This is a genomic window from Mucilaginibacter sp. R-33 (assembly GCF_049949235.1).
GTDB lineage: Bacteria > Bacteroidota > Bacteroidia > Sphingobacteriales > Sphingobacteriaceae > Mucilaginibacter.
On sequence record NZ_CP188089.1, the window covers coordinates 2,306,862 to 2,422,204 of the forward strand.

The 115,343-nt window shown below is 42.2% G+C and carries 69 protein-coding genes (2 of these 69 cut by a window edge); 30 read left to right on the forward strand and 39 right to left on the reverse strand.

Annotation, left to right across the window (positions count from 1 at the left end; genetic code table 11):
* From ACP26M_RS09855 to ACP26M_RS09870, 4 genes are all read left to right on the forward strand, one after another.
* A protein-coding gene (locus ACP26M_RS09855) for an electron transfer flavoprotein subunit beta/FixA family protein (RefSeq protein ID WP_426588395.1) crosses the window boundary here: on the forward strand, positions 1-305 show its 3' portion. Its footprint begins 433 nt before the window's first position; only the last 305 of its 738 coding nucleotides appear in the window; its start codon lies beyond the left edge, outside the window; its stop codon occupies positions 303-305.
* 27 nt (positions 306-332) lie between these two features.
* On the forward strand, positions 333-1,310 hold the full coding sequence (locus ACP26M_RS09860; protein ID WP_426588397.1) for an electron transfer flavoprotein subunit alpha/FixB family protein: 978 nt from the start codon (positions 333-335) through the stop codon (positions 1,308-1,310).
* A 23-nt stretch (positions 1,311-1,333) separates the two neighbouring features.
* On the forward strand, positions 1,334-1,933 hold the full coding sequence (locus ACP26M_RS09865) for a bifunctional nuclease family protein (protein WP_090526212.1): 600 nt from the start codon (positions 1,334-1,336) through the stop codon (positions 1,931-1,933).
* Positions 1,934-2,133: 200 nt separating this feature from the next.
* Positions 2,134-3,393: a nucleoside permease gene (locus ACP26M_RS09870; RefSeq protein ID WP_426588399.1), complete on the forward strand. Its 1,260-nt coding sequence runs from the start codon at positions 2,134-2,136 to the stop codon at positions 3,391-3,393.
* A 130-nt stretch (positions 3,394-3,523) separates the two neighbouring features.
* Here the strand turns inward: ACP26M_RS09870 and ACP26M_RS09875 are convergent, their stop codons facing one another.
* Positions 3,524-4,240 carry a ThuA domain-containing protein gene (locus ACP26M_RS09875; protein WP_426588401.1) on the reverse strand — a complete coding sequence of 239 codons (717 nt, stop codon included), beginning with the start codon at positions 4,238-4,240 and terminating at the stop codon, positions 3,524-3,526.
* A gap of 146 nt (positions 4,241-4,386) precedes the next feature.
* Positions 4,387-6,096: a GMC oxidoreductase gene (locus ACP26M_RS09880; protein ID WP_426588403.1), complete on the reverse strand. Its 1,710-nt coding sequence runs from the start codon at positions 6,094-6,096 to the stop codon at positions 4,387-4,389.
* Positions 6,097-6,281: 185 nt separating this feature from the next.
* Here ACP26M_RS09880 and ACP26M_RS09885 point away from each other — a divergent pair, with 185 nt between their 5' ends.
* From ACP26M_RS09885 to ACP26M_RS09915, 7 genes are all read left to right on the forward strand, one after another.
* On the forward strand, positions 6,282-7,127 hold the full coding sequence (locus ACP26M_RS09885) for an MOSC domain-containing protein (protein ID WP_426588405.1): 846 nt from the start codon (positions 6,282-6,284) through the stop codon (positions 7,125-7,127).
* Positions 7,124-7,408 (forward strand): SelT/SelW/SelH family protein, encoded by a 285-nt coding sequence (locus ACP26M_RS09890; RefSeq protein ID WP_413323074.1) that lies wholly within the window; start codon positions 7,124-7,126, stop codon positions 7,406-7,408. The genes ACP26M_RS09885 and ACP26M_RS09890 overlap by 4 nt, the downstream gene beginning before the upstream one ends.
* A gap of 117 nt (positions 7,409-7,525) precedes the next feature.
* A complete protein-coding gene (locus ACP26M_RS09895) occupies positions 7,526-7,960 on the forward strand; it encodes an RrF2 family transcriptional regulator (protein WP_090525408.1) in 435 nt (144 codons plus the stop codon).
* Between the two features lie 239 nt (positions 7,961-8,199).
* Positions 8,200-10,290, forward strand: coding sequence for a nitrite reductase (locus ACP26M_RS09900; protein WP_426588407.1), 2,091 nt, complete (start codon positions 8,200-8,202; stop codon positions 10,288-10,290).
* A complete protein-coding gene (cobA, locus tag ACP26M_RS09905) occupies positions 10,290-11,075 on the forward strand; it encodes a uroporphyrinogen-III C-methyltransferase (protein WP_426588409.1) in 786 nt (261 codons plus the stop codon). Before ACP26M_RS09900 ends, cobA begins: the two co-directional genes overlap by 1 nt.
* Positions 11,076-11,097: 22 nt before the next feature.
* Complete coding sequence (locus ACP26M_RS09910) at positions 11,098-12,561, forward strand: TSUP family transporter (protein WP_426588411.1); 1,464 nt, start codon at positions 11,098-11,100, stop codon at positions 12,559-12,561.
* A 1-nt stretch (position 12,562) separates the two neighbouring features.
* Complete coding sequence (locus ACP26M_RS09915) at positions 12,563-13,273, forward strand: phosphoadenylyl-sulfate reductase (RefSeq protein ID WP_426588413.1); 711 nt, start codon at positions 12,563-12,565, stop codon at positions 13,271-13,273.
* A gap of 320 nt (positions 13,274-13,593) precedes the next feature.
* Here the strand turns inward: ACP26M_RS09915 and ACP26M_RS09920 are convergent, their stop codons facing one another.
* On the reverse strand, positions 13,594-16,539 hold the full coding sequence (locus ACP26M_RS09920) for a TonB-dependent receptor (RefSeq protein WP_426588415.1): 2,946 nt from the start codon (positions 16,537-16,539) through the stop codon (positions 13,594-13,596).
* Between the two features lie 335 nt (positions 16,540-16,874).
* Between ACP26M_RS09920 and proB the strand changes: the two genes are divergently transcribed.
* The 6 genes from proB to ACP26M_RS09950 all read left to right on the forward strand — a co-directional run bounded on the left by proB (position 16,875) and on the right by ACP26M_RS09950 (position 29,913).
* Entirely contained in the window at positions 16,875-17,954 is a 1,080-nt protein-coding gene (proB, locus tag ACP26M_RS09925; protein ID WP_426588417.1) for a glutamate 5-kinase, read from the forward strand.
* Positions 17,955-17,959: 5 nt separating this feature from the next.
* Positions 17,960-19,207 (forward strand): glutamate-5-semialdehyde dehydrogenase, encoded by a 1,248-nt coding sequence (locus ACP26M_RS09930; protein WP_426588419.1) that lies wholly within the window; start codon positions 17,960-17,962, stop codon positions 19,205-19,207.
* Positions 19,208-19,999: 792 nt separating this feature from the next.
* Positions 20,000-21,088, forward strand: coding sequence for a tRNA 2-thiouridine(34) synthase MnmA (mnmA, locus tag ACP26M_RS09935; protein ID WP_090525391.1), 1,089 nt, complete (start codon positions 20,000-20,002; stop codon positions 21,086-21,088).
* A 260-nt stretch (positions 21,089-21,348) separates the two neighbouring features.
* A complete protein-coding gene (gene topA, locus ACP26M_RS09940) occupies positions 21,349-23,739 on the forward strand; it encodes a type I DNA topoisomerase (RefSeq protein WP_426588422.1) in 2,391 nt (796 codons plus the stop codon).
* Positions 23,740-23,833: 94 nt separating this feature from the next.
* Complete coding sequence (locus ACP26M_RS09945) at positions 23,834-24,238, forward strand: hypothetical protein (RefSeq protein ID WP_090525388.1); 405 nt, start codon at positions 23,834-23,836, stop codon at positions 24,236-24,238.
* A gap of 65 nt (positions 24,239-24,303) precedes the next feature.
* Positions 24,304-29,913: an alpha-2-macroglobulin family protein gene (locus ACP26M_RS09950; RefSeq protein WP_426588424.1), complete on the forward strand. Its 5,610-nt coding sequence runs from the start codon at positions 24,304-24,306 to the stop codon at positions 29,911-29,913.
* 120 nt (positions 29,914-30,033) lie between these two features.
* Here ACP26M_RS09950 and ACP26M_RS09955 read toward each other — a convergent pair whose 3' ends face one another.
* The 26 genes from ACP26M_RS09955 to ACP26M_RS10080 form a co-directional block, all read right to left on the reverse strand.
* On the reverse strand, positions 30,034-31,803 hold the full coding sequence (locus tag ACP26M_RS09955; RefSeq protein ID WP_426588426.1) for a glycoside hydrolase family 9 protein: 1,770 nt from the start codon (positions 31,801-31,803) through the stop codon (positions 30,034-30,036).
* Positions 31,804-32,053: 250 nt separating this feature from the next.
* Positions 32,054-32,644, reverse strand: a complete 591-nt coding sequence (locus ACP26M_RS09960) for a porin family protein (protein ID WP_426588428.1) — start codon at positions 32,642-32,644, stop codon at positions 32,054-32,056.
* A gap of 171 nt (positions 32,645-32,815) precedes the next feature.
* Positions 32,816-34,246, reverse strand: a complete 1,431-nt coding sequence (locus ACP26M_RS09965) for a TolC family protein (RefSeq protein WP_426588430.1) — start codon at positions 34,244-34,246, stop codon at positions 32,816-32,818.
* A gap of 13 nt (positions 34,247-34,259) precedes the next feature.
* Positions 34,260-34,937, reverse strand: coding sequence for an ABC transporter ATP-binding protein (locus ACP26M_RS09970; RefSeq protein WP_176624504.1), 678 nt, complete (start codon positions 34,935-34,937; stop codon positions 34,260-34,262).
* A gap of 370 nt (positions 34,938-35,307) precedes the next feature.
* Entirely contained in the window at positions 35,308-37,710 is a 2,403-nt protein-coding gene (locus ACP26M_RS09975) for an ABC transporter permease (RefSeq protein ID WP_426588433.1), read from the reverse strand.
* A 99-nt stretch (positions 37,711-37,809) separates the two neighbouring features.
* Entirely contained in the window at positions 37,810-40,206 is a 2,397-nt protein-coding gene (locus ACP26M_RS09980) for an ABC transporter permease (protein ID WP_426588435.1), read from the reverse strand.
* Positions 40,207-40,276: 70 nt separating this feature from the next.
* Positions 40,277-42,658, reverse strand: coding sequence for an ABC transporter permease (locus ACP26M_RS09985; RefSeq protein WP_426588437.1), 2,382 nt, complete (start codon positions 42,656-42,658; stop codon positions 40,277-40,279).
* Positions 42,659-42,742: 84 nt separating this feature from the next.
* Positions 42,743-45,136, reverse strand: a complete 2,394-nt coding sequence (locus tag ACP26M_RS09990) for an ABC transporter permease (protein ID WP_426588439.1) — start codon at positions 45,134-45,136, stop codon at positions 42,743-42,745.
* Between the two features lie 62 nt (positions 45,137-45,198).
* Positions 45,199-47,577 (reverse strand): ABC transporter permease, encoded by a 2,379-nt coding sequence (locus tag ACP26M_RS09995; RefSeq protein ID WP_426588441.1) that lies wholly within the window; start codon positions 47,575-47,577, stop codon positions 45,199-45,201.
* Positions 47,578-47,671: 94 nt separating this feature from the next.
* The gene (locus ACP26M_RS10000) at positions 47,672-50,032 is read right to left on the reverse strand and encodes an ABC transporter permease (RefSeq protein WP_426588443.1); all 2,361 of its coding nucleotides are present in this window, start codon (positions 50,030-50,032) and stop codon (positions 47,672-47,674) included.
* Between the two features lie 75 nt (positions 50,033-50,107).
* A complete protein-coding gene (locus ACP26M_RS10005; RefSeq protein ID WP_426588445.1) occupies positions 50,108-52,525 on the reverse strand; it encodes an ABC transporter permease in 2,418 nt (805 codons plus the stop codon).
* Positions 52,526-52,871: 346 nt separating this feature from the next.
* Positions 52,872-55,286: an ABC transporter permease gene (locus ACP26M_RS10010; protein ID WP_426588447.1), complete on the reverse strand. Its 2,415-nt coding sequence runs from the start codon at positions 55,284-55,286 to the stop codon at positions 52,872-52,874.
* 160 nt (positions 55,287-55,446) lie between these two features.
* Positions 55,447-57,843: an ABC transporter permease gene (locus ACP26M_RS10015; RefSeq protein WP_426588449.1), complete on the reverse strand. Its 2,397-nt coding sequence runs from the start codon at positions 57,841-57,843 to the stop codon at positions 55,447-55,449.
* 100 nt (positions 57,844-57,943) lie between these two features.
* Positions 57,944-60,412, reverse strand: a complete 2,469-nt coding sequence (locus ACP26M_RS10020) for an FtsX-like permease family protein (protein ID WP_426588451.1) — start codon at positions 60,410-60,412, stop codon at positions 57,944-57,946.
* Positions 60,413-60,509: 97 nt separating this feature from the next.
* A complete protein-coding gene (locus ACP26M_RS10025) occupies positions 60,510-62,927 on the reverse strand; it encodes an ABC transporter permease (protein WP_426588453.1) in 2,418 nt (805 codons plus the stop codon).
* A 76-nt stretch (positions 62,928-63,003) separates the two neighbouring features.
* Complete coding sequence (locus ACP26M_RS10030; protein ID WP_426588455.1) at positions 63,004-65,424, reverse strand: ABC transporter permease; 2,421 nt, start codon at positions 65,422-65,424, stop codon at positions 63,004-63,006.
* Between the two features lie 201 nt (positions 65,425-65,625).
* Positions 65,626-66,660, reverse strand: coding sequence for a DUF4097 family beta strand repeat-containing protein (locus ACP26M_RS10035; RefSeq protein ID WP_426588457.1), 1,035 nt, complete (start codon positions 66,658-66,660; stop codon positions 65,626-65,628).
* Positions 66,661-66,850: 190 nt separating this feature from the next.
* Positions 66,851-69,226 (reverse strand): ABC transporter permease, encoded by a 2,376-nt coding sequence (locus ACP26M_RS10040; RefSeq protein WP_426588459.1) that lies wholly within the window; start codon positions 69,224-69,226, stop codon positions 66,851-66,853.
* A gap of 105 nt (positions 69,227-69,331) precedes the next feature.
* Complete coding sequence (locus ACP26M_RS10045) at positions 69,332-71,755, reverse strand: ABC transporter permease (RefSeq protein WP_426588461.1); 2,424 nt, start codon at positions 71,753-71,755, stop codon at positions 69,332-69,334.
* 69 nt (positions 71,756-71,824) lie between these two features.
* Positions 71,825-74,245, reverse strand: a complete 2,421-nt coding sequence (locus ACP26M_RS10050) for an ABC transporter permease (protein WP_426588463.1) — start codon at positions 74,243-74,245, stop codon at positions 71,825-71,827.
* A gap of 97 nt (positions 74,246-74,342) precedes the next feature.
* Positions 74,343-76,733 carry an ABC transporter permease gene (locus tag ACP26M_RS10055; protein ID WP_426588465.1) on the reverse strand — a complete coding sequence of 797 codons (2,391 nt, stop codon included), beginning with the start codon at positions 76,731-76,733 and terminating at the stop codon, positions 74,343-74,345.
* A gap of 228 nt (positions 76,734-76,961) precedes the next feature.
* Positions 76,962-79,349 (reverse strand): ABC transporter permease, encoded by a 2,388-nt coding sequence (locus ACP26M_RS10060; protein WP_426588467.1) that lies wholly within the window; start codon positions 79,347-79,349, stop codon positions 76,962-76,964.
* 140 nt (positions 79,350-79,489) lie between these two features.
* Entirely contained in the window at positions 79,490-81,856 is a 2,367-nt protein-coding gene (locus tag ACP26M_RS10065) for an ABC transporter permease (RefSeq protein WP_426588469.1), read from the reverse strand.
* Between the two features lie 114 nt (positions 81,857-81,970).
* Positions 81,971-84,340, reverse strand: coding sequence for an ABC transporter permease (locus tag ACP26M_RS10070; RefSeq protein WP_426588471.1), 2,370 nt, complete (start codon positions 84,338-84,340; stop codon positions 81,971-81,973).
* Between the two features lie 192 nt (positions 84,341-84,532).
* A complete protein-coding gene (locus ACP26M_RS10075) occupies positions 84,533-85,210 on the reverse strand; it encodes an ABC transporter ATP-binding protein (protein WP_090525339.1) in 678 nt (225 codons plus the stop codon).
* A gap of 131 nt (positions 85,211-85,341) precedes the next feature.
* The gene (locus ACP26M_RS10080; RefSeq protein ID WP_091163814.1) at positions 85,342-86,598 is read right to left on the reverse strand and encodes an efflux RND transporter periplasmic adaptor subunit; all 1,257 of its coding nucleotides are present in this window, start codon (positions 86,596-86,598) and stop codon (positions 85,342-85,344) included.
* 505 nt (positions 86,599-87,103) lie between these two features.
* On the opposite strand from ACP26M_RS10080, the gene ACP26M_RS10085 reads away from it, so the two are divergent.
* The 3 genes from ACP26M_RS10085 to ACP26M_RS10095 all read left to right on the forward strand — a co-directional run bounded on the left by ACP26M_RS10085 (position 87,104) and on the right by ACP26M_RS10095 (position 90,448).
* On the forward strand, positions 87,104-88,462 hold the full coding sequence (locus tag ACP26M_RS10085; protein WP_426588474.1) for a sigma-54-dependent transcriptional regulator: 1,359 nt from the start codon (positions 87,104-87,106) through the stop codon (positions 88,460-88,462).
* Positions 88,452-89,798, forward strand: coding sequence for a sensor histidine kinase (locus ACP26M_RS10090; RefSeq protein WP_090525332.1), 1,347 nt, complete (start codon positions 88,452-88,454; stop codon positions 89,796-89,798). Before ACP26M_RS10085 ends, ACP26M_RS10090 begins: the two co-directional genes overlap by 11 nt.
* A 113-nt stretch (positions 89,799-89,911) precedes the next feature.
* Positions 89,912-90,448 (forward strand): NADPH-dependent FMN reductase, encoded by a 537-nt coding sequence (locus ACP26M_RS10095; RefSeq protein ID WP_426588477.1) that lies wholly within the window; start codon positions 89,912-89,914, stop codon positions 90,446-90,448.
* Between the two features lie 262 nt (positions 90,449-90,710).
* Here ACP26M_RS10095 and ACP26M_RS10100 read toward each other — a convergent pair whose 3' ends face one another.
* A complete protein-coding gene (locus ACP26M_RS10100; protein ID WP_426588479.1) occupies positions 90,711-91,370 on the reverse strand; it encodes a YceH family protein in 660 nt (219 codons plus the stop codon).
* A gap of 110 nt (positions 91,371-91,480) precedes the next feature.
* Here ACP26M_RS10100 and ACP26M_RS10105 point away from each other — a divergent pair, with 110 nt between their 5' ends.
* A complete protein-coding gene (locus tag ACP26M_RS10105; RefSeq protein ID WP_426588481.1) occupies positions 91,481-92,290 on the forward strand; it encodes an MBL fold metallo-hydrolase in 810 nt (269 codons plus the stop codon).
* On the opposite strand, the gene ACP26M_RS10110 is transcribed toward ACP26M_RS10105, so the two are convergent.
* Positions 92,291-93,073 carry a zinc-dependent peptidase gene (locus tag ACP26M_RS10110; RefSeq protein ID WP_426588483.1) on the reverse strand — a complete coding sequence of 261 codons (783 nt, stop codon included), beginning with the start codon at positions 93,071-93,073 and terminating at the stop codon, positions 92,291-92,293.
* A gap of 2 nt (positions 93,074-93,075) precedes the next feature.
* Positions 93,076-93,798, reverse strand: a complete 723-nt coding sequence (locus tag ACP26M_RS10115; RefSeq protein ID WP_426588485.1) for a DUF92 domain-containing protein — start codon at positions 93,796-93,798, stop codon at positions 93,076-93,078.
* Between the two features lie 60 nt (positions 93,799-93,858).
* On the opposite strand from ACP26M_RS10115, the gene ACP26M_RS10120 reads away from it, so the two are divergent.
* The 4 genes from ACP26M_RS10120 (at position 93,859) to ACP26M_RS10135 (ending at position 99,733) form a co-directional block, all read left to right on the forward strand.
* Entirely contained in the window at positions 93,859-94,548 is a 690-nt protein-coding gene (locus ACP26M_RS10120; protein WP_426588487.1) for a class I SAM-dependent methyltransferase, read from the forward strand.
* Between the two features lie 76 nt (positions 94,549-94,624).
* Positions 94,625-95,479, forward strand: a complete 855-nt coding sequence (locus ACP26M_RS10125; protein WP_426588489.1) for a pirin family protein — start codon at positions 94,625-94,627, stop codon at positions 95,477-95,479.
* Positions 95,480-95,570: 91 nt separating this feature from the next.
* Entirely contained in the window at positions 95,571-96,545 is a 975-nt protein-coding gene (locus ACP26M_RS10130) for a YeiH family protein (protein ID WP_426588491.1), read from the forward strand.
* A gap of 266 nt (positions 96,546-96,811) precedes the next feature.
* Complete coding sequence (locus ACP26M_RS10135; RefSeq protein ID WP_426588493.1) at positions 96,812-99,733, forward strand: ligand-binding sensor domain-containing protein; 2,922 nt, start codon at positions 96,812-96,814, stop codon at positions 99,731-99,733.
* Between the two features lie 114 nt (positions 99,734-99,847).
* On the opposite strand, the gene ACP26M_RS10140 is transcribed toward ACP26M_RS10135, so the two are convergent.
* From ACP26M_RS10140 to ACP26M_RS10160, 5 genes are all read right to left on the reverse strand, one after another.
* On the reverse strand, positions 99,848-100,606 hold the full coding sequence (locus ACP26M_RS10140) for a ThuA domain-containing protein (RefSeq protein WP_426588495.1): 759 nt from the start codon (positions 100,604-100,606) through the stop codon (positions 99,848-99,850).
* Between the two features lie 24 nt (positions 100,607-100,630).
* The gene (locus tag ACP26M_RS10145; RefSeq protein ID WP_426588497.1) at positions 100,631-101,764 is read right to left on the reverse strand and encodes a redoxin family protein; all 1,134 of its coding nucleotides are present in this window, start codon (positions 101,762-101,764) and stop codon (positions 100,631-100,633) included.
* Between the two features lie 18 nt (positions 101,765-101,782).
* The gene (locus ACP26M_RS10150) at positions 101,783-103,627 is read right to left on the reverse strand and encodes a glycoside hydrolase family 9 protein (protein WP_426588499.1); all 1,845 of its coding nucleotides are present in this window, start codon (positions 103,625-103,627) and stop codon (positions 101,783-101,785) included.
* 761 nt (positions 103,628-104,388) lie between these two features.
* Positions 104,389-105,648 carry a heparan-alpha-glucosaminide N-acetyltransferase domain-containing protein gene (locus ACP26M_RS10155; protein ID WP_426588501.1) on the reverse strand — a complete coding sequence of 420 codons (1,260 nt, stop codon included), beginning with the start codon at positions 105,646-105,648 and terminating at the stop codon, positions 104,389-104,391.
* A gap of 1,096 nt (positions 105,649-106,744) precedes the next feature.
* A complete protein-coding gene (locus ACP26M_RS10160; protein ID WP_426588503.1) occupies positions 106,745-108,238 on the reverse strand; it encodes a PLP-dependent aminotransferase family protein in 1,494 nt (497 codons plus the stop codon).
* An 82-nt stretch (positions 108,239-108,320) separates the two neighbouring features.
* Here ACP26M_RS10160 and ACP26M_RS10165 point away from each other — a divergent pair, with 82 nt between their 5' ends.
* From ACP26M_RS10165 to ACP26M_RS10185, 5 genes are all read left to right on the forward strand, one after another.
* The gene (locus ACP26M_RS10165; protein WP_426588505.1) at positions 108,321-108,806 is read left to right on the forward strand and encodes a TQO small subunit DoxD; all 486 of its coding nucleotides are present in this window, start codon (positions 108,321-108,323) and stop codon (positions 108,804-108,806) included.
* Between the two features lie 32 nt (positions 108,807-108,838).
* Positions 108,839-109,882 (forward strand): EamA family transporter, encoded by a 1,044-nt coding sequence (locus tag ACP26M_RS10170; protein WP_426588507.1) that lies wholly within the window; start codon positions 108,839-108,841, stop codon positions 109,880-109,882.
* A gap of 31 nt (positions 109,883-109,913) precedes the next feature.
* Positions 109,914-110,717, forward strand: coding sequence for a hypothetical protein (locus ACP26M_RS10175; protein WP_426588509.1), 804 nt, complete (start codon positions 109,914-109,916; stop codon positions 110,715-110,717).
* A gap of 211 nt (positions 110,718-110,928) precedes the next feature.
* Positions 110,929-112,545: a carboxylesterase/lipase family protein gene (locus tag ACP26M_RS10180; protein WP_426588511.1), complete on the forward strand. Its 1,617-nt coding sequence runs from the start codon at positions 110,929-110,931 to the stop codon at positions 112,543-112,545.
* Between the two features lie 4 nt (positions 112,546-112,549).
* Positions 112,550-113,413 (forward strand): alpha/beta hydrolase, encoded by an 864-nt coding sequence (locus ACP26M_RS10185; protein ID WP_426588513.1) that lies wholly within the window; start codon positions 112,550-112,552, stop codon positions 113,411-113,413.
* Between the two features lie 65 nt (positions 113,414-113,478).
* On the opposite strand, the gene ACP26M_RS10190 is transcribed toward ACP26M_RS10185, so the two are convergent.
* Positions 113,479-114,246: a hypothetical protein gene (locus ACP26M_RS10190; RefSeq protein ID WP_426588516.1), complete on the reverse strand. Its 768-nt coding sequence runs from the start codon at positions 114,244-114,246 to the stop codon at positions 113,479-113,481.
* Positions 114,247-114,752: 506 nt separating this feature from the next.
* Positions 114,753-115,343, reverse strand: partial view of an OmpA family protein gene (locus ACP26M_RS10195; protein WP_188831848.1) — the 3' portion only. It continues 786 nt past the right edge of the window; only the last 591 of its 1,377 coding nucleotides appear in the window; its start codon lies beyond the right edge, outside the window; its stop codon occupies positions 114,753-114,755.

Below are 115,343 nucleotides of genomic sequence, written 5' to 3' on the forward strand. Positions count from 1 at the left end.
ATGCCGCCGACACAGAGGTAACCGTTGAGCGCGAGATTGAAGGTGGTAAAGAAGTTTTAACTATCCCCTATCCTTTTGTAGCCGGTACAGCCGAAGGGGTGGCCGAACCCAAAATACCCAATATGCGCGGTATTATGTCGGCGCGGACCAAGCCACTTACAGTTGTTGAACCAGTTGAGGTAAAAACATTTTCGGAGATCATTAGTTATGAAACACCTGCCCCGCGCGGCCAGGTGAAGCTTATCCCTGCCGATGATACTGCTAAACTGGTTGAGCTGCTACATACCGAAGCACGTGTTATATAATTATGATCTAATCGTTAACAGATAAATATGTCAGTTTTAATATATGCGGAAAATACCGGGGGCAAATTCAAAAAATCAGTTTTTGAAGCCGTTTCTTATGCCCGCGCCATTGCCGATCAAAATAATACTTCCGTTACCGCTGTTTCAATAGGTAATGTTGATACCGCCGAATTGGCCACATTGGGAAAATACGGCGCAAACAAAGTGCTCAATGTTTCCGGTGATAAGCTAAAAGAATTTGTAAACCAGGCCTATGCCTCCGTTATAGCCGAAGCAGCAAAAAAAGAAGGCTCGGCTGTTGTGGTATTATCAAACACATTTTCGGGCCGTGGCTTGGCGCCCCGTATAGGTGTTAAACTGGAAGCCGGTGTTGCCGATGGAGCGGTAGCATTACCTGAACAGGCTGGTGGCTCGTTTAAAGTAAAAGAAACAGCATTTTCAGGTAAAGCATTTGCAATTGTTGAACTTACTTCGGCAATTAAAGTCATCGCGCTTATACCTAACTCTTACAAAGTTGTAGAAGCAGGCGTCGCTGCCCAGGTTGAGGATTTCAGCGTTGAAACCAAAGCATCCGATTTCAAGGCCATGATCAAAGAAATCGTTCGTTCAACCGATAAGGTTTCCTTGCCCGATGCAGAAATTGTGGTATCAGGAGGCCGTGGTTTGAAAGGCCCGGAAAACTGGGGCCTGATAGAAGAACTGGCTGAACTTTTAGGCGCGGCCACCGCATGCTCAAAACCTGTATCGGATGCAGGGTGGAGACCGCATAGCGAACACGTTGGACAAACCGGTATAGCTGTCAGTCCAAATTTGTATATTGCAGTCGGAATTTCAGGTGCTATTCAACACCTGGCAGGGGTAAGTTCATCAAAAGTTATTGTAGTCATAAACAAAGATCCGGAAGCGCCGTTTTTTAAGGTAGCCGATTACGGAATTGTAGGCGACGCGTTTGAAGTACTCCCTAAATTAATAGCAGCCGTTAAAGAATATAAAGCTTCAGCATAAATACAGGTGTGATGGGGAATAACATGAAAAAAATAAAGCTTGATATTGTCGGCTTATCATACAGTCAAACCCAATCAGGCGCATACGCACTTGTTTTGGGCGAGGTTAGCGGCCGTCGTCGCTTGCCTATTATCATCGGAAGCTTTGAAGCCCAGGCTATCGCTATCGAAATAGAAAAAATGACCCCAAGCCGCCCGCTTACGCACGATCTGTTTAAAAGTTTCGCTCAGGCTTACCAAATTGAAGTTCAGGAAGTAATTATCTACAACCTGGTTGATGGGATCTTTTATGCTAAGCTGGTTTGTAGTGATGGAAAACGCTCTGTAGAGATAGATGCCCGCACCTCTGATGCCATTGCTGTAGCGGTGCGTTTTGACTGCCCTATCTTCACTTATGAATTTATCCTTTCAACTGCGGGTATCGTTATCGAAGGTAATGACTTTGTGTATTTAGAGAATATCAATGAAGCACCAGAGGAGAAATCGGTTAGTGCATCCGTAAGTGGCTATGCTTCTATCAGTACTGAAGAGCTCAAAACCAAACTTCAGGAAGCCCTCGCCGAAGAATCATACGAAAAAGCGGCAAAGATCCGCGACGAACTAAATAAACGTAAAGCGTCTTAGTGATTTCGGAAATCGGATTTGAGATTTCGGATTTGCTAAAAGATAATTTATCACAAATAATAATATTAAACAGAAATCCAACCCCGGGTTTCTGTTTAACAATCGTAATTTCTACACTTGTAGCTTTCTGATTTACATTTATTTCACTACTTTCCACTTTTAATTTAACACTGACTAAAATTATTTAAACAAGGTACCGTATGAATATTAAGTTCCGCTTAATACTGATGAATTTTATGCAATTTTTTATCTGGGGTGCCTGGTTGCTTACCATTGGTGCATACTGGTTCCAGGATAAACATTGGTCGGGCGCACAATTTGGGGCTATCTTCAGTACCATGGGTATTTCGGCAATATTTATGCCCGCCCTTACCGGTATTATAGCCGATAGATTTATTAATGCTGAAAAGCTCTACGGTATCATGCATATTTTAGGGGCGGCATCCTTATTTACCCTGCCTTTAATTACCAGTCCTTCCGCCTTTTTCTGGGTAATGCTGATCAACATGATCTTTTATATGCCAACCCTTTCACTATCAATAACAGTAGCATATTCGGCGTTAAAAAGTAATAACAAAGATGTAGTTAAAGATTACCCCCCTATCAGGATTTGGGGAACTATCGGGTTCATAGCTGCGTTGTGGACAGTGAGTCTCACGCATAATGAAACCTCTCCCAACCAGTTTTATATTGCATCGGCCGTAGCCCTTGCACTTGGCATTTATTCTTTTAGTCTTCCTAAATGCCCGCCGCTTTCCACAAAAACAACCAATAAATCATTTGTCGACTCTTTAGGGTTGAATGCTTTCAAATTATTTAAAGACCCAAAGTTTGCTATTTTTTTCGCCTTTTCCATGCTTTTGGGAGCGGCGTTACAACTTACCAATGCTTATGGCGATACCTTTATACAGGATTTTAAAAATATAGCCATCTACAAAGATTCTGTTGGTGTTAAATATCCGGCTATAATTATGTCGATATCGCAGTTCTCTGAAACGTTTTTCATTTTACTGATCCCGTACTTCCTGCGCAAATTCGGCATCAAGTATGTGATGTTGTTCAGTATGCTTGCTTGGGTATTGAGATTTGGTCTTTTTGCCTTTGGAGATCCGGCCGGTGGTTTATGGATGATTGTTTTATCATGCATTGTTTACGGCATGGCATTCGATTTCTTCAATATATCTGGATCTTTGTTTGTTGAAACACAGGCCACTCCTGATATCAGAGCGAGCGCACAGGGCTTGTTTATGATGATGGTAAACGGGTTCGGGGCTTTTTTCGGAAGTATTGCAAGCGGACTTATTATCGATCACTTCTTTCTGCTGCCCGGCGGTGGCAAAGACTGGCATGGGATCTGGCTTACGTTTGCCGGTTATGCTCTTGTAATTGCAATTGTTTTCCCTTTTGTATTCAGATATAAGCACAATAAGGCACTCGTTGAAGCGATACAACATGCGTAATTTCTGAACCATGATTTAGGGGATTAAGGATTTTCTTACTTAAATAGAGAGGGCTCACGATAATTCGTGAGCCCTCTCTATTGCACGTTATCCGGGAAATCTCAAAAATCTCCCCAAATCCCGGTTCAAACTACTTCTTCCAACCCATTGCATATTTAATACCACCTAACAGATGGTTCAAATATAATGGATCAGCATATGATTCATCAGTATGACCTAACTCGGTATAAAAGGCCCTGCCGCCAGCGAAATTATGATACCAGGCCATTGGGTGATTATCACCGTTTTCGCCACCGATGTAGCTTTTCTCATCTATTTTGATTAGTACGTGCAGATCATCACCTATCCATTTATAGTTATACCATTCGTCCCATCGCTTCCAGGTTTCAGGCAGATGGTTAGTGGCAATAAAATTACGGTCGACCACATGTAATATTGCTTCCTGTTGTTTTGGATGACTTTTAAAATAAGCCCCTACCAGTTTACCATACCATGGCCACTCATACTCGGTGTCTGTTGCGGAATGTACGCCAACAAAACCACCGCCAGCCTTAATATATTGCTCAAATGCAGTTTGTTGGGCATCATTTAAAACATCGCCGGTGGTGTTTAAAAATATTACCGCCTTATATTGTTTTAAATTATCTATGGTAAACCTCGCGGCATCAGTGGTGCTGTCTGCATCAAAATTATTTTCCCGCCCCAGTTTAATTATTGCAGTTACGCCGACCGCTATTGATTTATGAGGGAAACCCGCGGTTTTACAAAATATCAGTACTTTATCTTTAGCAAGTACCTGGCTTATTAGTGTGCCTATTAAAAGGCAAATGGTAAGTAGTTTTTTCATAGCTAGTGAGTGGTTGATTATGTTGATTAAGTGAGTGGTTACTGTTTGGTGAATAGTTGATTGGGTTGATTAAGTGAGTGGTTAGCCTTTAGGAAAAATAGAACTGAACCATTCACCTAATCAACCGCTCACTAATCACCCAATTATTATAAATTCCCTTTCTTCAATTCATCTACTGCAAAATGAGCAGCGCGGGCCGTCATAGCCATATAAGTTAACGATGGATTTTGGCATGCCGCTGAGGTCATAGCTGCACCATCGGTAACGAACACGTTTTTGGCATCCCATACCTGGTTGTTTCCATTAAGCACCGAAGTTTTAGAGTCACGCCCCATCCGCGCTGTACCCATTTCGTGGATCCCATCGCCAACGTTATGACCGCGATCATGCGTTTCAACGTTTTTTACACCAGCACTTTCAAGCATCGCTTTGGCTTCTCTTACAATATCAAAGCGCATTTTCTTTTCGTTTTCTTTGATCTCAGCATCCATCGCTAAAATAGGCAACCCCCATTTGTCCTTGCGGGTTTTATCAAGGGTAATCTTATTTTCGTGATAAGGCAGCAATTCACCAAAACCGCTTAAGCCTATAGTCCACGGACCTGGCTCGGTAAGTGCGTCTTTATAGTCGGCTCCAATGTTCAATTCAGCAATCTCACGGCTCCATCCCATACGGCTTGCCGCTCCCTGGTAACCGAAACCACGCAGGTAATCACGTTTATCACCAAACAGGTTGGCAAAGCGCACAACATAAATACCGTTAGCCCGGCGACCATAATAATATTTATCCTCAAAACCTTCAACCAGGCCGCTTGCGCCAAGGTTGTAATGGTGATCCATAATGTTGTGCCCAAGTTCACCGCTGCTGCTGCCTAAGCCATCCGGCCAAATATCCGTAGCAGAATTCATCAAAACCCAGGCGCTGTTCAAAGCAGAGGCGTTTACAAAAACTATCTTTGAATAATACTCATAAGTTTGGTTGGTTTCGGCATCAAGCACCTCTACCCCTTTGGCTTTTTTTGTATCCTTATCATACAATATCTTAGTAACGATAGAAAATGGCCTGACCGTTAAATTGCCGGTTGCCAAAGCTGCAGGCAAAGTTGATGATTGCGTGCTGAAGTATCCTCCAAAAGGGCAACCCTCCCAGCACCGGTTCCTGAATTGGCAGGCCGTACGTCCTGGAATTGCGGCTGTTAAATTCGCGGAACGACCAATAATCATATGCCTTGCTCCGTTATAGTTTTTCTTGATCCGGGCAGCAACATCCTTTTCAACCACGTTCATGTCCATCGGCGGTAAATAATGACCATCGGGCAGTTGCGGTAAGCCTTCCAATGAGCCGCTGATTCCTGCAAATTTCTCTACATGATCATACCAGGGTGCAAGGTCTTTATATCGAATAGGCCAGTCAATGGCCCAACCATCTTTGGCATTTGCTTCAAAATCAAAATCACTCCAGCGGTAGCTTTGCCTGCCCCATAAAATGGAGCGACCGCCAAGCTGGTATGAACGCCACCAGTTAAACGGTTTAATCTCGGTATATGGTGCGGCCTGTTCGTCAGTCCAGTAATCCATAATGGGTTCGGTCGCTCCCCAGTTGCGTGAGATCACCGGGCGTTGCTTGCGCTGGGCTTGGGTTGGCGAACCGGCATGTTGTCGGTCCCAGGGGTCCTGATTAGCAGTTTTATAATCTTTAATGTGCTCAAAGTTTCGGCCCCGTTCAAGCATAATGGTTTTTAAGCCAAGTTCGGATAACTCTTTTGCTGCCCAGCCACCGCTGATGCCTGACCCTATTACAATGGCATCATAGGTATTATTAGCCTTAGCCTTGCCGTTTATATTACTTAATGGCATAATTATAAATTGGTTTTTAGATTGGATAAAACAATTATATTAATTAAAAATCGATATTGCAATCGATTGTGAAAAAGAACCATGATTTTTAGGACTGAAGGATTATCAAGATTATAATTTCTGGTTTAGGTATCATGAAATCGTCTAATCCTGAAAATCATGGTTCTTTTATTTATTTTTACCCCATGCTACAAGTAAGCGAATTATACATCTACCCTATCAAATCATTGAGCGGCGTTGCTGTGCAAAATGCGGAGGTTACCCGCCGTGGTTTACAACACGACAGGCGTTGGATGCTGGTTAATGAACACGGGCACTTTATAACCCAGCGTGAGTTTCCGCAGATGGCTCTGATCAAAACCACAGTAGAAACTGATGGTATAGCTGTACATCATCATTCGGGCGGATCATTATTAATTCCATTTAATGGCGAAAGAAAATCCTTGCAGCAGTTTGCAGTTTGGGATGATACCTGTATGGGGCAATACGTGAATGAAGAATTTGACCGGTGGTTCAGCCAGGCGCTCAATATAAAATGCCGCCTCGTTCACATGCCCGACGACAGCGAGCGCGAAGTTGACCAACGCTACGCAAAACCCGGTATGATCACGTCATTTGCCGACGCCTATCCTTTCCTGCTCATCGGGCAGGCTTCGCTTGATGATCTTAACAAACGGATGACGTTGCCATTGCCAATGAACCGCTTTCGGCCAAACATAGTTTTTACCGGAGGCGAAGCTTATAGCGAAGACCTGATGAATGAGATTGAAATAGCAGGCATAACCTTTTACGGGGCAAAGCTTTGTGCACGCTGTGTGCTTACTACTATTGATCAGCACACAGCTGTAAAAGCCAAGGAGCCTTTAAAAACCCTTGCCTCCTATCGCATGAAAAACAACAAGATCATGTTTGGGCAAAATCTGGTACATGAAAATACCGGCATAATTTCGGTGGGTGATGAACTTGATGTTTTAAGTACCCATACCGAAGAAAGATTTATTGTAGTAAAGAAACCGATAACAACAGAATGAAACCAACCATAACTATTGAATATTGCCCTAAATGCAACTGGATGATGCGCGCCGCTTACATGGCGCAGGAACTGCTTACAACATTCACCGATGATGTAAATGGTGTTACCTTAAAACCAAGTGAAGTAAGCGGCAGGTATACGATAACCGTTGATGAAGAAACACTGTTTGACCGCAAGCGTGATGGCCATTTCCCGGAAATCAAAGAGCTAAAACAGGCTGTTCGTGATAAGGTAAACCCGGGTAAAAGCCTCGGTCATTCAGACAGGCATCAGTTGTAACTTTTATATAACAATGTCTGTATAAAATATCCTTTCTATATAATCTATAATATTACTCGAAAAAATAGTTAATTTAGAGAATATCTTTATTTACCTTTGTGAGTTTTATTTTAGAAAATGCTTTCAAAAAAAACTAAGTATGCTATAAAGGCACTGGTGGTTCTTGGCAAAAACATGGACCAGCCGCCTATGCAAATTTCGAAGATTGCCGAAATTGAACGGATCCCCAAGAAGTTTCTGGAGCAAATACTGCTTGATTTGCGCAATGCAGGGTTTCTGTACAGTAAAAAAGGTGCCGGCGGTGGCTACAGTCTTAACCGCGATCCCAAAGAAATATTCCTGGTAAGTATCATGCGTATAACCGATGGCCCTATTGCAATGGTGCCTTGTGCCAGCTTAAACTTTTACCACAAATGTGATGAGTGCCATCAGGAAAGCACTTGCGGCATAAGGGATGTATTTGTTGATGTAAGGGACGCTACGCTTAAAATATTAAGCGAAACCAGCATCGCAGATATCATCAAACGCGAAACCACTCTCATCAGCGTTTAAATTAAAAATTTCATAAAACTGTCATAACGCAGTTTTTTTAATTTAAATACTACTTTTTCCGTATACTATATATATATTTGGGAAATGAATCGTGAGAGCATTAATATTACTTACTATAACCAACTTGTCTATTGCCATATGTGCAACGGCAAGGCGGGGCTGTAAACGTAATTTTAACCATATATGCCTCTTTAGCCACAGCCAAAGGGGCTTTTTTATAAAAGATTAATACATAAAATATGCAGAGCTTCAGAACAGAACTGGAGAACCCCATTGTTGAGAAGGATATTATCGATCTTGAAAAAAAGATCCATGCTTTTCGTGAAGGTAAAATTCATGATGAAAAATTCAGAAGTTTACGTTTAGCTCGTGGTGTGTATGGGCAGCGTCAGCCGGGCGTGCAAATGGTGCGGATTAAGCTGCCATTCGGTAAGGTTAGCTTTAAGCAGTTATTAAAAATTGCCGAAATCTCTGATGAATTTGGCAGCAGTAATCTCCATCTTACCACCCGCCAGGACATCCAGATCCACTATGTAAGTCTTGACCGTACCCCCCAGCTTTGGGCTAAGCTTGCACAAGATGACATCACCCTACGCGAAGCATGTGGTAATACCGTGCGTAATGTTACAGCCTCTCCTACTGCAGGTATCGACCCAAAAGAACCATTTGACGTTTCCCCTTACGCATATGCTACGTTTGATTATTTTCTGCGTAACCCGATATGCCAGGAAATGGGCCGCAAATTCAAAATCTCTTTCTCGTCAAGCGATGAGGACACAGCGTTTTCATACATTCATGATATCGGCGCTATCCCTAAAATAAATGCCAATGGCGAACGTGGGTTTAAGATCATGCTTGGCGGCGGTTTAGGTGCACAGCCAATTTTAGCCAGTATTGTTGAAGAGTTTTTACCGGAAGATCAGCTGATCCCTTATATCGAATCAGTGATCCGTGTTTTTGACCGTTACGGCGAACGCAATAACCGCAACAAAGCCCGTATGAAATACCTCATCCAAAAATTAGGTTTGGATGAAGTATTACGTTTAACCAAAATCGAGCGTACTGCCAATAAGGTGAAATCATACCCTATTAACCGTAATGCTATTGATGCACCTGCCTTGCCGCCAACTGATAGCTACCCTCAGGTAACCATCAGCAACCCATTGCGCTATGAGCAATGGCTGGCTACCAACGTTTTTGAGCAAAAGCAAAAAGGTTTTTACGGCGTGTATATTAAAGTGCCTGTAGGCGATATCTCATCTGATACTGCCCGTGCGCTGGTTAAAACGCTGGAGCCATTGGTTGGTCACGAGATCCGTATTACTCAAAACCAGGGATTGCTTTTAAAATACATTCACCAAGCAGCCCTGCCTGCTTTATATGAAGGCTTAGCGAAGCTTGAACTGGCAGTGCCTGGCTTTGACAGTATTGCCGATGTCACCACCTGCCCGGGTACAGATACCTGCAACCTTGGCATCTCCAACAGCATGACGATGGCGAGGGTACTTGAGGACTTGATCTATAACGAATACGAAGATTTTATCTATAATCGCGAAATCAAAATCAAAATAAGCGGCTGTATGAACTCATGTGGTCAGCATGGTTTGGCGCATATTGGTTTTCACGGCAGCTCGCTTAAAGCGGGTGCTAAAGTATTACCTTCGGTACAGGTGATGTTAGGCGGCGGTACCGTTGGCGATGGTGTTGGGCGCGCTGCCGAAAGGGTGATCAAAGTACCTACCAAACGTGCTACCGACGTGTTAAGGTGGTTATTGAACGACTATAAAGAGTTTTCGCCCGAGGGTGAAACTTACCATGAATATTACGACAGGCAGGGTAAAGATTATTTTTACCGTTTGCTAAAACCACTTGCCGACTTAACCACCCTTACCGATGACGAATACATTGACTGGGGTCACCAGGAAACATTTGTTACCGCTATAGGCGTAGGTGAATGCGCCGGTGTGATCATCGACCTGGTAGCTACCCTCCTGTTTGAATCGGAAGAAAAATTAGGCTGGGCTAACGAAGCTTATGCTGATGGCCGCTGGGCCGATGCTATTTACCACGCCTACAATGTTTTTGTAAGCTCAGCAAAAGCTTTATTGCTTGATAAAGGCGTTAACAGCAGTACACAAATTGGCGTGATCAGAGAATTTGATGCCCAATACGTTGAAAAAGGCGAATTTGAATTGAACGGAACATTTAATGATCTTGTTTTACAGCTCAATCAAAATGAGCCTTCGCAAGAATTTGCTACCGCATATTTAGCTCAGGCTACAGAATTTTTAAGCAGAAGCAAGGATAAGAGAGAGGCGCTTGTACAGTAATGACTGATAACAATAAAAATATAAAAGTACCGCGCATTACCCTGGTGGGTGCCGGTCCCGGCGATGCCGACCTGATAACCGTGAAAGCCATCAAAGCTTTAAAAACAGCCGATGTTGTTTTATACGATGCGTTGGTTAATGAAGAACTGCTTGAATACGCTCCCGAAACATCAACAAAAGTTTACGTTGGCAAACGTTCAGGCGATCACACCTTTTCGCAGGAAGCTATTAACAATCTTATGGTTGATTATGCCAAAAACTATGGCCATGTGGTTAGGTTAAAAGGCGGTGATCCATTTGTATTCGGTCGCGGATACGAGGAACTCATTATTGCTGCAGCGCATAAGATACAGGCTTCGGTTATTCCTGGCATCTCAAGCTCGATAGCCGTGCCCGAATTACAGCAGATCCCTGTTACGCATCGTGGTTTAAGCGAAAGTTTCTGGGTAGTTACAGGCACTACTGCAAATGGCAAGATCTCTAACGATCTTATTGATGCTTCACGCTCAAATGCTACCGTGGTTGTATTAATGGGGATCCATAAACTGGCCGAGATCACTGAAATATTTAAATTACAAGGCAAGAACAAACTACCGGTAGCCGTTATTCAAAGCGGATCGACAGATGATGAGAAAATCGCTGTTGCTACGATAGATACTATTGTTAATGCTGTTGAAGAAAATAAGATATCATCGCCTGCAATTATTGTTTTAGGCGAGGTAGTGTCGCTTCATCCAAAATTCCAACTGATACAAGAAGTTTATGACGTTGTTGCCCGGGGATAGGAGTTTAACCAATATTCAGGATATGAAACAGGAAGGCAATCAGCTTTTCCCTGTTTTTTTAAAACTGAATGACTTGCATACTGTGCTTATAGGCGGCGGTAATGTTGGTTTGGAAAAACTTACCGCTGTACTTAATAACAGCAACAGAGCGAGGGTAACCGTTATTTCGCGCGAGTTTTTGCCCGAGGTACATACGCTTGCATCGCAATATTCCGGTATCCGTATTGTACAAAAATCATTTACAGATGATGACCTGAACAATGCAGATATTGTTATTGCTGCTACTAACGACAGTGAACTCAACAGTTATGTCCGCAACGCAGCTCACGACCGAAAGCTACTGATCAATGTAGCCGATAAGCCTGCATTATGTGATTTTTACCTGGGATCAATAGTGCAAAAGGGTGACCTGAAATTAGCCATATCTACCAATGGAAAATCACCCACCGTGGCAAAACGATTAAAAGAAGTATTAAACGAAAGCCTTCCTGCCGAGCTTGACATCACTTTGCAGCAAATGAGCGAACTAAGAAATACCCTTGAAGGCGACTTTGCCGACAAGGTAAAAAAACTAAATAGTGTAACATCTGTACTGGTCGAGTCCAAGGCCGCCAGCCGGAAAAACTTCATCTGGCTTATCTGGTCAACCATTATTGTATCGTTGGCCATTGGTATAACGGCACTTTATTTGAAAGAGCCCAACTTTAAGAACTTCGTAACCGGCATCGATCCTATTTTTTATTACTTTTTAGGCGCCGGGTTTGTATTTGCGATGATTGACGGCGCCATTGGCATGTCGTACGGTGTTACGTCAACTACATTCTCACTTTCCATGGGTATCCCCCCTGCCTCGGCCAGTATGGGAGTTCATTTATCGGAGATATTGAGTTGTGGTATAGCTGGTTGGATGCATTACCAAATGGGTAACATCAACTGGAAGCTATTTAAACTACTGGTTATACCGGGTATTATCGGTGCTGTAACGGGTGCTTACCTGTTATCATCACTTGAGCATTATAGCATGTATACCAAACCTGTTGTATCAGTTTATACACTGATATTAGGTATAGTGATATTCAGGAAGGCCTTCAACACGCAAAAGAAAAAATCTGCCGACAAAGTAAAACGTATTTCAATGCTTGGCTTAGGCGGCGGCTTTATTGACGCTGTTGGCGGCGGTGGCTGGGGTTCAATCGTGCTATCTACCCTCATAGCCGGCGGCCGCAGCCCTCGTTTTTCATTAGGCACTGTTAAACTTTCACGCTTTTTTGTGGCGATGATGGGTTCAATAACCTTTATTGCTATGGTAAGCAGCGATCACTGGCAGGCTGTAGCGGGGCTCATATTAGGCAGTGCACTTGCTTCACCAATTGCAGCTAAGATCTCTAACAAGATCTCAGCAAAAACTATCATGGTGGCGGTATCGGTAATCGTAATCCTCATCAGCATTCGTTCAATCATTATGTTTGTTACTAAGGTTATATAAAATGAGCACCGCATTACAACAAATACAAGGTGCAACTACCGGACTTAATCCGGTTGAAGCCCTGACTAAACTGGCAGAGCTTTTCCCCGGTGAAGTTATATTTTCAACCAGCTTTGGTTGGGAAGACCAAGTGATCAGTCATATGATCTTTGCCAATAATCTGCCAATTAAAGTATTCACGCTTGAAACTGGCAGACTCTTCCGCGAAACTTACTCGGTTTGGGCCGCAACCATGAATAGGTATCAAAAACCTATACATGCCTACTATCCGAATAATGAACTATTGGAAGAGATGGTAAGCAAAAAAGGCCCTAACAGCTTTTACGAGTCGGTTGAAAACCGCAAGGAATGTTGCGGCATCCGTAAAATTGAACCGCTTAAGCGCGCTTTAAAAGGCAATAAGATTTGGATCACCGGCATCCGCGCCGAGCAATCGGTTAACCGTCATGATATGCATGACATGGAATGGGATGAGCAAAACCAACTGGTAAAGTTCCACCCAATTTTCAACTGGACACTGGACGAGGTAAAAGCCTATATCAAACAATACAATATTCCTTATAACTCATTGCACGATAAAGGCTTCCCAAGTATAGGCTGTATGCCATGTACCCGTGCGGTAGCCGAAGGCGAGGACTTCCGTGCCGGCCGCTGGTGGTGGGAAGATCAATCCAAAAAAGAATGTGGTTTGCATGAGACAGCAAAACCTTGATTTTTAGGATTAAAGGATTGCCTTGAAAAATATGAAAGTTGAAGCAATCAACCAATTCATGAAAATCCTCTAATCAGGCAAATTAAGGTCAAAGACGCTTTTTTTATACGTAGGTCAATTGGTCGGAAGATTAGTTGGCCTTTTTTACTGAACCATGATTTTTAGGATGATGGGATGGCCATGTATTGTCTGATTAAGGTGTTCCGAACTCTACATAAAACTCAAGGTAATCCTTTAATCCTAAAATCAACGGTCAAAAAAAGGGGATTAAGCTTATCGCCCCGTCCCCTTACAAACTATATAAAACGTAATAAAAGCTCTTACTTGTTGTTATTACCTGCTAATAAGCCGTCAAGCGTTACCGAAACATAGTATAAACCACCGATGGTTGGGCCACCAGCATATTGGTAATACCTTTTGTTAAAGATATCAGTAGCGCCTAACTTAAATGTTGCATAATATGAAGGCACGCGGTAAGTAACCTGCGCATCAACTGTTTTAATTGAAGGCACAGTACCGGTAACCAGCGGGCTCTCCCACAGGTATGACTGCTGCCATTTGTAAACCACATTAAAGCCAAAGTTTTTAACCACTTCGCGGTTGCCAAACGATACGTTGCCCGACCATTCAGGAGTATTAAAGCCTGTAACAAATATATCTGAAGCTGTTTGAGCTTTTAATTTATTAAAGCTTACGTTACCCGATACCGTGTAGTGTTGGTAGAAATTGTAAGTGATACCTGCAGATGAACCATAATTGTGATAGATGTTCTTAGCATTGGTATAAACGCGGTACCTGCTTTGGCCCTGGCTGGCGGCATTACTTGAAGTACCTATAGTAGGATCGCGGTTAATATCAAGCATTGATAATACAGCTGCATCTGAGCCTACAGTAGCACCATTTGGTACAAATACCTGCACTTGGCCAAGGAAGCCGTCATAGCGATTGGTATAGGCGTCAATATCAATGAACACTTTATTATCGGCTACTATGCCTTTATAACCAACTTCAAATGAAGTGATCTGCTCCGGGCGGGCGGGTGGCAGGTCCGCTACTTTTAACAGGTTCCGGTTAGCTAAAGCTGCCTGATCTGAGCCGCCTGCAGCATTCACGGCTGCATTAAATGCTACCACCGATGTTTGAGTATAGCTATTGCCAAGATAACCTAAGCCTTCGTTAATGAACGGCAAACTGCCTACACGTTTTACCCTACCGTTATTTACGTATGATAAAGCCTCAAACAATGAAGGGAAACGATAGCCGTTCTGGAATGTAAACCTGAAATTATGATTTTGATTAACAGTGTAAACAGCAGCTAAACGCGGTGTAAATTTAGGATCGAAGTACGGGTTACGGTCCCACCGGATTGAGCCGAATACTTTCAGTTTCTCGTCAAAAAAGGTTTTGGTAACCTGGGTAAAGGCGCCATATTTTTTGTAGATCACATCTTTACCAAAGGAGCCATCGGCCAATGGAGTATTCCTGTCGGCAATAGCGCGACTAAAATCCACGAAGTTATTTCCATCCGGTGTGATGCTGTACACACGCACATCGGCACCAACCAACAGGTCAACAAATTTAACCTTGCTGCTCAAATCCCATTGGGCCTCGCCATTATACATATGGCTTTTTTGAACCAACGCCGCACCACCGGTAACCGGGGCGTTAGGGATCAGGCTCGATTTGATATCCCAATTATTAATACCAATAATAGTTTTTCTCAAAGCATCAAACTCAGGGGTACCCGGCTCAACACGGCCGTTATCAGCAGCAGCACGGGCAGCCTGCTCAGCCGCAGCAAGATTTGCAGATGTAAGCACGCCACCATTATAAGCTTTTAAAGCATTACCATATAAAGTTGCCCAGGCCGAGTTACTGGCATGATTAAGGTCGAGGTTATCGGCCAGTGGCTTCACGTTAAACGAGTTGCCGGTGTTTTCTATTGATTCATAACCACGCACCAGGAAATCTTTTCCTTTTAACTCAATTTTATGATTCTGAACTGTTGCTCCCTGTAACGAGATTTTGTTGCCGCGCTGAAACACGCCATCAAGCCTGCCATAGCGATAGGTATAAGACAATATGGTGCCTGGTGATAATTTATAAGATAAAGTTCCATCCAATTTTAAGTTTTTCACGTGCGGATCAACCAGGTCAACCTCATTGTAGCCTGTACGGGCAACGGTAAGGTTAGGGCGGGCTTTACCATCAACGGTGATACCTTTTATTGATACTGTGTTACTGCCTGCAAGGGCATCGTCACCGTATTTGTTCCAGCCGTCATAAGCCGCGTTGCTGGTACCTGTTAATTCAGGATAAGCAGGGTTGGCCGATTTAAGGTTGGTTGGATTTTGATCAAGACGGGTATCTGATTGCCAATCCTGTCCCTGCAAATAACTAAAGTTCACTTTAACGGCAAATTTATCGTTAAATGCTTTGGCATATCTTAAAGCATCTTCGGTAAGCGAACTTGCCCCTAAGCGGTCTTTACCAACATGGTTTAAACCCTGGCGATGGTAAAAGCTTAAGCCCTGGTATTTAAAAGCATCTTTAGTGAACAGGTTTGATAAACCATTAATAGCATTGGTACCATAAAGAGCGGCAGCAGCGCCGGGAGTAATTTCCACACTGGCAATATCCAATTCGGTTGGGCCAATAGCGTTTCCAAGCGGCACACCCAGTGTAGCCGACTGCATATCAACACCATCAACCAGCTGCATAAACCTGAAGTTGTTCGGGCTGTTGAAACCACGGGTATTTGGCACTTTAAGGGTGATACTGGTGGTTGTCATCTGTACGCCTTTCACGTTCTCCAAAGCATCATAAAAACTGGGGCCTGGCGATTGCTTTAACGCCGTGATACTTAATTTTTCAATAGCCACCGGCGAGCGGAGCAGCTTTTCCTCCTTACGGGATGCCGTTACCACCACCTCATTAACCAGCAATGATTGTGTTGTGAGGGTGATGTTTACTGCGCTGTTAGCATTTTTTATATAAAATTCCTGAGGCTGATAACCTACTGCTGTGAAAACAAGGGTGTAAGGCAGCTTGGCGCTTGTGGTTAACGAAAACTTACCTGTGGTATCCGTTGATGTTTTGTTGGTTGTACCTTTTATAGATACGGTTGCCCCTATCAGCGGCTTACCCTGATCGTCGTTTACCTTGCCGCTCAATATATATGAGCCATTAAGCTGTGCATAACTTATCCCCGGTAATAGTACCAGGAAAAGCACAACTATTCTAACTAAGTTTGTAAAAATTTTCATGAAGTAATTGGTGTGGTGGTAATTAAAATTGTGATTAGTAGTTGTGTTATCGTTGATGAAGGTACGCTCAACAACAACACACTGCAGTTAGGAGCTGCATTTTTAACATGGACTGAACGGCAATTGCATTAATATGATACATTGTCTATAGAATTAGTCGACAAAAATATAAATTTAATACTGACTGTCAAGTCTTCTACTCTATTTTTTTAAATTTTTGATGACTTTTGCATCATTTCACTATAAAATCGATCACTTTACTGGATATTTCAAAATAAACAAAGCCTAATTTCTTCCAAATTTGTAATATTGAAGCCTCAACCTGTACTATACTAATGGCTTTTAATTATCAACGCATCGTTATCAAAATCGGCTCAAATGTTATTACCCAGGAAAACGGGCTCCCCGACCTGCCGCGAATAACCCATTTGGTTGAACAGATAGCTGCGATTAAAAAGCAAGGCATTGAAGTAATACTGGTTTCATCGGGTGCTGTAGCATCCGGCCGCAGTTTGATCTCTGTCGCAGAAAAATCAGATGCTGTTGCTGCCCGCCAGGTGCTGGCCTCTATTGGGCAGGTAAAACTGATCAATACCTATTCGCACCTGTTTGAGCAGTTTCAGATATTATGTTCGCAGGTTTTGGTTACGCGCGAGGATTTCAGGGACAGGATGCATTACCTCAACATGAAAAACTGCCTTGAGGCTTTGCTGCAATATGAGGTGATCCCAGTGGTAAACGAAAACGACGTAGTATCGGTAACCGAACTAATGTTTACCGATAATGATGAATTGGCGGGCCTCATAGCTTCTATGCTTAATGCTAATGCGCTCATCATCCTCACCAACGTTGATGGTATTTACAATGGTGATCCAAAAGCAGCAGGTTCGGCAGTGATAGACGAAGTTAGCGGTAATGAGCTTGATTTTTCAACCTTTGTATCCTCGGGCCGTTCGCAATTTGGGCGCGGAGGTATGATCACCAAATCAACTATGGCACAAAAAACGGCACAGCTTGGCATTTCGGTGCACATAGCCAATGGTAAACGGAATCAGATCTTAACCGATGTTTTGGAAAACCAGGTTATGCATACCCGTTTCATTCCCAATAAAACAGCATCAGGCAAAAAGAAGTGGATTGCCCACTCCGAAAAATCAGCAACCGGGAGCGTACTCATTAACGCAGGTGCAAAAGCTGCACTCATTTCAAACAAAGCAACCAGCTTATTGCCGGTTGGCATAGTGGGAGTAATAACCGACTTTAAAAAAGGCGATATTATTAAACTGATAGATGATACCGATAAGCTTATTGGCTTAGGCATCGCCGAGTATGGGGCAGATAAGGCCCGTGAACGCATTGGCCAAAAAAACCAAAAAGCACTGGTACACTATGATTATCTTTACTTACAAGGCTAAATACAATGAACTATAACAGCTATTTTGATAAAGCACGTGAAGCAAGCCGCAAAGCTCCCCTTGCTCCTGCCATTATCAATGAAATTTTGGAGGACGTGGCAGCCGAAGCTATCGCGCAAACCGAATATATCCTGGCCGAAAACCAACGAGACCTTGACCGCATGGATCCGGCTGATCCAAAATACGATCGCCTGAAACTTACAGCTGACCGGATTAAAGGTATTGCCGGCGATATGCAGAGCGTTGCCAAATTGGATAGCCCACTTGGAAAACAACTTTCGGCTACCGAAATGCCTAATGGCTTATCGATATCAAAAATACGCGTACCGCTTGGCGTTGTCGGCGTTATTTATGAAGCCCGGCCCAATGTTACTTTCGATGTTTTCGCGCTTTGCTTTAAAACAGGCAATATCAGTGTACTAAAAGGCGGCAGTGATGCCGATTTCTCCAACCGGGCTATTATCTCGGTTATCCACAAAGTATTAGCAAAACATAACGTCGATGTTAATGTGGTTACACTGCTCCCTGCCGAACGTGAGGCCACTGCCGCTTTATTGAGCGCAATTGGTTATATCGATGTGCTCATCCCAAGGGGGAGCCAATCATTGATTGACTTTGTGCGGGACAATAGTAAGGTACCGGTTATTGAAACGGGTGCCGGCATCGTACATACTTACTTCGACGAATCGGGCAATCTGGAGAAAGGGGCTGAAATCATTGCCAATGCTAAAACCCGCCGTGTAAGTGTTTGTAACGCCTTAGATTGTTTGCTCATCCACTCCGCCCGCTTGAGTGACTTGCCGCGACTGGCGCGGATCCTCAGGGAAAAAGAAGTGGAGATCTTTGCCGATGAGCAGTCTTTTACAGCGTTAAAAGACGACTATCCTGCCGGCCTTTTACATAAAGCCAGTCCGGAACACTTTGGTACAGAATTTCTTTCCATGAAAATGGCTATTAAAACGGTAAGTTCATTTACTGAAGCGTTAGAATATATCGCTGTAAACAGTTCAAAACATAGTGAAGCTATTATCTCTGAAAATGCAGAAAACATTGCTAAATTTTTAAATGATGTGGATGCTGCGGCTGTTTATGCCAATGTTTCGACAGCGTTTACTGACGGTGCCCAATTTGGCCTTGGGGCCGAGATTGGCATCAGTACCCAAAAGCTTCATGCCCGCGGCCCTATGGGCCTGGAAGAACTTACCAGTTACAAATGGATAGTTAAGGGCGACGGACAAACGCGGAATCCATAATTATCCCGCAGAAACCTTCGCAATAAAAAAAGGTGCTTACAACCTTCGTTGTAAGCACCTTAACGTGTTATTCGTATTGTAAGCGTTACTTTATTAAGTAGTTGGCTGCAGCAATAAAGCAAATAATCACTAAAATCACGCCCTGTAATTTTTGTTCTAAAGTCAATTGAGTTAACATTCTTTTATTAATTAGGATATAGCAAATTTATAATGTAAGAGGTATGTTACAATAGTGAGTATCACTTTTACATTATTTTTAATAAATAATGTTGCTTGTTTTTATAATAGTCAGCGCTACATTTATTAATTAAACTTTTATCAAAAAAAAAGCCATAATGTTGAAACTGGTGTATCAGTTACACCCCTTTTCAATGTAACATTTATCGCGGTTTTGACACTAAAAATGCGGGGTTTAACTGGTTTTTATAATATCCTACTTTGCGTGGCTTTTTATTTCCCTGTTACACTAAGCCTGTCACTTTTTCTTACTCCCTCTGTGTTTAATTATTATATATTAATATAATGTTAAGCTTGTCAGGATTTAAGCATTCAACTCATATTAACGAAACAACAGCGCCGGCAATTCGATAATTGGAATTTCACCCGTTATATCCCCCGGGTGAAGAGACTATATTATCGGCATAACTACTTAATATAGCCAATGCAATAAACTGATTTACAATATTAATTAACTATTAGTTAACAGTGAAAACCTGTCGATAAAACACATTTTACCCTTTACTGACCAAGCATATGTTAACATAAAAATCAAATAGGTATCTTTGCAGCATTATGAGTAAGCATGGCAGGATATTAGTGGCAATGAGTGGCGGGGTTGATAGTTCGGTGGCGGCAGTGATGCTGCATGAACAGGGCTATGAAGTTATTGGTTTAACCATGAAAACCTGGGACTATGCCTCATCGGGCGGCAGTTCAAAAGAAACAGGCTGCTGCAGTTTGGACAGTATCAATGATGCGCGTGCCCTGGCAGTTGGCTACGGCTTTCCTCATTATATATTAGATATCCGCAATGAGTTTGGCGATTTTGTGATCGACAACTTTGTTGATGAATACCTGGCCGGCCGTACCCCTAACCCCTGCGTTTTATGCAACACCCATATTAAATGGGAAGCATTGTTAAAACGTGCCGATAAACTCGATTGCGAATTTATAGCTACCGGTCACTACGCCAATATCCGTTTACAGGATAACGGCCGTTATGTGATATCTAAAGGTAAGGATACCAATAAAGATCAATCGTACGTGTTATGGGGAGTATCTCAAAAAAACCTTGCACGTACCAAATTCCCGTTAGGTAGTTTCTCAAAGCCCGAGATCAGACAGATGGCGCTTGATATGGGCCAGATAGAACTTGCCGGTAAAAGTGAAAGCTATGAGATATGCTTTGTACCTGATAACGACTACCGCTCCTTTCTGCGCCATAAAGTTGAAGACCTTGACGAACGAATCGGACCCGGTAATTTTGTACTTACAAACGGCACTGTGGTAGGCAAACATCAGGGCTACCCCTTTTATACCATCGGGCAGCGTAAAGGTTTAGGTGTGGCATTAGGGCATCCAATGTTTGTTACGAAAATCGATCCTGCTACCAATACAGTTGTTTTAGGTACTGCCGATGAGCTTGAACGCAAACAAGCGTGGGTAAAAAACCTCAACCTCATTAAATATGAAAATATAAACGAGCCTCTTGAAGCTATTACCAAAATACGTTACAAAGATGCAGGTGCGCAAAGCACCATTCTTCAAATGGGCGAACATATGAAAGTTGATTTTCATCATAATGTGTCAGGCATAGCGCCGGGCCAGTCGGCTGTATTTTATGAAGGAGACGATCTGGTTGGCGGTGGTTTCCTGATGTAAGCCTTTTTGTTGTAAGGTTGCAACGTTTGAATGTTACAAGGTTGTTTTTTTGGAAACCTTTTGGCTAACCAACCTTGAGGGCCTAATTTTTCGCCTTAATTCATTGCCAATCTCTCAAACCTGCAAGTCTTTGCACTCCAATTTTATAAAAATCCGGTATCAACATTACAACTTTTAACAGTATAACGAAACACCAATTCAAAAACTAATTGGTGTTTCGCTTACTTTATGTTTTATTTGCAAAAACTAAAACTGATTAAATGGCCAAAAACTTACTGATAGTTGAATCACCTGCAAAAGCTAAGACCATTGAGGGTTACCTTGGAAAGGACTTTACTGTAAAGTCCAGCTATGGGCATATCCGTGATCTTGTTAAGTCGGAAGATGCAATTGATATAGCTAATAACTTTAAACAAAAATACGAGGTACCTGCAGATAAAAAGCAGGTAGTTAGCGAATTAAAGAAGTTAGCAAAAGAAGCGGAAATGGTTTGGCTGGCATCGGACGAGGACCGCGAGGGTGAGGCCATTTCGTGGCATTTGTTTGAAACATTGGATCTGAAAGATACACATACCAAACGTATCGTTTTTCATGAGATCACCAAACCGGCCATTTTAAAAGCGATAGATACACCGCGAAAAATTGACTATAACCTTGTTAACGCTCAGCAGGCACGCCGCGTTTTGGACAGGCTGGTAGGTTTTGAGCTCTCTCCAGTTTTGTGGAAAAAGGTAAAACCGTCGCTTTCGGCCGGACGCGTACAATCAGTTGCAGTAAGGCTTATTGTTGACCGTGAACGCGAGATCAACAAATTCAAATCGGAAGCAGCATTTAAAATAGTGGCCGTATTTGGCAAAGGCCGAGAAGCTTTTAAAGCCGAACTGCCCGAGCGTTTTGCACAACAGGAAGATGCCGAGAAGTTTTTACAGGATTGTATCGCGGCCGATTTCGATGTAAAATCGTTAGATACCCGACCAACTAAACGTTCGCCTGCCGCGCCGTTCACTACCTCAACCCTGCAGCAGGAAGCAAGCCGTAAACTGGGCTATTCTGTAGCACGTACCATGCAGGTTGCACAAAGGTTATATGAATCGGGGTACATCACTTATATGCGTACCGATTCGGTAAATCTTTCTGAACTGGCCTTAAATTCGGCTGCAAGTGAGATCGTATCCGCCTATGGCGAAAAATACCATCAGCAAAGAAGATATAAAACTAAAAACGCCAGTGCACAGGAAGCTCACGAAGCGATAAGGCCAACATATTTCAACAATCATTCTATCGACGGCGAATCGGCAGAAAAGCGCTTATATGAGCTCATCTGGAAACGGGCTATCGCTTCGCAAATGAGCGAAGCCCAGTTTGAGAAAACTACCGCAAAAATCAGTATCTCAACCCGTAGCGAAGATCTGGTAGCTAACGGTGAAGTAATGAAGTTTGACGGCTTCCTGAAAGTTTACCTTGAATCCAAAGATGATGAGGACGAAGCACAACAGGAAGGCGAAAACGCTATACTGCCGCCTTTGGCCAAAGGTCAGCGTTTAACTTTGCAGGAAATGTCGGCAACAGAACGTTTTTCACGCCCTGCCGCCCGTTACACCGAGGCAAGCCTGGTAAAAAAACTGGAGGAACTTGGCATCGGCCGCCCGTCAACCTATGCCCCTACTATTTCAACCATTCAAAACCGCGGTTATGTGGTAAAAGAAGATCGTGATGGTAAGCAACGTAATTTCAGGGTATTAACGCTAAAAACAGGTAGCATAATCAAAGAAGAGAAAACGGAAAATACCGGTGCCGAACGTGGCAAACTATTCCCTACTGATATCGGCGCTGTTGTAAATGATTTCCTGGTACAATATTTCAAAGATATTGTTGACTTTAACTTTACAGCCAGCGTTGAAAAGCAATTTGACGAAATAGCGCAGGGTATGAAAGAGTGGACTGCAATGCTCCATGATTTTTATAACCCATTCCACAAGGAAGTTGAAAACACTATTGAAAAAGCTGATAAAGCAACCGGCGAACGTGAATTAGGTATTCATCCCGAAAGCGGAAAGAAAGTTTCTGTGAGAATAGGTCGCTTTGGGCCATTTGTTCAGGTGGGTGAAAGTGCTTCAGAAGAAAACGAAGAAAAACCGCTTTATGCCAGCCTTCGCAGTGGGCAAAGCATCGAAACTATCAGTCTCGAAGAAGCGCTTGAACTGTTTAAGCTTCCAAAAGTTGTGGGCGAATATGAAGGCAAGGTGATAAAGGTAGCTATTGGCCGTTTCGGGCCTTATATCAGCCACAACAGTGCGTTTGTGTCGTTACCTAAAGAAATCGACCCGCATGATGTTACTGAAGAACAAGCTATTGAACTCATTAACCTAAAGCGCAAAAAAGATGCTGAAAAGCTGATCAAATCTTTTGATGAAGATCCGGACGTAAAAGTGTTAAATGGCCGCTGGGGACCTTATATTGAATTTGGGAAGCTGAACGTTAAGATCCCTAAAGATAAAGATCCTTTAACCCTCACCTACGAAGAATGCAAGGCCCTTGCCGATGCAACACCAAAAGATGCTAAGAAAGGGCGCTTTGGTAAAGCAGCGGCAGCCAAGCCCGCTGCAACTAAAGCACCGGCAAAGAAAAAGGCGGCGCCAAAGAAGAAATAGTGAATGGTTGATCAGGTTGATTTGATGAGTAGTTTAGCATGTACGTGTAAAACTATTCATCAAATCACCCCAATCAACTTAATCAACCCAAAGAATGAAGAAAGACCTGCCCGAAAATAATGTAAAAGATATTGCCATTGCGGTGGCATTGGAGAGCGAGAGTGTTGAAAGTAAGGTTTGGTACGTATATCTCATCAACCTTAAAAATGAGCCTATTGAAAACGTGCTTATTACCTCAAAAGGTTATGGTGAAAAGGACGGTGAACAGGTAAAAACATCAACCCTGAGGCACATGATCCCTGTTGTTGATAGCAAAGCATATAAGCTTATCGAACCTATTGACGAACAAACTTTCGGCCTTAATAATGAATATTGGCTAAGCTATTACATCGGCAAAGACATTTTCGATAAAAAGTTTATATTCCTTCCTGAAAGTATTGTGGAGATGAATTTTATCAAGATCCCGGTTTTAAATAAGCCTGGAGTTATGATAAAATAATTTTCGCTTTAAATTATTTATTGTCATAAATTTCATAATTTACCTGATAATAAATAAACCTATTCATGGAAAACGGATACAATCAATTCCGCAAACGCCGAACCTTAATCACTGTTGTCACTACCATTGCTCTTGCATTACTCATCATATACCTGGTAGCTCATGGCCATAAAAAAACAATAGTTGATCCTGCTTTCAGCAAGTATATCGAGTCGTATACAACTGGTGTTATTTCCAAACAAAGTCCCATCCGTATCAGGCTGGCAAGCGATGTTCAGTTAACACATCAACAAAATGAGGAAATAACCGATGACCTTTTCAACTTTTCCCCATCTATAAAAGGAAAAGCCATCTGGACAGATGCCCGAACCATCGAATTCAGACCTGATGAAAAACTTGATCCGGATAAAAACTATACTGCCGATTTTAAATTGAGCAAACTCATTGAAGTGCCCGGCCATTTTGAGCACTTTAAATTTAGCTTCCAGGTTATTCAGCCCGATTTTACCGTGTCATTTATCGGTATGCAAACCGCCAGTAGTACCTCAAATACCGAAATGAAACTTACCGGCGATATCCAAACTGCCGACGCCGAAGATCCCTCTGCTGTTGATAAACTCATAGTACCCAATTATGATTCGCCGGTTAAAATAAACTGGGAACATGATGCTGCCCATAAAAACCACCATTTTACCATAACAGGTTTAACGCGTACAGCAGGCAAAGCCAGCCCGCTTGTTATTAATTTGGATGGCAGCAGTATTGGCGTTGATAAAAAAGGAAGCCAAAATTTCGAAGTGCCCGCAATTGGCGACTTTAAAGTGCTGAACATTCGTGCTGTTCAAGACAACGATCAATATGTTGAAGTACAGTTTTCAGACAACATTTTGGTTGGACAAGAACTTAACGGGCTTATAACTATTAATAACATATCTGACCCGGCTTATAGTATCGACGGCAGTCTTGTAAAAGTTTATGCTCCCGACCGCTTGCAGGGAGACTACACCGTGTCCGTGAATGAAGGCATTAAAAACACACTTTTAAAAAGGATCACCAAAGGCTACACTGCTAATCTATTTTTTGAAAACAGATTGCCTGCCGTTACTATCCCCGGTAAGGGTGTGATCCTCCCCGATTCGGGCCGGATCATGATGCCTTTTGAAGCGATTAACCTGAATGCAGTAGATGTTACCATTATCAAAATCTACGAAAACAATGTACCACAATACTTTCAAAGTAATGGTTTTGATGGCAATGCAGAATTAAGACAGGTTGGTAAACCAATAGTTCAGAAAACGATCCGTTTAGATACCGACAAAGGGCTTAACCTGCACAAGAAGAACCGCTTCATGCTCGATCTTGACCAGATGATCCGTACTGAACCGGGGGCTATTTATCGTGTGGTTATTGGCTTCAGGCGCTCATATTCACTATTCAATTGTAAGGTCAATAGCGGCAAGGTTCAAAAAGATAATGATGGTGATGATGAAGATGGTGGCTACTACGGTGGTGAATACGGCGACAATACATCGAAAGTAAATGACGAGGACGACGACTTTTGGAAACGCTATGACAATTACTATCCGGAAGGCTATAACTGGCAGGAACGTAACGACGCGTGTACAGATTCGTACTATAGCAAACAGCGTTGGGCTACGCGCAATATCATTGCATCAAACATCGGGCTTATCGCCAAACGGGGCAACGATAATAGTATGCTGGTAGCTGTTACCGATATCCTGAGTGCTGAGCCGATGAACAATGTAGATCTTGAACTGCTCGACTATCAGAAACAGGTGATCTACAAAAACACAACCGGTAGCGATGGTTTGGTTAAGTTCGATCTGAAAAGGAAACCATACCTTTTAGTAGCCAAAAAAGGTGTGCAGCGCGGTTATCTAAAATTGGACGATGGCAGCTCTTTACCCCTGTCGAGATTTAACGTTGGCGGAGAGGAAATACAAAACGGCTTAAAAGGGTTTATTTATGGCGAACGCGGCGTCTGGCGCCCGGGGGATTCTATTTATACCTCCTTTATCCTCGAAGATAAACTAAAAGCCCTCCCGGCTGACCACCCGGTTGAGTTTGAGCTATATGACCCAAGTGATAAGCTATACAGGCGTATTGCCAAAACCAAAAGTTTAGATGGGTTTTACAGTTTCCATACCGCAACCGAAACCTCGTCCCCTACTGGTAACTGGACAGCTAAGGTTAAAGTAGGCGGTGCCACGTTTGAGAAAAAAATAAAAGTTGAAACTATAATGCCCAACAGGCTCAAGCTTAGCCTGTCGTTCGGCGGGGCATCTGAATTAACCAAAGGCAATAATGCCAATGGCAAACTAAACGCCCAATGGCTGTTTGGTGGTGCGGCGCAAAACCTAAAAGCCAAAGTTGACGCTTATTTATCGGCGCAAAACACCAGCTTCAAAAAATATAAAGATTATGTTTTTGATGATCCTACACTGGCCTTCAATACCCAGGTGCAAACCGTTTTTGATGGCAAACTGAGCGAAACAGGCACAGCCGACGTTGATGCTAACGTTAATGTAGAAAAACAAGCCCCAGGGCAGCTTCGAGCAAACTTCCTGGTTAAGGTATTTGAACCGGGCGGCAACTTCAGCATAAACCAGGTTAGCCTGCCGTACAACGTTTATCCCGGCTACGTGGGTATTAAAACGCCGGAAGGCAGCGACCTGTCGGGTATGTTGGTTACTGATAAAGACCATTTAATTGACATAGCCGATGTGGACGTAAATGGAAACGCCCTGCCGGGCAGCCGTGATGTGCAGGTTGAACTGTATAAAGTGCAATGGCGTTGGTGGTGGGATCAAACCGGCAACGAAATGAGCAACTTTACCCAGGATAAGTATAATAAACTCATCAAAACTGAAACCGTAAGGCTTACCGGTGGCGCAGGGAAATGGAAGCTGCATATCAACAAAGCCGACTGGGGCCGCTACCTCATTAAAGTTAAAGACGAACAAACAGGCCATTCAACAGGTAAGATCATTTATGTGGATTGGCCAAACTGGTCGGAACGGTTACAATCCACCAATCCTACCGAGGCAGCGATGTTATCTTTCACTTCAGATAAACCTGCATATAAAGTTGGCGATGAGGCAACTTTGACTATTCCAACAGGAGAAGCTGGTCGAGCACTGATTAGTTTTGAAAACGGCAGCAAGGTTTTAAAAACAACCTGGATAGATACGAAAAAGGGACAAACCCGATATACATTTACTGTTGATGGAACAATGGCACCGAACGTTTTTATTAACGTTACCCTGCTTCAAAAACATTCGCAAACGGTTAATGACCTTCCTATCCGCATGTATGGCGCCATTCCGCTGCAGGTTGAAAATCCAGAAACGGTCCTGAAACCGATCATCAGCATGCCTGATAAGATCAGGCCGGAAACACAATCGGCCATTACTGTATCAGAGGCATCGGGCAAGGAAATGACCTACACCATCGCTATTGTTGATGAAGGCTTGTTAGATATTACCAACTATAAACTGCCCGATCCGCATGATACCTTTTATGCCCACGAAGCATTAGGCGTAAAAACCTGGGACCTGTTCGACTATGTGATAGGCGCGTTTGGCGGAGGGCTGGAGCGAATTTTAAGCATCGGTGGTGACGGAAACCTCGGCAACAACAAAAACGTATCTGTAAACCGCTTTAAACCCGTTGTGAAATTTCTTGGACCTTTCCACCTCGATGCTGGCGAAAAGCAAACACAGCGCTTTATACTGCCGCAATACGTTGGTTCTGTTAAGGCTATGATAATAGCAGGTCACAATGGCGCGTATGGCATTGCCGAAAAAGCCGTAGCCGTGAAAAAGCCTTTGATGATCCTGGCTACCCTACCGCGCGTACTTGGCCCTTCCGAAAGCATTCAACTGCCGGTTACTGTATTTGCAATGGAAAATAATATTAAATCCGTTAACCTGCAGGTGCAAAGTAATGCCTTCAGTAATTTGAATGGTAATAATCAGAAGACCCTCACTTTTGACAAGCCGGGCGACCAAATGGTAACTTTTGATTTAAATGTTAAAGATTTTGTTGGCGTAGGTAAAGTAAAAATAATTGCCAAAAGCGGTTCAGAAACAGCAGCCTATGATATTGAACTTAATGTACGCAACCCTAATCCGCCGGTTACCCGAATTATTCAGAAAGAACTTGCGCCGGGCGAAGTATGGAATACCGACTATCAGCCGGTTGGCATCAACGGCACTAATAAAGCCACGCTCGAAGTAGCTTACATCCCGCCGTTGAACCTTTCAAAACGATTGGATTATTTGATTGAATACCCACACGGCTGTGTTGAGCAAAATACGTCTTCGGCATTCCCGCAGTTATACCTGAACCAATTGCTTGATCTTTCGCCAAAACAAAGGGCGGAAACCGACCGAAATATCAAAGCCACCATTAACAGGCTTAACGGTTTCCAGGTACAGGGCGGCGGCTTAAGCTACTGGCCTTATGGCGGCGAAGCTGATGAATGGGGAACAAACTACGCCGGGCATTTTATGTTAGCTGCACAGGCAAAAGGCTTTAGTATGCCAATAGGCTTTATCGACCGCTGGAAAAAATACCAGAAAGAAAAAGCACTTAGCTGGGCACCACGCAAGCAGCCATACTATTACGAAGATGACCTTACCCAGGCCTATCGTTTATACTTGCTGGCACTGGCACGCTCGCCTGAAATGGGTGCGATGAACCGCCTGCGTGAATTTGCGTTATTGAGCGACGCCGCTGCATGGCGCCTTGCTGCCGCTTATAAGCTTGCCGGGCAACCCGAAGTTGGCCTGCGGATGATAGCTAAATTATCAACCACCGTTAAGCCATATAACAGCCTTTACGGCACCTATGGGTCAGATTTGAGGGATGAGGCTATGATACTGGAAACCCTTACACTACTCGATCAAAAACAAAAAGCCGCTGGATTGGTGCACACTGTTGCCGCCCGCTTATCGCAGGACGATTGGTACAGCACCCAAACTACAGCATACTCGCTGATAGCATTGGCACAATTCTATGGTCAAAACAAACCTGCCGGTAAACTTGAATTTAACTATACAGCAGGCAGTGCCAACGCCAACATCAGCACGAGCTCGTATTTATGGCAGGGTGCACTGACAAGCAACGGCGGTAAAGTTTACTTAAAGAATAACAGCAACAATAAACTGTACATTAGGCTGATACAAAAAGGCCAGCCATCATCAGGACAGGATACCAAATCAATTATCAATCCGGATGTATTGCAAATGCGCGTTGGCTATTTCTCACTTAAAGGCAAGCCAATAGATCCATCCTCGTTAAAACAAGGAACTGATTTTGTGGCGCAGGTAAATATCAAAAATCCGGGTAAACGCGGCAGGTACGATAATCTCGCCCTCACCCAAATCTTCCCTTCGGGTTGGGAAATCTTAAACACGCGCCTTCTCGGTGATGAAGCATTCAAATCATCCACCCCTGATTACCGCGACATCCGTGATGACAGGGTGAATACTTATTTCAGTTTATATGAAGGACAGGAATCAACCTATTATGTAATGCTTAATGCAGCATACACCGGTAAATATTATCTACCGGCTGTTTACTGCGAGGCGATGTATAATAACCAGATCAGCAGCTTATTGAAAGGACAATGGGTTGAGGTGGTGAAGTAACGATAAATTCAAACTTATGAAGTTTTAGAGACCTCGTAAGTTCTTAAAAAACAAAAAGCGCTTCCATTTAATTCTGGAAGCGCTTTCTTTTTACAGATATGGGCTAATGTTTCATTATCTCTAAGGTTGGCTTGCTAACTTTTGTTGCAAAGCCTCTAACGCATTAGCCAGATAAGCCAGCGGCGCATTCCAGTTTATGGCTATTTCATTGGCGGCGTAAGCTTGCTCCTCATCAATATAAGCCTCATCGGGCACTTTTGACGGCACTTTGACACCATCCTGCATACCAGGATTGGGGCCGCCAACAAGCAGGCCTGGTATTGGGTCAACTATACCGTCAGTTGCAGAAGGCCTGTGGTGGGGATGCATTGGCGTTTTAGTACCATACCCTGTTACAAAGGAATAACCCGTGCCGTTACGTCCAAGCAGGTAGTCAAGATTTGCTAAAGCATAATCCAGGTATTTTTTATCGCCCGATAACTTGTAAGCCTGGATAAGCAGAAATCCCTCGTTTGCGGCCTCGGATGTGCTGCCCCAGCCAAAATGCCTGGCTGATTTAGTCATCACGGTTTGATAAGCGTTTGAGTCAACCCCATTTATCATATCATCGGCAGTGTTGATAAGCCGCTTCCTGATTTCCGGTAACGCGGGCACGGTTTTCCCTGTTATATCATTTTTGATCAGCGTATAATACCCCAACAGCCTAACCTGCGACCATGTAGGTACCGGCATCCGGCCATCAGGCAAAAGATTAATATTTTTAAGATAGTCAACCTCACCGGTGCTGACTGCCAGCTCAGATGCCGCCCAGATAAATTCATCGGTAAAGTTATTATCGTCATAACCGCCTGTTGTGATCTTCGGTTCAAACTTTTTGTTCATCTCATCCTGCCGGTAGGCCACCATCGGATTTTTACCAGCCCAACTCCAGGCTTTTTGAGCAGCATTGATACATGAATCGGCTAAACCCGGTAGCTCGTTAGGATACTGTTTAAAAACGCGGGAAGCTTGCGCCATAACAGCGGCAAAATCAAGCGTGGCCGCAGTACCTTTTTGTACCACATAACGTGGCGATGTGTCTTTATCGGGCATTTCAAACTTATCAAAAGCAGCATTGGTAAGCTTATGGTATACGCCGCCATCGGCGGGATCCTGCATGGTCAGCATCCAACGCAGGTTCCAAAGCACCTCATCCAAAACATCCGGAATTTTGTTGCTGCTTTCGGGGATATTAAGCTTAACTGTTTTCATGTAAGCGGGAAAATCCTCATATAAAGAAAGCAACGTACTTGTTGTAATGCCACTGTTCACAATATACTTGTTATAATCGCCGGCATCATACCAACCGCGCGGTGATGAGATTATTGAGCCAGCCTTCCGCCCTTCACTTTTGGCAGATGGATGGATCTGTACAACCGTATCAGGATGACCTTCGGCCCGGTGCCATTTGCCGGCATACTTTTCGGGTAACGGTGTGCCCGAGCGCATAAAATAATAGGCTTTGATAGCAGCGGCTGCCACAGCTTTATGAACCAGAGCTTTAACCTCAAAGGGATAAGAATAACCTGCAGATGGGACATAAAGTACATACCTGCCGGGCTTGCCGAACGTAGTAAAGTCGGCCAATTGAACAATATGACCGGCAAAGTTTGGTTTAAGTGATGGTTTAAGTTTACCGGTAAATACTGTTTGCTTTTGAATGGTTTGGATAAAAAAGTCGCCCCCTTTGTCACTTAAAACAATGGCCTTTTTAATGGCACCGGGGTAAAAGCCAATTTGAGTGAGGCGGATCGGCCTCGAAGTTGTATCGGTTTGAGCAGAAGCATTGTTTCCTATCAGCGATAGCGCAAACAAAAATTTGTAAAATGAGATTGAAAGGTATTTTTTCATCTGCCCTGAATTTTAGGAAACGTCCGAAACCCGCGTTTAAACAGATAACTGACGCATAAATGGCAGATAAATATAGGTGTACATTGTACAATAAGTATAATACTATTCTATCAAATAAAAGCTAAAATATAATACTATATATACAATCGATTGCGTAACTAAACAATAAGAAAGTTTACACTCCGATCTAACGCAAAAAAGACCCGCCGTTACCGGAGGGTCTTTCAGTATTTCTTGAGGGACTGGGAAATTATAACGAGAACAATTTATAAGCAACAGCAAGGCTAAACAAGCTAACACGTGTGTGTGAATTATCGTTGCCATAAGCTATTTTATTTAAACCACCTTCGTAACGAAGATCGATAGACAGGCTACTGATATCAACACCTGCGCCTACCTGTATTGCGTAGTTCGCGTCTTTATACCTTAAAGCTGTTGCATCATTAAATGCGTCCCTATCTCTTCCGGTTGTAAATGAAAGCACCGGCCCACCATAAAACCTTCCACCTAAACCTAAGGCACCAACTTTAGCACCTACAAGTAATGGAACATCAAAACTTTTAAAGCTTTGTTTATTTGAAATACCTCCATTATTTACAGTTACGCTTTTATTAGTATAATAAAGTTCGGGTTGAAAAATTAGGCCCAGGCCACCTATTCGTGCCCATGCACCAGCCTGGTAACCTGCTTTATTATCGTTGTTAAAAACGCCGTTTGAGGGAAACGTTGAATAGTTTAAACCGCCTTTAAGGCCGAAAGAAAAGCTCGGGATTACCTGGGCTTTTGAAACGCCAACTGACAGTAAAAAAATAGATAAGGAAAGTAAAATTGCTTTTTTCATTTTTTTAGGTGTTTGAATGATGTATTAAGTCTTGGCAAACCTTAACGTTTGCAAAACCGCTGCTAAATTAGAAATATCCGGCTAAACCCAACTGATAATTCAGTAAAGTTTAACCGGATATTTAACTTATAATTTTTAATAAAAGTATAGGCTTTATTAGTCTTGTCGCATTTACAACGCTAATTTGCCCTGGTAATAATCAAGTATTTTGTTATAAATGTAACAGTCATACCGGGCATTGATCATGTTTATCTTTGATTTATCAAGGTTATTTTTCGCTACTACATAATCAACCGAAGTTAAAACACCCGCATTGAACCGTATTTCGGCAGTACGAAATGATTCGGCATAGGCTTTAACCTGCTCAAGGAGCACAGTATACCTGTTATAGGCCGATGTCATGTTAAGATAAGCCTGTTCAACATCCTGTTTCAGCTTAATTTTAGTATTTTCCTCTATGTATTTATAATTGAGCAAATCGATCTTTGCTTTGGCCACCTTATTGTGATTTTGGAAATAATTTAAGATCGGGATCTTTAGACTTACACCAAACTGTGTACTGTAATTATTTTTAAACTGATCATAGTAGCCGATATCCTTATTGACGTAATTAGCCTGCGTAGTTAAAACTGGTTGCTTACCACCTGGCGTATTTATAAAATCACCTGTTTTTACTGTTGATGAATCGGTGAACACTGAGCTTTGCGCAGCGCTTGAGTAATTGGTATACAAACCGCCATATAAAGAAACATTTGGCAGCAAAGCTCCTTTAGCTACACTAACAGCCTTTTCGGCGCTTTGCCGGCGAAGCGTGGCGGCTTTAACTAGGGCCAGTTGCTGTAAAGCTGTATCGTAAACCTGATCGGACGTGAGCACAGTTTGATTTGCCACGTCCTGTGCGTTAATTGGCTGCAATACGATATTTTTATTGTATGGGATATTAAGTATTTGCAGTAAACTTAATTTGGCACTTTCCAGCGCACTGTTCGCTGCAACAACATTCAGCTTATTATCGCCCAGCGTACCCTGCAGATCGTAAAGGTCGGACGGCAATTTATTAGCACCGTCCTTTTCTAAAACAGTTAACCTTTCAACCTGCTTTGCCGAAACATCAACCTGGTTTTTAACCTGTGCCAGCAACTCCGTATTATCCAGTACAAGCAAATAGGCAGTAATCACATTTATAGTAACCAGATCTTTAGCCTGCTGCAAATCCATTTTACCGGCCTGGTAAGCCAACGAAGTTTGCTTGATAGCATTTACGTTTTGCAAACCGCCAAAAAGCGTAAGATTCGACTCGAGACTGTAGTTGCCGTAAGTTAATGATTGATTTACATAGGTATTTGTAAAGGGGTTAATATTACGCCCCTGGTTTATACCATGGTTTATATTAGCGTTTAAAGTTGGCAGCATATTTTCTTTGGCCTGCATAAAATCAATACGGGCACTTTGAGCCTTTAATTCGCTTTGCTTTACATCAAGGTTATTTTTTATAGCAATATCAATGCACTTCTGCAACGAAAGTGATGTATCAGATTGGGCAAACGCTTTTGCCGACGACAACGTAACAAGGCCGAGAAATAGTAATTTATAGTATCGCATTTTATTATTGAGTTCAGAGTTTTCTTGATGAATCAATCCGGCCATCCAGCAGATCGATAATGCGCGAACCGTATTCGGCGTTTTTTTCGGAGTGGGTAACCTGTATAATGGTTACGCCGTCTTCCTTATTTAGCTTGCGGAACAGCTCCATGATCTCCTCCCCTTGTTTTGAGTTAAGGTTGCCTGTAGGCTCGTCGGCCAATAATAATTTAGGTTTGGCAATAAGTGCCCGGGCTATACCTACCAGCTGCTGCTGGCCGCCCGATAACTGTGCAGGGAAAAGATCTTTTTTGCCTACGATGTTAAAACGGTCGAGCATATCAGCAACCATTGCTTTACGCTCGGCACTTTTAAAATCCTGGTAAATAAGCGGGGTTTCAATGTTTTCGTAAACGGTAAGTTCATCAATTAAGTGATAAGCCTGAAAAACGAAACCAATGTATTGCTTGTATAAAGCCGAGCGCTGTTTTTCCTTAAGCTGATGCACTGCATGGCCTTCAAAATAATGATAACCATCAGATGGTTCGTCGAGCATACCGATGATATTGAGCAGTGTTGATTTACCCGAACCTGACGGTCCCATAATAGAAATAAATTCGCCCTCATCAACCTCAAGGCTAAGGTCATTAAGGATGATGTTTCTATTGCCCCCTACCTGGAAATACTTTGAAATATGTTGCAGTGATAACATTTTTAATTATTGAATTAGTTTGTTAGTAAATAAATGAGTTAAACAATAATACTCATCATTTTGCGATTAACATATCAATAACATACCAAAGTTATATCTAACTAACTATCAATACGTTAAATCATCTTATCAAAACATTACTGTACGCTTACGTAACAAGGTGCGTTCGGTTATGATACAGTGTTTTTTGAGGTGAAAGGTAAAAGGCGAAAGGTAAAAGGCTTTTTTTATCGCAACCAGGTAGTGGCGGCGGATCCAAAACTTCGGTGTTCTGCAGACCTTAATTAAAACAAAAAGCTGAAAGATATATTTAGCATTACATCAACGTTCATATCCCTTTCAGTTTTCGCCTTTTCCTTTCTCCTAAAAATTAATCTCCCGAACGCAAGCTTTTAACTGGATTAGCAAGTGCAGCCTTAAGTGATTGCAAACTCACGGTAATAAAAGCGATAAGTATTGCCGCCGTACCTGCTGCTATGAATACCCATATTTGAATGCTGATCTTATAAGCAAAGTCCTGCAGCCATCTGTGCATAACATACCAGGCTATTGGTGAGGCGATGATAACCGATACGATCACCAGTTTCAAAAAATCGCCGGAAACAAGTTTTACTATACTGAAAACACTCGCACCTAAAACTTTGCGTACACCAACTTCTTTTACCCTTTGCCTGGTTGAAAATACTGCCAGCCCGAATAAACCCAAACAGGAAATAAAAATGGTAACCAAAGTAAATGCTGTTAGTATTGAACCTGTGCGCTGCTCAACCTTATACATGTCATCAAATTCCTGGTCGAGGAAGTGATATTCAAACGGCGTGGCCGGGTTAAAGGCGGCCCATTTTTCTTTTACTGCAGCTATAGTTTGACCAATATCATTTCCGGAGGTTTTAATGAGTATTTTACCAAAATAATTTTCAGTAAATATCACAATTGGGGTAACTTCCTGATGCAGGGACGCAAAGTTGAAATTTTGTACAACGCCCCTGATCTCGCCGGTACGGCCGTTTAGCCCAATATGTTTGCCTATCGCCTCTTCAGCTTTCCAGCCCAAAGCTTCAGCGGCCTTTTCATTGATGATAAAACCATAATAGCGCTTATTTTGATCGGGATCGGTAGCGCGTGCTTCATCGGCATTGGTAAAATCGATGCCTTGAACCAGTTTGATACCAAGTGTTTTCAAAAAATTCTTTTCTACGGGCAGCGCGGTTACCGAAAGATTATAGTCGCTGTTTTTGCCGTCGGCCTTGTTAATACTATATCCGCCGTGAACATCAACCGGCGAGTCATACGACGCGGTAGCACCAAGCACTCCCGGCAATTGAGTTACCGCGTTATTAAATGATTGGACCTCTTTTAACGATTCACCACCAAGATCCAGTACCATTACCTGCGACCGGTCGATACCGATATTTAAATGCTGAATGTATCTCAGCTGGCTGCCGGCTATAACCGTACAGATCATAAAGAACACAGATACAACAAACTGAACTATAACCAACGATCTGCGTAAAGCTTTACCACCTGTTGTATTTGTAAGTTTTCCCTTTAAAGTGACAATGGGGTTAAATGAAGATAAATATAGCGATGGATAAGTCCCGGCTAAAAAAGTTACCGTTACAAACAAGGCGGCCACGGCCATGATAAGCCATGAAATGTTCCACGTTTGAAAACCCAATTGCTGCCCCGAAAAATCGCTAAACCATTTAAAACTTATATTGGCCAAAAACAAACCACCTAACAGCGATACAAGCGTAATCATCGCCGACTCGATAATGAACTGAACAAAAAGCTGGGTGCGGGCTGCACCCATTACCTTTCTTACCCCTATTTCATGACCGCGCTCAATGGCTTTCGCCGTTACCAGGTTTAGGAAATTAACACATGCAAGCAGCAATAAAATAACAGCAACCGCGCCTAAAATGTAAATATATTTGATATTGCCGGATGGGGTTAGCGGGTATGTAGCTGCCGATTTCAAGTGAACATCAGTTAAGGGTTCCAACTTGAACCACATTTTATGCCCCTGCCTAAAATCATCTTTAAACAGCTCGGCTACGTAGTTGTTCATTTTTTGCTCAACCGAGGCCATATTAACACCCGGTTTTAACAGCAGGTACGAATAATCATTAGCCGAATCCCATTTGCGTGTTTTAGCATGTTCCGAGCCGGCATACGAGCCAATCATATCAAATTTGATCTGCGAGTATTCGGGCACATCTTCCACCACACCGCTAACCATCATGTTTTGCTTGTTATTAACCTTCAAAACCTTGCCTACGGCATCCTCGTTGCCGAAATATTTTTTTGCCGTAGAAGCGGTGATCACCACAGCCGACGGGTCTCTAAGCGCGGTAGCGGCATTACCTTTCAAAAACTTAAAGCTGAAGATCTTAAAGAAAGGCTCATCAGCTAAAAAGAACCGTTTTTCGTTAAATAATTTGTCCTGGTATTGCACCGGGTTGTTATACCGGTAAATCCGTACACCATCCTCAATTTCCTGTAATTGCTGTTTAAATACGGGCACAGGCGCAGTTGGCGTTACCGATACTGATTTAGCTTCAGCATCGTCTGATGATTTATAGTTATAAACCATACGGACTATCCTATCGGCTTTTACATGAAACCTATCGTACCGTAATTCATTTAACAGGTAGGTAGCTAACAATATAAAGCAGCCTATTCCAACTGCCAATCCCGCAATACTTATGAGTGAAGTAACCTTGTTAACAATTAGGTTACGCCATGCTGTTTTTATATAGTTTTTTATCATAAACCCCTCCTAACCTCCCCAAAGGGGAGGAATTGTTATATCTTTTATAAGCTTTGATTTTTTTTAAAGCCCTCTCCCTTGGAGAGGGTTTGGGTGAGGTTACTCGCTCCTTAAACTCTTAACCGGGTTAGCTACCGCCGCTTTAATTGCCTGGAAACTTACCGTTGCAAACGCGATAACCATCGATGTGAGCCCGGCGACGCCAAATACCCACCAACTGATATCAATGCGGTAGGCAAAGTCCTGCAGCCATTTGCTCATCACATAAAATGCGATAGGCCAGGCAATGACATTGGCAATTAGCACCAGTTTTACAAAATGGCCTGAAAGCAGCAATACAATATTTTGTACTGATGCACCAAGCACCTTGCGTACCCCAATTTCTTTGATCCGTTTTTCGGCTGAGTAAGATGCCAGGCCGAACAGCCCCAAACAAGATATGATAATGATAAGTCCGGCTAAAATACTTACTACTGTACTTACCTGGTTATCAACGCTGTAAACCTCATTAAAATGATCATCCAGAAACTGGTACTCAAATGGCACGCCCGGAAACTCCTTATTCCAGGTTGACTGGATAAACGCGATAGCTTCCTTAGCCCTGCTTCCATTAACTTTAACCGACATTTGCTTAAACCCCTTACCATTTACTAAAAACAGTGTTTCAATTTTATAATGCAGGGAATTGAAATTGAAATCTTTGGCTATGCCGGTAATCACCCCTAACGAATCAAAACCAAACCTTTGGCCCAATAACGATTCCATATTTTTCCCTTTATGATCTTTAAGCAATTCCTTAGCCAGCGCTTCGTTGATGATATACTGTTTCCAAACGGTCGAAGTATCGGTAGAAAAGTTTTTACCCATCAGCAGCTTTATCTTGTACAGATCGAGGTAATTATTATCAACCACCAGCAATGTTGAAGTAAGCTGGCGCAAGGGCGAATCACCGAGTTTGAATGAGATACCTGTTTGATCAAGGTGGCTGCCTAAAATATCCTGCGATGCGGTAACTCCCTGCACCATCGAGTTGGAAAGCAGCTCCTGCTTAAACAAATCATATTTATTTTGCGGGATAAGGCTTAACGGGACATTAACAATCTGATCGCGATTAAAGCCAGGATCTTTTTTTTGCATAAACTTAAGCTGCCTGATAACCAATACGGTAGCTATCATTAAAATTACCGCACTTGTAAACTGGCCAACAACCAAAATATTACGTAGCGGTACCTTATTACCACCGGCTGAAGTCAGAGCTCCTTTCAATACCTTAACAGGTTGAAACGACGAAAGGAAAAGCGCCGGATAGATCCCGGATACAATACCTACAAGTACCGTACTTATAAACACTACTCCGATAAGCATTTTATTATCATGCAGGGGCAAACTGATATCACGCTGGCTTAAACCGTTAATAAAAGGAATGGCAAGGGTCACCAAAACACAGGCAAAAACTAAAGCTATCAGAGAGAGTAACACCGTTTCGCCCAGAAATTGCATAGCCAATTGAAAACGCCCGGCACCGATAGACTTGCGTACGCCAACTTCTTTTGCCCGCTCTGATGAGCGCGCGGTTGAAAGGTTAATGAAATTAATACAGGCTATCACCAAAACAATGATACCTATAACTGTAAACAGGTTGGTGATATGTTTATCAAATTTTTGATAATTGATATAGTCCAGCCCTATATCGGCCGAGTTAGCGTGAACATCTTTCAGGGACAATAGGAATAGCTCATAATTTTTAGGACCGTCTTTACCTTTATACTTTTGAAGATAGGCCGGAAATTTCTTTTCAAGTGCGGCAATGTTAGTACCCGGTGCCAGTTCAAGGTAAGTATTTAACCAGTTGCCGCCCCAATTGGTAAACATCCATGGTTTATAAATACTGCTAAACGAAAACAGGCAATCAAACTGTAATTGCGAGTTTTTAGGCACATTTGCCAATATCCCGGTAACTGAATAAGTTATGGTATCCTGCCCGTAATTGGTTACGGTTTTACCTATCGGGTCGTCATTACCAAACATACGTTTTGCGGCATCTTCGGTTAATAAAACGCTGCGGGGTTTTAATAAAGCGGTGGCCCGGTCCCCCCTTAACAGTTTAAAGTCAAACATCTTTAAAAAAACCGAATCCACGAAGAATACCTGCGGCATATACACGCGTTTCAGCCCGTTGTTGAGCGGAAACTTTTGCTGCCAGCGTACCCGCGTAAAGTTTTTTACTTCCGGAAAATCGGCCTTAAGAGTCGGTCCCATCGGGAACATGGATAACGCAACCTTTTGCGATGCGCCCATCCCCTCAAACTTTTGTACTTCGTTTAAGCGATAGATGTTTTTAGTGTGCAGGCTGTCGAAGCTTTTTTCGTAATAAACAAACAACGTGATCACTATGCAGGCTGCTATACCCACAGCCAATCCAAAAATGTTAATAGCCGAAAAAACCTTGCTTTTCCAGATATTGCGCCAGGCGGTTTTAAAATAATTTTTTATCATTAGTTTATCTCGTTTAGGTCATTTTGCCCCGCATTCCATTAATAAGACGAAAGCAGTGGCTTAATGACAATTATTCGGAACGTAAACTTTTAACAGGGTTGCTTAATGCTGCTTTTATTGCCTGGAAGCTAATGGTAGCTACTGCCACCAAAACGGCTAATACACCTGCCAGCACAAATACCCACCACTGAATATCTATACGATAGGCAAAATCTTTGAGCCATTGATGCATAAAATACCAGCCTACCGGCATGGCTATTAGACAGGATATCACTATCAGCTTTAAAAAATCCAGCGATAGCAGGTTAACAATACCCGGTACCGACGCGCCAAGCACTTTGCGGATCCCTATTTCGCGGGTACGCTGCAGCGTGCTGTACGAAGCCAAACCAAGCAAGCCCAAACACGAAATGAATATGGCGAGAACAGCGAAGTTAAAAAACAGCTTGCCAAAACGCTGTTCCGCACGGTATTGTCTGTCAAAAAACTCATCTAAAAAATAAAACGAGTATGGCCTGTTAGGGATAAATTGTTTCCATTTTCCTTCTATTTGCGCCAACGTGCTATTCAGATTTTTGGGGGAGACTTTTACAGTTATGAGATCAAGGCTATGCAGCTCGATGCGCATGGTAAGCGGCTTTATTACCTCCTGTAACGAACGGAAATGAAAATCTTTCATCACACCTACTATTTTACCTTCGCGCCCCCATTGTTTAAACCGGCGGCCGATAGCATCTTTAGGAGAGCTATAGCCAAATAATTTAACAGCGGCTTCATTGATAAGCATGGCCTGGGCGGTATCAGTACCAAATTCACGTGAAAACGAACGACCCGCGACCATCTTTATCTTAAATTGGTTTACATAGTCATAATCAACAAAATACAGATCAAGATTAGCTATCTGCAAATCGCCGCTTTTATTTTCTATCTCGGAGTAAGCCCCGTTATTTCCACCTCCCGGGATACTGGAAGCAGATGCCGTTGATACTACGCCGGGAATTGAACTGATAGCATTTTTTAGGGATTCTTTAGCAGGATCGCCGTTGGTGTTGAGTACAACCATTTGTTCTTTATTAAAACCAAGATCGCGGTTTTGCATAAAGCTCATTTGATTATAAACTACGATAGTGCCAATAATAAGCGTTATGGAAATACTAAACTGAGCAACAACAAGCGTTCTGCGTAAAATCCCGCCCTTCCTGCTTCCGGAAAAACGGCCTTTCAAAACCATCACCGGTTTAAAGGATGATAATACCAATGCAGGATATAAACCGGCAAGCAGGCCGATTAAAATCGACGTTACAAACAGAATAATTACATAGTACCAGTTTGAAAAGATGCCGGAGCTAACAGTTTTACCAGCCAATTGATTAAACGCAGGCAACAGCAAAGCAGCTATACCAAGCGTAAGTAAAAAAGCTATGATACAAAGTACCACCGATTCGCCGATGAACTGGCTTGCGAGCTGGCTCTTTTCGGCGCCCACAACTTTACGGATCCCTACTTCTTTGGCGCGTTCAACCGAGCGGGCCGTAGTAAGATTAACAAAGTTGATGCACGCTATCAGCAAAATAAAAACCGCGACAATGCTAAATATATACACATTGCTAATGCTTCCAACTTCCTGTCCGCCTCTTTTGGAGTAGAGGTAGGTGGATTTTAAAGGTTCAAGCATGAGCGTATAGGACATCTGGCTTTTCTTCATTCCGTCCCCATCGCGACTTTGCAAAAAGGCAGGCATTTTAGATTCAAGAGCCTTTGGGCTTGTACCCGGTTTTAACAAAAGATACGTTGTAGCGCCGAAATTGCCCCATTGCCCGTCAATTCCTTTATTAAACTTTTGGGTTAACGATGTCATTGAAATGATCATATCGGCCTTGATTTGTGAGTTGCCAGGAAAATCCTTCATAACACCGGTAACCGTGGCAGGTATGGCATCGCCGGTAATTAATACGGTTTTGCCAATTGGGTCAGCACTACCAAAATATTTTTTCGCGGTAGATTCGGTAAACACTATCGTAGCGGGCGCGGTGAGTGCAGTCCTGGGGTCGCCTTTAACTAATTTAAAATCGAAGACCTTAAAAAATGTCGAATCGGCGAACATGGAGTTTTCCTCCTGAAATTTTACATCTCCCCTGCGTACCAAAAAACTGCCGCCGCTGGTGCGTACAAAGGCTTCTACTTCGGGCAGGTCTGCTTTAATATTGGGTGCAAACGCCCATGATGTGCTGCTGGTATTAATAGTTTCGCTCGGGGTTTTGATATCAGTTACCAAACGATAGATCCTATCGGCCTTTGTGTGAAAGTTATCGTAACTCAACTCAAAGGCCACGTATATAAAAATGAAAAAACAGGCCGTTATCCCGATGGATAAGCCAGTAATATTGATAAATGAAAAGCCCCGGTGGCGCCAAAGGTTCCGGAGGGCTATTTTAATGTAATTTCTGATCATATTTTTTATTTTTTAATGTCATGTTCATATGGTCATTTGTCTTACCCGTTGTAACAACACAAAGCAAACTGATACAATTACCCATTATTCAGAACGTAAACTTTTAACCGGGTTGGCAATCGCGGCCTTAATAGCCTGAAAACTGATTGTTGTCAGTGTGATGATAATAGCTGCCGCTGCCGATATAATAAACACACCAGGGCCAACGGTTACCCGGTAATCGTATTTTTGTAACCACCCCTGCAAAAAATAAAACGCTACCGGCGATGCTATCATGCAGCTGATAAGCACCAGCAACACAAAATCCTTCGACAGTAAAAACCATAGTTGGCTTACAGTTGCACCTAATACCTTGCGTACACCAATTTCTTTAGTTCGCTGCTCTGCGATATATGCGGCTAAGCCGAACAGGCCAAGGCATGAAATAAATATGGCCAGGCCTGCAAATATGCCTGCGAGCTTGCTTACCAATACTTCCTGGCCAAACTTGCGGTTATAATCATCATCAACAAAGCGGTAGGAATATGGATAAGCCGGGCTATATTTTGAAAACACCTGACCTATTTTATCAATGGCGCTGTGCGGGTTTACTTTAGATGACAGGCGATAGATCATGTTTTGGTGCGGATCATTATTATACAAAAACATGGTTGGGTCGGCCTGCGCAAAAGGCGATAACATCAACGCGTTTTTAACTACACCAATTATTTTGCGCTGCTTGCCACCATAAGTAATTACCTGGCTAATCGGATCACCTTTAAGCCGCAGGCGTTTAACTGCTGCTTCATTGAAAATGACATTCAATGAATCGGACACCACATTATTATAATCTCTCCCGGCAAGTATTTTCATGCCTACAGTCTTGAAATAATCGTTAGCTACAGCTATTACGCCCATTTCAACGGTTTCGCCAGCCATTTTTCCGGGCCACTGATCAAGATTATTGTGCATGTTAATATCTGTGATGGCGCTTGATGCTGTGGAGATACTTTCAATCACGCCGCTTTGCAGTAATTCATTTTTAAAAGCAGAATAATGCTTGCCCAGGTCTTCGTTGGCATTGGTGGCTATTAACCTATTAATATCGTATCCTGCCGGGCGGTTTTTTGCATATTGAATTTGCCTGTAAATAACAACTGTGCTTATGATCAAGGCTATTGAAGAGCTAAACTGCATCACTACTAAAACTTTACGTGAATACGATGCTGAGCGGCCCACCTGAATTGTACCTTTTAATACCTTAACCGGATTAAATGACGAAAGATAAAACGCAGGACGACTACCGGCCACCAAGGCTGTAAGTAATACGCACCCTATGGCAATTAGCCAAAAAATTGCGCTGTTAAAAGGGATGGCAATAGTAGTACCGGTGAGCGCGTTAAACGGCTGGAGTGCTATCTGAATAAAAAGTATTGAGCAGATAAAAGAGATCAGCGTGATCAATGTGGATTCTGTCAAGAACTGGAATATCAGATGCTGACGTTGTGATCCGATAGCTTTACGGATACCAACCTCGCGTGCGCGTTTTTCAGACCGAGCAGTTGTGAGGTTAATGAAATTCACACAAGCTATCAGCAGTACCAGCACACCAACAATGCTAAAAGTGCGTACATAATCAATAAAACCGCCTGCAGCGACTCCATTTTTATAATCGGAAAACAGATGCCAATCGGCCATGGGCTGCATAATTACGTCGGAGTTTTCGGCATTAATATTTTTTTCGCCTTTTTCGATATGAAGGATCTTTGGGGCCAGTTGCGCGTACGTTACACCTGGTTTTAGCGTTGCAAACAGCTCGAAGCTATTGTTCCCGAAGCTATCGTGAGCACCTTTCATGTAAGGCTGTTGCTCCATCAAACTGAATGGAATAACATATTTAAATTGAAGCGAAGAATTCAACGGTACATCCTGAATCACGCCGGTAACCTTTAAATTGTAGTTGTTATCAACCTTAACTACCTTATTGATCACATTCCCGGTGCCGAATAAAGCGAGAGCAGTAGTTTTGGTCAATACAATTGAATATGGATCATTCAAAGCGGTTGCGCGGCTTCCTTGTAAAAAATTGTATTGAAAAATTTTCAGGAAATCGCTACCTGCCTGCACACCATCAATAGATAACTTTTTATCGCCTACCATTAGCCCGTGTGTGCCACCCCAATCTGTGGGTGCTACATATTCTATTTCGGGCATAGTTTTCAACACATCTGCCAGTTTTAGCGAGGTTGAACTAAACGTTAATGTTTCGCCATTACTGTTAAAATTACGGCGTACCTGGTATACCCGATCTGCATCAGGCAAAAACCTGTCGTACGAGTACTCATTTGCAACCCAAAGCGCTATTATTAAGGCAACAGCCATCCCGGCTGCCAATCCCAAAACGTTTATAGCCGTATAAGCCTTATTTTTAGCGATGTTTCGCCAGGCTATTTTGATATAATTTCTAATCATCACTTCTACCATTAGGTCATTAATCATTGAGTCATTGGCCTCGCGAAAAAAATGACTTAATGACGCGAAGCAAATGACTCAATGACTATTTATTCGGAACGCAAACTTTTAACCGGGTTAGCCAATGCTGCCATTGTAGCCCGGTAACCTACCGTAATCCAGGCTATTATGAGGCTTGACAGGATCGATATCACAAATATTTGCGGGCCGATACTGATTCGGTACTGAAAATCCTTTAAGTAATTGTGCATTGCCCACCAGGCCAGAGGAGCGGCTATTACAAAAGCGATGAGCAACAATATGCTAAACTCCTTACCAAATAGCCATAGGATACCACTGATATTGGCTCCCAATACCTTGCGTACTCCAATCTCTTTGGTTTTACGCACGGCCATAAATGATACCAGGCCGTATAAACCGAGGCAACCTATGATGATCGCGATACCGGCAAACGCTTCAACCAATATTAGCAGGATATTATCCATTTCATAAAAACGCTTAATAGTATCATCCAAAAACTGGTATGAATATAATTCTTCCGGGAAGGTTTGGTTCCAGATCTTGTCAATTGCAGCTAATGTAGCTTTGGCGTTGCGCATATCTATTTTCACGGCAACGGTACCCAAATCCTGATAATTGGGCATCACACATAATGGTGAAATCTCCGAATGGAAAGAGTAATTGTAAAAATCTTTCATCACCCCCACAATGGTGCCTTTATAGTCGCGTCCGTTAATTGCCATCTGCTTTCCAATTACATCCTGCGGTTTAAGATGTAGCTTTTTAACAAAGGTTTCGTTAACTAAAAGTTCTTTTACCGAATCGCCTTTAAAGAAGTTTCTACCTGCAATCAGTTTAATACCAAAGGTCGAAATGTAATTTTCGTCGGCCTGTTTGGTATTGATGCTCCAATGCTCGTCTTCCGCACGGTTATCATATTGAATACCGGTATTGCTATTTGAACGGGATGCAGGAGGGTTGGCACAGTAAGATACATTTTCAACCCCCTTAATTTCGGTGAGACGATTACGCATCGTGCTCATTTTCATCTTATCGTTTTGAGGAAGCGGCACCAACACTATGGCATTTTTATTAAAGCCCAGATCGGCAGTTTGTGAATAATGCAATTGCGATACTACGATGATAGTGCCGATGATAAGTACCTGAGATATAGCAAACTGGGTAACTACCAATACCCTACGCAGGGAAAAACCGCCAACATCTTTTTGTGACAGTTTACTTTTAAGCGCCTTAATTGGCTGAAACCTCGCCAGTACCAAACCAGGATATGAACCCGAAAGAAATACAACAACAATAGTAATAACAACTATAAAAGCGCTCAATCCGGCCCAGTTAAAGGTCATCCTTGCATGGAAGAGATTGTTTAATGGCGTCAAAGCAATCTCTGATAAGCCAATAGCAACTCCCACAGCAATAACGCTGATTATAGCCGTTTCGGCAATAAACTGCCAAAATAATTGGAAAGGCTGGCCACCCAGTACTTTACGGATGCCCACCTCTTTTGAACGATTTAGTGCCTGAGCCGTAGCCAGGTTTATAAAGTTTACCGAAGCAGTAATGATCAGGAACACGCCGATAAAAAACAGTGCCCATAAATAGCTCTTATCAGCGTAGCCGCCAAGTTCACGGTCAAAGTGCATTTCGGCAATAGGCTGTAATTTAAAGCGCCACACCTGCAAATCCCGACCGGTGTAATTCTTTTTAACCAATTGCAGCATGGCAGTTTCAACCTGTGCTTTGGTTACACCCGGCTTCAATCTTGTAAAGCCCTGACAGCCGCTGTAAACACCGCCCCAGTTATTTTCACGGCCTTTACCTGCGTACGCTTCCATACTTGCATACGAAATGAAAATCTGTTGCTTTTGGTCGGTGTTATTTGGCAAATCCTGCAGTACACCGGTTATAGTAACGTTGATATTGTTATCCAGCTTGAAAACTTTGCCTATCGGGTTATCATTACCAAAATATTTTTGGGCCACTTTTTCGGTAACTAAAGCTTCATTGGGGTTAACAAGCATGGTTTTCTTATCACCTTTGAGCAACGGAAAATTCAGGATATTGAAATAATCCGGCTCCACAAAAGCTACCCCGTCGTCCTCGCCAAATTTTTTAATTTCGTTTCCCTTAGTAATAGTGATCAGCGTTTTATTGAAACTGATATATCTTGCTGTTTTTTCGCTAAAAGCGAAATCGTTCCGGTAGCCTTTGGCCATGGGCTGCGGAATAGCGCCCACCCGGTCTACACCCTGATCATGAAACTCTGTATAGAAACGATAGATCCTGTCTTTATTCTTATGAAAGGTATCAAAGCTCAGGTGATAGGTAATCAGCGTAAATATTAATACGCCGCAGGCTATACCTAAAGCCAAGCCAATAACACTGATGGTTGCGTAAGCCTTGTTACGCACCAAATTTCGCCATGCAATTTTTATATAGTTCTTGATCATATCTTTTTTTATTTCATTAAGTCATTTATGTCATTGAGTCATTTTGCTCCGGCGTTCAAATGAATAATGACGCGAAGCGAATGACTTGATGAAATTATTCCGAACGCAAACTTTTCACCGGGTTGCTCAACGCCGCTTTAACAGCCTGAAAACTCACTGTTGCCAGCGCTATAACTATGGCAGCAATGCCGGCAGCAGCAAATACCCACCATTGTACCGTTACCCGGTATTGATAATTTTGCAGCCAGTTATTAGTAGCATACCAGGCAACAGGAAAGGCTATCAGGCATGAAACCGCAACCAGCTTTAAAAAATCGCGGGATAATAATCCGGTTAAACCTGCTACAGATGCGCCAAGCACTTTGCGAATACCTATTTCTTTGATCCTCCTCTCAGCCGTATAGGCAGCCAGGCCAAATAAGCCAAGGCATGATATCACTATAGCCAGCGATGCAAACACTCCGGCCAGCTTGCCTGTCAGCGTTTCAGTTTTAAACAGCTCATCAAAATCGGCATCAATAAATTTGTACTCGAAAGGATAGCCCGGGTTAGCCCGTTTATAAACCTCACCCGTTTTAGCCAGCGCTTCCGTTAAATTAACGCCCGGCTTAAAGCGGATAGTTAAAATGTTATTGTTTTGCGGATGGCTGAATAACATGAGCGGTGCACCGGCTACATACATATCATTATAAAGGAAGTCTTTAATAATTCCGGCAATTTGGTAAGGTTTAGTGCCCCCATCTCTAATTATACCACCTACATGACCAGCCTTACCCATTTGTTTGGCAAAGGCTTCATTAATGATCACGTTGCTGCTATCGAGCTTAGCATTGGCGTAAAAATCACGACCGGCAAGTAGTTTCATGTTCATGGTTGATACAAACTGCGGGCTCACGTTTTCAATGGTGATGAGCGGATTTTTTGAAGCATCCTTGCCATCCCATGAAAAATTATCGGTATTGCTCCAGATCTGTAAAACAGGGTATTCGCTCAATGAGGCATCGGCCACTACGCCGGTTTGTTTCAGATCATTGTTTACGGCAGCGAAATGATCAGTCAGCTTACCTTTGGTGTCAATGTAAACAAGATTGTCTTTTTCGTAACCCAATTCCCTGTTCTTAACATGCTGAATTTGCTGATATATAATTACCGTACCAATAATCAATATAATAGACACCGAAAACTGAATCACTACCAAACTTTGCCGGATAAAACCAGCACCGGCTGCCGTTGGCAGTTTAATATTCTTTAATACCGCTATCGGGTTAAATGACGACAAGTAGAAGGCCGGATAACTCCCGGCCAGCAAACCTGTAACAAATCCTATCGACAGTAAATAAATTAGATGTGATGGTTGCAATATATTTATAACCAGTTCCTTTTGAACCATGTCATTAAACGTTGGTAAAGCAACGTAAACTAATAGCACGGCTATAATTACTGCGATGAATGCCATGATCATTGCCTCGCCTATAAATTGAGCAATAAGCTTGCCTTTACCTGCCCCCATTACCTTCCGCACCCCAACTTCCTTGGCACGTTTTTCGGACCGGGCGGTTGACAGGTTCATGAAATTGATACAGGCTATGATGAGAATGATAACAGCAATAGCAGCAAACAAGCGAACATATTCAATTCTCCCGCCATCCATTTTCCCATCGGTAAATTTATCGCGTAGGTTCCAGTCGTTCATCCCGAACAGGAATGATACCGTTTTATTGCCATTTTTCTTAGTACCGATGTAAGTAGCCAGTTTTTTATTAACGGCTTTAACATCTGCGGTTGGTTCCAACTCTACATAGGTATGGGTCCAGTTGGCGCCCCAATCCTGCATCCAGGGTTGCACATGATCGATATTTTTTAAGGGCGCGAACCATTGCATCTGAAAAGTTGAGTTTTTGGGCAGATCGGTAAATACGCCGGTAACCGTAAAATCCTGCTCATTATTCATTTTCAAAGTTTTGCCCATTGGGTTGGTATCACCAAAAAACTTTTTAGCCATGGTAGTACTAATCACCACCGAATGCAATTCATGAAAAACATTTGCTTCATCACCCTGTACAAAAGGCAGTTTCAACATCGGGAAGATCTCCGCATCTGTATAGGAACCATCTTCGTTAATTACTTTATCCCCAAGCGCGAATACTATATTGTCTGAGCCTGCCATACGGGCAGCATTTTTAACACCCGGAATATCGGCCTTCAAAGCCGCAGCCATGGGCCCGGGGGTAGCACGGAACGTGGAGGTTTTACCATCATACGTTTGATTTTCACGAACCGTGTACAGGTTGTCCCGCTTTACAAAATTGTTATTAAACGTAAGCTCATCCTGCACCCATAAAAATATCATTGATGCACAGGCCACACCAATAGCCAGACCGGTGATGTTCAGAAAGCTGTAAGCCCGGTTTTTCATCAGGCCGCGTACCGTAGTTTTAATGTAATTTCCTATCATGGTTAGGTGTTCATTGATTCATTCGTTCATTGGTACTCGTATAGTCCGTTAACTGCAAACTGCCACTGCGAACTGCTACTCACTTCTCAGGCTTTTAACCGGGTTAACAACTGCTGCCTTAATAGCTTTATAGCCTACAGTTATCCATGCTATTACCAGCGATAATATTATCGCCAATAGAAAAATCCAGGCGCTCATTGATATACGGTACACAAAGTTTTGCAGCCATCCGTTCATGATATACCATGCGGCCGGCATCGCTATCAGGAAAGAGATACCGATAAGTACCATAAACTCTTTTGAAAACAGGAATACAATGCTACTTACCGATGCACCTAAAACTTTCCGGATGCCTACCTCTTTAGTGCGCTGAACTGCCATGAACGATACCAGGCCATATAAGCCAAGGCATGATATAAAAATGGCTATCCCGGCAAACACCTTGTAAACCAATGCCATTTTATTTTCCTGTTCATAAAATTTAGCTATATTTTCATCAAGGAAATAACCGTTGTAGGCATATTCGGGATAGGTATTTTCCCACAACTTTTGCAGTTGAGATACGGTTTTGTTCAGTTCGGATGTTTGGATTTTGATGCCTATCTGGCCTTCAAATTTTTTGGCCGGTGATATTACTATTGGCTTTATAGCTTCACGAAGCGAATTAGTTTTAAAATCTTTAACAACCCCAACTATTTGCAGCCATTTGCCGCCGCCTAAACGTATTGTTTTTCCTATTGCATCATCGGCTTTTTGGATCCCCAATTTACGTATAAAGGTTTCGTTAACCACATATTGTTTTGCAGTATCGCTTACCTCATAAGCTTTGCCCGCGGCAAATGTTAGCCCATATGTTTTGAAATAATCAGCATCTCCAAATTTGAGGTAGGTATTAAAACCAACATCTTTGGTTGAGTTATTGAAATCAAAATTAGTACCCCAGTTGTTTTCTGACGATGGCACATCTGAAGAAAAGCTAGCTGACTTTACCATGGGATTTTGTAACACCTGTTGCTTAAACGATTCCATTTTCCGAAGGCTTAAACTATCGGTATAGCCGGGAATGATAAGCAAAGCGTTTTTGTTAAAACCGAGGTCCGCTTTGTTTACAAAGTCCATTTGATTTACCGCTACTATGGTGCCGATAATAAGTAATTGAGATATGGCAAACTGGGCAATCACCAATCCCCGGCGAAGCGGGATACCACCGATAGAAGCAGCTGTTATTTTATTTTTAAGCGCGAGTACCGGTTTAAAACCAGACACCACCAATGCGGGATAAACACCCGACAATAGCACTATAGCTACCGTACTTGCGGCCAAAAACAATAAACTGCCCGTAGTAAACAAGCTGATACTATCCGGCACATTAGCTATATTTTTCAATTGGGGCATAGCCAGCCCGGCGACAGCTAATGCTATTAAGGCCGAAGCAATAACGATGATAGTAGTTTCGCCAATTACCTGGGCGATCAATTGCGGACGTGTACTACCCAATACTTTACGGATCCCTACTTCTTTTGACCGGCCAACAGATTGCGCCGTCGACAAGTTGATGAAGTTGATAGAGGCCATGACAATGATCAGTAGCGCAATGAACGACAAGGTACGCAAGGTAGCCCTGCTGGTGCTATGATCACCAAGCGGGTTACCTATCCGGGTATCAAAATGCATATCAGCAAGCGGCTGTGGTAACAGCGTAGTTTGTGCCGATCCCTTTTTAAAATGCTTGGTCGAAAATGCTTTTAACTGTGCGTCGATACTGCTTTTTGACATGCTTGCCGGGAACAACATAAACACCTCATGGCTGCTGCTGGTTGATCCCCATTCGGCGCTATAATTGTAATCTTTCGGATGCTGTTTCCAGGTATCAAACGATACCATTACCTTAAACGGAAAATCGCTGTTAACCGGGGCATCTTCTACAATGCCGGATACTTTCAGCGTCAAAACATTATCCATTTTAAGAATTTTGCCTACAGCATTTGTCCAGTCGCCAAAATACTTAATGGCCGAGCTTTTATCCAACACAACCATATCCGGACTGGCCAATACAGCGGGACTTCCAGCCAGCCATTTGTAACTAAAAATATCGAAGAATTGAGGCTGAATAAATAACACGCCAATATTTTCAGTAAATTTCTTATCACTGCTACTACTTCCGGTGGCTTGCGGCACTGTGATCTGGCTACCATAGCTGCTGTTCAAAGCTGCCACTTTAGCCTGAGGTATATCCAAACGAAGGGCATCTGTAGCAGGAACAGCAACTCCCGGATTGGTGGTAGTTTCCGACTCGTGCTTTTCCTGGGTAACTATACGATAAATGTTTTTATAATTAGGATTGAAAGTATCAAAACTAAGTTCAAACTGAATAATCACAAAAATGAGCAGGCAGGCAGCCAGGCCAACTGTTAAACCCGCGACATTTATAGCAGAATAGCCTTTATGACGCACGATATTGCGCCAGGCTATTTTGAAGTAATTTTTAAGCATATCGTACAGTAATTTTCGAAATTGATGTAAAAGCTATACCAAAACCAAAATCAACTGGATATCAAGCATTTAAATCAAATAAAAAACATCAACTGTTCGTAAGTGTAACACCTTGTGTACGGTATTGATACAGTAGTTTTGATTTCGGATTTGGGATATTCGATTTCGGATTTAGAAATTTATTTCCAGCCACTTCTACCATTCTTCCTGGCGCAAGTATTGTGGGCGGCTGGGGCTGGGCTTACTTGTGCCTCCTACGCCAGTCAGGAGTCAACAAAAAAGGAAAGGGCGGCGTGTTTTAAACCCCGACCTCCATATTTCAGTATCAAAAAACCCGAGTTTCAAATCACTCCCCCGACCTCAAACTCTCAGCAGGGTTTGCCATCGCTGTCTTAATGGATTGAAAACTTACTGCGATAAATGCTATCAGCAGCGCTACAAAAGCAGCCAGCACAAATACCCACCATTGAATATCTATCCGGTAAGCAAAATTTTGAAGGTATTTGCTCATCATAAGCCAGGCTATAGGTGATGCTACAATAACAGCAATCAGCACCAATTTCAGAAAATCGACAGAAAGCAAACCTGTTATATTGGTTACCGATGCGCCAAGCACTTTGCGGATACCGATCTCTTTGGTACGCTGAAGCGTTACCAGCGATATCAGGCCGAGCAAACCAAGACAGCTGATGAAAATAGCGATTATCGCGCTTGAGGTGATCAGCTTATTTAACAAATCTTCCTTTTGATAAAAGTCGGCTATTTGCTGGTCGAGAAAGCGGTATTCAAATACATTATCCGGATAAATCTCCTGCCACTCTTTCTTAATACAGTCGATAACAGCTGAAGGGTTACCCGAACCGATTTTTACGCCTGCATATTGATATCCTTTTCTGAAAGTGGTTATATATTCAGGCGCGATAGCTGTATATAATGATTTGGCATGAAAGTCTTTAACCACACCTACTATAATTCCCGGATTGTTGGATAAATCCCCGGCGGTAAAAAACCTGCCGATAGCTTGTTTCGGGTCTTTTAAACCTAATTTATGTATCAGCACTTCGTTAACCAGGTATTCACGGGCGGTGTCAGCTTCAACAATATTGCGGCCCGCAATTAACTGTATTCCAAAAGTTTTAACATAGTCGGCATCACCTATCTGAGTATACCCAACAAATTTTTCCCAGTCGCGGGTATCAAATTTAATTGATCCGCCTTTATCAGCAGTAGAAGATGGCGCACGATAACAAAATGAAATACTTTTTATCGCAGGATCGGCCAGCAACTGGTTACGCAAATAATTGGTTTTATTTTTATCATTATCTGGCACCGGAATCATTACAACGGCATTTTTATTAAAACCGAGGTCAGCAGTTTTAAGATATTTAACCTGCATGGTTATCAATATCGTGCTAATGATAAGCACCTGGGCTATTATGTTTTGAACCACAATTAAACTTTTACGTGTAAAACCAGCAGCGTGCGTTTTACCGCCAACCTGGTTTTTCAAAGCGTTTACAGGCTTAAACCTGCTTAATATCAGTGCGGGATATGAACCGGCAGCTATTGTGATAATGACTAAAACAACTACAGTAAAACCAGCAAGGCGATAGTCATTAAAAAGCTTAAAGCTCAGTCGAGTTTGCAGCCAATTATTCAACACCGGGATGGCTGTAATCACCATTACAAATGATAACAATGCCGCAAAAACTACGATACATGATGTTTCGGAAATAAACTGGATAAATATCGCTCCTGGTGAGCTGCCTAAAACTTTGCGGGTACCTATCTCCCTGGTCCGCTTAAAGCTTTGAGCTGTGGCCATATTGATAAAATTAACGCAAGCAATAATAATAAGCAGTAGGCCAATTATCCCAAGGGTTGCCAATAAAGAGCGTTGGATCACACCCGCAAAACGACCATCAAAATGCACTTCGTTTAGCGGAAGCATCATAAAATGGTATGGTTTTGCGGCTTCCGCACCATGTAATTTCACATTCAACCGATTGATATCTTTTTCTACCGATTGCGGATTTGCTCCATCCTTAAGTTCTAAATAAATTGAGTTAGTTGAATTGATAAAGCCCCAGTCATTTTGAAGGCCATTGGCAATATCGGGATAGATATTTTTTAATGTGGCGAGAGAAAGAAACAGATCTGCTTTGATATCAGTATTAGCCGGGTGATCTTTAACAACACCTGTTACCCTGAAGGTATTCTTATTATCAACCCTGATAGTTTTTCCGATAACCTCCTGGCTGCCAAAATACTTTTCGGCAAGATGGTGACTTAAAACTACGGTATTAGGTTCGGTAAGAGCGATATTCTGATTGCCTTGCTCCCACCCGTAATCAAATAAATTAAAAAAATGGCCATCGGTTATGCTGATATTTTCATGCTCAGCAAACATTTTTTTACCAGCCCCATCATTTTGAGGAATGCTGACATTGATATCATGCATTCGTAATAACACACCTACATCTTTCACCCGCGGATCACTCGCTTTCACATCCCTTGCCAGGGCCATGGGCGCTCCCTGATCATATATTGGTGCCCCCTCAAAAGCCGTTAAGCGATGAACAACCCTGTATACATGTTTGGCATCATGGTGATAAGTATCAAAACTCAAATGATAGGTAATAAACTGAAAAAGTATAATACTGCAGTCTATGCTCAGCGCCAGGCCAAACATATTGATAAAGGTGTAAAACTTATGTTTCCAAAGGTTACGCCAGGCTATTTTAAAGTAGTTTTTTATCATATCAAATACTTTATACGATGATACACAAAACCCTTTAAATGAGTAGTTAAAATGTGTTAAAGGTGAAAGGTGAAAACGTCCGATGTTTTTCTGAATCGGACGTTTTCATAAATTGACAACTACCTTTTAGCTTTCGCCTTTAACCTTTCGCCTCAAAAATCTATTCGCTTCTTAAGCTATTTACCGGGTTGGCCAGTGCAGCTTTAATAGATTGGATGCTTACGGTTATCAATGCTATTAAAAGTGCTATGCACGCGGCAACAGCAAAGATCCACCATGTGATATTTGTACGGTATGCGAAATCCTGCAGCCATTTGTTCATCATGTACCAAGCCACCGGGAAAGCAACGATGTTGGCTATGACAACTGTTTTTAAAAACTCGGCAGATAGCAGTCCTATTATATTTTGAACACTGGCGCCAAGCACTTTACGAATACCTATTTCTTTTACCCGCTGTTCGGCGGCAAAGGCTGCCAGGCCGAGTAAACCCATGGCCGATATTGCAATGGCTATAATAGCAAAAGCCGCTATCAATGTTGAGGAACGCTGTTCGGCATGGTAAAGTTTATTATACCCATCATCAATAAAACTATAATCAAACGGCTGGTCGGGAACAAATTCATTCCATACATTTTGGGCTATCTTTATAGCTGCAGCTGTATTGCCGGGAGTTGTTTTGACATAAAAACTACATGCCCAATCGGTATGATTATTAATAACCATTGGGCTTATCTTTTCATGGAGGCTCCTGAAGTTAAAATCTTTCACCACACCGGCTACAATGCCCGAATCGCCGTTAAACTTAAACCGCTGCCCGATAACGGGTTTATGAATCCCAAGCTGTTTCACTGCAGTTTCATTCAAAACTACATTATGCTGATCGGAGCCATTTTTATCAAACCAATGCCCCTCGGCCATTTTTAGGCTTAGTATATGTTGAAATTTTTCGTCGGCCGATATGGTGGAAACCGAAGGTTTATAATCCAGTGGCCGACCTTCCCAATCCATTGATCCTGAAACCTTGTTGCTATTATTAAAAAAGGCATCGTTGGCCGATTGAGAGACCTCAGCTATCGCGCTTTGCTGTGTTAACTCGCTGGCGATACTTTTTAATTTCGACTCCCTTATCTTATCGTCTGAGCCAAGCACCTGCCATGGTATAGTCATTACAAAAACGTGTTCGCGCTTATACCCCAAGTCAGCATTTTTCATAAAATTAAGCTGACGGTAAATGATCATTGTACTAATGATAAGCATCACCGAGATACCAAATTGCAAAACAACCAGGGCTTTACGAATGCCGCCGTCCTTAAAACTCAATAACGTCCTGCCCTTAAACACACTTAATGGCTTAAATGATGATAATAATACAGCAGGATATATGCCATTAAAAACAAAACAAACAACCAGTGTGCCCAACAATATCAACCATGTTGTGCTGGATGTTAGTGGCTGTACAAAGTGCTTTTCGGTAACCTTGTTAAACCACGGCAGGCAGATTTGGATAAATAAAATGGCAAATAATAATGACAGGAAACTTACAACCAATGATTCGGACATAAACTGGGCAAAAAGCTGCCTGCTGCCCGCCCCTACAATTTTGCGCACGCTCACTTCTTTTGAACGTACACTTGCTCTGGCGGTAGTTAGGTTTACGTAATTTATGCACGCCGTAGCCAAAAGTAAAAAAGCCAGAATCAGGAAGATGTTAACCAACTTTCGGTTGCCGTTTTCAAACGAAGTACTTAGCAAACCACTTTCAAAATGGATATCCTTGAGGCCTATCACACTCATGGTTGTGTTTTCGCTGCCCTTGTTATTTTTCCTGATAATTTGGGTTAGCTTTTGGCCTACCTCTTTAATATTTACGCCCGGCTGCAGCTTTAAAAATGTGAGGCCGCTGTAATTACCCCAATTGCTCGCCTGTTCTTTTTCATGTGCATTGCTGAGTTTAGCCTCTACCGGCATCAATATATCGTACTGAAAGCTTGAATTTGCAGGATTATCCTTAACTACTGCCTGCACCTGGTAGTTCATGGAGTCAACTTTCAGCATTTTGCCGACAGCTTCGCCATTACCAAAATATTTCTTTGCTGTTGATTCTGTCAGGATTAAACTAAATGGATTTTTCGAAAAGCTATCGGCGCTTCCGTCGATAAAATCGTAATGGAATACTTTGAACCAATTGGCATCTATAAAGGCATACTTTTTTTCCGATATCAGTTGGTTATTATGATGCACCGTCATCATATAACCCGGCCACAAAAATGTATAATTCTTTAAACCCGGTATTTCCTGCCTGGCAACCGGGCCTAACATATAAGGAGATGATTCCCAGTCCCACACTTCGTCTTTAGTCAGGCTTAGTTTGGTTTTTACCCTGTAGATATTATCAACATCCGGGTGGTAATTGTCAAAGCTAAACTCATTTTGTACCCACAACATTATAAATACCGCTGCGGTAATGCCAATAGTAAGTCCGGCAATATTAATGATACTGATAGTGCGGTGCTTACCTAAATTACGGAATGCTACTTTAAAATAGTTTTTTAACATATCATTAGTCATTTTATCATTTGGTCATTAAGTCATTGAACTTCAGCCACACTAATCAATAAATGACTTAATGATGCGAAGCAAATGATTCAATGACCAATTATTCAGAGCGCAAACTCTTTGTTGGATTAGCCAACGCCGCCCTGATGGTTTGAAAACTTGAAGTGACCAGTGCCGTTAACAGCATTCCCGCGCCGCTTGCCGCAAAGATCCACCAGCTGATGGCGGTTCTGTCGGCAAAGGTTTCCATCCATTTATTCATAGCATACCAGGCCAACGGGGTTACCAGGGCAAAAGCCAGCACAATAAGCAGCACCAGCTCGGTTGAAAGCAGGGTAACAATTTGTGCTACCGTAGCGCCGAGAACTTTACGTACGCCTATCTCTTTGGTGCGCTGGTTGGTATTGTATATAGCCAAACCTAACAAACCAAGGCAGCTGATAAATATCGATAAACCTGTCGCCCAGGTTAACAAGGTTGATGTATGCTGTTCGGCATCGTAAAATTTTGCGATACTCTTGTCAAAAAAGTTATACTCAAAATCGTCTTCAGGATAAATCTCTTTCCATGTTTTTTCCATCGAAGCGATGGCTTTTTTCCATTCATTACCACCGGCAGTTTGTGGCTTAAGTGCTATATGAAAAGTACCGTTGTTATAAAAACTATTGCTAATATGAATGCAGGTAGGTTTAATGGGCGAATGCAATGATTCGGAATAAAAATCACCTACTACACCTATGATCTGCATTCTTTTATCACCATTAAACTTATCAATATACTTACCCACCGCGTCCGCCGGGTTTTTAAACCCTATCAATTTTGCATAGGTATTATTGATCAAAAATGCCCTGGTGCTGTCGCCGTACTGAATATTACGCCCGGCCAAAAGTTTAAGCTTGTATACATTGATATAATTGGGGTCGCCATATTTTTCATACAATTCAATTTTTATTTCCTTTTTACCGTCTATGTAAGTGGCCTCTGTTGAATTGGTGCTATTTGAAGACGGAGCGGCTTTACCTGCACTCACTAACTCAACCTGGGGTATCGCCTTCAGCTTGTTCATAAATACCTGGTTTTTACTAAGGGTACGGTTTTTCCATGGTGAGTTAATGATCAGAATGGCGTCTTTCTTAAAGCCAAGATCCTTTGTTAACGCATAGTGAATTTGTTTGCTCACTAATACTGTTGCCATTATAAAAAACTGGGCAATAACAAATTGGGTTACCGTTAACGACTTACGCAACCAGGCATTACGTGTTTTGCTACTATTTGATGATGCCTGATTTTTAAGGACCAATACCGGTTTATAGCCGGACAATAGAGCGGCCGGATAAAAACCCGATAATAAGGCCACTACTACTGTCAACAAAAACAGGAATACAAAAAGGTTGGGTTGATGAAGCAGGTCAAGCTTAATACCTTCTGCAATAAAATCTTTAAACAGTTTTAATATAGCGGGCGCCAGCGCCACCGAAATGATAACAGCAAAAAGAGTTATAATGAACGTTTCACTCAGAAACTGGGTAATAAGTTGGGTGCGGCTGCTCCCCATTGTTTTACGCACACCAATTTCTTTGGCCCTTTGTGTGGCTTGCGCAGTAGTTAAGTTAACAAAATTAATACAACCTAATAATAACAGGAAAGCCGCAATAACCAGTAAACCGTAAAGCGTTGTTTTATTAGCTGGATTACCTGAATCGAACGTACCATATACACTATTGAAATGCAGATCTGACAACGGCTGTAAAGTAAAATTACGTGTATTACCCTTGTTTTCGGGTTTTGGAGGATCGCTTTTTTTGAGGATGGCGTTTAGTTGCCTTTCAAAATTGGCTATAGTAGTATTTGGCGCCAACCTTACAAAAAGAATAGATGACGAAGTGGTACCACCCCAATTGGTAAGGTTCAGCTCATTGGCAAGCGATTTATTATTTTTTGTCGTTGAATAAGAAAGAAAATCATGAAAAGTAAAATCGTTATTACCCTTTAATGGTTCAACAATGCCTGTAATTGCTGCGCTAAGCGTGTCATAAGTGATCACCCGGCCTATCATCTGGCCGTATGAAAGCTTAGGAAAATACTTTTTTGCCTGATCAGCAGTAAGTACCGTTTGATTAGGGGCATTCAAAGCTGTCTTCGCCGAACCCGCCAGCCAGTTATATTTAAACATACTGAAATAGCGTCCATCGGCAAAGATCACATTATCCTGCAATTTAAACTTAACAGGAATGCCGCCTTTTCCCGGAACAAGGACATTGGGCTGATTTAAGGTAAAGAATGGAGCAGCAAGCTCAACGCCGCTTATATTGTTCCGTACAGCCTCGGGCACAGGGCCTGATACGCCGCGGTTATGCGCTTCTTCGCCAGAAAAGGTATAGTTTGATACTACCCGATAAATGCGGTCGCCGTTATCAAAGTTTTGATTAAAAGTAAAATCAAAATGAACTATCAGGTAGATAACCAGCGCTGAACTGATCCCAATAGATAAACCGATTACATTGATGAATGTAAAAAATTTATGCCGCCAAAAATTACGCAGCGCGATTTTGAAATAGTTTTTAAACATTGTCAAGTCATTATTTCATTAGGTCATTAAGTCATTTTTGCCTCGCGCTAATCAAAAATAGCCTAATGACCCGAAGCAAAATGATATAATGGCGAATTTATTCCGAACGTAAACTCTTCACAGGGTTAGCCATTGCGGCCTTCATTGATTGATAGCTTATGGTTGCAAAAGCAATGATCAACGCTATTATCCCAGCCATTACAAAAACCCACCATTGTATGTCAATTCTGAAGGCAAAATCAAGCAACCATTTACTCATAGCGTACCACGCGATTGGTAAAGCAATCACCGCGGCAACGATCACCAGCTTCAAAAAGTCTTTTGAAAGTTCGGTAACAATTTGCGGGATGCTTGCACCAAGTACTTTACGCACACCTATTTCTTTTACTCTTTGCGATATGGTAAAAGCTGAAAGTCCAAACAGGCCAAGGCAAGCTATAAATATGGCAAGGCACGAAAATATAGTAAACAAATTGCCCTGCTCCTGCTCACTATTATATAGCTTTTGAAAGCGCTCATCTAAAAAGCTGTATTCAAAAGGTGTTTCGGGTTGATATTTTTTCCAGGTTTGCTCAAGGGTTGCCAATGCCGAATTGATATGGTTGCCATCGATCTTAACAGTTATTCTTCTATAACTATTGTTGGCGAATGAGGGCATCTCCATTAAAAGCGGGATGATATTTTGATGTAATGACTCGAAATGAAAATCATTAACCACCCCTATCACTTTTCCTTTAACGCCGCCATAGCTCATATCCTTACCTATAGCGCTCTCAGGCGATTTCCATCCTAATGCACTTACAGCCGATGCATTGATTACAAAATTGTTGCTGTCGGTAGCAAAATCACGACTGAAGTTCCTACCTGCAGCCATTTTTATACCGTAAGTTGGAATGAAACCGTAATCAGCATTGATGCATTTGATATCTGCTTTAACCGGAAGCGGTTTGTCCCCGTCAAAAACAGAAACGCCCTGATCATCCAGTAGCCGTCCTGATGGGATACGCGATGAGCGTCCAATATCTTTTACCGCCGGATCTCGCAATACATCGGCCCTGAAAGCTTCAAACTGGTTAGCCGGAATACCTGCTAAGGTTACCAAATGATCTTTATTAAAACCAAGTGATTTTGTTTGAATATACCTTAACTGCTGGAAAACTATGGTAGTAGCAATGATCAGGATTATGGAGATAGAAAACTGTACAACCACCAGCACCTTACGGAACGAGATATTTCCTGACCCTACTTTGAGGATCCCTTTTAATACCTTTATCGGTTTAAATGACGACATGAAAATCGCCGGATAAATACCGCTGATAAGCCCGATAATCAGCGGCAGCAATAACACCGACACTAAAATTATCGGTTGAAATAAACTATTGATAGCAAGGCCAAGTTCTGAAAGCCGGTTGATAAGCGGCAACAGTAACCACGTTAAAATTACGGCCAGCACAAGCGAAAAATAAGTGATCAATACAGATTCGCTTAAAAATTGGGTGATGATCTCTTTTTGTTGTGCGCCGATCACCTTGCGGATCCCAATCTCTTTAGCCCTGAGGGTTGAGCGGGCAGTAGACAGGTTCATGTAATTGATACAGGCTATCAGCAAAATAAACAGAGCGATAGCCGAAAAAATGTAAACCCTTTTAATATCGCCATTTTGTTCTACTTCATCATCAAGATGCGAATGCAGGTGAATATCCAGGAATCTTTGAATATGCAGCTGAGTAAATTTTGACTGTCGGGGCTGCCCCGGAGAATTCATGTATTTATCTATAAAAGCCGGAAACTGCGAACTGATTCGATCAATATTATAATGATCGGGCAATAGCAGGTAGGTAAAAAATGAGTTGTTCCCCCAATTGGTTGCCAGTTGATTGCGTCCGTAAACCTTGTCATCGTTCAGTGTATTGAATGACAGCAACATTTGAGGGTGCATTTGTGAGTTAGGCGGAAACGGCTTGAAAATGCCTGTTACTTTAAAATTGGCCGTATTATCAAGCCTGATCTCTTTGTTTATGGGGTCTTCGTTACCGAAGTATTTGCGCGCCATATCCTCAGTCATCATTACTGTATATGGCTCACTAAGGGCAGTTTTAGGGTCACCTGCTACTGTTTTAAGATCAAAGAAACTAAGGAAGTTTTCATCAGCAAAATAAGAGCCCTTTTCGGTTAATAATTTATCCTTATAACGCAAAACCACATCGCCGTTGGGGAATAAACGGGTAACCTTTTTTATATCAGGAAATTCGTTTTTCAGCAGCGGACCGAAGGGCGGCGCCACGGCTCCCAAATGCAGGTTGACGATACCATCAGCTGTATTAAAACTCCGGCTCACCCTGTAAATATTGGGGGCATTATGGTTAAACTTATCATAACTGAGTTCTTTAACTATATAAGTTAAAATAAGCAGGCAACAGGTTAACCCTATGGTTAAGCCAAATATGTTGATGAATGAAATAAATTTGTGCCGGGCAATATTGCGAAAGGCACTTCGTAAATAATTCTTTATCATGATTTAGTTCATTAGTTCACTTATTCATTAATTATTAGTCCCTGGGCAATGATCTGTAAACTGCCACTGTCAGCTGCTACTCACTTCTGAGGCTTTTCACCGGGTTAGCCAAAGCCGCTTTAACCGATTGAAAGCTTATTGTGATACCCGCTACCAGCAGGGCAATGCCACCTGCTAACAGGAATACCCACCATTGGATACTGATCCGGTATGCAAAATCCTGCAGCCACTTGTTCATGGCAAGCCATGTTACCGGGAACGAAATGATGGACGCTATGACAATCAGCCGCAAAAACTCCTTTGATAGCATCACCGTAATACTGCCTGTCGATGCACCCAATACTTTACGGATACCTATTTCTTTAACCCTTAGCCTGATCATAAACGCGGCTAAACCGAACAAGCCCAGGCTTGCTATAATGAGGGCGATGCATGAAAACACGGTGAATATTTTACCTGTTTGCTGTTCGGAAGTATAAAGCGAAGCATATTGTTGATCGAGGAATGAGTAGCTGAAAGGCGCTTCCGGCCTAAAGTTATCCCATTCGGTTTTAATGTCGGTTATCAACGATTTTACGTCACCGGTTTTAATCTTTAAAATAACGGAACCTGTATTGTGACCAGATAGCAGCATTAAAGGCGCTATCTTTTGCCTGGCCGAAGCGTAATGAAAATCTTTAACCACACCTACAACTTTATATTGCGTACGGGCCGAGCGCACTATGGTTTTACCTATCGGGTTAGTGTTCTCCCATCCCAAACCTTTTACCAAAGCTTCGTTCACGACAACCGACATCGAATCGCCGGGGAAGGTCTGATAGAAATTACGCCCGTTGATGACCTGTAACCCTAAAGTAGGTATATAACTTTCATCCACGTGGTAAATATTGGTGTGAATCTCGGCATGGCCGCCCTTGTCATCAAATTCTTTAGCATCTATCTGGGTGCCGTCAACACCTGTTAACTTGCCCGGCACACTACTTGATATGGTGGCATTTAATACCAGTGGATTACGCAGAAGCTGATTTTTAAAAGCATCAATATTATGACCCAGGGTATAGGCATCATTAATTACCAATACCTGATCTTTATCATAACCCAACTTTTTGTTTTGCATATAATGCAATTGTTGATATACTACAAAGGTTGATATAATAAGTGCTGTTGACACAGCAAACTGAAAAATGATTAATCCGCTGCGCAACACACCTTTCCCTTCGGCTTTTGTTGTGCTATTACCCTTTAAAACGGCAATAATCTGGAACGAGGACAGGAAGAATGCCGGATAAATTCCTGCAAGAATCCCAACTAAAAAAGCTGTAAACAATTCAATGATCAAAGCCATAGGGCTCAGGAAAAAACCAAGTTCGATATGTTTCCCTGCCAAGTTATTGAACAGCGGTAACAGCAGATACACTATACCTAATGCTAATAATAAAGCCCCGAAAGTTAGCATAACCGACTCGGTGAGGAACTGTGAAACCAGTCCGCTCTTTTCAGAACCAAGCACCTTACGGATGCCCACTTCTTTTGAGCGCCTGGCCGAACTTGCCGTTGAAAGATTAGTAAAATTAATGCAGGCCAATATCAATATAAAAGCGGCCAATGCACCAAATATATATACATAATGAATATCGCCATTAGGCTCCAGTTCGTATTTGGTTGCCGAGTGCAAGTGGATGTCGCCTAAGGGCTGCAGGAAAAACAGAAAGGTATTGACAGATTTGCTTGCCTGTGCTAAACTCGTACCCATATCATGGGCAATTTCGGGCACAACAAATTTTCGTACCATTTCCGGAAAAGCGGCTTCCAGTTTTTTAGGATCGGCATTTTTATTTAATACTACATAAGTAAAATAGCCAATATTGCTCCAGGTTTGCTTTGCATTTTCAACAAAGGGAGCCATGTTCAAAAATGCATCGCCATGAAAGTGTGAATCATCGGGTATTTTGTCAATTACACCTGTCACTTTATAAGGCTTGCCATCAATGGTAACAGCTTTTCCTACAGCTTCCTGGTTGCCAAAATATTTGGTAGCCATAGCTTTCGTGATCACCATGCTATTAGGTTCAGTAAAGCAGGTTTTATTATCGCCATCAACCAATGATATCGAAAACAGGTGAAGGAAATTAGCATCTATCATTTGTACATGCTCTTCCTTAAATTGCTTGTCGTTATATTTTATAAAAACCGGACCGCGACCGGCAAGCCTTGTGGTTTCAAGAACTTCAGGAAACATATTTTTAATCCCCTGTCCTACAGCTATGTCAACCATCGGGTATTCGCTCACACCGTTATTTTCAATGGAGCGTAAACCAACACGATACATTTGTTTGGCCTGTGCCGGATATTGATCATAATCTAATTCACTATATACAAATGCACAAATAAGCATACAGCAAGCTAAGCCCACAGACAGGCCGAACACATTAATAAAGGAGAATATTTTGTTCCGCCTTAAGTTTCGCCAGGCGGTTTTAATGTAGTTTTTGAACATGAGTGTACGGTTAACCCTAATACAGGTTTAAAAGCCATACCAATAAATCAAATATCTAAATATCAATTAATTACGATTTATTTCATATAAAAACTGTACGAAGACGTAACACCATGTGTCCGGTTATGATACACCCCAGGCAACACAAAAGGCCTGTCACTATTTGAGCAACAGGCCTTTGTAATATTCTTTATATCAGTATTAGTTTACGGTAAGATTAACACGACCATTACCACGTACTTCAACGAGGGATCCGCCGCCGTTAAGTTTACCTTCTACCCTTTCTTTATCCTTGTTACCAGAGAAGTTATCTGTGAGATTACTTTCTATCTTGTCGCCACGCACGTCAAGGTTAAGGCCTTGTTTTGACGGTAACTGCAGATCGATATGACCCGAGCTTACATCAATTTTAACAGATTTACCAACGCTTATAAATTGTGCACGAAAGCTGCCGGCACTTGTTGAAGCATCGAGGCTGCACGACAAATCGGTAAGGTTAATGCTGCCCCCTGATGTGCCTGTAATGAAATCCCCATCAATTTTATTGCCACTGATACTGCCGCCGCTGGTGGTAGCCTTGATATCACCCTTTAAACCATCGAGATGTAAAGAACCTCCGGATGTTTCCAGCCTGATATGGCCCATACAATTGCGGGCTTCAATACTGCCGCCTGATGTTTGCAGGTCAATGTTTTCCTTTGAATCGCTCACGTGGATACTGCCGCCTGATGTACGGCCTTTGATAGTGCCGGTAATTTTATCCAGGTGTAAGCTGCCACCACTGGTTTCAAATTGCTGCGCACCTGTTAGATTATCCAAATGGATACTGCCGCCGCTGGTATTCAGATTTGTTGCCACATTGCCGGGTACATACACACGGAACGAGATACTTAACGATTTTTTCCAGTCCCAGTTGCCATCATGTTTGCTTTTAGCTTTGGCGCGCAGCTCACCGCCGTTAACATCAATGCTCAAGTCGTAATTTTCGTCGAGGCGCTTTTTGATCTCTTCTTTAGAAAGGTCATTATTACCGTTATTACCTTGTATAAAAACCTCAACTCTCGGTTCCTGGTCCGGTGCGCCGCTGACGGTAATACTACCGCCCGAAGTATTAACAAATACATTTTTCACGGCCTGTCCTGATAATGATTTGGTGAGGTATGGTGTTTTCTGATTATTTTGCGCAAAAGCGCTGCCTGCACAGGCAACAAATAACACGAGTAAATACTTTTTCATAATAATGATCTTTGGTTTATATATAATAAGACCAGGCGTTTAGCAAATACGTTGCATGGTGCTGAAAATAAATTCAGGCTACCTAATAATGACAGAACGTCATAAAAAAGCCCGTTGAGACACGGGCTTAGGGTATATTCTATTTCTTCAACTGCTACTGCAAACTGCCACTGCTATCTGCAAACTGATCTCATTCGCTTCTCAAACTCCTGATAGGATTTGCAAGCGCTGCCTTTAACGATTGAAAGCTAATGGTAACCACAGCTATAACAAATGTAAGCAAAGCAGCCAAAGCAAAGATCCACCAATGAAGAGGTGTTTTGTAAGCGAAACTTTGCAGCCATTTATCCATGCTGTAATAACCCAGGGGGATAGCAATCACTGTAGCTAATAACACCGGTTTCAGCAGGTCTTTTGATATCAGGATAAGAATATTTTGTACCGATGATCCCAATACCTTACGGACTCCAATCTCCTTGGTACGTTTCGCCGCAGTAAACGAGGCTAAACCAAACAAACCCAAACAGGCTATAAAGATTGCCAACCCTGAAAATATACTTAACATGGTTTGCTGCCTGATATCGTTGCGATAGGTAGTATCAAACTGCTGATCAAGAAAGCTGTACTCGAACGGATAAACGGGCGCTACTTCGGCATAAATGTTTTTGATAGCTGCCAAACCGGACTGGATATTCCCGGATTTTAGTTTGATCACGGCTACGCGCCTGTCTTCGCTTGGCGAAATAACCAGGGCATCCATGTTTTCTTTTAGTGAAAGGAAGTTAAAATCTTCAACCACACCGATGATGGTGCGGCGGCTACTATCACGCACTGTATTTTTAATCCATTTACCGATAGCCTGCTGCGGCGTAAAGCCCAGTTCTTTTGCCGCTGTACGGTTGATCAATACCGAATTCGTAGTATCAGTAGCAAATTGCGGTGAAAAATCCCTGCCGGCAATGATTTTTAGGCCAAATGTTTTTACATATTCAAAGTCGGCAAATTCCGACCTGGATTTAAACGTTTCATGCTGGCCTTCAACCTCAAAGCCCTGCATATCGAAAAAGCCGCCCGGCTCGCCCGACATCAGGGATACCGATTTCACATAATCTGAATTTTGCAGCTGATGTTTAAATGTTTGCCTGTGGTCGTAGATATCGTTATTATCAATCTTCACAATAACCGTTTGCTCTTTGTCATAACCCAATGATTTGTTTTTCACATACCGCATTTGGTTAACGATTACGATAGTGCCGATAATAAGTAATACCGAAATACTGAACTGGAACACCACCAGCGATTGCCTGAAAAATGACCCGCCCCTACCTAATTTAAGCTTACCCTTTAAAGCCTCAATAGGCGAAAACGCCGACATGAATATAGCCGGATAGCTTCCGGCAAGGAACCCCACAAATAAAATAACCCCAAAAAGAAACAAGTAAATCGGTGCACTATTCCATGATACAGTGAGTTCATACCCCAGCAGGCTATTGTATGACGGCATCAGCAAGAGTAACAAACCAATAGAAAGTGCGCATGAAACCAGCGCCAGCAAAATAGATTCGCCTATGAATTGCCATACCAGATGGTTTCTTAACGCGCCTAAAACCTTACGCATCCCTACTTCTTTTGAGCGTTCAACAGCGCGGATAGTGGCAAGGTTCATAAAATTGATACAGGCAATGATCATGATGAGTACCGCTATCGAAATAAAGATGAATACTACAGTTTTATCGCCATGCTTTACATTATCAAACGAAGAGGCATTTTCAAAATAGATATCCTTGAATGGTCTGAGGCTCAGGTTAAATTTGGTACCGAAACGCTGCATATCCTTGCCCATGTACTTATCCATAAACTGCGGAAAGCGGCTTTCCAATGCAGCCGGGCTGCTATGCTCATTCAATAACAGGTAAACAAATAGGCTATTGTTAATCCATACATTAAAACCCTGATCGCGGGTGTAATTGGCTATTGGCATCACCAAATCAAAATCAAGATGCGAGTTGGAAGGTACATCTTTGGCAATACCGGTTACCTTTAACTGCAGGCGTTTATCCATCTGCACCACTTTGCCCATGGCATTATCAATATTGCCGAAATATTTTTTGGCGGTGGTTTCAGTTAGCACCACGCTGCCCGGATGGTTAAGTGCCGAAGTAGCATCCCCCCTCAGCAACGGGAAGGTAAAGAGGCTAAAAAAGTTGGAGTCAACCGCGTAAACCTTTTTCTCATTGAACGATTTTTCGCCAAAAGAAACCAGGTTATTTCGTGGAGAAACTCGCACTGCCATCTTTATATCCTGCGGATAATCATTCAGCATGGCAGGGCCGTAAGGCCCCGAGAGGTACGACGTGGGCGCTTTCGATTTATCAAAACCGCGCATTACTCTGTAAATATTTTTTCCCTGCTTATGAAAGTTATCCACGCTAAACTCATTCATAATATACAGGAATATCATGAGGCAAACGGTTATCCCCATGGTTAATCCCAAAATATGGATCAGCGAAAATGCCTTATTCCGATAAAGGTTCCGCCATGCTGTTTTTATGTAGTTACGTATCATATTTATATCATTGTGTCATTACTGCGTACTCATTAAGTCATTTGGCCACTTTTGTCATTTTCTTTTTATGACCTAATGAGGCGAACCTAAATGACCTAATGACAATTATTCATTTTTTAAACTCCTAACCGGGTTGGCCAGTGCCGCCTTGATAGATTGGAAGCTGATGGTTACGAAAGCGATCAACACGGCCAAAACCGCGGCCAATACTACCACCCACCATTGTATGTTTTGCCGGTAGGCAAAACCCTGCAACCATTGCTGCATGGCGACCCAGGCAACCGGAATGGCTATCACTATTGCTATCATTACCAGTTTGATAAAATCTTTTGACAGCATACCTACTATAGCGCCTACATTAGCGCCAAGTACTTTACGGATGCCTATCTCCTTAGTGCGCTGTTCGGCGGCATATGCAGCAAGGCCAAACAAACCTAAACAGGCTATCACAATTGTTAAACTTGTAAATATGATGAATATGGTACCCATCCGCTGTTCCGCACGGTACGATGAATCAAAATCGTCATCCATAAACGAATATTCAAACTCCTTGCCCGGTTTTATGGATTTCCATTTGTCGCTGATCATGGCCATAAGTGCGGTAATATTAGCGGTGTTTACTTTTACACTTAAGGCGCCGGTATCCTGCCCGTACATTAATATCACCGGGCTTACATTATTACGCAACGAAGCGAAATTAAAATCCTTAATAACGCCTACTATATGATATTCTTTAAACGTTTTGGCCATATTGTCCATAGGTAAAAACATGGATTTGTTAAGCGGGTCACGTACGCCCATCAGTTTCGCCGCCGTTTCGTTAATGATCATAGTCGCCGAATCGGTAGGCATCTGGTTTGAGAAATTACGGCCTTTGGTTAGTTTTATGCCGAGGGTTGGCAGGTAGTTGTCGTCAACTACCCAGGTTTGTGCAAGCACTGCTTTTTTGGGGTCGAGCCCGCGTTCCTGGAAAACGCTGCTGCTGTTCCGGTAGTCAGAAGTTGGCAAAAAGCCTGTCATGGTTACACCTATTACGCCGGGCAACTGCTTTACTTCATCTCTTAACACTTTGCTCTTGTCGCCAAGGTCATACACACCGTGAATCACCAATACCTGGCTGCGATTATAACCAAGGTCTTTATTCTGAATATATTTAAGCTGATTATAGATCACCAGCGTACCAATGATGAGCACTATCGATATAAAAAACTGGAACACAACTAACGAGCTCCTTAACATACCACCCTTAAAGCCAGAGGAAAGCTTGCCTTTCAAAACATCAATTGGCTGAAATGCCGAAAGAAAAAATGCAGGATACGAACCGGCCATGAAGCCTATCACCAAAACAATAACCAGCAAAGCGGGAATCAGCCAAACCAGTGAGCCTATATTAAGCTCCATGTTTTTACCCGCTATATTATTGAATACCGGCAATAGGAAATAAGCCATCAGCATGGCTATCATTGTTGCGATAAACGTTACCATGATTGACTCGGACAGGAATTGAGCTATAAGCGACTGACGCCTTGAACCAAGAACCTTGCGTACACCTACCTCACGGGCCCGGTTTGCAGAACGGGCGGTTGAAAGGTTCATGAAGTTTACACAGGCTATCAGTAAGATAAAAATTGCCACCGCGCCAAAAATGTACACATACTGGATATTCCCGTTATGGTCAAGCTCCGACACGAGATTTGATTTAAGGTGGATATCCTTCAATGGTATAAGGCTCAATTGGTATTTGTTGCCTGAACCTTCAAACGAATCAAAAGTAAGATGTAAGATACTTTGCAATTGCGGACCCGCATATTTGTGCATCAATGCAGGAAACTTCGCTTCAAATTTTTTGGCATCCACACCTGGTTTTAGCAGCACATAGGTATTGAAATTATTGCTGAACCATGCCCCATCTTTGCTTTCGGCATTTGATGCCATCGACAGGAAAAAATCATAACGAAAATGCGATTGCTTTGGCAGGTCTTTAATTACGCCGGTAACCTTATAAAGCAGCTTTTCATCAAACGTAAATGTTTTACCCACTGCCTGTGTGTTGTTAAAATAACGTTTAGCCGTACTTTCAGTGATAACCACGGTATTAGGTTCAACAAGCGCTTTTTTTGGGTCACCGGCTATGATAGGCAGGGTAAATACATCAAACAAGGTCGAATCTGCAAGGACCATCCTGTTTTCGTGGATGGTTTGGTTACCTTTTTTCACGTTATAACCGCCGCGTTGCAACAAACGGCAGGCCCGTTCAACCTCAGGATAATCGTTTTGAAATACAGCGCCTAATGGCGCCGGCGACGATGCATAGCTTTGATCGATACCGCCAAATTTAATCTGCATATTGGCGCGGTAGATCCTTTCGGCCTTAACATTAAACTTGTCATAGCTTAGCTCATCAACCACATAAAACACGATGAGCAAACACGTAGCCAGTCCAAGGGCCAAACCAAATACATTAATTGCGGTGAATCCCACATTTTTTTTCAACGTGCGAAAAGCGGTTTTAAGGTAATTTCTGATCATGGTTCATTGGTTCAATTGTTCATTAGTTCATTGGTATCCAGTAATTACATAACTGCCACTGCAAACTGCCTACTCATTTTTAAGGCTGTTAACCGGGTTTGCCAATGCAGCTTTTATAGATTGAAAACTTACAGTAGCCACAGCTATTATTATAGCAGCTACGCCTGCCATTACAAGCACCCACCATTGTATACTGATACGGTAAGCAAAATCCTGCAACCATTTGTTCATTAAGTACCAGGCTACTGGCGTTGTTATGGCAATAGAAATAAATACCAGTTTTATAAAATCTTTAGATAATGTACCTACTATAGCTGATACACTCGCACCTAATACTTTGCGGATGCCTATCTCTTTGGTGCGTTGTTCGGCGGCATAAGCAGCCAAGCCAAACAAACCAAGGCAGGCAATAGAAATGGCCAGCACGGTAAATATGATAGATATGGTGCCGGTACGCTGCTCGGTACGATAGTTGGCATCAAAGTCCTGATCCATAAACGAGTAGCTGAACTGAGCTTGGGTCATGCCCTGCCATTTACTTTTTATCTGATCGATCAAGGCAGGTAAATTAGCTGTGTTTACCCTGATGCTCAGGTTACCGCTATCTTCGTCCATTAAAAAAATCATCGGACTGATATTTTCTCTCAGCGAATTGAAATTAAAATCCTTAACCACACCTATGATGTGATAAGCTTTTACATGATCACGATTGCCGTCCATATTGCGGTACAGGATATTATTAACGGGATTAGTAAAGCCTAAAAATTTGGCTGCCGTTTCGTTGATCACTAATCCGGTGGAATCCGTTGGCATACCTGCGGAAAAATCGCGCCCGGCAGAAATCTTCATGCCCAGGGTATTGATGTAATCCGCGTCTACCCGCCAGCTTTGTGGAAACAAAGCAGTTTTTTGATCGGCTGCCGCTTCTTTGTAAAAAATGGACGTTCCCCTGTTTTTACCAGTTGGTAAATAACCTGTCAATGTGGCGTTAACCACGCCTTGTAACTGCTTCACCTCATTTTTAAAGGTTTTGGCATGGCTGCCCAACTCAAATGCATTGTTAATAACAAGCACCTGGTTACGGTTATAACCCAGGTTTTTGGTTTGAATATAATTGAGCTGATTATAAATAACGATAGTACCAATAATGAGGAATATTGAAATAGAAAACTGGAATACAACCAGTACACTCCTGAGCCAGCTGCCTTTGAAACCGCCGGCCAGTTTACCGCTAAGTACGTTAATTGGCTGAAATGCCGAAAGGAAAAAAGCAGGATATGATCCGGCAGCAAAACCTACAACCAGTACAATTAATAGTAAAGCAGGCAGCAGCCAGGCTAAGGTTTGCGCACCAACAACCAACTCTTTGCCCGATACCTGATTAAACAGTGGCAATAAAAGTAACACAGCAAAAAACGCGATAACTGCCGCTGCCAAAGTCACCAATACAGATTCAGTTAAAAACTGGGCTATTAAATATTTACGCGGTGAACCTAAAACCTTGCGTACACCAACCTCCCTTGCCCTGCTGGCTGAACGTGCTGTTGACAGGTTCATAAAGTTAATGCCCGCTATGAGTAATATAAATATGGCGATGGCCGAAAATATATAAACATATTGCGCCGAACTATTGCTGCTTAACTCGCCGGTACGGTTTGAGTGCAAATGGATATCGGTTAACGGAGTAAGGTTAAGCCTGAAATAACTGCCGCTTTTTTCAAAATCGGCAATATTTACGTGCAGCGCAGTTTGCATTTGGCCTTCGCTGTATTTTTTCAGAAGAGCAGTCAATTTTCTCTCAAACAACTTATAATCTGTGCCCGGCTTCAACACTACGTAAGTATTATAATCACTTCTCAACCATTCGGGAGATCGGCTATCGGGCCAGCTCGCCATCGGCATAAAAAAGTCAAAATGAAAATGCGATTGCTTTGGCAAATCCTTAATGACCCCTGTAATTTTCAATAATTGGTTATTATCAATGGAGAGCGTTTTACCAACAACATTGGTGCTGTTAAAGTACTTTTTAGCCGCAGTTTCGGTGACCACGACCGTGTTAGGCTCCCTCAAAGCCGTAGCCGGGTTACCATTGATCATGGGCAGGGTAAACACGTTAAACACCGATGGGTCGGCAAATACGGTACCATACTCGAGGATACTTTCATTGCCCTTTTTTACATGGAAGCCTCCCGCTGCTTTAAGCCGGGCAGCTTCTTCCACCTCAGGGAGATCCGTTTTTAAAGCCTGAGCCAACGGCGGCATCGCAACGGCATAAAGTACATTATTGTTGCCAAATTTCAGGTCTTCATTAACGCGGTACGTGCGATTAGCTTTCTCATTAAACCGGTCGTAACTCAACTCATCGGCTACGTAAAGCACAATCATCAAACAGGTGGCCAGCCCAAGGGCCAGTCCCAATATATTTATTACCGTAAACCCCACGTTTTTGCGCAGGGTACGGAAAGCCGTTTTTAAGTAATTTCTAAACATACACCCCTCCTAACCTCCCCTAAGGGGAGGAATTTAATTAATCATTTTATGTCAAAATCCGCACTTAAGCCCTCTCCTTAGGAGGGTTCAGTGAGGTTCATTCATTTTTGAGGCTTTTAGCCGGATTAGCATTTGCTGCCCTTACCGATTGTACACTTACAGTAACAAAAGCAATAATGACAGCTATAACGCCGGCTATAGCGAAAATCCACCAGTTGATATCAACGCGATATGCAAAACTTTGCAACCATTTACTCATACCATACCAGGCCAGCGGCGATGCAATTAATGAGGCAATCAGCACCAGCTTCATTAAATCTTTTGACAACAGGGTAACTATAGAGGTTACACTTGCACCCAAAACTTTCCGGATACCAATTTCCTTTACCCTTTGCTCTGCGGTAAAGGTCACCAGCCCAAACAAGCCCAGGCAGGCAATGCTAATAGCCAATATGGTAAATATGAGCAGGATGTTGCCCTGTTTTTGTTCAGACTGGTATTGTTTGGCAAAATTCTGATCGAGGAAATGGAACTCAACTTTGTTTTCAATATCAAAACGGCTGTAAACTTCGCTGATATAATCGAGCGTGGCCGGGATATTATTTTTGCCTATGCGGATATACATATTATCCTCATCGTTGGCCGTAAACGGCAGATACAACATCATAGGAGCAATTTTGTGCTGTAAAGAATAGGTGTTAAAATCCTTAACCACACCAATTATTTTTCGGCTGATCACATTGCCCTTGTCGTCTACCCCAACCCTTACAGAGCGGCCGATGGCGTCCTTCCAGCCCATATCGTTAACCAACGTTTGGTTTACAATAATGGATTCAAGCCGGTCGGTACCCATCTCAGAGGAAAAATTGCGCCCCTTAGCCAGCTTTACCTGCAGTGTTGGGATAAAATCTTCATCGATAATGAGATTCTCTACTACTTTTGAATCAGAATTGGCTTTTCCATCAGCGCCGATATTAAAATTGCCCGAGCCGATGTCGTTGTTGCCAATTGGATTGCCGGCAATACCTACAGCCTCGACAGCCGGATTTTGCAACAATTGACTTTTGATTGCGGCTATTTTTGTTCGTGCCGATTTATCGCTGATATGAAATGTAAGCGTCTGGGCTTTATTAAAACCGAGATCCCTGTTCATTACATAATGCAGTTGTTTGTAAATGATGCATGATCCGGCTATCAAAACAATGGTAATAACAAACTGAAATACTACCAATGATTTCCTGAACATAATGGTAGCAGCCTGACTGCCCATTTGTCCTTTCATAGCAGCAATAGTGCGGAAGCCCGATAAGAACAATGCGGGATATAAACCGCTTAAAATACCGGTGACAAACGCAAACAGACTGAATAGGATAAGCGTTTTGCTAAATCCAAACTGCATAAGTACAAGGCTTTTACCGGAGAGAAGGTTAAAATAAGGCAATAAAAATTGCACCATCACTGATGCTATCAGGGCAGCGATAACGGTGAATAAAACTGATTCGGCAAAAAACATTATGATCAGCTGTTTTTTGCTGGAGCCAATTACCTTGCGCACACCTATCTCCCTGATCCTTATGGATGAACGTGCTGTTGTAAGATTTACATAATTAATAACTGCGATAGCCAGTATCAGTAGTGCTACAATGCCAAATACATATACATAGGTTATGTTGCCGTTGCTGCCCAGCTCGTAATCAAGATTAGAGTTAAGGTGAATTGATGTAAGCGGCTGCAGTTCCATACGGAACTGCATAGCTCCAAGCGCTCCTTTTAAATACTTATTAAAGAATGTATCAGAACCAGCCTGAATTTTTTTAAAATCATCATGGTTTTTCAGCAACACATAAGTGTAGATATGCGAATTAGCCCAGCCATCAGTATATCCATCAGGCAATGAGCGAAGGGCGCTGAAAGTAAAATGCGAATTTGCAGGTATATCATCAATTACACCAGTAACTGTACTTGGGTTATTTTCGATGAGTATTGTTTTATCCAGGGCATCCGCGGTGTTGCCAAATAGTTTTTCGGCAAGGGTTTTAGTTAGTACAATGCTTTGCGGCCTGGTCAAAGCGGTATTGGGATCGCCGGATAAAAAGTGATGGGTAAAAAGGTTAAAGAAGCCTTTATCTGTAAACATCATGGCTCCCTCGTTAATCTGTTTTCCGCCATAAGTGATCTTGCCGCCGCCTTCAGCATCAATGCGGATAGCATCTTCCACTTCGGCATAATCATTTTTTAAAGCGGGAGCATATGGAGGTGAGGTAACCGCGAGATTGAATTTACCACCGTTCCATGTACCGTGCTGAACAACACGAAAAATACGGTGGGCTTTAATGTTGTAACGGTCATAGCTCCATTCATCAACCACGTAAAGGCTAATGAGCCAGAAAGCTGCTATACCTGTAGCTAAACCAAATATATTGATAAACGAAAAAATCTTGTGCTTAATGAGGTTTCTCCAGGCTATTTTAATGTAATTGCGTAACATGGCAAATGGTTTATACTACTAAAATATTAAAACGCGTACCAATTATACAACCAATTAAATATCAATACCTTAATAAAAAACAGTCAAAATAAACCGTTCGGTAATGAAACACTTACAGTGCGGATGTGAACGTTTGTTTTAAGATAAAAGATGAAAGGTTTTAAATTAACACTTTAATTAATCTGTCCGTCCTTTTGACTTTCGTCTTTTAACTTTCATCTCTTAAAATCACTCCGCTCTCAAACTTTTTACCGGATTAGCCAGCGCCGCTTTAACGGCCTGAAAACTTACAGTGATAAAAGCTATTACAAGCGCTGCCATTCCGGCTAATGCAAAAACCCACCAGCCTATTGTTATACGGTAAGCAAAATCCTGAAGCCATTTGTTCATGGCAAACCATGCTAATGGAAATGCAATTAACGACGACAGTATAACCAGCTTCAAAAATTCTGCAGATAACATATTTATTATACCAGTTACCGAAGCCCCGAATACTTTACGGATGCCTATTTCGCGGGTACGTTGTATTGTGCTGTATGATGCTAATCCAAACAGTCCCATGCATGAAATGAGTATTGCCAGCACAGCAAAATACATGAACAGGTTACCAAAATTCACCTGTGCAGAATATTGCGCATTGAAAGCTTCATCAACAAATCTATAATTGAAAGGACGTTCCGGCACAAGGGATTTCCACTTCTGTTGAATGGCGGCAATAGTTGCAGAAATATTTGTCGACCCTACTTTAACTGTGAGTACTCTGTTAAAATCCGGATCATTACTGATACTTAGGGGCTTCACAGCTTCCTGTAACGATTGAAAATGAAAATCTTTCAAAACGCCTATAATTTTACCGCTGCGCCCCCATTGTTTCAGTTTACGGCCAACCGCCCCGGCGGGTGTTGTATACCCAAGGCTTTTGGCCGCTGCTTCATTAATTAAAAAAGCCGTGGAAGTATCGGTGCCAAAAGTTTTCGAGAACATTCTGCCTGCAGCCAGTTTCATTTCAAACTGAGGTATAAAGTCTTGATCAACGTAATACGCATCAATAAGCATTTGCTGCATGTTACCTGCTTTATTCTCTATTTCCGACTCGCTGTTGCCATTGCCAAAACCAGGCAAGCTTCTGGAAGCCGCGGCCGAAATAACATTGGGGATTTTTTTTAACTCTTGTTTAATCACCGGAAGCCGCCGCTGCACTGCCGTATCCGAAAAAAAGTCGATAGTGAGCATTTGATCTTTCTGAAAGCCGAGCGGCTGACTGCGCATGTAATTTAACTGGGTATAAACCACAATGGTGCCCACTATTAACACAATGGATATCGCGAACTGCATAACCACAAGTGAACTGCGTAACAAAACCCCTTTACCCGATTTGCTGAACCTGCCTTTTAAGATAGCGGCAGGCTTATACCCCGACAACACAAAAGCAGGATACAAACCTGCAACAACTCCTATAAAGCAGGATAATATAAAAAGATGAAACACATACACGTTTGTGAAAATAGTTGTATTAGTTACCTTGCCCGATACCTGGTTATAAAGCGGCAACAATGAGCTGCTTAGCAAAATGGCCAATAAAAAAGCGATCAGGCATATAATAACTGATTCGCTCAAAAACTGCGTGATCAATTGTTTTCTCGCAGCTCCAATAACCTTTCGGATACCGACTTCCTTTGCGCGTTCGGTAGCCTGCGCGGTAGTTAAATTAATGAAGTTTATACAAGCTATAAGCAGAATGAACAAGGCGATAGCCGAAAAAATACGGATATTATGCAGGTCTCCCCGCTCAGGGCCACCTCTCAACGCGTCCAGGTACACATCTTTTAAAGGCACCAGGTGATAATCGTAATTTGCACCTTCTTTCCTGTCAGCCTCTGTGTAATGCCTGTTTGCAAAAGCCGGCAATTGCCTTTCCAAATCTTTAAAGTCATATCCCTTAGGCAATACAATATATGTGAAACCCCGGATCTGCGCCCAGTTTGCTGGCCCTCTTGGATATGCATTTAAAGAAGTAGCATAAGAAACAGCCATATCAAACTTAAAATGCGAGTTAGCCGGTACGTCTTTTATTACCGCCGTTACAATTGCAGGATGCTTGCTATCAAGCGTTAATGTTTTCCCAACCGGGTCAACGTTGCCAAAATATTTTTTTGCCATAGCTTGTGTAATCACAACTGTAAAGGGTGCCTCAAATCCTTTCTTTACATCGCCTTTTATAACAGGTAATGTGAACACCGAAAACAGTGACGGATCAGCAAATATGACATTGTCTTCCTGATATTTTACCGCCCCATATTGCACCAAAAACCTTGCTCCCGCTATGCGTGTATTTTCTTTAACCTGTGAGTAGTCTTGTTGCAACGACGGTCCAATCTGTTCAAACGCGGCCGGTGTTATAATAACAGGCGCGTTAGGATGCCTTACATCAACCGCGACGCGATAGATCTGGTCAAATTTTTTATTAAACGTGTCATAACTTAGCTCAAATTTTATATTGATGTAGATAAGAAAACAGGCGGTTAACCCGATAGACAAACCGATAATGTTGATTATCGAAAAAACTTTGTTCCGCCAAAGGCTTCTGCACGCAATTTTAATGTAGTTTCTTATCATGGTTTATTTCGCTTGTTAGGTATATTAGGTCATTTTTGCTTTCGTGTCATTATGTATTACCTGTTGTTCAATAATTTTAGTAATTGCAGACTATGTGTAATGACTTATTGGCGCGAAGTAAATGATACAATAATTCTTCATCACTCGTCCCTCAAACTCCTGATCGGGTTTATCATGGCTGCCTTTATAGCCTGATACGATATCGTTAGGGCTGCTATAATAAACGACGACACAATCGCAACCATAAATATCCCCGGCCCTATGTTAATATGATAGGCAAAATTTTGCAGCCAGTTGTGCATTACATAATAGCCCAGCGGGGCTGCCAATACAAAAGCTATGGCTATCAAGTAAATAAATTCTTTGGTAAATAAAGTCACTATACTTGCTATAGGCGCGCCCAGCACTTTACGAATGCCAACCTCTTTAGTACGTTGTGACGCGGCAAAAGCTATCAATCCGTATAAACCTAAACAACCTATAAATATGGCGATGTAAGAAAAAAGTTGAAAAGCGATATATACCTTTTCCTCCTGCTTGTAAAAATTAGCGATATGCTCGTCAACAAACTGAAACTGGAAGACATTCTCAGGATAAAGAGCCGACCATTTTTTATTGATATAGTTAATAGTTTCGCTCATGTTGGCAGGCTGCATTTTTATGCTTGCCATAAAAAACCGGTTGGGATTATATTCCAGTACGCATGAGCGGCGTTTTTTATGCTTCGATTCGCTTTGAAAATCCTTCACCACGCCAACAATGGTTGCCTTTTGAGCGCCATTTAGCGTTACGTGTTTATTTAAAGCCAGCTGTGGATTTTGGATACCCAGTTTTTGCATCATCGTTTCGTTGATAACCACCTTACTAACGGTATCTTTTTCATTTTTTTTCCAGATCTTTTGGCCTGCCAGCATTTGCAGCCTGAACATATCGGTAAACTTTTCGTCTATCGCTTTGTATTCGGTAACATCATCTTTTGGAAAGCCCAGTTCCACAGATGAAAAGCTGGTAAAGTTGCTATTAAAAGCGGGGGCTCCGGATGAAAAACTAACATCTTTTATACCGGGATAACCGGCCAGTTGCTGGTTAAACACGTCGCGTTTTTTCATATCAGGCAGGCCTACAGATATTACGGCTTCTTTATCAAAACCAAGGTCCTGGTTTTTAAAAAAGTCCATCTGCCGGGCTACTATCAGCGTACCTATGATCATGATCTGCGATATGGCAAATTGCCCTATCACTAACCCCTTACGTAAAGTAAGTTTCCCGCTGCTACCCGCATTTTTATTCTTAAAACTATCAACCGGCTGAAAAGCCGACTGTACAAATGACGGATACAAACCGGCCAGCATGATCACCGCCAAAGTAATTGCTGCTATCCAACCTATTACCGTAGGCTGTGTCAGTTGTGAAGAATCAACGCTGATGGACATCCACTCCCCCGCTTTTGACAGAAACAAAGCGCATAGCCCAACACCCAATAACACCGAAAACAAAACCAAAACCGTTGTTTCTCCCAAAAACTGCTTAATAAGCTGCGGGCGGCTCGCACCCAGCACCTTGCGCATCCCAACTTCTTTTGCACGCTTGATGGCCTGCGCTGTAGCCAGGTTAATAAAGTTGATACACGCCGTAATGATGATAAGCAAGGCCACGCCAATTAAGGCGTAGTAGGTATCTTTTGAGGTTGGCGTAATGATGTTATTGATGTAACGCTGATCAAAGTGAATATCCTTTAAAGGTTGAAAAGGTAAAACAGCCACCTTTGCTATATCAGCACCCCAGTTTTTTTTAATAAATGCGGGCATTTTGCTGTTTAATTGTTGAACAGAGTAACCTTTGGGCAAAACAATGTATGCGTAACTCCCCCCGGGAATAGCCCAAAAATTGCCCATCATCCCCTTTAACTTATTTTCGATGCTGTTTAACGAGATAAGGAATGAAAACGGCAGACTTGTATTTGAGGGTAAATCTTTGATAATGCCGGTTACTTTTACATTCAACTCATTTTCGAAATTGATTAGTTTCCCCATGGCATCGGCTTTTCCAAAGTATTTTTTAGCGATGCTCTCGGTAAGTATAACACTGTTGGGTTCTTTAAGAGCCGTATTAGGATCGCCGGCAAGCCATTGGTAATCAAAAACTTTGCTGATCTGCTCATCACCAAAAGTCACATTGTGTTCGTTATAACGATTCTCGCCTATTTTGATCATGGCATCCCCTTCGTAAAAAACCTGTGTAGTTTGTTCCAATTCAGGGAAATCAATACGCATGGCCGGTATAATAGCCAGCGATACGTTGGAGTTAAAATCAAGCGCGTGCAGGGTTACGCGGTAAGTGCGATCGGCTTTGGTGTTAAAACTGTCGTACCCAAGCTCGTTCCTTACAATCAGAAAAATAATGAGGCAAGCTGCTACACCAAGCGTAAGCCCGAAAATATTCAGGAAGGTGTAACTTAGGTTACGTTGAATATTCCTGAAAGCGATAACTACATAACTCTTTAACATGAACTCCTCCTTTTTTAATCATTTGGCCATTCTATCATTGCCTGTTTGTTCCGCTGTGTCGCACCTTTATTAAAAATGATTGAATGACGCAAAGCAACTGACTCAATGACCTTGTTATTCCGACCGTAAACTCTTCACCGGATTAGCCAGCGCGGCTTTAACCGATTGAAACGCTATTGTAATGAAAGCTATTAATACTGCTGCTCCGCCGGCTATGGCAATCAGCCACCAATGAATTTCGGCGCGATAAGCATAATCCATGAGCCATTTATTCATGGCATACCACGCTATAGGCGCTGCTATGACGATGGCTATCAACACCAACATTAAAAAATCGCGCGATAACATGGCGGTAATATTGGTAATACTGGCACCTAATACTTTACGGATGCCTATTTCCTTAATTTTAATTTGTGCAGTGTAGGTGGCGAGTCCAAATAAACCAAGGCATGAAATAAATACGGCTATTCCAGCAAATATGTTAAACAAGGTTGCGGTATGCCGCTCAGTTTTGTACATATCATTATAAGCGTCATCGAGGAAAGTATATTCATACGGAAAATCCGAATTATACTGCTTCCAGTATTTCTCAACAAGTTTGATAGCTACGGGCGCTTCTTTACCTGTAGTTTTTATATACATTTGCCACGAGCTTGGGCTATAGGTAAATATGGCCGGCTCAATGGCTTGCTTTAGCGAGGCAAAGTGAAAATCTTTAACCACCCCTATGATGGTTCCGTTAAGATCATGAAGTTTAAAACGCTTACCTATCGGATTTTTAATACCAGTTAACTTAACGGCGGTTTCGTTAAGTATGTAATGCGCCGAATCTGACTTTGCACCTGTAAAGCCGACACCACTAACAAACTTTAATTTAAACAGTTTTATATAGTCCTTATCCATCTCAAACGGATGGATCAACATACTTTCATTGGTAAATTTGCCGTCCCAGTCAGCATCTGTGGTACTTGATCCGCTGCTGATGATGCTACTACTGCCGGTGGCAACGCTCAATATTTCGGTGTGGCTGAGCAGATTGGTCTTTATCGCTTCATAATGATCTTGCATTGCGCGCATAGGCAGGGCGAAAACATATTCCTTATCGTACCCCAATTGTATAGAACGGATATACTCTAACTGTCGATTTATAACCAGCGTGCCTATTATTAAACCTATTGAAAAAGCAAACTGGCATACTACCAGCACTTTTCTAAATGTTGCGTTTCCCGCACCGGATATTTTTCCTTTCAGCGCGTTGATAGGCTTGAAAGATGACAGCAACAAAGCCGGATATATACTTGACGCAACAAGCGTTGCTGTAATAGTTACAGCGATAACCTGCCATACCTTAATGTTAAACAGGTCGAAGTGCATTTGTTTACCCGAAATACTGTTGTATACAGGCATGATAGCATAAATGAGCATTAAGGCCAATGTCAGGGCTACTATAAAACAAAGTATAGTTTCAATAATAAACTGCATAAAAAGCTGGCTCCTTTCGGCACCTATAATTTTGCGTACACTAACCTCTTTTGAACGCAGTATTGAGCGTGCGGTTGAAAGGTTGATATAATTTATGCAGGCTATGATCAAGATCAGCACCGCAACAAACGAGAATATCTTTACCACTTGGATCCCGGCAGAAGTGCCATCGGGATAATATAGATGAATATCTTTTAACGACTGAAGCTGAAACACACCGTCGGTAGGTTTTATACCAGCCTGGTTTTTCATATGGATCTCGGTTAGCTTGTCGCCAATAACTTTAACCGAAGCACCGGGTGTAATCTGTAAAAAGGTGGTGGTATAATAATTCCCCCAATCCTCATCCATTGATTTCCAGAAACGGTTTCTGGTATATTGCTTTTTTCTTACCTCGATGGAAAAAAACATATCTCCTTTAATACTCGAATTTGCAGGAAAATCGGCCAGTATACCGGATACTGTGTAAGGTTCTTTACTATCGCCTAATATAGTTTTGCCGATAGGATCTTCGTTACCGAAGTACCGGTTAGCAACGCTTTTCGTTATGATAACGGTCTTATCATTAGGGAATGGTTTATCGGCGCTTCCCTTTAATAATTTGAAATCAAACAATTTAAAAAAAGCATCATCAACAAACAACAGTTTGCCATAATCTTCTTTCAGCAGTTTATCTTTATATCTAAAAACTGAATAATCTTGTACAGTGATAAGTCTTACCGCGTTTACAACCCCCGGCACTTCTTTTAAGGCAAAAAAAGCCACGGGCCCGGAAACGTTTCCCCAAACCTGCTTACCGGCACCCACACCAATAGAAGCATTTACCTGGTAAATATTATCGGCGTTAGTATGAAAGCGATCATAACTCAGCTCGTCCTGCACCCAAATTAAAATAAGCATACCAACAGACAGGCCAATGGTAAGGCCAACAATATTTAAAGCGCTGTAAAACTTAGTATTAATCAAGTTTCGCCATGCAGTTTTCAGGTAATTTTTAAACATAGGAGTAGGTTTTTAAAAATAAAAAACTCCAAATGCCCTTCTCCGCAAATGCGGGAGAAGAGCAGCAGAGGCAATTATTAACTTATTATAAACTGATTTCGGGGGCGGCGGTCTAAGTCCGGAGTCGTTGGTTTTAAGTCAAAAGTCCTTTCTTACCATCAACTATGAACCATCAACTATTAACTAAACAAATTACACCATAATATTTTCCATAACGGTTTGTCCGTCTAACAGGCGTATAATGCGGTGGCTGTAACGGGCATCATGTTCAGAGTGGGTAACCATGATAATGGTAGTCCCCTGTTCGTTTAAATCGGTAAGCAGTTCCATCACATCATTACCGTTGCTGCTGTCGAGGTTACCGGTGGGCTCATCCGCAAGGATCAGTTTTGGCTTGTTAACAACCGCACGGGCAATGGCCACACGCTGTTGCTGACCACCTGATAACTGCTGCGGATAATGGTTGCGGCGATGCATGATCTGCATTTTGTCTAACACCTCTTCCACCCTTTTAACACGCTCTGAAGCAGCCACCCCTGTGTAAATCAACGGCAATTCAACGTTTTCAAATACAGTAAGCTCATCAATAAGGTTAAAGCTCTGGAACACGAAACCGATGTTGTGTTTACGCAGATCGGCGCGTTTACGCTCGTTAAAATGTGCCACTTCAATTTCGTTGAAAACATAACTGCCCGCATCCGGATCATCAAGCATGCCTAAAATATTAAGCAGAGTTGATTTACCACAGCCCGATGGGCCCATGATGGCCACAAACTCGCCTGTAGCCACTTCCATCGACAGCTTGTTTAATGCGATGGTCTCTACCTCTTCGGTACGGTAGAATTTCTCAAGATTAGAAATTTTTATCATTGGTGCCTCCGTTGTTCATCCCGCCTTTATGGCGATATGATTTGATTTTTTGTTTATTTAAATTTATTAATTATCTCTGTTATATATTATAATGACGCTTAAACAGTGCCAGGCGTTGCAGCCTGGTTACGTTATTTTTTTAGCACAAGCTCCTGAATATCACCATAGGTTTCATAACTTGAGGTAATAACTTTATCGCCCGGATTTAAACCTTCTGTTACCACGAAATAATCGGGGCTCTGGCGCCCAAGCTGGATGTTTACCCTGTATGCTTTTGAACCATCTTCACTTACCTTAAAGATCCAATTGCCGCCTGTTTGCTGGAAGAAACCGCCTTTAGGTACCAATACCGCCTGCATCTGATCGCTCAGCGCCAATCTCACCTGTAGTGTTTGCCCTTTACGGATCCCTGTAGGCACTTTACCAACGAATTGCATATCAACCTGGAAACTACCTGTTGTTTTAACCTGGGTATATACCTTTTTTATAACCAGGTTATAGGTTTGATCGGCAAACTGAAAATCGCCTTTCAGGCCTGTGTAAATACGCGACAGATAGTGCTCATCAATATCAACCCTAACTTTAAAGCCCGATTGTACGTCTATCTGCCCCAAATGCTCGCCCTTATTTTTGCTCTGACCTACTTCGGCATCCATTGAGGTTAACTGGCCATCGGTAGGCGCCACCAATACTAAACCGGCCACTTTTTTTCGCATCAGTTCAAGCGTAGTTTTCATGTGGGCGTATTGTTCCTGTGATTGCGAAGCCTGTTGCTTAACCAGCGCTGTATCCTGCCTAAGAATCTGTTTAGCCAGTTTGTAACGGTTCACCTGGTAATCGTAGGTGTTTTTGGCTGATTGATATTCCTGCAGGCCAATGGCTTTCTGATCATATAAATGTTTGTCCAACTTGTAAATCCTTTCAGCCTCTTTATATGCGTTCTCCACATCGGCCATAGTATTTAGCTTGCTGATAGTGTTTTGCTGTGCATTGTTATGGGAGATCTGCATTTGGGTTTGCTCGGCATAAACCGCGGTTTCCTGGTTAGCTAAAGTAAGCTCAAGATCGGTATTAGACATTCTCAGAATCCGGTCGCCTTTTTTAAGGTTAGCTCCGTCTTCAACGTATTTTTCTTCAACAACACCGCCTTCAGATGCATCAAGAAATATGGTAGTTAGCGGCATAACCACGCCGTTAACCGGTATAAACTCCTGGAAAGGACCTTTAGTAATAGTACTTATAGTTAAGCGTTCAGTATCAACATCAAGCTTGCTTTTACCCGATGTAAGATAAATACTGCCGCCTATTAGTAAAATAATGCCTGTAATACCTGCAATGGTAAGTATCTTTTTGCTGTTCCAGGTCTTTTTCTCAATTTTTCTGTCCACTGTATTTCTATAATATTTTGAATGTTATAACAAAAAGATATGCCACAAATTAAGATACTGTTTTTCAATAACTTAAACACAAAACACCATATTTGAGCGTACGCTTATGTTACATCAGGTGTACGGTATTGATACAGTGTTTTTTCACGTATTAATGGCCTGTTATATGCAAATACAGGTTAGCACTTCATTGTGAAGCATTTATGTGATCTATTGCATAAAATGCGGGCATTTAGCACAAAAATTGTAACATGTGATATCATTAGCGAGTCTTTATTTTATTGTTCATAGTTAAATGGTTTTAGTGTATAGTTTATGGCGACAATGCTAAAAGTTTATTTAGGTAGCTTCGATAAAGAGATACAATTTAATTTAAATTTATAACTTTTATTAAATTGACATCCTCAATAAAATAAGATGCTATTTTTATTTTGAACTTGAATAATCATGTGTCATCATTTTAAAGACCATGAACAATTATCTATGAACTATTAACTAAAAATAAATGATACTTAAAAAAGCCAACGTTTTAATTGTTGATGACGATCCGGACGTACTTACCGCGGTTAAACTCTTGCTAAAACCCGAAGCCCGTGAAGTCATCACCGAAAAGAACCCCGAAAACCTGAACTGGCTGCTGCAACGTAACGAGGTTGATTTGATTTTGCTTGACATGAACTTCAACAGCGCTATTAACACGGGCAATGAGGGGCTTTACTGGCTGCGCAAGGTAAAAGAATGGAAGCCTGATGTTTGTATTATTATGATAACGGCTTATGGTGATATTGATCTTGCTGTCCGTTCGCTTAAGGAAGGGGCAAATGACTTTGTGGTAAAGCCATGGCACAATGAAAAGCTCATAAACACGATAAAAGATCTTTTGGATAAAAAAGAAGGAGGAACAAAAACCACCAAAACCCCGGTAAAAAGTACCGCCGGCGATACTTCTATCCTTGGTGAATCGGACGTGATGCAAGATATTTTTTATAAGGTGAATAAGATAGCCCCTACCGATGCCAATATCCTGATACTTGGAGAGAACGGTACTGGTAAAGATCTTATGGCAAAGGCCATCCACGAACGCTCGCTCCGCGCTGATAAACCTTTTATTAAAGTAGATGTCGGCGCATTAACAGATACTCTGTTTGAAAGTGAGCTCTTCGGCCACAAAAAAGGGGCCTTTACCGATGCCCGAGAGGACCGCATAGGGCGTTTTGAAGAGGCCCAGGGCGGTACTTTATTTTTGGATGAAATAGGCAACATCAGTCTGCAGCAACAAGCCAAGTTGCTTACCATTCTACAAAACCGCCAGGTAACCCGTTTGGGCACTAACAAACCAGTTGATGTGGATATCAGGCTCATCTGCGCTACAAACGTACCTTTGAGTGAACTGGCCAACGAAAACAAGTTCCGCAAGGATTTAATTTATCGTATCAATACTGTCGAGATCAATATGCCACCACTGCGCCGCCGTAATGAGGATATTGTAATATTGGCCCGCCATTTCGCGAAATTGTACTCAAGTAAATATCTTAAGCCATCAATGGACTTTGATACGGCAGCTATTAACAAGCTTAAATCATACAATTTTCCGGGAAATGTGCGTGAATTACAATATACTATTGAACGCGCAGTGATCATGGCTGATGATAACACCTTAAGGCCCGACGACCTGATCTTTTCAATACTGGAAACATCGACAGAAAGCGTGATTGATGCCGACAATATTCCGTTAAGCGCCCTTGAAAAGAACGCTATATTACGGGTTATTGAAAAGCACAATGGTAACATTACCCGCGCCGCCAAAGAACTTGGCCTCACCCGCACCGCCTTATACCGAAGACTAAGCAAATATGATATTTAACCGTTATGAGTGGCGGCTTTTGCTGCGTGTATTTTTATTGCTGATTGTACTTACCGTCACAGCTTTTGTTATAGTAAGCCTTAATCAGCTGTTGTATCTCGTGATCTTGTTGCCATTGGTTGCTTACTCGGTGGTGGATATGATCCGTTTTCAGAAAAAGGCACAGGACGAAGTAAATCAATTTGTAGAGTCGATCCATTACCGTGATTTTTCCCGCCATTTTGATGTACGCAAGGCACCCAATGAGCTTAAGCCCCTGCGTAAAGGCTTTAACGATATCAATACCACATTCAAACTGATAAGCCGCGAACGCGAAACACAATATCACTACCTGCAAAAGATCCTTGAGCTGGTTGATACCGGCATTTTATCTTACGAAGAGGAAACCGGCGAAACCGGCTGGATCAATGAAGCTTTTAAAACTATTATAGGCGTACCTTATCTTAAGACTGTACACTCACTTGAAAAGCGTGAGCCATCATTGTATGCCGAACTGATTAAACTTAAGCCGGGCGATAGTAAGATCATCACGGTAACCCGTAACCAACAACAGGTTAAAATACTGGTGAACGCCAGCCTGATGCGCAGCGATGATAAACTATACAAACTCATTGCTTTTCAAAACGTAAACGAAGCTTTGGATGAAACGGAGTCGAAAGCGTGGTCGAAATTGCTTAATGTAATGACGCATGAGATCATGAACTCCGTAGCTCCTATTTCTTCCCTCGCGGATACGCTCAAGAACCGCCTGCAAAGCCCTGATATTGCCGAAAGCCTACCTCATAGTGATTTGGAAGACATTGAGCTTGGTATCGATACCATCAAGCGCCGCAGCGAAGGCCTGCTTAAGTTTACCGAAAGCTACCGCAGCCTCAATAAGATCACCAAACTTGATCTGAACAAGATCATGGTGCGTAATATCTTTGAAAACCTCAACAGCTTGATGACGCCTACACTGGAGAAAAAGAAGATAGAACTGGAGATTATTCTACGTGATCCGACACTTGCCATTGAAGCCGATATTAACCTCATTGAACAGGTGATGATCAATTTGCTGGTTAACGCTATTGAAGCTGTAAAAGACCGCGAAACACCGCGCATCACGCTTACAGCGGAGATTCAGGGTGGAAAAACCTTTGTAAAAGTTATAGACAATGGATTAGGCATGCCACCCGAACTACTGGATAAGATTTTCATTCCTTTCTTCAGTACCCGAAAAACCGGCAGTGGTATTGGCTTAAGCCTTTGTAAACAGATCATGTTATTGCACAAAGGCAATATCCAGGTACAATCAACTGAAGGCAAAGGATCGGCATTTATATTATCTTTCGTATAGATCGCTCCCTCGGCCCTCCTAAGGGGGGAGTTTTTGATCTGCATTTTTATGACTTTTGAAAAACTTACGAAGTTTTGGAAACTTCGTAAGTTTGGTTAGATAATATCTTTCCCATGACTTACAAAAGCAATATTCTTGCTATTTCCGGCAGCTTAAGATCGGGCTCGTCCAATCATAATATTTTGAAATTTTTAGGTGGACTGATTCCGACCGATATAAGCTATTTTGTGTACGACAAGCTGGCCGACATCCCTCCTTTTGATCCCGGACTTGACAACGAAGGCCCACCGGAAGCTGTTTCCGAATTACGAAGCTTTATAGATAATGCCTCAGGTGTCGTAATCTGCACTCCTGAATATGCCTTCGGGGTTCCGGGCCAACTCAAAAACATGCTGGATTGGATAGTTTCGAGCAGTTCGCTGGTTGACAAACCAGTGGCCTTGATCACTGCTTCATCGGTTGGGAGTCACGCGCACGCGGCTTTGCTGTTAACCCTTGGAGCGCTTTCGGCAAAAGTAATTGACGGGGCTACTTTACTTATTCCGTTTATCAGAAGCAAAATGGATGCTGATGGGAATATTACAGATCAGGAAACTGAAAAGGTTTTGCGGGATGTAGTGAAAGTATTTTTAGGAGCGTTATCGTCATAAAATAAAGCACATCATGTTGAGTATTTAAATCAGCAGACTCTGAAGGTGAAATGGCAAAAGAGGGCAGTCACCCTAAGCCTGTCGATGGGTCGCGCGCAGAGGCCCTGCCCTTCATGCTTCGAGGGCCTCAGCACGACAGCCGTTTTTAACCATGTCATGGGTAACTTGTTTCAGCACCCCATAGGAAAGGTAGACACCCAGGTTAGCAGGCGGCTTAGCAAATGAGGTGTTGAAATAAATTCAACATGACTAATAATTTTTATTACTCTACCCCTAATTCCTTCATCAACCTACCCACCATTTCCTTCAACTCTGCAATCTCGTGTTCAGCTTTAACCAAACGGGCTTCCAGTGCCGATGACGATGAACGGTTGGTAGGTTCATCCGCAAAATCATCGTCATTAAATTCGGGCACTCCGCCTAATAAATGCGCGTACCGCACTTCCTTTTGGCCCGGGCGTTTGGGTAACTGTACTATATAAGGCATTTCACCTGCTGCGAGTTTATCCAGGATCTCCTGCACCTCCTCTATAGATTCAAATTCGTACATGCGGCCACTGTTGGTATTCAATTCACCCGGCGTTTGAGGCCCACGAAGGATCAAAAGGCAAATCAAAGCTACTTCCGAAGGTATTACCGGGAAAACTATGGCGAAATTGTGTTTGTATTTAATATTACGAATAGAACCACCCGTAGCGGTAGAGATCAAACCGCGCCTTTTTAACGAATTTAGGGCACTGATAACCGTATCATCATCATAATTAACAACAGGTTTGCGCGATGTTTTCTGATTACAGGCGGCCACCAGTCCGTTAAGGGTCATGGGATAATAATCGGGCGTGGTTTTGGCTTTTTCCATTAAAGTACCAAGCACACGTAGTTCTTCGGCATCAAGTACAGGTAAAGTTTGCGGTGAATCCATGGCTAAATATAAGCAGGTTTTTATAGCGTCAAAAAAAATTGCTAATTTTCTGATTGCTAAAATCATTAGGATTAAAATAATAACATCAAAATGGTTTACTTTGCATTTCAATGTCTTTATTCATTACATCATTAAATTCGGGAAGTAATGGCAATTGCTATTACGTAGGGAACGATCAGGAGGCGATATTGGTTGATGTGGGCATTTCATGCCGCGAGACTGAAAAACGCATGACCCGGCTGGGCTTGTCCATGCAAAAGGTAAAAGCCATTTTTGTATCGCATGAACATTCTGATCATATTCGTGGTATACCGGTATTAGCCAAAAAATATCAGCTGCCGGTTTACATCACCCCCGGCACGTTGATGCACCTTAGCGGTGTTGATCATTTTAAAGTCCTTCATCTTAGCGCATTTCAAACAGTTGTTATTGGTGACCTCGAGGTAACATCCTTCCCCAAAATGCATGATGCGTCTGAGCCGCATAGCTTTATTGTAAGCTGTCGCAATGTTAAGGTAGGCGTGTTTACCGATCTGGGAATAGTGTGCGACCAACTCATCCGCTACTTTAGCCAGTGCCATGCTGCTTTTTTGGAAGCCAATTATGATGATGATATGCTAGATAAAGGCGGTTACCCTTATTATTTAAAACAACGCATCCGTGGGGGAAAAGGGCATTTATCAAACAAACAAGCTTTGGGTTTATTCACTACGCACCGCCCGCCGCACATGACCCACTTGCTGCTTTCGCATCTTTCCAAAAACAACAACGACCCCAAGCTGGTAGAGGATTTGTTTACCAATTGCGCCGATGGTATTAATATTATTGTAGCTTCAAGGCATGAGGAAACACCGGTTTATTTTATCAGCAGCACGGTAGTACAGCATGAGCCGTTAGGGCAGCTTGGCCTTAGCTTTTGATCAGGTAACATCATTATCAGCCAGGTCCTGCAAGAAGATGGTGCTTAACATATCATAAAGTTCGGGATGTTTATGTTTCAACTCGTTCGGCTTTTGAAAAAAGTACTCGGCTACAACAGCTAAAAACTCAGCTTCGTTAGTGATGGCGTACGGATTGATATCAGAACGCCCGGCTTCAATTTTGTGAATCTCCTGGTGGATCATTTTGAGCCATGGCATAATATATTCATGAGCCAGCAGGATTTCCGGCACACCGTCGGTAGCCCCATCGGCCTTATCAAGCAGGTGTACAAACTCATGAATAGCCGTGTTCTCTTTCCCTGCCGATTTACTAAAACCTTTTGTCAACGCCGCTCTCGACAGGATCATTTGCCCGTTCATATATCCTGAGCCTACCATTCCTAAAATACTCCTGTTTTCGCCTTCAAACTGAAACTCGCTATCAAATGTATCCGGGTAAAGGATCACATTGGTGAGGTTACGGTATTTCCAATCGTTAAAGCCAAATATCGGGATCACGGCACTAGCAGCTATCATTACCTTATCAGCATCGCTTACCGTTGTACCAACACCCTCGATAGTAATATCCGCTAAAAGTCTGGCAACCTTTCTTTCAAACAACAGTTTTCGATCAGCATCAAGGTGCTGATAATATGGAATGTGCAATTCTAAAAGCGCTTTATAATTCAATGTGGCAGCAGGCGTTTCATTTACCACTTTCTTTTTATTGAGGAAAACGAACACCACCAACGCAACAACGATCAATATCAGGATAGGAACCATTTTTATTTACAGATTAAATTATAAACAAAGTACAGCAACAGCATAAACAAAGCAGCTATCAGGGTATTTAAAAAATTAACGGTATCGTTGTTGATCAGATTTTTTCTTTCCAACACAGCCCCTAAAACGGAATCTGTTAGATTGCCGAGTGTACCTGCAACAATAATCCAGATGAGATTTGTTGTCCAGTCCATTCCTATGGCATAAACAACAGCAATGATAACCGAGCCAATTACCCCAATTAAAGTACCCTCTAAGCTGATCACCCCATCAAGCCCGCGTAAATCCGGCTTTAGGGTTATAATATTGAAGAAACGTTTTCCGTAAACCGTTCCTAACTCTGATGACAATGTATCGGCTGTTGCCGAAGCGAAGATGGCGGCAATCATCAATTGTAAAACTTGAGTTTGGGCCGGAAAAACGAGGATCAAAATTCCGCATAAGGCAGCCGTACCGGCATTCGCCAAAACCTGCCCGGCTGTTCTCCCTCCTTTTTGATCTGCGTTTAAATCCTTCTTTGTTTTGCTTTGTACCGAGGTAGCTGCCGAACCTAAAATAAAAAAGGTAGTCATCATGGCTAAACCTGTGAAGCCGGCACCGGCAAATACCAGGATGGCAACTGCGGCACCGGTTAATGCTGCTATAACAGTTAGCTTACGGGCCGATATACTGTATGCTACACCAGCTACTAAAATAAGTGCCAGCAAACCATAACTTAACCACATAGTCGATCAAAGGGATTAATGTGGCGCTAAATTAAACTTTCAATTCATACTTTTGGGCACATGAAAGATATACTGGGCAAGGCCATACATGATCATTATCATAAATCAGCTAACCATAAACTTTGGATCAATAATCAATATGGACCTAAAGAGGAGATGCCCATTGATGTTTACTTCAGGGATGAGGATGACATGCCGGATATAGAATGGCTGGCCATGAACGAATGCCGCGGAAGCGTGCTGGATATTGGCGCAGGAGCAGGCAGTCATGCTTTAGTATTGCAGCAACGTGGCTTTGATTGCACCGCTCTTGATATTTCCCCGTTAGCCTGTGATGTAATAAAACTACGCAAAGTAAACAAAGTAATCAAAGGTGACATTTTTGTTTATGACGAATGCAAATACGATACCCTGCTTTTGCTTATGAACGGCATTGGCCTTACCGGGACACTTGAAAACCTGAAGGTATTTTTGCAACATATTAAACTGTTGCTTAATCCTGGCGGGCAAATACTGTTTGACTCATCGGATATTGCTTATTTGTACGAAGATGGTTTGCCCGAGAAAGGCTATTACGGAGAACTGGTTTACCAATACCAATACAACCGTCAAAAAACCGACTGGTTTCATTGGCTGTATATTGACGAGAAAACACTTGAGCCTATTGTTAATGAAGCAGGCTTTGATATGGAGGTGTTACTGGAGGACGAGTTTAAACAGTATTTGGTACGGTTAACACTGAGCAAGTAAAATCACAGTAATTTTCTTATTGACCGGCTTTATTCTGTACTGAATAAGCTATTTTTATTCTGATAACATCATCCCAATGAAAAAAGCCATTACACATATCCTTGCCGGTCGTGAAAAGAAAATTACCGCCGAAGAAACCGTGCGTCAACCATTGCCCCATAAAGATCTTAGGTTTGCAAACCCGTTCATTGTATTGCATCACATGGGGCCGGAGATAATAACGCCCGGTCAAACCTTGCGCATCCATCCACATCCGCATCGAGGCTTTAGCCCTTATACTATTATGCTGCAGGGCGAAGGTTACCATAAAGACAATGCGGGTAATGATGAGATCATCAAAGCCGGCGATGTACAATGGATGTTTGCAGGCAAAGGTATTATGCACAGCGAGGGCCCCACTGCCGAATTACGGCAGAAAGGTGGCGTTCAGGAACTTATTCAACTTTGGATCAATGCGCCCAAAACTAAAAAGTGGAATGAGCCTTTTTACCAGTCGGCCAGTGCCAACCAGTTACCCAAAGTACTCATTGGCGAGGGCCTCGATTTTAACCTTGCCAGCGGAGATTATGAAGGCAAAACCGGACCTATTAAAAACTTCACCCCGGTTATTTCTATCGTTGGAAAAATAGCCGAAGATAAAGAGGTAAATTTCAAAGCAATACCCGGTTACTGGACATTACTTTATATTATAAAAGGTAGCGTTGAGGTAAATAGTGAAACCATCAGCCAATACAATCTCGTTGTGTTTGAAAAAGATAATGACGAGATCTCAGTAAAGGCAACTGAAGATTCGCAGGTATTATTCCTCTCTGCCGAGCCTATTGATGAACCGATATCAGCTAAAGATAATTTTGTAATGAATACGCCCGCAGAAATTGAGCAAGCACTTGCCGATTACCGAAACGGCGTGTTCGGTACCTTGAACTATTAAATCTACATAACTTTTGGTTATCACAGATTGCTCTTTATGATAAGAACCCGGCGGTAATTTCATACACCTTTGCATATCAAAACAAAGGAAAATGAATACCCCACATCAATTAAACAACACAGGCGGTCTGCTATTGAATATCAATGAAAATGCCCGCAAAATTATATTCGCAGTTTGTATTGTATTATGCCTGATGCCTTTTATGAGCCCGGCAGTAGCATTGTTTTTGGGTTTGGTAGTAGCGCAATGTTCCGGTCATCCCTATCTGCACCTTAATCACAGGGCAACCCATATTTTATTACAGGTGTCAGTAGTAGGCTTAGGTTTCGGCATGAATGTACACAGCGCATTGCAAGCCGGCAAAGAAGGGATTCTTTTTACCATCGCTTCCATAACCGGAACTTTACTCTTTGGTACACTAATGGGCAAATGGCTAAACATCGAAAAAAAGACATCATTTTTAATCTCATCCGGAACCGCTATTTGCGGCGGGAGTGCCATCGCAGCCATTTCGCCCGTTATTAAAGCCGAAGAAAAGCAGATTTCTGTAGCATTAGGTTGCGTATTCATCCTCAACTCAATAGCCTTGTTTGTTTTCCCGCTGATAGGTCATTATCTTAATTTATCACAAACGCAGTTTGGTTTATGGTGCGCGATTGCCATACATGATACAAGCTCAGTAGTGGGTGCAGCAAGTAAATACGGAGCTCACGCGCTTGAAGTAGCCACTACTGTTAAACTGGCCCGGGCTCTGTGGATCATCCCGGTGGCATTTCTATCTACCTTTCTGTTCAGGAACCGATCGAAAAAAGTAAGCATTCCTTATTTTATTGGCTTGTTCATATTGGCTATGATAGCTAATACTTATGTGCCCGTTATAAAGTTGGTAAGCCCGTTTATAGTCAACATAGCAAAAGCTGGTTTAACGCTTACCTTATTTTTAATAGGTGCAGGCCTTTCACGCAGGGTATTAGCATCGGTTGGGTTGAAGCCGCTTCTGCAGGGAGTAGCGCTTTGGATTGCAATATCAGGGGCAGCATTGTATGCAATTATGCATTTAGCTTAGGTCATGCTATTCAATGCCGCTGCAGATATTTGACAGCTACACAATGGAGCATTGCTATTTTGGTTTTATAAATAGTCTCTGCCCCTACAATACCACTACGCAATCTATTGCAGGTTTACCACATATGCGTTTTTTTTGCTTAGCAATATTAGCGAACTACATACTATATGTAAAATGTTGATTAATTTACGGCTCTTAATTAGGCCCACATTTGCCGGGCAATACTAATTATCAATGGGTTTTAAACCCTTGCCAGGAAATCGTTAATGAAAAAAAACATTCTATTTATTATTGTTCTGCGCATATTGATATGCACATCTTCGGCTCAAACTACCATCGGGACACCCGCTATCAAAAACTACACACATAATGAATATAATGCAGGGAGCGAGATTTGGAATATTAAACAAGATAAGAATGGGATCCTTTATTTTGCCAATGACGAAGGCCTGCTGACATTCGACGGGAGTTATTGGAAAACATATCCGCTTCCTAACAAAAGTGCCATAAAATCTGTAGCTATTGATGCCTGGGGGCGTATTTATGTTGGCGGACAGGATGAAGTGGGTTACTTTTTTCCGAACAATTCAGGCATCCTCAAATTTCATTCTCTTAAACAACTCTTGCCCAAAAAAGCAAGGCAGTTCGCCGATATCTGGGATATTGTTATCCATAATAATGAGGTACTCTTCAGGACAATAGAGTGTATATTTCAGCTGAAGAACAATACCATGCACACCTTTGATGCACCCGGGGGCTGGATGCTGCTAAGCCAGGCCGGCGGTAAATTGTTTGCTTATGATAAAGCCATTGGACTGGTTGTTTTTAAAGATTCTCGCTGGCAAGCCTCCGTTCAACAACCCACAACAGCGCTGAGTGTCACCGGCATTACTGAGTTTAATAAAGACACCTTATTGGTAAGTACCCGCAAAAATGGCCTCTTTATCATGACTGGCTCGTCACTGATTAAAAAAAACACGGCTATTGATGGAATCCTGCTTACTGATCTTATAAACTTCATTCAAAAAATTGGCACCGACAGATACGCCATCGGTACATCAGCAAAAGGGCTGATTATTATTGATGGTAAAGGCAAGCTGATAGACCAGTTTTCCAACAATCAGGGGTTACAAAACAATAATGTGCATGGCATATTGTTAGACAGAGATCGTAATTTATGGCTCGGACTAGAAAACGGACTCGATTTTATCAATTATGACACTTCCGTTAAAAACATTTATCCCAATCGCGAAAACCTGGTAAAAAGCAATGCGGTAAGTATCTTCAACAATAAACTGTTCATCGGAACATCAAACGGCTTATATGCTGCACCGATAGGTGCGCAGCCCAAAGATATCAGCGCGGCCACAGGTACTTTTACAGAAGTGCCAAGCACTAAAGGACAGGTTTTAAGTCTTACGCAAATTAACGGGCATTTATTGGCTGGCCATCAGGATGGTGTTTTACAGGTAGATGATGACCAGGCTAAACTGATAACCCCGGGTCCGGGGGCGTGGATGATGAAAGCTTTCCCTGCTTCGCAGGATGTGATAGCGGGGACCTACACCGGCTTTCAACTCTTAAAATACAATGGTGCCGGATTTAGCTTTGAAGGAAAAATAAATGGTATTTATGAATCGTTAGGGAACCTCGCGGTAGATAAGAGCAACTTTGTGTGGGCAACACATCCTTACAGGGGTATTTTTAAAGTACAACTATCCGCCGACAGGAAAAAGATAGTTGGGTATACGCAATATACCGAAAAAAGCGGCTTACCATCGGCGCTGAATAATCATGTATATTTTATTAAAAACAAAGTAATAGCTGCCACCGAAAAAGGTGCTTATGAATATAATGTCACCGAGGGTGACTTTGCCCGGTCTGTTTTTTACAAACCTATATTTGGCAAAGCAAAAATCGAGTTCCTTACTGAAGATGGCCAAGGCAATATCTGGTTTATCAGCAACCAGCGGGTTGGCGTAATTGATTTTGGCAAAAGATCATCTAACGTATCTTATAAGGTGATCTATTTCCCTGAACTGGCCGGGCAAACGGTAAAGGGGGCAGAGTATATTTATCCGCACGACATGGAGAACATCTTTATCGGCTCAAACAATGGCGTATTCCATTTAAATTACCGACAGTATGTATCTTCCAACAACAAACTCAAGGTATTGCTTACTACAGTAAAAGCTATAGCTGAAAAAGACAGCCTTATTTTTGGAGGATATTTTGTTAAAAACAACCGGATCGAATCAGCACAAAACACGCAACTTATTGCCTCGCTGTCCAACCACTGGAATTCCTTTCATTTTGAATATACCTCCACCCTGTTCGCACAAAAAAGCAATCAGGAGTTTAGCTATAAATTGATAGGTTTTGATAAAGATTGGTCGCAATGGTCGGTTAAAACAGAGAAGGATTACACCAACCTTCCTTATGGCCAATACACATTTTCGGTAAAGGCCCGTAATAATTTGGGCACAGCATCTGCTCCTGTCAATTATAGTTTTATTGTTGAACCGGCATGGTATCAAACTGTTTGGGCCTACCTGGCTTATTTCCTTATCATAGCTTACGCTGTTTATATCGGCATAAAGGCACAGCAAAAACGTTTCAAGTTATATCAGCAACGCCATGCAGATGAGCAAAAAAGACTAAGCTACCTCCATAGCCTTGAGCTTGACAGAAATGATAAGGAGATCATTGCCTTAAAAAACGAAAAGCTTGAAGCAGAGCTAAATTACAAGAACAAAGAACTGGCCACGCTAACAATGCAAATGGTTAACCGCGGTAAACTATTGCTCAATATTAAGGACGAACTGATGGTATTAATCAAAAAACTTAACATTCCTGATGCATCGTGCCAATTCAGGAGCGTGTTTAAATTATTGAGCGATACCGGGAAAAGTGACGGTGACTGGGAAAACTTTTCGATATATTTTGATCAGGTGCATAATAACTTTTTAGCCACCATGAAAGCCAAATTCCCCGGTTTAAGCTCAACCGATTTGAAGCTCTGTGCTTACCTGCGGTTAAACCTTTCATCAAAGGAGATAGCGCAGTTGCTTAATATTTCGCTGAAAGGCGTGGAGATCAGCCGTTATAGGGTACGCAAAAAACTGCAATTAAGTACCGAAACTAATCTATACGGCTTTTTGATGGAGGTTACTAAACAATCCGGGTAAAATTGCTTCCAGATTTCACTACTTTCCAGCTACTATCAAACATCGAACAAAGTGCTGCCCCCATAGGCATCTTGTTTTAAAAATGCTTTTACTCAATTCCGGTTAACTCCGTATTTATTTTCCGGCGGCCCAGAATATCGCATTGCTGAAAAGCCTAGTATAATCCTTACTATCAAAAAGCACAGGCGAGTGTCCCATAAAGATGTAAACGTTACGGGCTTTTTTTCCGGGGTTAATCCATACTACAGGATGGTCACCCATGGTAATGCCGTCTTTAGGTTCATAGGTTGATTCATCTACCGAGGCCAGCACATGTACATTAGGCCTTGGATCTTTGTCATAAGTGTACCACTCTTCCTTCTGAACCAGGAAAGCTGGTGATACACCCTTCATTACCGGATGGCTTTGATCTTCGATATTGACAGTACCTTTGGCAAATGTAGCTATGTAGTTTTTGTAGCGGATGCCCCCCATAAAATTCCAGAACCAGTTCCACATCGGGTAACCATCAAACTTGCCCAGCAGAGTTGCGTGGTGAAAACCTATCCAGCCTCCTTTACCCTCATCAATATATTTTTCAAACGCATTTACGGCTTTTTCTTTCCAGGCATACGGCGGGTAGTCCAGCTGGATAAATAATTGATAATTAGATAAAAAAGCATCATTAATTCTATCAGTACTTTGAATATAATCGACAGAAAAATTACTGTCAGCAGCCAGCTTATCCAGCCATACTTTTGCCACTTTTGAATACTCAATATGATGCCCCCCGTTTTCATACAGGGCTATTACTTTAAAACGCGGGGCCTTTTGTGCCCAAGCGCTGATAATGGTTAACAGGCAAAAATTGAAGATCAGGGCTATTTTTTTCATATCGATGATTTTTGGGTTGATGATTTATTTGTAGATCCTGCCCATCATCGGGTTATTCCAGATCACTTTCTTAACTTCCTCCAAGTCAATGGCGCCCTGGTGGCTGTATACGACCTTCCCATCCGGGTCAATCAGCATGGTATAAGGTAAAGCTCCATTCCATTTAGGATCTACTGCCTCTATCATTTTATATTTGTCATCGCCTGTATAAATGTAGTTGATACCTGATGACTGCTTGCGTTGTAAAAACTTCAAAGCTTTATCTTTATTAGCCGGGTCATCAGCGCTGATGCTTACAAATTCAAGGCCCCTGTCGCGGTAAAGCCTGTTTAGGGTAACCAGATCGTCAAACTCCGCAACGCAAGGGCCGCACCAGGTAGCCCAAAGGTTGATAAGCCTTAACCTGTCCGAATGATTTTTTACCACTGTTGCAATTACGCTGGCGTTAATGGTATCAAGTTTTACCGGCTCCTTTGCCCATTGAATTTGCGCCTTATCTATCCAATCCTTTTTTTCGGCCCATTTAACCGAGCAGCCAAAAGTTTTGGTAACGGGTACTGCTATTTCTTTGCCTCCAAGTACCGCATCAATAGCATTACGAGCATCCAATGATTTGGGTGTTTTGGCAGGGTTTTCCATATCATCTATCCGGCCATTGTAACGCAGCTTCCTGTCTTTATCAAAAACAAAAATATGAGGGGTAGCAACCGGGCCATATTTATTGGAAGCTGATTCGGTTTCGCCATCATACAGGTATGGGAAGTTAAAGCCTTTATCTTTCGCACGTATTTTCATCTCTTCAAATGAATCGCCTAAATCACTGTAGCCCAATTCATCATAGCGCAGTGAGGCGGGGTTATTGGGATTGATTGCTACCACAGCAACTCCCTTTGATGCATAGTCGCTGGTCAGTTTGATCACCCTGCTTTCATAAGCCTGCGAGGTAGGGCAATGGTTGCAGATAAAAACCACAACTAACACTTTAGCATTTCTGAATGATTGCAAAGTGTAAGTTTTGCCATCAATACCGGGCAGACTAAAATCGGGCGCCGTTGCTCCTGTGGCCAGTGTTTTATGTTCATCAAAGGCAAAAGAAAACATCGGCAAAACCATCAGTAACCCGAAGATGAAACACAAACTGATCTTAAACTCCTTCATAGTAGATATGGTTTACAATTAATCACTCGTTGATAGTGCCAGCAGGTACCAGGCCGTGTGTGGAAGCCATTGCTCGGCCCAGCGCCAGTCGGAATCTTTACCTGATACTGCATAAGGGATATTGAAATCAATATCATCCTCATTATCAAACCCTGAAGTAATGCCATTTACAATACCGCCCGGTGCGTTGGTATATTCAAAGGTGCCAAAAAAGCCATAAGTCGGATTATTATGCCCTGTACCCTGCAGCATACTGGCATCAAAGGGGTTCAGGCCCAGGATCCAGTTCAGTTGATCTATCGCAAAGCCGGAAAGCTGGTCATGGAAAGTCTTATCATCTTTAAACAGGTTAGCAGCCATTCGTGCAGCGGTGGCTACTGAGCCTAATCTCGCGTTTTCGCCCTGCCACCAGGGCGAAGCGTCGCTGCCATGCGGGAAAAAGAAAGCACTATGTCGATTGCCCAGTGTATCCTGCACCAGTTCGCGGCTGTAGCCAAAGGGATTGTTTACTTCATGAGTGATGGTCAACTCAAATTCCATTGACTTTCTTACTGCTGTTTTGATCTTTGGCTGCAAATCCGCAGAAGCATAAGGATAATAGTACAGTAGGCTTATTACAGGGAAGCCACCATCTGATGGATGAAAAAAAGGTCTGTCCTTATCATCGGCGCGCCAAAAGTTTTGGTATTTGTTCCAGGTGGTTAGGCGGTTAAGCAAGTTGCTCGCACGCTTTTCGGCAGCGGTTTTATATATTTCCTTGTGAGTTACTTTGTATAATTCGGTAGCGGCACTCAGGGCACAGTAGTCATCAAGGATATTTTCTTTTTTATCGTAGTCCATTTGCGGATTTTCCTTTTCCAGAAAGGCAAAAGCATTTTCGGCAGCTTTCAGGTAATCCGCATTACTAAACTCACCCGATGTTTGATAAGCCGAAGCCATAGCCAGCGCCGCAATAGCAATCCCTCCACCCGATCGGTAACTGGTCTGGTAAGCACGCCAGTTTTTGCCTGAGGTGGTTTTGGTAAATGACTGGTCTTTGGTTTGTTTAATCCGGTAATTGCCTTCGTTTGCCTGGATCACTCTATCCTTAGGCAATTTCCCGGGGCCGGGCGATGATACAGAGCGATAAAATGAGCCATTTTTAGCCTGCATCCGCACTAAATAATCAGCTCCATACATGGCTTCATCCAAAATCCTGCGGTTAAACTGGCGAAAATCAGTTCCCGGGCGAGCGTTTAGCAGCTCATATGTTTTAAACAGGCTAAACGCTGTTAAACAGATCTGCTGCGGGTTAAAATAATTGGAAAATGATAAATGCGACAAATGCTTGCCATAATCGCCGGTGGCGTCATACCAGCCGCCGTGCGCGTCAATAGTATCCATTGTGCCGGGTAATACCAGATGATGATCGGCCTTATCCAGTAGGCCCGAACTGCGCTGCCCTTTAAAGTAATATATTACATCGGATATAGTAGCTTTTTCAAGCACATTTTTGCCAATGATAAAAGGGTATGATGAAATTACTCCTTTAGGTGAAGTGAATTGAATTTTATAAGTCCCCGGCACAGTAAAACTGCTGAAATCAAGCGTCCAAAACTCAAAATTTTTCCATTTGTCAACCGGGCCGCTGTAAGAGATATTTCCGGTAAATACAGTTTTACCCTTATCTGCATCAACGAGGTTAAATGATGTAAATGTAAGACGGCTGTCGGCAACTATAACGGCATGTTTTGCCTTGTTATCTTCATAACCAACGTGATTGGTTACCACTTTAATATTTTGGGCTTCTGCAAAAAACGGCAGACCGAACCAAAACAAGGCAGTGGCCTTAAACAGGATATTGATGTATTTTTTCCGACTCATATATAAAGTTAAGGAATTGCCCTGCGGTTTAAGCATGATGGTTTTGCAATGCAGGTCAAAGCTAAAAGATTAATTTTTGGCCAGATATTTTTGTGCCACTACATTAGCTCTACCGTGATTAAACACCTCAATTTGTTACAAAGTCACCTTCGCCGACTACCCGGCAACAGTACTAAATGGGAAGTAAAAAGTCGTTTTTAATATTCTGTGCTTAGAAACTACGACTTGGGGCTAATGACCACGTAGCACTTTATCGATAACACGATAGTAGTGGTTTTGTAGTGGCTTTAAAATAGCAATTGAGTAAGGTTTGGCTGATAATTGCAGAATATAAAATTTTATCTCTTATATAAACCCGTTATGAAACATAACCTACAGGGCCGGCCATAAAATTAAATTGTTAAACAGGCTATTCCTGGCCGTGTAAGTACGACATCACTGCATCAGTAGTATAGAGTATAGCTGCATCCTAATTGCGAGATTTTGCCTGACGCCAATGCAAGTGCATTGATTGCTGATTATGCCAAAGAACGCAATTATAATTAGTAGCTTTTATTATAATCAACCTAAACCTAAAAGAGGCCGCTTGATAAACCAGGGGGCCTCTTTTGAAGATGCTTTTAAGGTTCTTTTAATCCAAGTGCCTGATAGCCGTATCAAGTAAGTATTCATTTTATCACCAACATCTCCTGACATATTCACCAACCGGGGTTACAATAATGATGAAATTGTTGTCACGAGATTTTAGGTGTGTATAATAATTAAATTTTTAAGCGTAATCTTTTCTTTTCAAGTAATCCAACAAATAAAACGATGATCACAGCCGTCAGAAAAGAGCGCGATAGCCCTGGAAACCCGTTATTGATAACATCGGGATAGTTAATTTGGAACAGCTCCAGTGTAAACACCTGGAAATACGGGATCAGGTAGCAGGTTAGTGTGCTGGTACCTGCCGGTTTGATCCAGTTAAAGGCATTTATTTTTCCTTTAACATCAACCATATATATCAGCATCAAAAAAGCTAACGTGGTAATTCCCGAACAAATGAATACCCAGGCGGGTGTTGAACGAATCTTGGAAATACCCTCGGTATAAGGCCTTAAAGCAAAACCTGCTATCAGGAATAAAATACCGACGACAGTCAGTGTGACCCAGATGCGTTGTGTTTTACCCTGCTCAACCAATTTGGCATAAATACCTGATATCACCACACCTCCCATGGTTAAAGTCATGGTCGATGCATCGTTGATTATCCAAAACGGTTTTAAAAAGATAATAGCATTGCCGAGGAAACTGCCCGTAACATCTTTTCCTGCAATGGTTACCATCGTTTCGTCGTGCAACACGTTTACCTTTAATATGGAGTGCGCCAAAATGTTAATGGCGGCAAGCGTTATCCATGCTACGATAAGGCTATTCAATTTGCCTTTAACTGCGAAAAATATCAAAGCACAAACCAAATATGCCCATCCTATCAAACCCAATATTCCCCACCATGAAGGCTCCATACCCCGAACCTCGCCATCTTCGCCGCCTTTATAAATCACCGCCATGAATATCAGCATAGCAATTCCTAATATCTGCAAGGCATATCTTTTAGTCTTTGCCATAGATTCCGGATAGTCAAGCCAGATCAGGAAGAATGCCATAGTAATAACCAGTGCCCATGCAGCCTTCGGAATTAATGCCGCCGATGAATTATATTCTTCAAGGTTTACATGGTAAAAACCCATAATGAGCAGCGCCGCACTGCGCACCAGGATATAAAATAAGACCTGTCTGGCACTATGACTCTTTTTGATCCTGTTATTAATAGCAAATGGTAACGACAAGCCCACAATGAACAAAAACGCCGGAAAAATAGTATCAGCAAAACCCATCCTGTCTTCAAAACCTTTGGCGTGGTCTATCCATTCGGGAATATGCTGTACACCGCCCGCATCGTTAACAAATATCATCAGGAGCATAGTAATCGCACGCAATACATCTATTGATAAAAGGCGTTTGGGTAATTGCTGCATATTTTATATGAGGGTTTTCATTTAATTTTTACGGAAAATAGTGAATTATGGCTTGCGATAGATAAAATATTATCGCCGTACATGCCAATGCCAACCTCGTTTATAAGGCACTGGTATAAATCCAATGGATCATTTATGCACAAAACTATCCGATAGCATGATCTGATGCTTTTATTACGGCACTACATCACTACTACTATAGGTAATATTGTACATAAATAAAAATAGCAGCGAAGTGGGAAAGAAGGAGGTTTGGAAGCGACGGAAAAAACAGGGAGCGGATTGGTTAGCATTGAGTACGACCGGTCACAAATGGTATGAAAACGAAAATGGGCAACCAAAGGCCGCCCATTCATTAACTGGTTTTAATGTCCAATTATTTTGCAGTTTTTCTTGCAGGGATTAATGGAACGATAATAACAGCTAAGAAAAGGGCAACTTCTAATACGGTTAACATAACTTTAATTTTTTTAATGTTTTAATTACTGAACTAACAATGTTTTGAGGAAATACAACCGTTCCTACAGGCATGCTGTGGCAGGGATGCAAGAACAATTGTATCATTCCTGCCACCAGTTAGGCTAAAAACATGCCATTAAAAAACACGCCCTATAAATCAATACTTTAAGCCTAAAAACGTCATTTTCAAAATTGATTTTTTCTTTGAAACGACCTTCAAAAACTGGCGTTTATTAAATTTAACCCAGAGTTTTGCGCTTAACGAAAAAGAAAGAGCTTAAATCGGGGCAAAAAAAGCCGAAAAATTGTTTTTTGCCGAATTATTTAAAAAAAAGCGAGCAAACAAGCACAAATTTATTTTTGGAGAAAAATATTTCGCTCATTAATTTCTTAGCCTGCTTTGCGGCTATAAAAACTCATCGCCAAACTTTTTTTTCTAAAAAAACTATTCCCTGATTTTTACATATTAGAGGTCTTAGCTTTTTTAAAAAAATTAACCGACAATTTGTCACCGGCATGACAAACGCAAATTTTGGCAGAAAATCTCTAACTTAAAAGCATGACAGTAACTGCCAAAGTATGACATCATATCAACAAATTCATCCTATTATAGCGTTTAATCCCCTATGCCAAACTTTTAAACTTTTGGAAGGCATTTAAGAATGGCATTTTTCCAGATATTTACTGCTTCATGCATTTCCTTTTCGTTTAATGAGGCAAACCCTATCCTTACAAAGCTGTGTTTAAATGTTTTATCATAATAATAGTCATGCCCCGCACCTATAGACAGCCCCAGTTCATTAGCTTTTTCTGAAACAACGGCAGTGTCCAGATCATGGAGGTATTTAACCCATATGGCAAAACCGCCACATGGTATTTTAAAGGAAATATAATCGCCCAATTGCTCCTGCAGTAATTTGCAAAGAATATCCCGCCGTTCGTGATACAGCTTATTGGCTTTTTTCAGGTGCCTGCTAATGTCACCGTTCTTTAATAAACTTGCCATAGCTTCTTCTAACAGGTGCTCCCCCTGGCGGTCAATCAACCTGCGTAAGCGGGTGGCTTGTAATAAAAAATTAGCCGGCGCAACCATAAAGCCAATGCGAATGCCCGGCGCGATGGTTTTGCAAAATGAACCTACATATATTACATTGCCATAATAATCGGCACTGGCCAGTGGCAAAATAGGGCCGCTTGTATAATGAAAGTCAAAGTCGTAATCATCTTCAATAATGGCAAACTGATATTTTACTGCCAGTTCGAGTAAACGCATACGCCTCTCCGAACTCAGCGTTACTGTAGTAGGCTGATGATGATGCGGCACCACGTACAGCATACGTACCTTTTGTGCTTTACAAATAGTCTCAACGGCATTAATATCAATACCATGTTCATCCACAGGAACAAATTCCAACTGGGCGCCCGCTTGCTCAAACACCTCATTTGCACCACTGTAGCCTGGATTACCTACAATTACAATATCATTTTTATTAATCAGTACCTGCGCGCACAGGTAAAGTGCCATTTGAACGCCTTTAGTTATTAAAATATCATTAGGTGTTACATGCAAGCCACGGGTTTCACCCAAAAAACGGGCAAGTTCGTTCCTTAAATTTTCGGAACCCTGCTCCAGCCCGTACATCAGGTATTTATGCGTAAAATGATAACCTGCCATCCGTCTGTATTCGCGCACCATCAGGTCGACAGGCGCAATGCGGGTATCGGGAAACCCTTCGGTAAACGTAATATTGCCATCAGGCATATCCACAAACATGCGCTGAGGGTTGATCCTATTGTCATCAACGTTGAACGAGGTTTTATTTGGCAAGCTATGTTTCAGAACAGCTTTTTCAATAGGCCGGGGTGCAACATCGGGCAGGTTTTTAGCTACGTAAATCCCCTTACGCGCTATAACATCAACCCAGCTTTGCGCATAAAGTTCGTCATAAGCAGCTACTACTGTTTTACGATGTACGTTTAACGATGCTGCCAACACACGACTGGCAGGAAGTGCAGAGCCTGGTTTTAAGGTCCCCTGCCTGATATAATTGATAATGCCGTTGCTAATTTGCAAATACACGGGCACCTGGCTGCTTTTATCTACACTTAATAAACTTTCGATGAGCATCATTCTGGACTATCTTTAATATGTTTTCTGGACTACAAGTATAGTCCAAAAGCACGGTATTTTTGATCATCAAAAAATAAAACTTATGCAACTCAATCAAAAAATATCATCCATATACCTGAGAGTAGCCATTGGAGTAAGCTACCTGTGGGAAGTAGCCGACCGCCTCGGCTTATTGGGTCCAAATGGTCACCCACACGTTGGCTGGGGCGACTGGAAACATTTTATTGCCTATGCCAAACAGGTAATGAGTTTCCTGCCCGATGGCATCATAAATCCGCTGGCAACTATTGCAACCATTAGCGAAGGTGGTTTTGGCTTATTACTCATCCTTGGCTTATTCACCCGCATGGCAGCTATTAGCAGCGGTATCCTCAGTTTATGTTTTGCTATCGCGATGGCAACTTCCTTCGGCATAGAATCGCCTTTGGGTTATTCAGTTTTTACTTTGAGCGCCGCAAGCTTTCTGCTGGCCGGGACGTCCCAATATTCATGGAGCTTAGATAAATGGTTCGCCTCACGTATTGTGAACAAAAAGCTTACGGCTTACCAATCATTGCAAACCAATTAAAATCAGCAAATATCTTTAACCAATAAATAATCATGGCGACTACAGCAAATACAAAAGCATCACCCCTTTTAGTGATCATAGCCTTTGCTACTGTTTATATAGTATGGGGTTCAACCTATTTCTTTATACAAATGGCTATTCAGGGCTTCCCTCCTATGCTGATGGGTGCATTGCGTTTTTTCAGCGCGGGTATTTTATTACTTGGCTGGTGCTATATTAAGGGCGACAACATATTTGTTAAGCGCGATATCATCACCTCTGGTATCTGCGGGCTGCTTACCTTATTCGTAGCTACAGGTATAGTGATCTGGGTCGAGCGCAATATCCCCAGTGCCATGGTTGCCATTATGGTTTCTGTGAACCCGATATGGTTCATCATATTAGATAAAGCTAACTGGCGGGTAAACCTCAAAAATAAATCGACCATATTCGGCCTCATCATCGGCTTTGCAGGAATCCTGCTCCTTTTTGGCGAAGCTTTCCTAAAATCGGTTACCGGTACTATGGGGCATGCTAAATTAACAGGATTACTATTGCTGCTGGCAGGCCCTGTCGCATGGTCGGCAGGATCATTATACTCAAAAAAGCGGGGTGGTACAGCTCCGGCGAGGGTAAATACATCCTGGCAAATGATCATTGCCGGTTTGGCTTTTGTACCGGCTGCCATTATTCACCAGGAGTTTAACGGATTTGACTTCGCTACCGTTCCGGCTCAGTCGTGGATGGCCATCGTTTACCTTATCATATTCGGATCAATTGGGGCATTCAGCGCTTATGTATGGCTGCTGCAGGTAAGGCCTGCAACGCAGGTGAGCACTCATTCGTATGTAAATCCGGTTATCGCCGTATTACTTGGGGTTTGCTTTGCACATGAAAGTATTTCGTTAATGCAGCTTTTGGGGTTAATTGTGATCTTGCTCAGCGTATTGCTTGTAAATCTTTCAAAGTATGGGAAGCTTAAGTTAAAAAAGCCTGTGACCGAAACAATTGAACATGCGGGTAACTGCAACCATCTCAACCCGGCTTCCGATTTGAGACAGATCAAAGCATTGGCAAAAATTGCTTACCGAATCTAAAACCATCTCCCTAAATAAACTTTATAAAACTATGAACAAAACCATCATATGCAGCACATGCGGCACCCAGTTTTTAGCCGATCCCGCCGTGCCGGAGTTTTGCCCGATCTGTACAGATGATCGACAATACATTCCGGAGAGTGGACAGCAATGGAATACGGCAGCCGAACTTAAGAACCGCACCATCAAAATAACACAGTTAAGTGAACATCTGTATGCACTCAAAATACAACCAGACTTTGCAATTGCCCAAAGGGCCCTGCTCCTTATCTCTCCGGGAGGTAACATTTTGTGGGATTGTATTCCGTACCTGGATGATGCTACAATTGAATTTATCCGGGCTAAAGGCGGATTAAAAGCTATCGCGTTTTCACATCCGCATTATTATAGTAATATGAATGACTGGGCCGCCGAATTTGGCTGCCCAATCTATATCCACCAAAATGACGCCGAATGGGTACCTTTTAATTCTCCGTATATCTACTTATGGGGTGGTAACACCACACAACTTTGGGACGGCATAAGCGTAGTACATATCGGCGGTCATTTTGCGGGCAGCTGTGTGTTGCACATTGCAGGCTTTACACCCAACGGAACTATGCTTTGTGGTGATACCTTTAATATAGCCAGAAGCAAACGGCATATGGCTATTATGTACAGCTATCCTAATATTATATTACTCGCCAAGGAAGAATTTGTCAAAGCATATCAAAAAGCATCCATGCTTAATTTTGATACTGTGTATGGAGCATTTGAAAACCAGGATATCGAGGGCAACGCGATGGAAATATTTGAAACTTCGATGCAGCGATATAAGGATAGCTATGGATTATAATTATATTAAATTAACTACGTTTTCAGCTGAAATTTTTTTAAAGTAAAAAGTATGATATAGTTGTATTTGGTTAATTCATTGTGTTATATTTACACAATAGCTATTGCCATTGGATAAACATCCTCTCCAATTAATCGGTAATTAACTATCTTTCAATTCCGGAAGCCAGTTTCGGATCGCGAAGTGTAAACCAATTTAACCAAATACAATCATGAAAAAAAACAGTACCCTCATGCTGCTTTTACTCATTTGCTTTTTACCTGTAACGGCGTTTTGCCAAAACAGCAACGAACCAGTTGTTGCCGGGAACGATGTGGCTGTAACATCAACCGAAAGCGGAAAAGTAAAAGGCTATCTTCACAATGGCATTTTTACATTTAAAGGTATCCCCTACGCCAAAGCCGACCGCTTTATGGCGCCCGAAAAACCTGCGCCATGGACAGATGTACGCAGTTCAAAAACTTACGGTCCCGTTTGTCCTACCGATCCAACCACAACTGTTAACGACGAATTTGAATTTGCCTTTCAGCATGATTTGGGTTATTCAAATGAACACTGCCAGTCGCTCAATGTATGGACACAGAAACTGAACGATGGCAAAAAACGCCCGGTAATGGTTTGGCTGCATGGTGGCGGCTTTACTGCCGGTTCATCAATTGAACTTCCATCATATGACGGTGAAAACCTGGCTAAAAAGGGAGATGTGGTACTGGTATCGGTAAATCACCGGTTAAACATTTTGGGCTTTCTTGATCTTTCAGCCTATGGGGATAAATATAAGGGGGCTGCAAACGCGGGCCTGCTCGATTTGAAATTGGCCCTGGAATGGGTAAAACAAAATATAACCCAGTTTGGCGGCGATCCTGATAATGTGACCATCTTTGGGCAGTCGGGTGGTGGCGGTAAGGTTACCTGTTTGATGAACGCGCCGTCAGTAAAAGGTCTATTTAAAAATGCCATTGTTGAAAGCGGCAGCTATATTACCAGCTTCAACGAAAAGCCGGTTACTCAAAAAGTTGCGGCTGCACTACTAGAAGAACTTCACCTGCAGCCGTCACAAGTTGATTCGCTTCAAAAACTGCCGTACGATGTATTGAACGAAGCGGGTAAAAAAGCCATGCGCAAAGTTTCGGCTGAGTTGAAAAAAGAGGGCAAAACCATGAACGGCTGGGGACCCGCTTTAGACGGCGATTTTCTTCCTTACCAACCATCGGATCCGGCAGCTAAAGAACTGTCGAAAAATGTTCCGCTACTGGTAGGTACAACCAAAAACGAATTCGCTCCATTTATCCCCGGCCCTAAAAGCCAAACTATGGATGAATTAAAAGCCAGTCTTCAAAAAAAATATGGTGATAAAACCGATGTTTACATCGCCGCGGCGCAAAAAGCGTATCCAACAATTTCAAAACCATCAGAATTTACCGACATCGAATTTAACTTCCGCTCATTAGCCATTAAACAAGCCAATGAAAAGGCTGTTAGTGGCGCGGCCCCGGTGTATATGTACCTGTTTACCTGGCAATCGCCCGTAAATGGAGGCATGTATAAAGCCATGCACTGTATGGATATAGCTTTCCAGTTTAACAACATTGCACGCTGCCAGGAAATGACCGGCGGTGGTAAGGAAGCATATGCCCTTGCTGATAAAATAAGCAGCGCATGGATAAATTTTGCCAAAACAGGTAACCCTAATACATCGTCGTTACCTAAATGGCCTGCATACACTGCCGAAAATGGTGCAACTATGATACTGGATAACCAATGCATAGTTAAAAACCACCCTGACAATGAATTATTAAAAATAGTAGCCGCTGCACCAAAACCATAAGTAAATGAGAAGAGTAGCTTTAATATTTGCCCTCCTGTTTAGCAGCATATGGGTTTTTGCAGCCAAAGTCGATACGGTGCAGATCCCAAGCGCGGCAATGAACAAAACTTATAAAGCGGCTATTGCATTTCCGAAGGCATATGCAAAAAGCAAAGCCAATTTTCCGGTGTTGTACCTGCTGCATGGAGGTTATGGCCATTTTGACGACTGGCTGCAAAAAACGCCTGATAAATCACTGGTAAAAGATCTTGCTGATCAATACAACATTATTATTGTAATGCCCGAAGGTGAAATCTTTAGTTATTATGTTGATAGCCCGATTGATCCTAACAGCAGGTTTGAAACTTATATTATTAAGGAAGTGATTCCTTTTATCGATAGCAAATACCGCACGGTTAACGATAAAAAAGGCAGACTGATCACCGGCCTATCTATGGGAGGATTTGGCGCGTTGTATCTTTCAGCCAGGCATCCGGAACTTTTTGCAGCAGCAGGGAGTATGAGCGGAGCGCTCGACCCAAACATGACCACCTGGAAACTCCCTCCCGAAAGGTTTGAGATGCTTACCAAAATGCTTGATAAAATTTGGGGGCCTATGACGCCGGATACTTACCTGCAATATTCTGTTGTGAACATGGCAGATCAGATCAGGAAAAACGGGCTGCCATTGGTTATTAATATAGGAGTTGATGACTTTTTGCTTGAGCCAAACCGTGAATTACACCGCAGACTGGTTTACAACCATACCCCGCATGATTATAGCGAACAGCCGGGAGGCCATACCTGGGAGTTTTGGCAAAATGCATTGCCCGGGCATTTATTGTTTTTCAGTAAAGTACTGAAAACAAATGGTGTTTACGTTTTATAAAAGGCTTATTGAATATATAAAGGGAAGATCGATCACAGTATCTTCCCTTTATATTTACACTGTTTTCAGCATGGGAAGATAAGCGCCGGTAGGTGGGCATGTTCTTCATTCTCCATATTCTCCCAATCCCATAACCCATTTAATTGTGAGCTGCGGTTACTCAATACAAAGAAATCAACCCGCATTATATTGGCCAGCACATCAACGGTTTTCATAATATTTCGCTCTTTAATATTCACCAGGTTCAGCCTTGAACCGGCGAACATTTGCCTGAACACAGCATCAGCATAATCATTATGCATATGGGGTAATCCCGATTCAGTTATATTAAAAAGCGACGCCTTTACTCCCATAGCTTCACTCGTTTTACTTAAAAAACTTACAATGTCCTTTTTGGCATAACGAAGATCGGCAAGGTATCCCATATTGGTAATATTGAATGACGCGCCTTCCGGAACAGCCAGTAAGGGGCAGCACGAATGATTTAAAACAGGCACAAGCTGTTCATTAATTTCTCTCGCGGTTCCGCTAACCCCTTTGATAATTAAACCTATATCATATTTAGCTATGCTTGCGTGGAGCGACATGCCCAAAGTATCCAGATAGTTAAGGAAAACTATCTTTTCGGTGCCTTTATTTTGATCTTTAAAACTGAAATCCTCATCATCAAATATATCCTGCGTAGTAGCATCCGATTGCTGAACACTCATCGGCTCGGGTACCGTGTTCATAACAATTACTTTGGTTTTTAATTTATCACCTAAATTACCGGCATAAGTAAGTGCATAATTGCTTTCTTTTTTGAGATTGTGAACTACCAGGATTGCTTTCATAGCTAATTTATAATAATGAGATGTATGATTTGAACAAGTGATAACAAGAGCTGTTTCTTAATTTGTAATTAAAAAAGTCATAAAAAAGTCAGTTTGATATGCTCATGAGTGCTGGCAGTGTATAAACTTTAACCTTTAGCTGAAAAGCGGATATTATTCACCACCCGCTGCAATAAACGGTTATGTTGAGTAATCTTTAAAATGACTTTGTTTTAATTTACACTGATATTAAATAACGTTGCTTATAAATGTCACGGATAAATTAATACATATCAATTTGCAACAAAATTGAGCGCACATACTCAACACTTGATCGCTGTTAACGATTCCCTGGTATCACAACCGTTACCCGCTCCTGCTACAAGAAATTAGACGGGATGATGGTATTGGCGAATCGATTAAAATCCTGCCTATTCAAACAATCCCTGGTTTGGTTGCTAAATATGAAAGCAAAAAAGCCACTCAATTGAGCAGCTTTTTACTTATTTAAGGTTTAACAACCTTTGTTAATACAAGGTAAATTCAACCCTACGGTTAGCCTGACGGCCTGCAGCTGTTTTGTTTGTAGCTATTGGCTGTGTTTGACCATAGCCGGTTGCTTCAATACGCGATGGATTTGCACCTTTGCTTGCGAGGTATGATTTAACCGATTCAGCACGATCTTTTGATAAACGCATGTTTAAATCAGCCGAACCTGTATTGTCAGTATGGCCAGCAAGTTTCAGGCTAAAGTTTTTATCAACTAATAACTGTGCTACCCTATCCAAACTTGGATATGAATGCGCACGAATGGTAGCTTTACCCAAATCAAACTCAAGGTTTTTGATAGCGTCTTTAACCACTTTCTTATCTTCTTCAGTAACATACACTACCGGTTTAGCCAAAGGACAACCTGAGCCATCAACTTTTTGGCCGGCTGGTGTGTTAGGGCATTTATCGTTTACGTCCACAACACCGTCTCCGTCGCTGTCGGTAGTTAACTTGGCAAGATTGGCATTGGTTGTTGCAAGATCGCTGGCCAGCTGCGCGTTTTTAGCTTTTTCAGCGTCAATCTGTTGCTGTAGTTCGGCGCGTGTACGCTGGTTTTCCCATTGGTA

Excerpts from the sequence above, each read along its gene's own strand:
- ACP26M_RS09860 (WP_426588397.1), top strand. The coding sequence starts at position 333 with ATGTCAGTTTTAATATATGCGGAAAATACCGGGGGCAAATTCAAAAAA.
- ACP26M_RS09865 (WP_090526212.1), top strand. The coding sequence starts at position 1,334 with ATGAAAAAAATAAAGCTTGATATTGTCGGCTTATCATACAGTCAAACC.
- ACP26M_RS09870 (WP_426588399.1), top strand. The coding sequence starts at position 2,134 with ATGAATATTAAGTTCCGCTTAATACTGATGAATTTTATGCAATTTTTT.
- ACP26M_RS09875 (WP_426588401.1), bottom strand. The coding sequence starts at position 4,240 with ATGAAAAAACTACTTACCATTTGCCTTTTAATAGGCACACTAATAAGC.
- ACP26M_RS09880 (WP_426588403.1), bottom strand. The coding sequence starts at position 6,096 with ATGCCATTAAGTAATATAAACGGCAAGGCTAAGGCTAATAATACCTAT.
- ACP26M_RS09885 (WP_426588405.1), top strand. The coding sequence starts at position 6,282 with ATGCTACAAGTAAGCGAATTATACATCTACCCTATCAAATCATTGAGC.
- ACP26M_RS09890 (WP_413323074.1), top strand. The coding sequence starts at position 7,124 with ATGAAACCAACCATAACTATTGAATATTGCCCTAAATGCAACTGGATG.
- ACP26M_RS09895 (WP_090525408.1), top strand. The coding sequence starts at position 7,526 with ATGCTTTCAAAAAAAACTAAGTATGCTATAAAGGCACTGGTGGTTCTT.
- ACP26M_RS09900 (WP_426588407.1), top strand. The coding sequence starts at position 8,200 with ATGCAGAGCTTCAGAACAGAACTGGAGAACCCCATTGTTGAGAAGGAT.
- cobA (WP_426588409.1), top strand. The coding sequence starts at position 10,290 with ATGACTGATAACAATAAAAATATAAAAGTACCGCGCATTACCCTGGTG.
- ACP26M_RS09910 (WP_426588411.1), top strand. The coding sequence starts at position 11,098 with ATGAAACAGGAAGGCAATCAGCTTTTCCCTGTTTTTTTAAAACTGAAT.
- ACP26M_RS09915 (WP_426588413.1), top strand. The coding sequence starts at position 12,563 with ATGAGCACCGCATTACAACAAATACAAGGTGCAACTACCGGACTTAAT.
- ACP26M_RS09920 (WP_426588415.1), bottom strand. The coding sequence starts at position 16,539 with ATGAAAATTTTTACAAACTTAGTTAGAATAGTTGTGCTTTTCCTGGTA.
- proB (WP_426588417.1), top strand. The coding sequence starts at position 16,875 with ATGGCTTTTAATTATCAACGCATCGTTATCAAAATCGGCTCAAATGTT.
- ACP26M_RS09930 (WP_426588419.1), top strand. The coding sequence starts at position 17,960 with ATGAACTATAACAGCTATTTTGATAAAGCACGTGAAGCAAGCCGCAAA.
- mnmA (WP_090525391.1), top strand. The coding sequence starts at position 20,000 with ATGAGTAAGCATGGCAGGATATTAGTGGCAATGAGTGGCGGGGTTGAT.
- topA (WP_426588422.1), top strand. The coding sequence starts at position 21,349 with ATGGCCAAAAACTTACTGATAGTTGAATCACCTGCAAAAGCTAAGACC.
- ACP26M_RS09945 (WP_090525388.1), top strand. The coding sequence starts at position 23,834 with ATGAAGAAAGACCTGCCCGAAAATAATGTAAAAGATATTGCCATTGCG.
- ACP26M_RS09950 (WP_426588424.1), top strand. The coding sequence starts at position 24,304 with ATGGAAAACGGATACAATCAATTCCGCAAACGCCGAACCTTAATCACT.
- ACP26M_RS09955 (WP_426588426.1), bottom strand. The coding sequence starts at position 31,803 with ATGAAAAAATACCTTTCAATCTCATTTTACAAATTTTTGTTTGCGCTA.
- ACP26M_RS09960 (WP_426588428.1), bottom strand. The coding sequence starts at position 32,644 with ATGAAAAAAGCAATTTTACTTTCCTTATCTATTTTTTTACTGTCAGTT.
- ACP26M_RS09965 (WP_426588430.1), bottom strand. The coding sequence starts at position 34,246 with ATGCGATACTATAAATTACTATTTCTCGGCCTTGTTACGTTGTCGTCG.
- ACP26M_RS09970 (WP_176624504.1), bottom strand. The coding sequence starts at position 34,937 with ATGTTATCACTGCAACATATTTCAAAGTATTTCCAGGTAGGGGGCAAT.
- ACP26M_RS09975 (WP_426588433.1), bottom strand. The coding sequence starts at position 37,710 with ATGATAAAAAACTATATAAAAACAGCATGGCGTAACCTAATTGTTAAC.
- ACP26M_RS09980 (WP_426588435.1), bottom strand. The coding sequence starts at position 40,206 with ATGATAAAAAATTATTTTAAAACCGCCTGGCGCAATATCTGGAAAAGC.
- ACP26M_RS09985 (WP_426588437.1), bottom strand. The coding sequence starts at position 42,658 with ATGATCAGAAATTACATTAAAATAGCCCTCCGGAACCTTTGGCGCCAC.
- ACP26M_RS09990 (WP_426588439.1), bottom strand. The coding sequence starts at position 45,136 with ATGATTAATGACCTAATGGTAGAAGTGATGATTAGAAATTATATCAAA.
- ACP26M_RS09995 (WP_426588441.1), bottom strand. The coding sequence starts at position 47,577 with ATGATCAAGAACTATATAAAAATTGCATGGCGAAATTTGGTGCGTAAC.
- ACP26M_RS10000 (WP_426588443.1), bottom strand. The coding sequence starts at position 50,032 with ATGATAGGAAATTACATTAAAACTACGGTACGCGGCCTGATGAAAAAC.
- ACP26M_RS10005 (WP_426588445.1), bottom strand. The coding sequence starts at position 52,525 with ATGCTTAAAAATTACTTCAAAATAGCCTGGCGCAATATCGTGCGTCAT.
- ACP26M_RS10010 (WP_426588447.1), bottom strand. The coding sequence starts at position 55,286 with ATGATAAAAAACTACTTTAAAATAGCCTGGCGTAACCTTTGGAAACAT.
- ACP26M_RS10015 (WP_426588449.1), bottom strand. The coding sequence starts at position 57,843 with ATGTTAAAAAACTATTTTAAAGTAGCATTCCGTAATTTAGGTAAGCAC.
- ACP26M_RS10020 (WP_426588451.1), bottom strand. The coding sequence starts at position 60,412 with ATGTTTAAAAACTATTTCAAAATCGCGCTGCGTAATTTTTGGCGGCAT.
- ACP26M_RS10025 (WP_426588453.1), bottom strand. The coding sequence starts at position 62,927 with ATGATAAAGAATTATTTACGAAGTGCCTTTCGCAATATTGCCCGGCAC.
- ACP26M_RS10030 (WP_426588455.1), bottom strand. The coding sequence starts at position 65,424 with ATGTTCAAAAACTACATTAAAACCGCCTGGCGAAACTTAAGGCGGAAC.
- ACP26M_RS10035 (WP_426588457.1), bottom strand. The coding sequence starts at position 66,660 with ATGAAAAAGTATTTACTCGTGTTATTTGTTGCCTGTGCAGGCAGCGCT.
- ACP26M_RS10040 (WP_426588459.1), bottom strand. The coding sequence starts at position 69,226 with ATGATACGTAACTACATAAAAACAGCATGGCGGAACCTTTATCGGAAT.
- ACP26M_RS10045 (WP_426588461.1), bottom strand. The coding sequence starts at position 71,755 with ATGATCAGAAATTACCTTAAAACCGCTTTTCGCACGTTGAAAAAAAAT.
- ACP26M_RS10050 (WP_426588463.1), bottom strand. The coding sequence starts at position 74,245 with ATGTTTAGAAATTACTTAAAAACGGCTTTCCGTACCCTGCGCAAAAAC.
- ACP26M_RS10055 (WP_426588465.1), bottom strand. The coding sequence starts at position 76,733 with ATGTTACGCAATTACATTAAAATAGCCTGGAGAAACCTCATTAAGCAC.
- ACP26M_RS10060 (WP_426588467.1), bottom strand. The coding sequence starts at position 79,349 with ATGATAAGAAACTACATTAAAATTGCGTGCAGAAGCCTTTGGCGGAAC.
- ACP26M_RS10065 (WP_426588469.1), bottom strand. The coding sequence starts at position 81,856 with ATGTTAAAGAGTTATGTAGTTATCGCTTTCAGGAATATTCAACGTAAC.
- ACP26M_RS10070 (WP_426588471.1), bottom strand. The coding sequence starts at position 84,340 with ATGTTTAAAAATTACCTGAAAACTGCATGGCGAAACTTGATTAATACT.
- ACP26M_RS10075 (WP_090525339.1), bottom strand. The coding sequence starts at position 85,210 with ATGATAAAAATTTCTAATCTTGAGAAATTCTACCGTACCGAAGAGGTA.
- ACP26M_RS10085 (WP_426588474.1), top strand. The coding sequence starts at position 87,104 with ATGATACTTAAAAAAGCCAACGTTTTAATTGTTGATGACGATCCGGAC.
- ACP26M_RS10090 (WP_090525332.1), top strand. The coding sequence starts at position 88,452 with ATGATATTTAACCGTTATGAGTGGCGGCTTTTGCTGCGTGTATTTTTA.
- ACP26M_RS10095 (WP_426588477.1), top strand. The coding sequence starts at position 89,912 with ATGACTTACAAAAGCAATATTCTTGCTATTTCCGGCAGCTTAAGATCG.
- ACP26M_RS10100 (WP_426588479.1), bottom strand. The coding sequence starts at position 91,370 with ATGGATTCACCGCAAACTTTACCTGTACTTGATGCCGAAGAACTACGT.
- ACP26M_RS10105 (WP_426588481.1), top strand. The coding sequence starts at position 91,481 with ATGTCTTTATTCATTACATCATTAAATTCGGGAAGTAATGGCAATTGC.
- ACP26M_RS10110 (WP_426588483.1), bottom strand. The coding sequence starts at position 93,073 with ATGGTTCCTATCCTGATATTGATCGTTGTTGCGTTGGTGGTGTTCGTT.
- ACP26M_RS10115 (WP_426588485.1), bottom strand. The coding sequence starts at position 93,798 with ATGTGGTTAAGTTATGGTTTGCTGGCACTTATTTTAGTAGCTGGTGTA.
- ACP26M_RS10120 (WP_426588487.1), top strand. The coding sequence starts at position 93,859 with ATGAAAGATATACTGGGCAAGGCCATACATGATCATTATCATAAATCA.
- ACP26M_RS10125 (WP_426588489.1), top strand. The coding sequence starts at position 94,625 with ATGAAAAAAGCCATTACACATATCCTTGCCGGTCGTGAAAAGAAAATT.
- ACP26M_RS10130 (WP_426588491.1), top strand. The coding sequence starts at position 95,571 with ATGAATACCCCACATCAATTAAACAACACAGGCGGTCTGCTATTGAAT.
- ACP26M_RS10135 (WP_426588493.1), top strand. The coding sequence starts at position 96,812 with ATGAAAAAAAACATTCTATTTATTATTGTTCTGCGCATATTGATATGC.
- ACP26M_RS10140 (WP_426588495.1), bottom strand. The coding sequence starts at position 100,606 with ATGAAAAAAATAGCCCTGATCTTCAATTTTTGCCTGTTAACCATTATC.
- ACP26M_RS10145 (WP_426588497.1), bottom strand. The coding sequence starts at position 101,764 with ATGAAGGAGTTTAAGATCAGTTTGTGTTTCATCTTCGGGTTACTGATG.
- ACP26M_RS10150 (WP_426588499.1), bottom strand. The coding sequence starts at position 103,627 with ATGAGTCGGAAAAAATACATCAATATCCTGTTTAAGGCCACTGCCTTG.
- ACP26M_RS10155 (WP_426588501.1), bottom strand. The coding sequence starts at position 105,648 with ATGCAGCAATTACCCAAACGCCTTTTATCAATAGATGTATTGCGTGCG.
- ACP26M_RS10160 (WP_426588503.1), bottom strand. The coding sequence starts at position 108,238 with ATGATGCTCATCGAAAGTTTATTAAGTGTAGATAAAAGCAGCCAGGTG.
- ACP26M_RS10165 (WP_426588505.1), top strand. The coding sequence starts at position 108,321 with ATGCAACTCAATCAAAAAATATCATCCATATACCTGAGAGTAGCCATT.
- ACP26M_RS10170 (WP_426588507.1), top strand. The coding sequence starts at position 108,839 with ATGGCGACTACAGCAAATACAAAAGCATCACCCCTTTTAGTGATCATA.
- ACP26M_RS10175 (WP_426588509.1), top strand. The coding sequence starts at position 109,914 with ATGAACAAAACCATCATATGCAGCACATGCGGCACCCAGTTTTTAGCC.
- ACP26M_RS10180 (WP_426588511.1), top strand. The coding sequence starts at position 110,929 with ATGAAAAAAAACAGTACCCTCATGCTGCTTTTACTCATTTGCTTTTTA.
- ACP26M_RS10185 (WP_426588513.1), top strand. The coding sequence starts at position 112,550 with ATGAGAAGAGTAGCTTTAATATTTGCCCTCCTGTTTAGCAGCATATGG.
- ACP26M_RS10190 (WP_426588516.1), bottom strand. The coding sequence starts at position 114,246 with ATGAAAGCAATCCTGGTAGTTCACAATCTCAAAAAAGAAAGCAATTAT.